The 85992-nt window shown below is 69.8% G+C and carries 67 protein-coding genes and 4 pseudogenes; 46 read left to right on the top strand and 25 right to left on the bottom strand.

All coding sequences use genetic code 11. From position 1 onward, the window contains the following. Positions 1-745: 745 nt before the first annotated feature. On the bottom strand, positions 746-1525 hold the full coding sequence (locus QSK31_RS42250) for an SDR family NAD(P)-dependent oxidoreductase (protein WP_285690537.1): 780 nt from the start codon (positions 1523-1525) through the stop codon (positions 746-748). Between the two features lie 123 nt (positions 1526-1648). Here QSK31_RS42250 and QSK31_RS42245 point away from each other — a divergent pair, with 123 nt between their 5' ends. Then, entirely contained in the window at positions 1649-2479 is an 831-nt protein-coding gene (locus QSK31_RS42245; protein ID WP_285690536.1) for a LysR family transcriptional regulator, read from the top strand. Here QSK31_RS42245 and QSK31_RS42240 read toward each other — a convergent pair. From QSK31_RS42240 to QSK31_RS42220, 5 genes are all read right to left on the bottom strand, one after another. Beyond that, entirely contained in the window at positions 2460-2867 is a 408-nt protein-coding gene (locus QSK31_RS42240) for a reverse transcriptase family protein (protein ID WP_285690535.1), read from the bottom strand. The genes QSK31_RS42245 and QSK31_RS42240 overlap by 20 nt on opposite strands. A 728-nt stretch (positions 2868-3595) precedes the next feature. Further along, positions 3596-3808 carry a hypothetical protein gene (locus QSK31_RS42235; protein ID WP_285690534.1) on the bottom strand — a complete coding sequence of 71 codons (213 nt, stop codon included), beginning with the start codon at positions 3806-3808 and terminating at the stop codon, positions 3596-3598. Between the two features lie 13 nt (positions 3809-3821). After that, entirely contained in the window at positions 3822-4238 is a 417-nt protein-coding gene (locus QSK31_RS42230) for a hypothetical protein (RefSeq protein WP_285690533.1), read from the bottom strand. Positions 4239-4365: 127 nt separating this feature from the next. Next, positions 4366-4842, bottom strand: coding sequence for a hypothetical protein (locus QSK31_RS42225; RefSeq protein WP_285690532.1), 477 nt, complete (start codon positions 4840-4842; stop codon positions 4366-4368). 325 nt (positions 4843-5167) lie between these two features. Beyond that, on the bottom strand, positions 5168-5893 hold the full coding sequence (locus QSK31_RS42220) for a sulfite exporter TauE/SafE family protein (protein ID WP_285690531.1): 726 nt from the start codon (positions 5891-5893) through the stop codon (positions 5168-5170). 176 nt (positions 5894-6069) lie between these two features. On the opposite strand from QSK31_RS42220, the pseudogene QSK31_RS42215 reads away from it, so the two are divergent. Next, positions 6070-6363, top strand: a pseudogene (locus tag QSK31_RS42215) (helix-turn-helix domain-containing protein); the annotation flags it as partial. An 878-nt stretch (positions 6364-7241) separates the two neighbouring features. Here QSK31_RS42215 and QSK31_RS42210 read toward each other — a convergent pair. Beyond that, on the bottom strand, positions 7242-8354 hold the full coding sequence (locus tag QSK31_RS42210) for an outer membrane protein assembly factor BamB family protein (protein ID WP_285690539.1): 1113 nt from the start codon (positions 8352-8354) through the stop codon (positions 7242-7244). Between the two features lie 60 nt (positions 8355-8414). Between QSK31_RS42210 and QSK31_RS42205 the strand changes: the two genes are divergently transcribed. Both QSK31_RS42205 and QSK31_RS42200 read left to right on the top strand, forming a co-directional pair. After that, positions 8415-8849, top strand: a complete 435-nt coding sequence (locus QSK31_RS42205) for a hypothetical protein (RefSeq protein WP_285690541.1) — start codon at positions 8415-8417, stop codon at positions 8847-8849. A gap of 209 nt (positions 8850-9058) precedes the next feature. After that, entirely contained in the window at positions 9059-11860 is a 2802-nt protein-coding gene (locus QSK31_RS42200) for an outer membrane protein assembly factor BamB family protein (protein WP_285690530.1), read from the top strand. A gap of 23 nt (positions 11861-11883) precedes the next feature. On the opposite strand, the gene QSK31_RS42195 is transcribed toward QSK31_RS42200, so the two are convergent. The 3 genes from QSK31_RS42195 to QSK31_RS42185 are packed head-to-tail and all read right to left on the bottom strand — an operon-like array spanning position 11884 to position 15553. Further along, entirely contained in the window at positions 11884-12024 is a 141-nt protein-coding gene (locus QSK31_RS42195) for a hypothetical protein (protein WP_285690540.1), read from the bottom strand. After that, positions 12021-14735 (bottom strand): TIM barrel protein, encoded by a 2715-nt coding sequence (locus QSK31_RS42190; protein WP_285690529.1) that lies wholly within the window; start codon positions 14733-14735, stop codon positions 12021-12023. The genes QSK31_RS42195 and QSK31_RS42190 overlap by 4 nt, the downstream gene beginning before the upstream one ends. Positions 14736-14764: 29 nt before the next feature. Beyond that, the gene (locus QSK31_RS42185; RefSeq protein WP_285690528.1) at positions 14765-15553 is read right to left on the bottom strand and encodes a citryl-CoA lyase; all 789 of its coding nucleotides are present in this window, start codon (positions 15551-15553) and stop codon (positions 14765-14767) included. A gap of 163 nt (positions 15554-15716) precedes the next feature. On the opposite strand from QSK31_RS42185, the gene QSK31_RS42180 reads away from it, so the two are divergent. Both QSK31_RS42180 and QSK31_RS42175 read left to right on the top strand, forming a co-directional pair. Beyond that, positions 15717-16772 (top strand): ThuA domain-containing protein, encoded by a 1056-nt coding sequence (locus tag QSK31_RS42180; RefSeq protein WP_285690527.1) that lies wholly within the window; start codon positions 15717-15719, stop codon positions 16770-16772. Between the two features lie 124 nt (positions 16773-16896). Beyond that, the gene (locus tag QSK31_RS42175; protein WP_285690526.1) at positions 16897-17205 is read left to right on the top strand and encodes a hypothetical protein; all 309 of its coding nucleotides are present in this window, start codon (positions 16897-16899) and stop codon (positions 17203-17205) included. 4 nt (positions 17206-17209) lie between these two features. Here QSK31_RS42175 and QSK31_RS42170 read toward each other — a convergent pair whose 3' ends face one another. Together QSK31_RS42170 and QSK31_RS42165 are read right to left on the bottom strand one after the other, a co-directional pair. After that, positions 17210-18430, bottom strand: coding sequence for a CaiB/BaiF CoA transferase family protein (locus tag QSK31_RS42170; protein WP_285690525.1), 1221 nt, complete (start codon positions 18428-18430; stop codon positions 17210-17212). Positions 18431-18451: 21 nt separating this feature from the next. Continuing rightward, positions 18452-19240, bottom strand: a complete 789-nt coding sequence (locus tag QSK31_RS42165) for an IclR family transcriptional regulator (RefSeq protein ID WP_285690524.1) — start codon at positions 19238-19240, stop codon at positions 18452-18454. A gap of 209 nt (positions 19241-19449) precedes the next feature. Here QSK31_RS42165 and QSK31_RS42160 point away from each other — a divergent pair, with 209 nt between their 5' ends. Genes QSK31_RS42160 through QSK31_RS42130 form a run of 7 tightly spaced genes read left to right on the top strand, consistent with a single transcriptional unit; the run spans position 19450 to position 27621 of the window. Further along, positions 19450-20907, top strand: coding sequence for an aldehyde dehydrogenase family protein (locus QSK31_RS42160; protein WP_285690523.1), 1458 nt, complete (start codon positions 19450-19452; stop codon positions 20905-20907). Further along, positions 20907-22637, top strand: coding sequence for a thiamine pyrophosphate-binding protein (locus tag QSK31_RS42155; RefSeq protein ID WP_285690522.1), 1731 nt, complete (start codon positions 20907-20909; stop codon positions 22635-22637). Before QSK31_RS42160 ends, QSK31_RS42155 begins: the two co-directional genes overlap by 1 nt. A gap of 29 nt (positions 22638-22666) precedes the next feature. Next, the gene (locus QSK31_RS42150; protein WP_285690521.1) at positions 22667-23818 is read left to right on the top strand and encodes an ABC transporter substrate-binding protein; all 1152 of its coding nucleotides are present in this window, start codon (positions 22667-22669) and stop codon (positions 23816-23818) included. 17 nt (positions 23819-23835) lie between these two features. Further along, the gene (locus QSK31_RS42145) at positions 23836-24705 is read left to right on the top strand and encodes a branched-chain amino acid ABC transporter permease (protein WP_285690520.1); all 870 of its coding nucleotides are present in this window, start codon (positions 23836-23838) and stop codon (positions 24703-24705) included. Next, on the top strand, positions 24702-26507 hold the full coding sequence (locus QSK31_RS42140; protein WP_285690519.1) for a branched-chain amino acid ABC transporter ATP-binding protein/permease: 1806 nt from the start codon (positions 24702-24704) through the stop codon (positions 26505-26507). The genes QSK31_RS42145 and QSK31_RS42140 overlap by 4 nt, the downstream gene beginning before the upstream one ends. Next, positions 26504-27247 carry an ABC transporter ATP-binding protein gene (locus tag QSK31_RS42135; protein WP_285690518.1) on the top strand — a complete coding sequence of 248 codons (744 nt, stop codon included), beginning with the start codon at positions 26504-26506 and terminating at the stop codon, positions 27245-27247. Before QSK31_RS42140 ends, QSK31_RS42135 begins: the two co-directional genes overlap by 4 nt. Then, positions 27244-27621, top strand: coding sequence for an oxidoreductase (locus QSK31_RS42130; protein WP_285690517.1), 378 nt, complete (start codon positions 27244-27246; stop codon positions 27619-27621). The genes QSK31_RS42135 and QSK31_RS42130 overlap by 4 nt, the downstream gene beginning before the upstream one ends. A gap of 45 nt (positions 27622-27666) precedes the next feature. Here the strand turns inward: QSK31_RS42130 and QSK31_RS42125 are convergent, their stop codons facing one another. Both QSK31_RS42125 and QSK31_RS42120 read right to left on the bottom strand, forming a co-directional pair. Then, entirely contained in the window at positions 27667-28452 is a 786-nt protein-coding gene (locus tag QSK31_RS42125; RefSeq protein WP_285690516.1) for a TIM barrel protein, read from the bottom strand. After that, positions 28449-29444, bottom strand: coding sequence for a Gfo/Idh/MocA family oxidoreductase (locus QSK31_RS42120; RefSeq protein WP_285690515.1), 996 nt, complete (start codon positions 29442-29444; stop codon positions 28449-28451). Before QSK31_RS42120 ends, QSK31_RS42125 begins: the two co-directional genes overlap by 4 nt. Positions 29445-29519: 75 nt before the next feature. Here QSK31_RS42120 and QSK31_RS42115 point away from each other — a divergent pair, with 75 nt between their 5' ends. The 3 genes from QSK31_RS42115 to QSK31_RS42105 all read left to right on the top strand — a co-directional run bounded on the left by QSK31_RS42115 (position 29520) and on the right by QSK31_RS42105 (position 37160). Then, a complete protein-coding gene (locus QSK31_RS42115) occupies positions 29520-30521 on the top strand; it encodes a LacI family DNA-binding transcriptional regulator (RefSeq protein ID WP_285690514.1) in 1002 nt (333 codons plus the stop codon). A gap of 364 nt (positions 30522-30885) precedes the next feature. Further along, entirely contained in the window at positions 30886-34014 is a 3129-nt protein-coding gene (locus tag QSK31_RS42110) for a S8 family serine peptidase (protein ID WP_285690513.1), read from the top strand. Positions 34015-34019: 5 nt separating this feature from the next. Further along, positions 34020-37160, top strand: a complete 3141-nt coding sequence (locus QSK31_RS42105; protein WP_285690512.1) for a S8 family peptidase — start codon at positions 34020-34022, stop codon at positions 37158-37160. Between the two features lie 79 nt (positions 37161-37239). Here the strand turns inward: QSK31_RS42105 and QSK31_RS42100 are convergent, their stop codons facing one another. Beyond that, positions 37240-37398 carry a hypothetical protein gene (locus QSK31_RS42100; protein ID WP_285690511.1) on the bottom strand — a complete coding sequence of 53 codons (159 nt, stop codon included), beginning with the start codon at positions 37396-37398 and terminating at the stop codon, positions 37240-37242. Between the two features lie 48 nt (positions 37399-37446). Between QSK31_RS42100 and QSK31_RS42095 the strand changes: the two genes are divergently transcribed. Beyond that, positions 37447-37590: a hypothetical protein gene (locus QSK31_RS42095; protein ID WP_285690510.1), complete on the top strand. Its 144-nt coding sequence runs from the start codon at positions 37447-37449 to the stop codon at positions 37588-37590. Positions 37591-37614: 24 nt separating this feature from the next. Here the strand turns inward: QSK31_RS42095 and QSK31_RS42090 are convergent. Then, positions 37615-37782: pseudogene (locus QSK31_RS42090) on the bottom strand (transposase); the annotation flags it as partial. Between the two features lie 855 nt (positions 37783-38637). Between QSK31_RS42090 and uvrA the strand changes: the two are divergent. The 5 genes from uvrA to QSK31_RS42065 all read left to right on the top strand — a co-directional run bounded on the left by uvrA (position 38638) and on the right by QSK31_RS42065 (position 43109). Continuing rightward, complete coding sequence (uvrA, locus tag QSK31_RS42085; RefSeq protein WP_285690509.1) at positions 38638-41106, top strand: excinuclease ABC subunit UvrA; 2469 nt, start codon at positions 38638-38640, stop codon at positions 41104-41106. A 342-nt stretch (positions 41107-41448) separates the two neighbouring features. Then, positions 41449-41730 carry a hemerythrin domain-containing protein gene (locus tag QSK31_RS42080; RefSeq protein WP_285690508.1) on the top strand — a complete coding sequence of 94 codons (282 nt, stop codon included), beginning with the start codon at positions 41449-41451 and terminating at the stop codon, positions 41728-41730. A 139-nt stretch (positions 41731-41869) separates the two neighbouring features. Continuing rightward, on the top strand, positions 41870-42427 hold the full coding sequence (locus QSK31_RS42075) for a BON domain-containing protein (protein WP_285690507.1): 558 nt from the start codon (positions 41870-41872) through the stop codon (positions 42425-42427). A gap of 38 nt (positions 42428-42465) precedes the next feature. After that, complete coding sequence (locus tag QSK31_RS42070) at positions 42466-42903, top strand: sensor histidine kinase (protein ID WP_285690506.1); 438 nt, start codon at positions 42466-42468, stop codon at positions 42901-42903. Then, a complete protein-coding gene (locus QSK31_RS42065; RefSeq protein ID WP_285690505.1) occupies positions 42885-43109 on the top strand; it encodes a hypothetical protein in 225 nt (74 codons plus the stop codon). The genes QSK31_RS42070 and QSK31_RS42065 overlap by 19 nt, the downstream gene beginning before the upstream one ends. Before the next feature lie 481 nt (positions 43110-43590). Here the strand turns inward: QSK31_RS42065 and QSK31_RS42060 are convergent, their stop codons facing one another. Together QSK31_RS42060 and QSK31_RS42055 are read right to left on the bottom strand one after the other, a co-directional pair. Next, a complete protein-coding gene (locus tag QSK31_RS42060) occupies positions 43591-44400 on the bottom strand; it encodes a phytanoyl-CoA dioxygenase family protein (protein ID WP_285690504.1) in 810 nt (269 codons plus the stop codon). Positions 44401-44740: 340 nt separating this feature from the next. Then, positions 44741-45235: a hypothetical protein gene (locus tag QSK31_RS42055; RefSeq protein ID WP_285690503.1), complete on the bottom strand. Its 495-nt coding sequence runs from the start codon at positions 45233-45235 to the stop codon at positions 44741-44743. A gap of 205 nt (positions 45236-45440) precedes the next feature. Between QSK31_RS42055 and QSK31_RS42050 the strand changes: the two genes are divergently transcribed. The 8 genes from QSK31_RS42050 to QSK31_RS42015 all read left to right on the top strand — a co-directional run bounded on the left by QSK31_RS42050 (position 45441) and on the right by QSK31_RS42015 (position 65354). Next, positions 45441-47732 (top strand): LuxR C-terminal-related transcriptional regulator, encoded by a 2292-nt coding sequence (locus tag QSK31_RS42050; RefSeq protein ID WP_285690501.1) that lies wholly within the window; start codon positions 45441-45443, stop codon positions 47730-47732. A 535-nt stretch (positions 47733-48267) separates the two neighbouring features. Beyond that, a complete protein-coding gene (locus QSK31_RS42045; RefSeq protein WP_285690500.1) occupies positions 48268-49506 on the top strand; it encodes a S8 family peptidase in 1239 nt (412 codons plus the stop codon). Positions 49507-49980: 474 nt separating this feature from the next. Then, entirely contained in the window at positions 49981-57009 is a 7029-nt protein-coding gene (locus tag QSK31_RS42040) for a type I polyketide synthase (RefSeq protein WP_285690499.1), read from the top strand. Beyond that, positions 57006-61646 carry a type I polyketide synthase gene (locus QSK31_RS42035; protein WP_285690498.1) on the top strand — a complete coding sequence of 1547 codons (4641 nt, stop codon included), beginning with the start codon at positions 57006-57008 and terminating at the stop codon, positions 61644-61646. The genes QSK31_RS42040 and QSK31_RS42035 overlap by 4 nt, the downstream gene beginning before the upstream one ends. 22 nt (positions 61647-61668) lie before the next feature. Continuing rightward, the gene (locus QSK31_RS42030; protein WP_285690497.1) at positions 61669-61971 is read left to right on the top strand and encodes an acyl carrier protein; all 303 of its coding nucleotides are present in this window, start codon (positions 61669-61671) and stop codon (positions 61969-61971) included. Continuing rightward, positions 61968-62711, top strand: a complete 744-nt coding sequence (locus QSK31_RS42025; protein WP_285690496.1) for an alpha/beta fold hydrolase — start codon at positions 61968-61970, stop codon at positions 62709-62711. Before QSK31_RS42030 ends, QSK31_RS42025 begins: the two co-directional genes overlap by 4 nt. A 1-nt stretch (position 62712) precedes the next feature. Further along, the gene (locus QSK31_RS42020) at positions 62713-63645 is read left to right on the top strand and encodes a sulfotransferase family protein (RefSeq protein ID WP_285690494.1); all 933 of its coding nucleotides are present in this window, start codon (positions 62713-62715) and stop codon (positions 63643-63645) included. A 26-nt stretch (positions 63646-63671) separates the two neighbouring features. Continuing rightward, entirely contained in the window at positions 63672-65354 is a 1683-nt protein-coding gene (locus QSK31_RS42015; protein ID WP_285690493.1) for a hypothetical protein, read from the top strand. 319 nt (positions 65355-65673) lie between these two features. On the opposite strand, the gene QSK31_RS48995 is transcribed toward QSK31_RS42015, so the two are convergent. Both QSK31_RS48995 and QSK31_RS42010 read right to left on the bottom strand, forming a co-directional pair. Then, the gene (locus QSK31_RS48995) at positions 65674-66012 is read right to left on the bottom strand and encodes a PAS domain S-box protein (protein WP_352244551.1); all 339 of its coding nucleotides are present in this window, start codon (positions 66010-66012) and stop codon (positions 65674-65676) included. Between the two features lie 391 nt (positions 66013-66403). Beyond that, on the bottom strand, positions 66404-67060 hold the full coding sequence (locus QSK31_RS42010; protein WP_285690492.1) for a TetR/AcrR family transcriptional regulator: 657 nt from the start codon (positions 67058-67060) through the stop codon (positions 66404-66406). 58 nt (positions 67061-67118) lie between these two features. On the opposite strand from QSK31_RS42010, the gene QSK31_RS42005 reads away from it, so the two are divergent. The 5 genes and pseudogenes from QSK31_RS42005 to QSK31_RS41985 all read left to right on the top strand — a co-directional run. Beyond that, the gene (locus QSK31_RS42005) at positions 67119-67949 is read left to right on the top strand and encodes an SDR family NAD(P)-dependent oxidoreductase (RefSeq protein WP_285690491.1); all 831 of its coding nucleotides are present in this window, start codon (positions 67119-67121) and stop codon (positions 67947-67949) included. Between the two features lie 291 nt (positions 67950-68240). Further along, the gene (locus tag QSK31_RS42000) at positions 68241-68564 is read left to right on the top strand and encodes a nuclear transport factor 2 family protein (RefSeq protein ID WP_352244553.1); all 324 of its coding nucleotides are present in this window, start codon (positions 68241-68243) and stop codon (positions 68562-68564) included. 86 nt (positions 68565-68650) lie between these two features. After that, the gene (locus QSK31_RS41995) at positions 68651-68830 is read left to right on the top strand and encodes a hypothetical protein (RefSeq protein ID WP_285690490.1); all 180 of its coding nucleotides are present in this window, start codon (positions 68651-68653) and stop codon (positions 68828-68830) included. A 499-nt stretch (positions 68831-69329) separates the two neighbouring features. Further along, positions 69330-70268 carry an NADP-dependent oxidoreductase gene (locus QSK31_RS41990; RefSeq protein WP_285690488.1) on the top strand — a complete coding sequence of 313 codons (939 nt, stop codon included), beginning with the start codon at positions 69330-69332 and terminating at the stop codon, positions 70266-70268. A gap of 306 nt (positions 70269-70574) precedes the next feature. Continuing rightward, positions 70575-70883: pseudogene (locus QSK31_RS41985) on the top strand (Tn3 family transposase); the annotation flags it as partial. Positions 70884-71208: 325 nt separating this feature from the next. On the opposite strand, the gene QSK31_RS41980 reads toward QSK31_RS41985, so the two are convergent. Together QSK31_RS41980 and QSK31_RS41975 are read right to left on the bottom strand one after the other, a co-directional pair. Beyond that, positions 71209-72084: a ketopantoate reductase family protein gene (locus QSK31_RS41980; RefSeq protein ID WP_285690487.1), complete on the bottom strand. Its 876-nt coding sequence runs from the start codon at positions 72082-72084 to the stop codon at positions 71209-71211. After that, complete coding sequence (locus tag QSK31_RS41975; protein WP_285690486.1) at positions 72081-74279, bottom strand: MMPL family transporter; 2199 nt, start codon at positions 74277-74279, stop codon at positions 72081-72083. The genes QSK31_RS41980 and QSK31_RS41975 overlap by 4 nt, the downstream gene beginning before the upstream one ends. Positions 74280-74465: 186 nt before the next feature. On the opposite strand from QSK31_RS41975, the gene QSK31_RS41970 reads away from it, so the two are divergent. Further along, on the top strand, positions 74466-75041 hold the full coding sequence (locus QSK31_RS41970) for a TetR/AcrR family transcriptional regulator (RefSeq protein WP_285690485.1): 576 nt from the start codon (positions 74466-74468) through the stop codon (positions 75039-75041). Positions 75042-75114: 73 nt separating this feature from the next. Here the strand turns inward: QSK31_RS41970 and QSK31_RS41965 are convergent, their stop codons facing one another. Both QSK31_RS41965 and QSK31_RS41960 read right to left on the bottom strand, forming a co-directional pair. Next, positions 75115-75282 (bottom strand): hypothetical protein, encoded by a 168-nt coding sequence (locus QSK31_RS41965; RefSeq protein WP_285690484.1) that lies wholly within the window; start codon positions 75280-75282, stop codon positions 75115-75117. Between the two features lie 29 nt (positions 75283-75311). Further along, positions 75312-76163, bottom strand: coding sequence for a LysR family transcriptional regulator (locus QSK31_RS41960; protein ID WP_285690482.1), 852 nt, complete (start codon positions 76161-76163; stop codon positions 75312-75314). Between the two features lie 89 nt (positions 76164-76252). On the opposite strand from QSK31_RS41960, the gene QSK31_RS41955 reads away from it, so the two are divergent. Then, positions 76253-77008: an alpha/beta fold hydrolase gene (locus QSK31_RS41955; protein ID WP_285690480.1), complete on the top strand. Its 756-nt coding sequence runs from the start codon at positions 76253-76255 to the stop codon at positions 77006-77008. Between the two features lie 616 nt (positions 77009-77624). On the opposite strand, the gene QSK31_RS41950 is transcribed toward QSK31_RS41955, so the two are convergent. Further along, positions 77625-78596, bottom strand: coding sequence for a zinc-binding dehydrogenase (locus tag QSK31_RS41950; RefSeq protein ID WP_285690478.1), 972 nt, complete (start codon positions 78594-78596; stop codon positions 77625-77627). 149 nt (positions 78597-78745) lie between these two features. Here QSK31_RS41950 and QSK31_RS41945 point away from each other — a divergent pair, with 149 nt between their 5' ends. The 9 genes and pseudogenes from QSK31_RS41945 (at position 78746) to QSK31_RS41910 (ending at position 85637) form a co-directional block, all read left to right on the top strand. Then, the gene (locus QSK31_RS41945; RefSeq protein WP_285690477.1) at positions 78746-79540 is read left to right on the top strand and encodes a helix-turn-helix transcriptional regulator; all 795 of its coding nucleotides are present in this window, start codon (positions 78746-78748) and stop codon (positions 79538-79540) included. A 386-nt stretch (positions 79541-79926) separates the two neighbouring features. Next, on the top strand, positions 79927-80853 hold the full coding sequence (locus QSK31_RS41940) for an alpha/beta hydrolase (RefSeq protein ID WP_285690476.1): 927 nt from the start codon (positions 79927-79929) through the stop codon (positions 80851-80853). Between the two features lie 186 nt (positions 80854-81039). Further along, positions 81040-81747: pseudogene (locus QSK31_RS41935) on the top strand (NADPH-dependent F420 reductase); the annotation flags it as partial. Between the two features lie 741 nt (positions 81748-82488). Beyond that, positions 82489-82623 (top strand): hypothetical protein, encoded by a 135-nt coding sequence (locus QSK31_RS41930; protein ID WP_285690475.1) that lies wholly within the window; start codon positions 82489-82491, stop codon positions 82621-82623. After that, positions 82601-83473 carry a helix-turn-helix transcriptional regulator gene (locus tag QSK31_RS41925; protein WP_285690474.1) on the top strand — a complete coding sequence of 291 codons (873 nt, stop codon included), beginning with the start codon at positions 82601-82603 and terminating at the stop codon, positions 83471-83473. The genes QSK31_RS41930 and QSK31_RS41925 overlap by 23 nt, the downstream gene beginning before the upstream one ends. A gap of 1 nt (position 83474) precedes the next feature. Next, complete coding sequence (locus QSK31_RS41920; RefSeq protein ID WP_285690473.1) at positions 83475-83798, top strand: antibiotic biosynthesis monooxygenase family protein; 324 nt, start codon at positions 83475-83477, stop codon at positions 83796-83798. A gap of 181 nt (positions 83799-83979) precedes the next feature. After that, positions 83980-84354, top strand: coding sequence for a nitroreductase/quinone reductase family protein (locus QSK31_RS48990; protein ID WP_352244550.1), 375 nt, complete (start codon positions 83980-83982; stop codon positions 84352-84354). Between the two features lie 355 nt (positions 84355-84709). After that, entirely contained in the window at positions 84710-85129 is a 420-nt protein-coding gene (locus tag QSK31_RS41915; protein WP_285690472.1) for a hypothetical protein, read from the top strand. A 199-nt stretch (positions 85130-85328) separates the two neighbouring features. After that, positions 85329-85637, top strand: coding sequence for a hypothetical protein (locus tag QSK31_RS41910; RefSeq protein WP_285690471.1), 309 nt, complete (start codon positions 85329-85331; stop codon positions 85635-85637). Positions 85638-85992: the final 355 nt, after the last annotated feature.

Below are 85992 nucleotides of genomic sequence, written 5' to 3'. Positions count from 1 at the left end.
GCCGTCGCGACCAGGTACGACAAGCTGAAAAACCGTTACGAGGCAACGGTAACCATCGCCTCGATCATGATCTGGCTCCGCGCCAAACCCGACCGGAGCCGACCATGATCCGTCAGATGCGCTCTAGCTTCTGGGCTGCTGGTGCAGGCTCAGGCCGCTGAACTGGATACAGCCTCGCTCAGCCAGCTCATACAGTGGTACAGGCAAAAGCCATCGACGATGGGCTGGCCAGGTCACACTGTCCACCGTTTCGAGCGACGAGACGTCAAGATCATGATTTGGGACGCTCCGGGACAATGCGACTGGTGGATTTCTTCACCGGACGTTGCCGCACTGGGGGACATGGTCCAGCAACTGCTACCCCTGTCAGACCTGCGCGCTTCATTATGGTCGACCGACGCCGAGGGCACTGCCCTGATACGCCGAGCTCGCAGCAACGCCTGAGGACAGATGCCACAGCCAGCGTCGTCCGCCCACAAAATGTCTCCTCCTTCACAGTCGTCACAGCACATCGGCGGGAAGCCCCGGGACGCCGTCCAAGTGGGGCCGCACGCGGTCATGCCGATGTGAGTGCACGCACAGACGAACCGATTGCTGCGGCGGTTCCGCACATGCGCTGAGGTAAGTGCTCCACCTCATGGATAAGAGGTCGGGTGCCCTTCCACCTTCGAGCGGGTGGGCCATGCCCCAAAAGGACAAGAACCAGGTACTCGCTACCAGCTGGTCATAGCCCACCCTTCGTGCGTCAGACGGCTTTCACCGCGCCTGCCGTCACGGTCCAGTTCTCGCCGATCGCACTCGAGCAGACCGGGGAGGCGAGTAACAGCACCGCAGGGGCTACCTCCTCCGGCTCGGCCAGCCTGCCTGTCAGCATGCCGCCCTGGGACGGCAGTACTTCGAGCAGGGCGCTGTGCTCCATGCCCAAATGTTTCGCAAGGTTGGCGACGTAGCCATCCGGACCCTCCTGGCTGTAACCGCGTACCCCGGAGGGGGTGACGGTATTGACCCGGACGCCCTGAGGTGCCAACTTCTCCGCCAGCCCCCGCGACAACGAATTGAGGGCTGCCTTCGCGGCGGCGTACGGCATAGGAGCCGCGCCGGGCCGCAACGCAGCGTCCGAGCTGATGTTGACGATGGCCCCGCGTGCCTGCGTCAGTGCCGGCAACGCGGCGCGGATCGTACGCACGGCCGCGGACAGGTTCAGCGCGAACAGGTCCGCCCAGACTTCGTCGTCTCCGTCGAGGGGATCGTCGAAGGCGGCGGCCGGCGGGTTGCCGCCGCCGACATTGTTGACGAGGACGTCGAGGTGGGGGCCGGCCGCGCGAACCATCTGCCGTGGCCCGTCCGGGTCGGAAAGGTCAGCGGCGATGAAGGTGGCCTCGGTGGCGTCGAGCTCGGGGGTGCTGTGCCGGGCGACGGCGACTACCGTGGCGCCCTCGGCGAGGAAGGCCTTGACGATGCCGAGGCCCAGGCCCTTGCTGGCGCCGGTGACGAGGACACGTTTGCCCTTCAGCTCCAGATTCATGATTTGTAACTCCCATCGAGCGAAGGTGACGCCTTATCGTTGCGTCGCATCAGCTGGCATCCAATGCCAGCAGAGCAGCCAACCAATGCCGCGCGGTTATCAATCGCAGGTAGAGTCGCCGCCGTGGAGACGCGTGAACTGCGGTACTTCGTCGCTGTCGCCGAGGAGTCGAACTACGGGCGGGCAGCCAAGCGGCTTGGCATCGCGCAACCGGCACTGACCCGGACCGTGCAGAAGATCGAGCGTCACCTCGGCACAAAGCTGTTCGAGCGCACCGGCCGTACGGTCGCCCTCACCCGAGCCGGCTCGGTGCTGTTGCATGAGGGCCGCAACGCCTTGGACGCGGTGGAAGCAGCCGCCCGCCGCACCCGCCGGGCTGGAGAACGGACCGGCCTGATGCTGGTCACCCGGGCCGGGGTCGCCGTCGACTTGCTGGCGCAGCTGCTCGACGCGTACGCCGCCGAGCCGGACGCGGTCACCGTCGAGGTGGCCCTGGTCCAGCCCGGGGGCGCCGAGCCGGAGCAGATGCTGCGCGACGGACGTGCCGACGTCGCTGTCCTGCAGGAGCGGTGTTACTCCGCAACCGGCCTCGAACACGAGGTGATCGCCGTCGAGGGTCAGATGGCGGTCCTGCCTGTCGGTCATCCGTTGGCTGCCCGGGCCACGCTGACCTCGGACGAGCTTCCCGGGTTGCCGCGACCCCGCTGGCCGCTCGCCGACGGCACCTATCCGGACGGCCCAGGGCCGGCCATCCGCGACGCGACGGAGCTGTTCCAACTGATCGCACTCGGCCGCGCCTGCGCCGTCCTGCCCGAGTCGGCCCGCCCGTCCCTGACCAGCGGCGTCGTCTCGGTCCTGATGACCGATGCCCCGCCGATCACGACGCACCTCGTCTGGCCGTCTCGGAGCCGGTCGCGGGAGGTCGCCGCGCTCGTCAGACTGGCCACCTGGTAGACCCAGCGGTAGCGGAGAATCGTGGTTCGTAGTACGCCTCCAACAGCAGACGGACTACTTCCCCGACGAGTTTGTCCGTCCATGACGGCAGTCCCAGCGGTCGTTTCTTCGTCCCCTTCTTCTTGGGGATATAGACCCGCCGGGCGGGCAAGAAGCGGTAGCGTTCGTGGCGCATCGCGTCGATGACGCGGTCGATCTTGCTCAAGGACATGCTGTCCACGGTCTCCCCGTCGACCCCGGGCGTCATCGCTCCGTGGTTGGAGTACAGACGTCCGTAGGCCATCAGGTACAGACTCGGGTTGAAAAGCTGTCGAAACAAATCATTACACGGCAGACCACGCCTGCCGCGCTCACGCAGGACATCCAATACCGTTTCGGCGCTCTGCATTACGCATACCTCCCGGTTCTATGACGTCCGATCACCTGGTCTCCTTCGCCCTGCGGACGGCTTTCCCGTCCTCCTCGGCAGGTCGTGACTCCTGCGACTACTACGAGACCTCCGTCGCCATAGGACTCGCGTCCCGTAGGCGATCCAACGTTCGTCCTTGTCGTACGTATCTAGCGGAACTTAGGTGGCCAACACATCTCCTTGAATACCCTCACTGGGCATCGTTCCGCGCTCCGGAGGTTGCATCGGCAAAAGAATGATACCGACGCAGGACGCGGCACCGGTTCAGGCGTCTTTCCGGTGGATGGCGGCTCGCATCACTGGAGATTAGGCTTCAGGCAATTCAGCTTTCACCGTATTCCGCGGGTCTCGCAGCACCTCGCATCCCTACGCCTGGATACGCCCGCTACTTTCCTGGCATGCTCTGGTCCCCTTCACCTTTCGGATCCAGGTAAGCCATCGGACCCAAGAACCTCCCTCCGAGTTCTTCCCGGCTGCGCCGGGGGATACAACAAGGCGCCTCGTGGCGCACCTCATCTGCCGCCGATATTGCGCGCAGCCCTCAGTCGATGTCTGTCGGCGTCGAGCGCATAAAGCTGACCACAGGCGCTCGCGGCGGGCTGCAGATCAGCCTGCTGCCTGCCGATCATCGAGTCGGCTGAGAACGGCTGGGGGCAAATCATTCGCTTCCAGCCGGTAGGGTTGCCAGCGGTCGTTCGTCTGGGCTTTTATCGACGCCCGGAGCGGTAGCGGCCGGCTTCATCGGTTGTGCCAGCGGACTCGGCGAACGTCGCGCTCGGCACGAGCCAGGCTTTCATGACAGCTCCGCGGTCAACGTCCACCGCGACGAAGAGCATGTCGAGATTGTCGCGCGACGCGAAGGTCTCGGACCGAACGAACGCGTAGAGGCCCTCGGATTGGACACGCTTACTGTCCGACATCCTGGGCTTTGACCTACACAGCGAGCGTCGCAGTAGACCCACGGCGATGAAACACCAAGTCGATGCCCTCATCGTCGACAAGCGTCGTCGAGACGTTGAGGGCGCCGCGGGTCGCCATAATGCAGAACGCCGCGATCAAGTGCTCGGCCGCCTTGCCCATGCGGCTGGCGTCGGCCGGACTCGAGCCGGCGCTGGCATCGTCCTCGCCTTCTACGCCGACCACCGTATCGGCGTTGGCTCCCCGGACGGGCTGGGGCGGCCGGCCGGACGGCACGGCTTCACGCGTTCGATGCCCTGGCAACTCGACGATGCACCCCCATCCGCTTTGATACGCGGGCAATGCCGTGATCCGCTCGGTCGCAAACGCTTCGGCCGGCTGGAGGCACGGCGTGAACCGATGCCAGCGGGCGCTGCCGTCGTTAGCCAGCACGGTCCGTAACCGGTGCTCCAGCACGCCGCCGGGACCGGTCAGCTCGCGCCGCGGTGATCATGGTTCAGGCGCCGCGGAGCAGGGCTCGCAGCAATCGACCCGGCTCGGTAGCCCGTCGCATACGCCGTCACACCGGGTAGACGCGGTACTGCAGCTTTTCGTCGTACCGAAGACCGGTGACTGCCGTGATGATCGACCAGAGGAAGTCCTCGTCCGGGCCCCAGGACGGCAGGGCAATCTCGGCCTCGACCGGCAGTGGCGTTCCTTCGTCCTCGACGGCCACACCGTCGGCGTAGACGTAATGCCGGGTGCGTTCGCCATTCGTGAACAGCGTGAAGCCGTATGTGCTCGAAACGCTGCTGAAGAAGACCACCAAAGCGTCGCCCGGGTCGGTCGGCTCCCAGCCCATGACCACATCCATCATCGGGTTCCAGACCTGCACCCAGCCACCCGACTCGGCGGCATAGAGGGCGTCGGGCTTGAGGGCGCTTGTAGCCTGATCGGCTCCGACCAGTTCGCCGCTGAAATCTGTGATGGCGAGTTCGTCCACAGCCTCGTCTACCGTCACGTTCTGACGGAAAAGCACCGAGGTGTTCCAACCCATGATCAAAACCTTTCCTTGTACGGCGAGGCCGCCGCCCATTGTTCAGGGCGGCACCGTCAGAACAGCTGCGGCTTACAAAAACGTCTCGGCGGCGGCCAGAACACCGCAAGCATCCCGCGTCCGGAAATCCGAGACCGCCAGGAATTCCCCCACACCCGCACTTTAGCCCGCTCGCTTGACGGCCAGGCCACGTCCTGAATCTCCGCCCGGACCGGCGATGGCCTACGGCACCGCCTTAGATCTTGATGTTTGATCAAAACAGCGCTCCGAGCGTTGTCAGCGGCAGATCCGGATGCCCGCTGAGTGAACCGGTCCGCACCCGAACTCATCTCAGGATCGCCAGGACCATGGTCGCCGCGCCGGCGGCGAGGACGATATCGATCAGGATCTCGTGAGTGTGGGTGCCGATCCGCTCGACGACGCGTCGCGCCACCACAGAGCCGATCAGGAGAGCACTGCCGATCAACACGCCACGCATGACAATGGCCGGGGAAAGAGCGTCCGCAAACCCGAAGGTGGCCAGCTTTCCGGCATAGAGCAGCAGCGAGCTGGCGGCCTCGCTACCAAGGAACGCACCGCCACTCAGCCCGTAGGCTGTGAAGATCGGCACGCTGATCGGCCCGGTGGAGAACAGTATTCCGGTGAGGAATCCGACCGCCGCGCCGCCAAGCGCCAGGTGCCACAGGCGGAACCGCCAGTGCGCGACGGCACCGCTGCGGCGTGCGGCGATCATCGCAAGGAAAAACGTCGCTATCGCGCCGTCGGCAACCTGCTCCGGGATCGTCAACAGCGTATGAGCGCCGAGAACGGCGGCCGGTACGCCGGGCGCAGCGTAGGCCACGGTGGGTTTCCACGCGATATGTCGCCACCAGACGACGACCCGGCCTAGGTTTCCCATCACCGCGGCGATCCCCATCACCGGAACCGCGACCCTTGGCCCGTACGCCCAAAGAAGCACCGGGAGTAATACCAGAGATGAGCCGGTTCCCACCACCCCGCTGAGGACACCGGCGATCAGCGCGAGAACGAGCAGCGCAGCGGGTGCCAGCATCAAACGCCTAGCGAACTTCGAAACTCAACGGCGGAACTTCGGTGTCGTACCCTCGCTGAGTGCCCGGCGTCGCATCCATGCCGTGGAGGCTAGCGAACATCACGAGTGCCGTGGCACCCGCTCACCGGCACGAGCGTGCGTTGGGCCGCCCCCGAGGTACGCGTCACGCGCGCTGATCCCGGTGGCGGCGCCCTGACCCCGGCCGGCAAGCCCTGCTCGCCCTGGCCCACCTGCGCAACGGCGACACCCTGACCCGCTTGGCCGCCGGCTTCGAGATCGGCGTCACGACGGTCTGGCGTTACGTCCGCGAGGCCGTCGACCTGTTCGCCGCGACCGCCGACGACCTGGACACCGTCATGACCCGGATCCGGCTGCTGGCGTACGCGATCCTCGACGGCACCCTGATCCCGATCGACCGGGTCGCCGACCAGAAGCCGTACTACTCCGGAAAGCACAAGCGACACGGCATTGCCCGTGACCTGCACCGTCACGATGAAAATGGCTCGCTCAATGACCGCCTGGTGCAAGCGACGGATGGGCTTGCAACGTGTCCGCCACGACTGATGCAGTGTCGGGACGTGACAGCTGAAGCATCCAGCGAAGACCCGTGGGCGTCGTGAGTTCGACCTCGCCGTACAGCATGACTGGCAGCTGCCTGTTGTTGGTGAACCGGCGGTCGGGACCGCCGCTCTTGTTGACGTACTGCCAGGTCGTGCCGACTCGGTCGCTGTCGCGCGGCACGCCTCCGCTCTCGACGAATTGCAGCGTGTGGCATGTCGCGTGGAGGTCGCGGTAGTCCAGTTCGCACCACTTACTGGCGGAGCGCATCAAGATTCTGTCGGGCAAGAACGCCAGGCTGTGCTTGCCGCTTCTGAACGTGGGCAGGTCAGTGTTGCTAACCACCCGACCGTGCGGGGAGGAGGTAACAGAGACTCGGTCCCGACTCACAATGTGGTCCGCTCCGGCGTTGATTTTTTGATGGTGGAAGTTTTGAGTTTTTCCTTGTTGCACGACCCGCCAGATCGCGCCCACCTGTGCTACCTGGGGCCATGCGCTGCGAAGCCTCGCGTGCCAGTCCGCCAATGAGCCGTCGACCTCGTAGTCAATTCTCACCTTGTGACCAGCACGCAGCACAGCGAGTGTCACCGTCGCGGCCGAGCCGATGACTAGCACTATGAGCGGCGGCCAATTGACAGTCTGGGTTGAGGTGACCACCGCAGACGTGTAAGCCCTCAGAGACCGGGGCCCCTTCGGCGGTTTCGAAGGGGCTTCCTGTATGTCGCGCCTGCCGCCGGGTGCACCGACCCTCATCCGGACGTTGACACCAGACCCTGATCACAACAGATGTCTAGCGCGGGCCGTGCCAGGCGAACAGATCGCCCGACGAGTCGGCGGCGTAGACCATGCCATCGCCGGCCACCAGTTGTTCGACGTAGCCGATCTCGTCGGACCGCCAGATGACCTGGCCGCCGGCCGGGTCGAGGGCACACACTCGCGAGTCGACCCTGGTGAAGAGCAGGCCGTCCGCGGTGTGGAACGGGCGTTCCAAGCCGTCGATCTGCCAACGGTGCTCGCCGTCGCGCGCGTCAAACCCCGCGGCGCCGCGCCCGTTCCACCATCCCACGCCGGGCAGGTCCTCCACACCCAGGATGATCGTGTCATCGACGACCGCGGCGCATTCTGGAGCCGTGTCCTGCGCGATCCATCGGTCAGCGCCGGTGGCCGGATCGAGCACGACGACATGGTCGTAGCCAGCCGCGACGATGTGATCGGCGCCGGCCGCGATGAGGTGCCCGGCATCGGACGCCCTTTTCCACTGCGTCGCGCCGGTGCGCGCGTCGAGCGCGTGCAGTTCCGTGCTGGTGTCGGCGATGAGTCGCTCACCGGCCGGAATCAGGGTGGAGGTGAACCCGACGAGTCTGCGCCTCCAGAGTGTTGCGGTCAGCTCCGGGTCGACCCGCCGATACTCCCAGCCGTACGTGGCCGGATCGCCCTGCCAGTTTCCGCCGGTGTAGAGCTTTCCGGATTCAGCGACCACGAATGGGGTGTTCTCATCGATTCTCGCGAGTCGTTTGCCCGTGCTCAGGTCGACCGAACTGAGCCGGTTGCCGCCGACGTAGGCCCGGCCGCCCACGAACGCCACGCCGTTGCTGTACACCCGCCCCTGGCCGGTCTTGAGGCGCCAGCGAACGACGCCGGTCGCCGATTCGCGCGAATGGACCGTGCCGAACTCGTCCACCGCGCAGAGCTGGCGACCGACGGGGTGAAGGGCGGCGACCGGCGAACCCAGCGGCGCGGTCCAGGCGAGCGGGGTCTCGGCGGGCCACCGTCGCGAGCCGGTACGGGGTAGCTCGGGGGTCGGGACTGTTCCGGCCACCACGTTTAGCAGCGCGCCGACGCTGAGCCCGGCCGCCGCGCCGATCAGATGGCGGCGGCTGATCCAATTCTCGCGATCCCGCATGGCCGCCTTCTCATTGACGAACACCAGTAGAGTGAGGTCTCCGTGAGCGCAGGTGGCCGAATGGTATCCGAGACCGTCTACTACGAACAGCACGGCGTCCGCGTCACCTCCTCCGAAATCCTCATCGGAACGGTGGGACATCCGCTCCGCAGCGACATGCGAGTAGCTGTCGAGCGACGCGGGCAGCTGCTACCGCGCTGGTTGATCGCGGTCTACGCAATGGCGCTCACCACGCTGTCGTGCACCTACTGGATCGAGCCGTCGGGCCGCCGGTTGATCGTCTATTGCGCGGTCTGTGTCGTCTGCGGCTATCTTTCCGGGTCCGTGTGGAACGCGGCGGCAAAAGATCGAGTTTCGCTGTCGCTCACCGGCCGCGACCACCTTCTTCTCATGACCTTTCCCGACCAGTACGTCGAAATCCACGCCGGCGACCCACACGTGATCGGCGGGATCAGCCGGGCTATCCAACGCGCCCTGGCCGAGCTACGCCGATAAGCCCACAGCGCCCGAGGCGATTGCCCGCACGTTTCCGGCGATGTTGATCAGTGCCGACGTCCCAGGGGCGATCTTGTGACGTGCTAAAGGTTTGATGCACGGTCCACAGTCACCGGAAGGCCCGGCGCCGAACGGGACGAACGGCGAGGCTGTGGTCGTCCTGGCGTGCTCCCGTCGGACCTCGGCTCGCCAGGCCCGCGCGGCGGTCCATGTCGCTTCGTCAGTATTGCGGAGGCGAGTACGGGACCTTGCCCGGTGACCTACCCCCCATTATGGTCTGTCTAGCGGTACGAAGGGTCCATCCAGCGGACCATTGGGTAGTCGGGAGCCTATCGATGAAGACACGTGCCCTCCTTCCGGTCCTGCTCGTCGTCGCTGTCACGGTCGGGCCGTCGACGGCGTTCGCGGTCGAGCCGGCCGGTGGCGCCGGGCGGTCCGAACCGCCGGGCCTGGTCCCGACGGGCGCGGACATGCCGGCCGTCGGCGGCAACCTGGCCAACCAGCATTACTCGGCGCTGACGCAGATCAACCAACGTAATCTCGGCAGGCTGGCTCCGGCATGGCGTACGCATGTCTCGGCGGTCCCGCCCATCAGCGACGACGTCGGACAGCAGACGACGCCCATCGTGGCCGACGGGGTGATCTATCTCGACACACCCGGCGGCGAGGTGATCGCCGTCGACGGCGCGACCGGCCGGCCGAAATGGAAATGGGCGCCGGAGGGCTTCGAAGCGGCGGACACCCGCCGCGGAGTCTCGATCGGCGGCGGGAAGGTCTACACGCTGGCCGGCGGCGATCGCATCGTCGCTCTCGACAAGGACACCGGTGAACAGGCCTGGGTCTCGCAGCCGGCCGCGCAGGCCGGCGTCGACCTGGGCAACATCGACCGGGTTGCGACGGTGTACAGCGACGGCGTCGTCTACGCCCACGCGGCCAACGGTGACCGCGCCGCGGTGGTGGCAGTGCGCGCGAGTGACGGCGCGTACCTGTGGCATTTTTTCGGCGGCCCAGAGCGCGGGACGATCTACAGCGACGTCAACGGCAGATCTGTCGACGCCGACGCCACCTGGGGTCCGGCGCTGCCTGACGGTACCGAGTGCGGTCTGGTCGGCGGCGCGACGCCGTGGATGCACGGGGCTGTGGACCCGGAACTCGGCCTCTACTACCTGACCTTCGGCAACCCGCGCAGCTGCCGCAGCTCACAGGACGGCTCGCTGCGGCCGGGGGACAACCTTTTCTCCACCACCATGGTGGCGCTCGACCGGAGAACCGGCGCGTACAAGTGGCACTACCAGTCGATCCGGCACGACGTATGGGACATGGACAACGTCCACCCGCCCACGCTGGCGGACATCAGAATCAATGGCCAGAAGCGCAAGGTGGTGTTCTACGGCAGCAAGTCGGGGCACCAGTTCGTGCTCGATCGCACGAACGGCAAGCCCGTCCTCCCCGTTGTCGAGAAGCCGATGATCCAGGATTCTCGGCAGCGCAACGCCGCGACGCAGCCCTTCCCCGCAGAGCGTCTGCTTCCGGAGTGCGTGGCCTGGCAGAAGCTGGACCCGCGTACTGTCCCGGGTGACCCGTGGCGCGCAGTGCCGAACTACAACGGATACCAGCCCGACGCCGACGGCAACTTGGTCTTCAACCCGGACAGCTATGTCAAGGCCGATGAGCCGTTCCTGACGTATCCGCCGGGTTCGACCGCGGACCACCGCCGGGGCTGCATGTACGACCCTCAGTGGGACCTGCCGATCCTGTCGACCACCAGCCCGAACGGTGGTGGCGACTGGTCGAACCACTCCTACAGCCACAGCACCAACATGGTCTACTACCCGTACGGCGTGAACCCGGTCGCGCATTGGAACGGCGCCGCGTCCAACGGCCAGCGGGCCATCGGTCAATACCAGACCGGCGGCATCCTGGCCTACGACGCCTCGACCGGCAAGATGAAGTGGCGCAACCACCTCGGTACCGACATGGCGCACGGTCAAGGTCCTCTGACGACGGCCGCCGACCTGCTGTTCGTCGGTCAGATCGACGGCCGCCTGCTGGCGATGGACGCCCGCAGCGGCGCCGTTCGGTGGCAGTTCCAGACCGGCTCGGGCATCGCCGGGGCCCCGATCACCTACCTGGTCGACGGAGTGCAATACGTCGCGGTGCTCGCCGCCGGCTCCACGAATCCGTACGGCGCCTCCGTCACGCAGGGCGACTCGCTGTGGGCGTTCAAGCTCGACGGTGCCTACACGACGGAGTCGGGCAGCCAGGAGGGGCCGGACACCGCTCCGCTGACGATCCGCCGGCCTGTGCAGGGCGACCCGGTGGAGGGCGCGACGGTGCGCAATACCGTGCTGCTGGGCCGTCAGGACCGCACCACCGACACCGCCGCAGCGCGCGACAGTACCTCGCAGCGCGGCATGGCCCCGACGCACCTGCGGGTGCCGGTGGGAACCACCGTGACCTTCCTGAACCCGGGGGCGGAGACCTTCCCGGACAATCCCAACCGGCTGTCGCACTGCGCGACTCAGTACTTCGAGGGATTGTTCAACCCGCGGCTGGCCCCGGGGGAGCGTTTCGAGTTCACCTTCGACCGCGCGGGTGAGTACTACTTCAACGACTGCACCGACCCGCGGCCGGCCGGCAAGATCGAGGTGTATCCGACTCCGCGGGATCTGCCGGGCGCACTGCGGTTCGTACCGTCGACCCTCGACCTCGGCTCACGAACCGGCGTCTTCACCGGGGTGCGCGGCGTCGTCACGGCGACGGTGCGTCTCCCGGCCGGCTACCGCCTCGACGGCGACGTCGTGTTGCGGGCGCCGTTGTCGCGGACTCCCGTCGCGGCCAAGCACACCACGACGCTGGGCCGCACCCTTGTCGTGACGTTCGACCGGGCTGACCTCGACAACAACGTGCCTGTGGGCGATGCCGTGCCGTTGACGTTGGTGGCCGAGTTCCAGCATCAGGGCAAGCAACAACAGCTCACCTCGACGGCCACGGTGCGGGTCGTCAAGTAGGACATGCCGGCTGGTCGTGCGTCTCACATGCCCGCAGTGAGGCGCTCGGCCCGCTCGTCGTACGCCCGGAAGGGGTCCTTGCCGAGACCTGTCCGCTGCGCCTGGTGATTCAGCTTGAGATGCAACCGGTCGTCCAGAACTCGGCGGCGGTCGATGGCGGTCATGAGATGGCGTTTCGGTTCGCGAGGTGGGCGCGTGAGGCGGCGATGGCGAGACGTGCGTGCTCCTTGCCGCCGACCTGGGCGACCAGCCGCGCCTTCGGGACTTCGAGGGCGTACGGCAGGCCGGGCGGCAGCGCACCGAGGATGCCGTGGATGTCGATGCCGCCCTCGCCGGGAAAGAGCCGTTCGAACCTCGCGGTGTGGATGAGACCTTCGTTGGTGTCCGGCACGGCGGGCGGCGCGTCGCAGAGGTGTACGAAGTGGAACCACTCCGACGGCAGCTCGCGGAGGTCGGCGACGCTCGACCCGGAGCGGGCGAAGTGCAGCAGGTCGACCAGGATGCCCGCGTTGGATGCGCCGGCGCCGCGGAGCACCCGGACGGCCGAGTTCAGATCCGGTGTCTCGGTCCAGGACGGGAACTCGAGGTCGACCGTGAGCCCGAGGGGCCGGGCCATCTCGCACAGCAGCGCGAACCGATCGGTCTTGCGGGCGCGATCGGGATCGGGCAGCTGCGCGATGACGTGCCGTGCCCCCAGCTCGGCCCCGGCCTCGAGGAATCGCTGGAAGTCGCGTGGATCTTCGTCGGGGCTGATCCGGGCCAGTTCGATGTCGAGGACCTCGACGCCGGTGGCGGCGAGCCGGACCTTGGTCGTACGCATCAGGGCGGGGTCGGTCGCGAGGGGGTAGTGCGGTTCCTGCGGGGTAACTCGGGTCAGCCGCAGGCCGACATACCGGTATCCGGCATCGGCGGCGGCGTCGACCAGCTCGGGTGGGGAGAGGCTGAGCGCGGTCAGATGGGCGAGCGAGAAGTCGGGCTGCCGGTCCGTGGCGGTGGGCGAGGTGTGCCGGAGGCTGAGCAGGCGGCGCTCGCGGTGGGCGGCCATCCGGACCGGGGCGCTGACCGGCCCGCCGTAGCCGTCGTACCGGTCGATGCGCTGGACCACCGCGAAGAAGACGCGGTGGCCGAGCATCTCGGTGTAGAAGTGCAGGTAGGCACCGGTGTCGTCGCAGTCGTACAGGATCGAGTTCGTGCGTAGCTCGGCCAGCAGCTCGGGCGGCAGGGCGAGACGGGCATCGAGGTCGGTGTAGTAGTTGTCCGGGATCTTCAGCAAGGGCGCGCCGCGGGCACGCATCGAGCGAGCGCTGGCTATGGCGTCCGTGGTGCGGAACGCGACGTGCTGCGGGTTCGGGATCACCGGGGCCCAGTCGCCTCGGCGAAGGGGCGCGGTGTTGAGCGAGATCCGCACGTGGCGGTCCGCATCGCCGGCTGCCCGGGTACGGATCATCCCGAACGGTGCTGCCACCTCGGAGGTCTCGCCCGCCCGCAGGCCCAGCACCGCACCGTAGAAGAGGGCTGCCTCGTCGAAGTCGTCCACCGGGGCGGTGAGGGAGATGTGGTCCGTGCCCGTGATGTGGCCGGCGTCGGGAACGGCCTCGTCGCGGGGTTCGAAGTCCTGCAACCAGTTGCCGGCTTCGGCGCCGGTGCGTACCAGGAAGAGCGAGGTGCCGTCCGGCGCCGCGATCGAGGCCAGATCCGCCTCGGCGGGCTCACGCAGGCGGGGGAGCACGGGAGAGAGCAGTCGTTCGGCACGTTGGGTGGACCGCATCGGATCCGCGCTCTCGACCGCCAGCGCGCAGACCGTGGCCGTGCCCGGGGTGACCGTACGTTCGGCGGCGAAGTTCAGCAGTATGCGGGCCTTGCCCTGTTGCCACAGTTGCACCGGCTTGGAGCGGTGCTGGCCGGCGTGCCGGAAGCCGAGTGCCGTCAGAGCGCGTTCCAGCACCGGGCCCGAGACGGCGTCGACCGCGAGTTCGGTGAAGACGATGCCGCTGACGCCGGGCGCGGGTGGCAGACCGTGCACCCGGAGCCGGTCCCGGATCGGGGGAGGTGCCGTCACGGCGACCGCCTCGCGCAGGCTGAGCAGCGACCGCATGCCATTGATGGCGGCGTGACGCGGATCGGCCTGGCGATAGACGTCGTCCGAGACCTCGAGCACCAACGGACCGGCGTATCCGGTGCTGAGAACGTGCCCGACGAAGGCGGTGAGATCGAACGACCCCAGTCCGGGGAACAGGCGCTGATGCCGGCTTCGTTCGGCCACGTCCATGGTGGAGGTGGCCGCGTCGGCCAGCTCGAGCTGGAAGATCTTGTCGCCGGGGATCACCCGGATGCCGGCCGGAGCCTCGCCGCGCGAGAGGACGTGGAAGCTGTCCAGGCACAGGCCGAGTGCTGCGTGGCCGGCGCGGCGGACGATCCGCCAGGCGTGCGGGACGGTGTTGACGAAGCGGCCCCAGGCGAGAGCCTCGTAGGCGAGGCGCAGCCCGTGCGTCTCGGCGCGGGTGGCCAGCGCGCTCAGCTGCTCGGCGGCGAGATCGTCGTCGTCCACGGCCTCGGCCGACATCGAGGAACAGACGACGACCGTCCGCACGCCGATCTGCTCGAGGACGTCGAAGGTACGCTCCGCCCGCCGCAGGTTGGCGGCGAAGGTGTCCGGCGGCACCGCCTCGATGTCGGGCATGGCCTGGTAGGCGTCGACGGTGAGTCCACGCCGGGCGCACTCGTCGCGGATACGGCGCGGCGACCACGATGTGGTGACGAGGTCACTGCCGGCGAGGGTGATGCCGTGGAACCGTGCGGCCGCCGCGGCGGCCAGCTTGTCCTCGAGGATGCCGGAGAGGCATGTCGTGCCGACGGAGAGCTGGAATACGGTCATGCCTGTCCTCCTCGACGAAAGGACGCCGGTCAGCCCAGGTAGGTCGGGCGGATGGACGGCGGGATGGGTCCCTTGTTGCGCCGGCCCTGGCCGATCTCCTCCCAGGCGTGAGCGAGGATGCCGACGCTGCGGCTGAGGACGAACAACCCACGTGCCAGGGGTGCCGGAAATCCCAACTCGGCGTAGACGACCGCGGTGACACCGTCGATGTTCATCGGCACGGGCTTGCTGCGGCCCCGGTTCAGGGCGGCCTCGACCGCCAGGGCGGCCTGCAGGTGAGCACCCTCCACCACCCCTGCGGCGACCGCCTTCTCGACCAGGCCCAGCAAGGGATCACGACGAGGGTCGCGGGTGTGGAAGCGATGGCCGAAGCCGGGAAGGTACTTCACGCCCCGGGCCCGCCAAGCGCCGATGACCTCGTCGGCCGCCTGTGGCAGCGCCGTTCCGGTCGCCGCCCGCTCGCAGATCTCGTCGAGCAGCACCACACACTCCTGGCCGGCGCCCCCGTGTGAGTCGCCGAGCGTGTTGATCGCGCTGGCCATCGCGTTGTTCAGGCCGACGCCGCAGGTGGCGGCCATCCTCGCCACCGCGATGGAGGGGGCGTGCGGGCCGTGGTCGACGCCGGCGACCAGGGCCGCCTCGAGCAGGCTCGCCTGGGCGTCGCTGGGCCGTCCGCCGCGCAGCATCAGCCAGATCATCGAACCGAATCCGGTGGTCCCGATCAGGTCCTGAACCGGGATCCCGCGGAGTTCGACATGATCGGGCTCGATGCGGGACACCGCGGTGCCCCACCAGTCGGCCGCCGCCGCATCGCTCATGGCGTGACACTAGCTGCCGGTCCGACGTGCGGTCCATAGGGACCGCAGAGTGGATCAGAATCCGCGAAACCTCTGGTTGTGCCGTACGAAACATCGTCCTTATATTGGGCCGGACCTTATAGCGGACCTTCTGGTCTGCCTGGTGGACCACGGAGGTATGGGCATGACAGAACTTCCACGGCGGGCGGTCCTGCGAGGGGCAGCCGTCACCGCCGCGGCGACAGCGGCCGCGGCGACATCCGGTGCGCAACCGGCGGCGGCCGGCACCCGGCACGGCGGCGGCACCGAGCCGACCACCAAGCAACCGATCACCAGCCGGGTCCCGCGTGGGCTGGACGAGTACTTCGACCCCTACTACAACGTGGTGCGTGGCCGGGTTCCGGCTTCGTACCACCCGTGGGTGGCCGACCGGCAGGACCGCATCCTGCTCTACACGCGCACCGCGGGCCCGCGCCACGCCCACCTCGGCCCGGCGCTGCCGGCCGGCCTGAACCCGGCGCTGACCGCCGCCCATGTCCTGCAGAACGCCGTCATCAGGTGGATGGGCGAGGTCGGGGTCCAAGTGGACTGGACCGAGGACGTCACCCAGATGCCGGGGATCGGCAGCACCTACAAGGCGGTCGTCTTCGGCAGCACCAGCCGTGACACGCTGTGGAAGCACGGCACCGCGGTGCAGCCGGCCTTCGCCGTGAACACGACGACCGGCGCCCACCTCGACGCCGCCAAGACCGCTCTCCGGCAGTACATGCGGGCCGGCGGCGGTTTCGTCGGCATCCACAACGCCATCGGCGGCACCGAGTACAACTGGCCGTACTACGAGGGCCTGTGCGGCGGAACCCAGTACTACGACCACGGCGCCAACCAGGAGGGCACCGTGGTCACGTACGCGAGGGATTCGTCCACTCAGGGACTGCCGCAGCGGTGGCAGTTCAAGGACGAGTGGTACAACTGGATGCCCTTCCCCGAGCGGGTCAAATTCCTGCTCGGCGTTGACGAGTCGACGCTCGCCACGAGGTCGGGCACCCATCCCGGCCATGGGAAGTTCCATCCCATCTCCTGGTGTCAGTACTACGACGGCGGCCGTTCCTGGGTGACCGCCCTCGGCCACGACTCCGCCGCCTGGACCGACGGCTCCGGCTTCGTCGGACAGGCCTTCTTCAAGAAGCACATCGTCAACGGCATCCTGTCCGCCATGGGCAAGCTCCCGTTCTGCGTCTGAGCCGGGGGCGGGAGCAGCGGAACTCGGCCGGCCCTGTTCCGGCCGGCGACGCTCTTGACATCGGCATGTTTCGAGGTCGATAACTAACGTACCAGTCCGTACAAAGGCGCTGGAGGTTCGGCACGTGGCCGGCGATCGATATCTGGTGGGTCTCATCGGTGCGGGTATCGGCACCTCGATGAGCCCGGCCCTGCACGAGCGCGAGGCCGATCGCCGCGGTTTGCGGTACCACTACCAGCTGATCGACATCGAACGGCTCGGGCTGTCACCGGCCGACGTCGGCGATCTGGTGTCGGCGGCCGGCCGGCTCGGGTTCCGTGGCCTGAACATCACGCACCCGTGCAAGCAGGAGGTCCTGAAATATCTCGACGACCTCGCTCCGGAGGCCGCCGAGCTGGGCGCGGTCAACACCGATCGAGGCGGCGATGACTGATCCGTCAGCGGCCTGCGTCCTCGGCCAGCAACCGGGCGCCCTGGGCCCGCCACCGGCGCAGCACGTCGGGCAGCTCGCTGTTGTGCTCGCCGAGCGCCGGAGGCGCGGAGTCCGGCGCGAGCGGGACCTCGTCGAACAGGACCCCGCTGCCGCTGACCCGCAGGGCCCCGGTGGCGTCACCCGGGGCGCCGGGCGGGAACGGCAGATCGGTGACGAAACCACGGCCGTCGAGCTGCTCCAGGGCGACCGCCTGGGCCACGGTGAGGATGCGTGCGGCGGGCACGCCGGCCGCGGAGAGCCTCCGCTCCCACTCCACCGCCGGCCGGTCGCGCAGGGCGTCGTTGAGCAGGTCGTTGAGCTCGTGGCGGTGGGCCTTGCGGGCTTCCCGTCCGGCGAACCGGGCGTCGGTGATCAACTCCGGCCGGCCGACCAGGCGGCACAACGTCTCGAACTGTTCCTGCCGGTTCGCCGCGATGTTCAGCGGGCCGTCGGCGGTCTCGAAGGTCCCGGAGGGTGCCGCGGTGGCATTCTGGTCGCCCATCGGGGCCGGCTCGACCCCGCCGACCAGGTAGTTGGAGACCGCCCAGCCCATCGCCGACATCGCGGCCTCGAGCATCGAGACGTCGAGGAAACGGCCGCGGCCGTCACGCTGCCGCCCGGCGAGTGCGGCGGCGATGGACAGTGCCGCGGTCAGTCCGCCGACGGTGTCGGCCACCGGGAAGCCGACCCGCAGCGGCGCCGTCTCCGGCGTACCCGTCACGCTCATCATCCCGGACAGTCCCTGGATGATCTGGTCGTACGCCGGAGCCTGGCTCATCGGGCCGATCTGCCCGAATCCGGTGATGGCGCAGTAGATCAACGCCGGGTTGAGCTCGCGCAGCCGCTCCCACGGATATCCGATGCGAGCCAGCACTCCGGCCCGGTAGTTGTCGACCAGGACGTCGGCGCAGCCGAGCAACTCCTCGAAACTGGCGCGACCCGCCGGTGCCTTGAGGTCCAGCTCGACCGACTTCTTGCCGGCGTTCTGGGCCAGGAACGACGCCCCGAGCCCGGCCGCGTTCAGCTCGGGTACGGGGCCGAGCTGGCGGGCCAGGTCGCCGCGGCCGGGCATCTCCACCTTGACGACCTCGGCGCCGAGCAGCATCAGGTGGTAGGTGCAGTACGGCCCGGCGAGGACATTGGTCAGGTCGAGGACGCGGACACCGTCGAGTGGACGATCCTGCATGCGCGACGCTCCTTCATCGGTTCAGTAGGACGAGCCCAGGGGGTGCTCGAAGCCACGCTCGTTCATCTGCGCGGCCGCGGCCTGGAGTTCCTTGACGAACGTGGCGACCCGGTCCTCGGTGAACCGGACCGTCGGCCCGCTCAGCGAGAGCGCGGCGACCACGGTGCCGGAGCGGCCCAGGATCGGTACGGCCGCCGCGGACAGTCCCTCCTCGCGTTCGCCGTGACTGACCGCGTAGCCCTGTTCGGTCGCGGTGTCGATCCACTCGCGCAGCTGCCGGACATGCCCCTCGCCGTCGGGCGAGGAGCGGGCGATGCGTTCCAGCAGCGGGTCGGAGGCGTTGCGCAGCAACACCTTCGCCGAGGCGCCACCCCACAGGGGCAGTTCGTCACCGACGTGCACCACGTGGCGCAGCGGTTGCGGGCTCTCCTGCTGGGCGATGCAGATCCGGACGATGTCGCGGACGACGTAGACGTTGACCGTCTCCCGCTCACGAGCGGCGAGTTCCCGCATCATCCGCTGGGTCTCCGGGGGGAGCTCCCAGCTCCGGTGGGCGAGGTGGGCCCAGCGCCAGAGGCCGGGACCGGCCATGTATCCGGAACTCGTCGCCCAGAGCAGACCGCTCTGCTCGAGCGTCTGCACCATGCGGATGACGGTGGTCTTGGCCAGGCCGGTGGCGGCCACGATGTCCCGGATCGCGATCAGCGGCCGGTCCTCGGTCAGCAGGGACAGGATGTCGAGGGCCCGCTGAACGCTGCGGACGCCGCTGCTCTCCGGAGCCGGCTCCTCCGAGGCGGTGGTGGGTGTCACGGCGGCTCACTCTCTCTCGGTCGCACCGGGCGTCCCGGTGTCGCGGACTCCCCGATTCTGCCGCCCGGAGGGCGGGTTCATCGCTCCGTAACTTTTCGACCCGTCCTATTGCCAGGAGCTCGCGGCCACCCGTACGTTACACCGTAGTCCACACAGCGGTCCATTATTGCCTATGGCGAACCGTCTAGCGGACCTCAAAGGAGGAACGGATGCTCGATTCGATCGGCGTGGCGCCCGCGCCGGCGCTGCTCGGCGGCAAGTGGATCGACGACGGACCGGTCGCCGAGCGGGTGGGCCCGTTCGTCCGTACCGTGGTCAGCCGGGCGCGAACCGCGGACCCCGCCGACGCGGTCGCAGCAGCCGAGTACGCACGGTCCGCGGCCCGCTCGGTCGCCAAGCTGGCCCCGGCCACCCGGGCCGCGATCCTGGACCGGGCCGCCGCCCTGGCGACCGCGCGGCGGGAGACCGTCGCCCGGCTCCTCGCCCTGGAACTGGGCAAGCCGGTCAAGGACGGTCTCGGCGAGCTGGACCGGGTCGCCGACACGTTCGCGGTCTGCGCCGCCGAGGCCCGCCGGATCGGCGGCGACGTGCTGCCGGTGGCCGGCTGGGAGCGCGGGATCGGCAACACCGCCCTGACCTACCGCGCCCCGGCCGGCGTGGCCCTGGCGATCACCCCGTTCAACGCACCGGCCAACCTGCTGGCCCACAAGCTGGGCGCGTCGTTCGCCGCCGGCAACAGCACCATCGTCAAGGCGCCACCGCAGGCCCCGGCCGTCTCCGCCGCCGTCGTGGCGCTGCTGCTGGAGGCCGGAGCGCCGGTCGAGGCGGTCCAGCTGCTGCACGGCGGCGGTGACATCGGCGCCGCGCTGTGCGCCGCGCCGGAGGTCGCCGTGATCAGCTTCACCGGCAGCGCGGAGACGGGTGCCGCGGTGGCCCGGGCGGCCGGCGCCAAGCGGCTCGTCCTCGAGCTCGGCGGCAACGCCGCCACCGTCGTCTGCGACGACACCTTCCTGCCGGCCGCGGCGCGCAACTGCGCGCGCACCGGCTACACCAATTCCGGGCAGAGCTGCATCTCCGTACAACGGATCTACGTGCAACGGTCGCGCTTCGCCGAATTCGTCGACCTGCTGACCGCCGAGGTGCAGGCGCTGAAGGTCGGGGACCCGCTCGATCCGTCGACCGACGTCGGGTCCATGGTCGACGACACCGCCGCCGAACGGGTGCTGTCCTGGGCGACCGAGGCGGTCGACGGCGGTGCGCGCATCACCGTCGGAGGCACCCGCGACGGCGCCACGCTGGCCCCGACCGTCGTGGCCGGCCCACCCGCCGACGCGTCGATTGTCGTCCGCGAGGTCTTCGGCGCGCTGGTCACGGTCCTGCCGTTCGACGACTTCGACACCGTCCTGCGGACCTGCAACACCAGCCGGTTCGGCCTGCAGGCCGGGCTCTTCACCAACGACATCGGCCGCATCCTCACCGCCTGGCGTGAACTCGAGGTCGGTGGCCTGGTGGTCAACGGCTCGTCCAACTTCCGCCTCGATCACGTGCCCTTCGGCGGCGTGAAGGACTCCGGCTTCGGCCGCGAGTCCCCGCACCACATGGTCGAGGACTACACGGTGATCAAGACCCTCATGCTGCGAGGCCTGTCGATCTGGGGAGAGAACTGATGACCGCCGCCGACGCTCTGGTCGCTCAACTGGCCGGCTACGGGGTCGAGTACGTCTTCGGCACCTGCGGCCACACCAACATCGCCCTGCTCGATGCCATCGGACGCAGCCCGATCGAGTTCGTCATCGCCCGGCACGAGCAGACCGCGGCACACGCCGCCGACGGCTACGCCCGCGCCAGCGGCAAACCCGGCGTGGTTCTCATGCACGTCGGCCCCGGAATGATGAACGGCGTCACCGGCGTCGCCACGGCCGCGCTCGACTCGGTGCCGCTGATCGCCATCTCCGGTGACATCCCCTCCTACATGTACGGCCGCCATCCGCACCAAGAGGTCAACCTGCACGCCGATGCCGATCAGACGGCCATCTACCGGCCGTTCGTCAAGCGGGCGTGGCACGTGCACCGGGTCGAGGACCTGCCCCGCTTCACCGAGCGGGCGTTCTGGACGGCCACCTCCGGCCGGCCCGGCGCCGTCCTGCTCAACGTGCCGATGGACGTCTTCTCCCGGGAACTGCCGGATACCCTGGCCGGCTACCCGCTGCCGCGACACCCGACCCGGCCCGACCTCGCCCCGGACGACGCCGAGCTGATCGCGGCGGCCCTGGTCTCGGCCGAGCGGCCGCTGATCTACCTCGGTGGTGGTCTCGGCGGCCCGGCCGGCCGGGCCGCCTTGCGGGCGCTCGCCGAGCACCTCGACATTCCGGTCGCCCACTCGCTGATGGCCAAGGGCGCCCTGCCGGACCGGCATCCGCTCGTGCTGGGCATGACCGGCTTCTGGGGGCTGGCCGAGACCAACGCTTACGCCCGGGACGCCGACCTGGTGCTCGCCCTGGCCACCCGTTTCGCCGAGACCGACGCGAGCTCGTGGGACCCGGAGTACACCTGGCGGTTCCCGCCGAGCCGGCTCATCCAGATCGACATCGACCCGGCCGAGATCGGCCGCAACTACCCGGTGGAGATCGGCGCGGTCGCCGACGCCGGCCGCGCGGCACAGCAGATCCTCGACGCGGTACGCCGCCTCGCACCGGCCGGCGCCGACCGGCCCGAAATCCGCGAGCGCATCGGGACCGCCCGATCGGACCTGTTCGCCGCCAGTGCCGACCGCGGCCGCAGCGACCAGTTCCCGCTGCGCCCCGAGCGGATCCTCGCCGACGTGCGCGCCGCACTGCCCGACGACGCGGTGCTGGTCACCGATGTCGGCTGGAACAAGAACGGCGTGGCCCAGTGCTACCCGCTGCCAGACGGCGGCCGGTTCATCACCCCTGGCGGCGCGTCCACCATGGGCTTCGGCCCGGCCGCCGCGCTGGGCGTGCAGATCGCCCAGCCGGAGAGCGTGGTCGTGGCCCTGATCGGCGACGGCGGGATGAGCGCTCAACTGCCGGCCCTGCCGCTCGCCGTCGAGCAAGGGCTGCCGGTGATCTTCCTGGTGATGAACAACCGAGCCCACGGCACCATCTCCGACCTGCAGGCAGGCGCGTTCGGTCAGAGCTACGGGTGTGACTTCGTCGATCCGGACGGCAACCCGTACAGCCCCGACTTCGCCGCGCTCGGCCGCGCCTGCGGCGCTGACGGTTACGCGATCGCCGAGCCCGGCGAACTCATGACCGCCCTCAAGACGGCGGTGGAACGGCGCCGCCCCGCGGTGATCGACGTGCCCATGGTCAACGAGCCGGTCCCCACCCCCGGCCACTGGAACATCAAAGACATCTACCAGGGCAAATTCGACTGACCCCCTCCCCGATAGAAGGTGACCCGCTCATGCTTCGACGCCGCGCCACCGCCATATCCGTCCTCACCGTCCTCACTGCTGTCCTCGCCACCGGGTGCAGCGCCCCCGGCTCGGACTCCGAGTCGTCCGGCGACGAGTCCGGACCCATCAAGATCGCGCTGGTCGACGCCCAGAGCGGCCAGCTCAGCTCGCTCGGCGCTTGGGAGCTCAAGGGCGCCCGCCTCGCCATCGACGAGTGGAACGCCCAGGGCGGGATCAACGGTCGCCAGATCGAGCTCGGGGTCTTCGACGACCAGGGTGACCCGACCGTCGGCACGAACCTCGCCCGCAAGATCGACAGCGAGGGCTACATCGCGATGATCGGCACCGCGGAGAGCGCGGTCACCATCGCCATGGCGCCCATCCTCAAGCAGGCCGAGATCCCCAACATCACCTCGGGGCAGTCGCCGGGACTGGTCGCGGTGAACAGCGAGTTCCTCTTCCTCAACGGCCCGACCAGCACCACGTACGACGAGACCCTGGCCAAGCACATCGTGGATCAGCAGGGCATCAAGAGCATCGCCATGATCAGCAACAACGGCGGATACGGCAAGGGCGAGCACGACGCGTTCCTCAAGGCGTTGACGAGCCGCGGCGTCACACCGGTGGCCGACCAGGTGGTCACCACCGACCAGAAGGATTTCAGCGCGGTTCTCACCGGGATCCGGCAGAAGAACCCCAAGGTGATCTTCCTGGGCGCTGAGGAGGTGGAGTCCGGCCTGATCGTCAAGCAGGCCCGCGATCTCGGTATCACGGCGACCTTCGCCGGTGCGGCGCCGCAGGGCACACCGGTCTTCCTCGACACCGCCGGCGCGAAGAACGCCGAGGGAACCATCGTCAGCTCCCCCTACCTGAGCAACGACATCAACGACGCCGCCAAGAAGTTCGCCGCCGCCTACCAGGCGAAGTTCAACGAAGAGGCCGAACTGCACGGCGCCAAGGCCTACGACGGCACCCAGATCCTGCTCACCGCGCTCAAGTCCAGCAACGTGGCCGGCGGCAAGGAGCTCGCCGAGGCCATCCGCGCGACCAAGTACCAGGGTCTGCTGGGCGACTTCGCCTTCGACAAGACCGGCGTCGGCATCTTCGTCACGTCGATCGGCACCATCCAGAACGGCAAGCTCGTCGCCGCCGCGAGCTGACGGGCACAAGGAGAACCATGCAGGTCTTTCTGCAGACGATCGTGGGCGGCGTCAGTCTCGGCGCCGTCTACGCCCTGGTGGCGCTGGGATTCTCCCTGGTCTACCGCACCATGGGTCTGGTCAACTTCGCCCACGGCAACGTCGTGACCGTCGGCGCCTACCTCGCCTCCACCTTCTACCTCTCCACCAGGCTGCCGTTCGCTCTCGCCATGGTGGTCGCGATCGCGCTCACCGGCGTCATCGGCCTGGTCATCGAGCGGGTCCTGCGGCCGCTGGAGAACCGGGACTTCGACCTCATGCTGATCGGCACGATCGGCTTCGGCATCGTCCTCGACGCGCTGATCATCATGATCTGGGGCGCCACCGGACGGGCCGTTCCCTCACCCGTGCCGTCCGCGCCGATCGAACTCCTCGGGCTGCGCATCCGCACCTACGACCTGGTGGTGCTCGCCATCGCGGCCGTCGCCACGGTGCTGCTGGTGCTCTTCCTCTCCCGCACCAAACGCGGGGCCGCGATGCAGGCGGTCGCCATGGACCACGAGGCGGCCACCGCGGTCGGCATCCACGTCGGACGCAGCAACGCCATCGCCTTCATGATCGGCGCCGGCCTCGCCGCGCTGGCCGGCGGCCTGGTCGGGCCGCTGCTCTACGTCAGCCCGGCGCTCGGCGGCGCCCTCGGCATCAAGGGTTTCGCCGCCGCGATCCTGGGCGGCTTCGGCAGCATCCCCGGCGCGATCGTCGGCGGGCTCGCCATCGGGATCCTCGACTCCTTCATGGCCGGGCACTTCCAGGGCTACGGCGAGCTGTTCACCTTCCTGATCTTCACGGTGATCATCATGGTGCGGCCGACCGGCATCTTCGGCGAGCGGACGGTGAACCGGGCATGAGAAAGAAACTCGCGGTGGTCGCGGTGGTCGCCGCCGGCGCCTGGTTCCTGCCGTACGGCCTGGACTCGTACGCCATCCACGTCGCCAACGTCATCCTCATCTTCGCCGTCCTCGCCATCGGCCTCGGGCTGTGCATGGGCGTGGCGGGACAGGTCAATCTGGCCCAGGTCGCCTTCTTCGGCGTCGGCGCGTACGCCACCGCCATCCTCACCACCAAGGCCGGCCTGGGCTTCTGGGTCGCCGCCGTGCTCGCCATCGCCGCCACCGTCGCGGTCGGCCTGGTCGTCGGCACCCCCGCGCTACGCGTGCAGTCGCACTACCTCGGCATCGTGACCCTCGGCCTGGCCCTGGCCTTCACCAACTGGGTCACCAACGCGCAGGTCTCCGGCGGCGCCGAGGGAATCTCGTCGATCCCGGGCCCGGCCCTGCCCGGCGTCGACCTGGACAGCGAATACCTCTACTACTACCTGGAACTGATCGTCTTCGCCCTCGCACTCGCCTTCGGGCTGTTCCTGGTCCGTACCCGGCTGGGCCGGCGCATGCGGGCCATGCGCGACGACTCCCTCGCCGCCGGCGCCCTGGGCGCCGAGGTTCCCCAGCTGCGCATGGCGGCGTTCCTCCTGGCCAGCGTGTACGGCGGCGTGGGTGGTGTGCTCTACGCCGGGCTCATCCGCTACGTCGCGCCGGAGTCCTTCGGGATCGCCAACATGTTCCTGCTGCTCGGCATGGTGATCATCGGCGGCCGGCAGAGCCTGATCGGCTGTGTGGTCGGAGCGGTGGGCCTCGCCCTGGTCCGTGAAGGGCTGGTCGACCACCCGACGGTCGCCCAGGTCGCGTACGGCGCGGTCGTGGTGCTCGTGGTCGTCTTCGCGCCCACCGGCCTCGCCGGACTGCCCGCCCGCGTCCGTGCCGCCCTAGCACGCCGGCGGCAGCGGCAGGGCGCCGCCGCGCGGCTCGGCCCCTTCCAGCCCTACCCGGCCGCCGGCAGCAGGTCCTCCGGCCGCCCGATGCTGGACGTGTCCGGGGTGACGATGCAGTTCCGCGGGCTCCGGGCGCTGGACGAGGTGTCGCTGACCGTGTCCGAAGGGGAGATCCGCGGCATCGTCGGGCCGAACGGCTCCGGCAAGACCACGCTGTTCAACGTCGTGAGCGGGCTGTACCGGCCGACCGCGGGACACGTGCGGTTCCGTGGCCAGGACATGACCGGCAGCCGCCCGTACCGGCTGGCCCGGGCCGGAATGTCCCGCACCTTCCAGAACCTGCGGCTGTTCGGCGACCTCACCGTCGAGGAGAACGTCCTCGTCGCTCTCGACCGCAGTCCCACCCTCGCCAGCTGGCGTTACCTGCTCGGGCCGATCAGCATCCTGCGGCAGGACCGGGCACTGCGGCGGCAGGCCGGTGACCTGCTCGACCGGTACGGGCTCACCGAGTTCGCGCAGTCCCCGCCCCGATCGCTGCCGTACGGCATCCAGCGCCGCGTCGAGATCGCCCGCGCGGTGGCCGCCGCCCCGTCGCTGCTGCTGCTGGACGAGCCGGCCGCCGGCCTCAACGGCGAGGAGGTACGCCAGCTCAGCGAGATCGTCCGATCCATCCGCGACAGCGGCATCACCGTGATCGTCATCGAGCACAACATGGGACTGGTCATGTCCCTGTGCGAACGGATCACCGTCCTGGCCGGCGGCCGCGTCATCGCCGAGGGCGAGCCCGCCGACGTCGCCGCGACCCCCGCCGTCATCGAGGCGTACCTCGGCGACTCGATGAGCACCGACGATCTGCCGTCCGTCCCGGAGGTGACCGCATGACCGCGCTGTCCCAGTCGTCGACCAGCACCAGCCGGGCCCTCACCGTCGAAGGGCTCACCGTCCACTACGGCGGCGTCTGCGCCGTACGCGAGCTCAGCTTCTCCGTACCGGCGGGGGAGGCCATCGGGGTGATCGGCGCCAACGGCGCCGGCAAGACGTCGACGCTCAAGGCCGTGATGGGCCTCATCCCACGCCGGGTCGCCACGCTGCGCTTCGGCGACATCGACCTGAGCCGGGTGAACGCCCGTTCCATGGTCCACCACGGCATCGGGTACGTGCCGGAAGGCCGCCACGTCTTCGCCGGTCTGCCGGTCGAGAAGAACCTTCTGCTCGGCGCGTACGCCCGCAAGTGGAACGCCGAGACCCGAGCGACCCTCGGCGAGGTGTACGAGCTGTTCCCGGTGCTCGGCGAGATGCGGCACCGGCTGGCCGGCGCGCTGTCCGGCGGCCAGCAGCAGATGCTCGCCATCGGGCGCGCGCTGATGTCCCGTCCCCGGCTGCTGCTGCTCGACGAGCCGTCCATGGGACTCTCGCCGAAGCTGGTCGAGGACATCCTCGCCGTGCTGCAGCGGCTGCGCACCGAGGGGCTCAGCCTGCTGCTGGTCGAGCAGAACGCCAAGCTGACCTTCGAGGCCACCAGCAGCTGCCTGGTCGTGGAGAACGGCGAGGTGGCGATGAGCGGCACCTCCGCCGAACTGCGCCACGACCCGCAGGTGCGCCGCATCTATCTCGGCCTGTGAAACTCGGCGAACCGCTCCAACTCGGCGGGCACCGGCTCCGCAACCGGGTGGTCATGCCGCCGATGGAGCGCAACAACGGCACACCTGACGGCCGGGTGACCGATCGCTACATCGACTATCTGAGAGCGCGGGCCGCGGGAGGCACAGCGCTCGTCTTCACCGAGGCGACCTACGTACGCGCCGACGGCCGGGGCCGGGTGCGGCAGCTCGGCGCCGCCGGCGATCACATCGTTCCCGGGTTGCGTGCCCTGGCCGACGCGGTGCACGCCGAGGGCGCCCTGCTCGGCGTCGAACTCAACCACGCCGGCCGGGTGGCCGACCCCGCCGTCGCCGGCTCCCAGCTCTATACGGAACCGTGCAGCGGCTCGTGGTAACGATCCGAGGTGATGTTGAAGGTACCGCCGCGGCGGCAGCCCTCGTTAGTTCACGGTGGCGAAGGCCTCGCGGAACCGCTGGAGTGCCATCTCGGAGTCATCAGATGCCCAGCCTTCCAGGGCGACCACTCCCTGGTAACCGAGGCGGTCGAGCGCCGAGGCCACCGCCGGATAGTGGATCTCGCCGGTACCGGGCTCTTGCCGGCCGGGCACGTCCGCGACCTGGATCTCGCCGATGAACGGCAGTGCCCGCTCCACCAGTTGGATGAGGTTCCCCTCGCCGATTTGCGCGTGGTAGAGGTCGAGGTTGAGTCGTAGGTGAGGGCTACCGACGGCTTCGACGAGGGCGAGAGTGTCCTCGGCTCGCGCGAAGGGTGTGCCGGGGTGGTCGACGGCAGTGTTCAGGTTTTCCAGGGTGAAGACGCGGCCGGCTCGTTCGCCCAGCTCGGCCAGTCGGGCCAGGGTATGGGCGGCGGTGAGCCACATCTGCGGTGTCACGACGGCGGCCGGCACCACCGGGAGTCCTTGGCCGTCCAGTCCGGTGCCGTGGATGTTGAGCCGCGGGCAGTCGAGGCGCTCGGCGATCTGCAAGGACTGTTGTGCGGTCCGCAGGAGTTCATCGGCGCCGGCGGGGTCGGCGAGCGTGCCGGTCAGGTAGCCGGTCATCGACGACACGGTCGCGCCGGTCTTGACCAGAGCGTCGATGTCCTTATCGGCCCAGTTCCACATCTCGGCCTCGAACCCGAGTTCGGCGATCCGCGCGACGCGCTCGGGGAACGGCAGGTCGAGGAACATCATCTCGGCGCAGACGGCCAAGCGGAAGCCGGTCACGCCGTCACCCGCACAGGCTGGCCGCAGGCCGCCGACTCGGCGGCAGCGAGGGCGATTGCGAGAGCCTCGCGTGCGTCGTGGCCAGTGACCAGTGGCGGTGTGCCGGTGCGGACGGCCTCGATGAACGCGGTGAGCTCGGCGACGTAGGCAGCGCCGAACAGCTCTTGGTCGCTCTGCACGGTGGCGATCGTGCGCCCGCCGGAACCGGAAAAGGTCATCGCGGTGCGGCGTGCGTCGCCCACCGTCGCGGTGCCCGCCGAGCCGAACACCTCGGCGCGAACGTCGTGGCCGTAGGTGGTCTGGAAGCAAGCCTCGGCGAAGCCGGTCGCGCCGTTGTCGAACTTGACCATGACCGCGGCTGTGTCGCGGAGACCGCGGTCGCGCCACTGCGGCTCGACCAGCGCCTCGGCGACGGCGTACACCTCGACGGCGGCCGCGCCCGGGTTGAGGAACCGCAGCACGTCGAAGTCGTGGATGAGCGTCTCGAAGAAGATCGTGTTCGGTGGGACGCGGGCTGGATCGAAGCCGCCGGGGTCGCGAGTCAGCGACCGCAGCAGCCGCGGCGTACCGATCTGGCCGGCGTCCAGCAGAGCCCGGGCAGCCGCCCAGTCGGCGGCGAACCGCCGCTGGAAACCCACTTGCAACACCACCCCCGCAACCTGTGCCGCAGCGACGGCGCGGTCGGCGTCGTCCAAGGTCAGCGACATCGGCTTCTCGCAGAACACGCTCTTTCCCGCTCGAGCCGCCGCGACGACGAGGTCGGCGTGCAACCGCGCCGGGGCGGCGATCACTACCGCGTCGACCTCTGAGTCGGCCCACACCTGGTCAGCATCGGTGTAGTGCCGGTCAGCGCCGAGGTCCTCGCCGCCCACCGGATCGGCGACGGCCACCAGCCGAGCGCCGGGCAAGCGCCGACTCACGGTCTCCGCGTGGAACAGGCCCATCCGGCCCGCTCCGATCACTGCAACACCGATCTCACTGGAACGTTCCATGCGATCGAGGGTGAGCCACGGCGGTAGGCGGCGTCAAGAGTTGGCCCTGGAACGTTCCAGTCATACGATGTGCAGATGGCGAACGCAGAGGCCCGGCCGACCCTTGCCGACGTAGCCGCTCACGCCGGGGTGTCCAAGTCGCTGGTGTCTCTGGTGATGCGCGACGAGCCCGGTGCCGGCCCCGAAACGCGGCGCCGGGTCCTCCAGGCCGCCGACCAGCTCGGCTATCACCCGGACAGCCGGGCGAGATTGTTGCGCAGCGGCCGCAGCCGGCTGCTCGGCGTCGTGTTCGGCATCCAGCACGCCTTCCACCTCGACCTGGTCACTGCGCTGTACACGGCCGCCCGCGACCGCGGGTACGAGCTGGCGCTCAGCGCCGTCACCCCGGACCGGGACGAGGCCGAGGCGACCGCAGGGATGCTCCAAGACCGGTGCGAGGCCCTGATCATGTGCGGGCCGCGGACACCGGCTGCCGAGCTGGCCAAGCTCGCGGCCCGGCTGCCGGTCATCGTCCTGGCCCGCAACGTCCGGGTCACCGACGTCATCCGTACCGCCGACGACGAAGGACTGCGCCAGGCCGTCGAGTACCTGAACGGGCTGGGCCACCAGCGCATCGCCCACATCGACGGCGGACGTGCGCCCGGCGCGGCGGACCGGCGGCGCGGATACCGCGAAGCGATGGCCGCGCACAGTCTGGATACTCACAACCGCATCATCGAAGGTGGCCTTTCAGAGGAAGACGGCGCCGCAGCGGCCCGCCGCCTGCTCGACGAGGGAGACCGGCCGACCGCGATCACGGTCTTCAACGACCGCAGCGCAACAGGTGTCCTCGACGTCCTGACCCGCGCCGGCCTGCGCGTCCCGGAAGACATCAGCGTCGTCGGCTACGACGACAGCCACCTCGCCCGCCTCGCCCACATCAACCTGACCACGATCGCCCAAGACACCACCGAGATGACGAGGCTGGCCGTCGACCGCGCGATCGCCCGCATCGACGGCAGCGAACTCACCAACCGAGCCTTGATCGTCGCACCCCAGCTGATCATCAGAGGAACGACCGCGCCACCCGCAGCCTGAGGCGTAGATCAAAGCCCCGGCGGCGAGGTTAGCGTCAGGGGTTGCGAGCAGGGGAGGAACTCGCGTGCTGAGCCGGCCTGTTGACCTGGTCCGGGCGGTGCCTGAGCCGGGCAGCAGGTCCGTGGCTTGCGAGATGAAGTGGGACGGTTTCGAGAGACCCTGATGTGTCTCGGCTGACGATCGACGTGCGTGGCTCTCTGGCCCCGGCTCCGTTGAGTGGTCGGCATGGTCGTCGATCGTTCGACAAGGGCCGACGTCGCGCGGCACCCGCCCTGCGGCGATGGTCGTCGTAGCCAGGACGCGAATCGCACGACAGTAAAGGTTACTTATTGACTTACATCGATGGATAGGCTGAAGTGGGCGCATGCGCGTGCTCCCGCCGCTGGCCGCGGCCGTCCTCGTCGCGACGCTGGCACCCACCCCGCCCGCGTCCGCGGCGCCCGCACCGGCCGTCGAGGCGATCACGCTGATCACCGGCGACCGGGTCACGCTCGCCCCCGACCGGCCGGTCCGGCTGGATCCGGGGCCGGGCCGCCGGAACGTCGCCTACCGGACCACTGTGGAGGACGGGCACACGTTCGTCGTCCCGGCCGACCAGGAGCCCGCCATCGCCTCGGGGCGGGTCGACCGGCGGCTGTTCGACGTCACCGCGCTCGAGGAGTTCGGGTACCGCGGGAACACCCCGGTCCTGGTCCAGAACGGACGGTCGGTCTCGCCGGTGGGGAACGGCGCTGCGGCGCTCGCGGCGGCGAAGGCGGGCACGAGGATCTGGCTCGACGGTAAGCGGGCGGTGAGCCTCGACCGTAGCGTGCCGCAGATCGGCGCGCCGGTCGCGTGGGCCGCCGGCTACACCGGCGCCGGGGTGAAGGTCGCGGTCCTGGACAGCGGCGTCGACGCCACCCACCCGGACCTGGCCGGCCGGATCGCCGAGTCGGCCGACCTCACCGGCGGGTCGGACACCGACGACAAGGTCGGGCACGGCACCCACGTCGCGTCCACCATCGCGAGCGACGGCGCCACCTACCGGGGTGTCGCTCCGGACGCGCGGCTTCTGATCGGCAAGGTCTGCCCGGACCGGTACTGCCCGGACTCGGCGATCCTGGCGGGCGTCGACTGGGCCGCCGCCCGTGGCGCGAAGATCGTCAACCTGAGCCTGGGTGGTGCCGACTCTCCCGGCCTCGACCCGCTCGAGCAGGCCGTTGAGCGCTACTCGGCGGAGAAGGGGATGCTGTTCGTCGTCGCGGCGGGCAACGACGGGCCGTACGAGTCGACGGTGTCCAGCCCGGCCTCGGCGGACGCTGCCCTGGCCGTGGCGGCCGTCGACCGTGATGACGAGGCGGCCGCGTTCTCCAGCCGCGGCCCCCGCGCCGACGGTGGCGCGATCAAACCGGAGATCTCCGCGCCGGGTGTGGGCATCGCCGCCGCGAAGGCCGCGCACGGCACCCTCGGCACGCCCGTCGACGACACCCACGTCGCGATGTCCGGCACCTCGATGGCCACCCCGCACGCCGCGGGCGCGGCCGCGCTCCTCGCGCAGCAGCATCCGGACTGGACCGGCGAGCGCATCAAGGCGGCGCTGATGGCCTCGGCCGAGCCCACGGCCGGCGTGCCGGTCCTGACCCAGGGCGCTGGCCGGGTCGATCTCGCCCGGGCGATCCACACGCGGGTCGTGGCCTCGCCGGTCGGCCTCTCCTTCGGGACGCAGCGCTGGCCGCACACCGACGACAAGCCGATCGAGCGTACGGTGACCTATGCCAACGCCGGCCCGGACGCGGTCACCCTCGACCTGACGATCGACAGCCCCGCCCCGGCCGGCGCCTTCACCGTCACACCGTCGCGGGTCACGATCGAACCCGGCGCCACGGCCGGGGTCCGGGTCGAGGCCGACACGGGCGCTCTCGGCGCGACGTACGGTCGGGTCGACGGGGCCGTGGTCGCCGCCTCCGGTGACACCCGGGTGCGGACACCCTTCGAGATTCTCAACGAGGCCGAGGCGTACGACCTGAGCGTGCAGATCCTGGACACCGACGGCGCGCCCGCGCGGTCGCTGTTCACGAGCTTCGCCCGCAAGGACGCGTACCAGTACCAGACACACCCACGCCCCGACGAGAACGGCGTCGTCCAGCTGCGCCTGCCGCGGGGCCGGTACGCGATGGTCGCCTCCGTCTTCGGCGCGGACAGCAGCGCGGACCTGTGGCTGCCCGAGATCAACGCCGACCACGACCAGGAGCTCACGCTGGACGCCCGCGAGGCGAGCCCGATCGACGTGCGCCCGGTCGGCGACGACGGCGTGACCGAGGCGCTGGGCGGCTACTCAGTGGAGAACCGCAGCGCGCAGGGCTGGGGCATGAGCTACTCGTTCAGCGCCTGCTGCGGCGGGTTCACCACGTTCGCGCACCGGGTGGGCGTGGCCGGGCCGCCGCCGGCCAAGGGTGAGCTGTGGGGCTACCTGATGAGCACCTGGACCACCGCCCCCGGCGCGGCCGACGCCCGCGTCTACCCACTGGGCTCGTACTTCACGGATCGGCTGCCGACCGGCTGGACCCGCCACGTCGACGTGACGACGCTGGCCGAGTCCGAGGTCACGCCGCCCGCGGTCGAGCCCGGCAACGCGTACCTCCAATGGGCGTTCTTGTACTCTGCCCGTCGCCGGGAGCAGGGCGCCGGCCAGGGGGTCGAGCTCACCGGCGCCAGACAGGTCCGGACGTTCTTCCCGGCCCGGGCCGACGGCCTCCTCGGGGCCTACCGGTTCGACGAGCGCACGCCCACCTACGCGAACAGGTGGACCGCGGCCTCCCCGCCGATCGGCCGTCGCCTCGGGACCGTCGAGCGGCTCGCGCCGTGGCGGCCGGTGTACGGCCCGGCTCTCACCCCGGTCGGCGAGGGCGCCGATCTGGCTCGGTACGCCGACGACACGGTGGCCGCGCCGGCCCGGTACGCGCTGTTCGGCGACAGCGCGGGCAACGTCGGCTGGATCCCGGCCGGTTCGTACGCAACGACGATGAGCCGCCTCGACGTTCCCGGCGAGATCGCCGCCGACGCGAACGGCCGCTTCCCGCTGCCGCCCGAGCCGGGGCGTTACCGCCTCGCGATGACCGGCACGCCCCCGGCTGGCTTCACCTCGAGTACCCGTGTCGAAGCGACCTGGGAGTTCACCTCCGCGCACAGCGACGCGGCCCGTACGCTGCTGCCGCTCTCGGCACCGCACTTCGAGCCCCGGCTGGACGCGGGCGGCGGCGCGCCGGGCGGGCAGCGGTTCACCGTGCCGGTGAGCGTCCGCTCCTACCCGGGCGCCGGGGAGACGCGCCGCATCGCCGCGGAGATCTCCTACGACGACGGCGCCACCTGGACCGCCGCGCCGGTCAAGGGCCGTCGCATCACGCTGCGGCACCCGGCCGGCCCGGGCCACGTCTCCCTGCGCGCGACCGTGACTGACTCGCACGGCAACACCGGAACGGTGACCATCCTCCGCGCCTACGACCTGAACGGGTGAGCCGCATGCGCGTCCTTCCCTCGATCGCCGCCCTCCTCACCGCCGCCGCGCTGGTCCCGGCGCTGCCGGCGTCCGCCTCGGCGTCCACGCCCGCGACCGGGATGCCGGTGAAGGACGAGGTCACGCTGATCACCGGCGACCGCGTCACGCTCTTCGACGGCGGCGCCGTCACCGTGGCCGAGGGGCCCGGCCGCAGCCGCGTGACCTTCCAGCTGACCCGCGAGGACGGCCACCTGTACGTCGTGCCCAGTGACCAGCGCGGCGGCATCACCAGCGGGCGGCTGGACAAGCGGCTGTTCGACGTCACCTCGCTGACGGAGTTCGGCTACCGGAGCCGTACCCCGGTCCTGGTCCAGAACGGATGGTCGACCACCGGCGCGGCCGACGGCGCCGTGGCGCTCAGGAGCGCCGCCCCGAGGGCGAAGATCTGGCTCGACGGCAAGCGGAGGATCAGCCTCGACCGGAGCGTGGCGCAGATCGGCGCGCCGGCCGCTTGGGCCGCCGGGTACACCGGCGCCGGCGTGACCGTCGCGGTGCTCGACACCGGCGTCGACCACACCCACGCCGACCTGCGGGGCCGGATCGCCGGGACGCGCAACTTCACCGCGGACCCGAGCACCGACGACACGGTCGGCCACGGCACCCACGTCGCCGCCACGATCGCGAGCAACGATCCGAGGTACCGCGGCGTGGCGCCGGACGCGCGGCTGCTCATCGGCAAGGTCTGCGAGGGCCGGTACTGCACCGACTCGGCGATCCTGGCCGGCATCGAGTGGGCCGGCGACAGCGGCGCCCGGATCGTCAACATGAGCCTCGGCGGCGATCCCACCCCCGGCATCGATCCGCTGGAGGAGGCGATCAACCGGATCTCCGCCCAGAAGGGGACGTTGTTCGTCACGGCGGCCGGCAACGAGGGCCCGGGGGAGTCGACGCTGGGCAGCCCGGGCACCGCGGAGGCCGCGCTCTCGGTGGCCGCGGTGGACCGCGAGGACCGGACCGCGCCGTTCTCCAGCCGCGGCCCCGACCCGACCGGCGCCGTGCTGAAGCCCGAGATCTCCGCCCCCGGCGTCGAGATCGCCGCGGCCAAGGCCGCCCACGGCTACCTCGGCACGCCGGTCGACGACACGCACGTCGCGATGAGCGGCACCTCGATGGCCACCCCGCACGTGGCCGGGGCCGCCGCGCTGCTCGCCCAACAGCACCCCGGCCTCTCCGGCGGCAAGCTCAAGGCGCTGCTGATGGGCTCGGCCGCGGCGCCGGTCGGCGGGAGCGTCCTCGAGCAGGGCGCCGGCCGGGTCGACCTCACCCGGGCGATCGGCCAGACCGTCACCGCCTCGCCCGCCGGCGTCTCCTTCGGCACCCAGAGCTGGCCGCACGACGACGACAAACCGATCGAGCGTACGGTCACCTACGCGAACCCCGGCGCCGAGGCGGTCACTCTCGACCTGTCCTTCGACGTCAACGCCCCGGGCGTCTTCCGCGCCACCCCGTCGCAGGTGACGGTCGCGGCCGGCGACACGACCACGGTCGGCGTCGCGGCCGACACCTCGGGCCTGGGCGACGCGTACGGGCGGGTCCAGGGCGCCCTGGTCGCGACGGCCGGGTCCACCGTGGTCCGCACCCCGCTCGACGTGCTCTACGAGGACGCCAAGTTCGACCTGGGCGGCACCGTGCGCGACTCGGCCGGGAACCCGATCGGCGGCTACCTCGGCCTGTACCGGACCGACGCCCCGGGGAGCCAGGACTGGATCAGGATCAACGACGACGGGACGTTCAGGACCAGGATCGACGGCGGGCAGTACGGCGCCGTCGCGCAGGTCGACAACGAGGCCGAGGCCGCCTACCTGGCGTACCCCGAGCTGACCCTCGACCGGGACAGGACGATCGAGATCGACGGCCGCCGCTCCTCGGTGGTGGACCTCCGGCCGGCCGGTGCGGCCGGTCTGACCGAGCAGTTCGGCACGGCGCGGATGGTGCACAAGGGCCCGCAGGGTCACGGGCTCGACCTGGTCATCGGGGCGTCCGGCGGATTCGGCGGGCTGGGCGTTCCGCTGCGCCTCGGCGGCGAGGGTCCCAGCCTGGACATCATGAGCGTCTGGGCCACCCCGGTCAGCACCGCCGACACCCAGGTCTACAGCCTCGGCTGGAGCTTCCCGATCATCCCGGCCCGGCTCACCAGGCGCGTGGACCCGAGCAGGATGGCGCTGATCGACGAGCGGCTGCCCGCGACCCCGGCCGGCGACCACGTCATCGTCCTGAGCACCATGGGGTCGACGAGGAGCGTGACGGACTCCGGGTTCGGCGTCCAGATCGACGTGCCGGGCGCCACCCGGATCCGGCGTCGGGTGACGACCACGCGGGAGAGCGTGCGCTGGCGGAGCCAGTTCATCCACACCGGCCCGGATTTCCTGGGCAAGCAGTTCGCGTACGCCCCGCCGGTCGGCTACCGGCCCGGCACGGTGCAGGTGTCGACGCCGCTGGCCCCGGTCTTCGGGCCGTCGCTGACCTGGATCGGCGACGGCAACGACCTGTCCCGCACGCGCGACGTGGTGCGGGTCCCGGCGCAGACCGGGCTGCTCGGCGACTCGGCCGGCAACCGGGTCTGGAGCCCGGCCTCGGCGGTCACCACCCGGATGAGCCGACTGGATGTGCCGGGCGAGATCAGCCCCGGCCCCGACGGCGCCTTCACCTTGCCGGCAGAGCGGGGCCGATACCGCCTGGAGCGGCAGGCCGACGGCGTCGACGCGAGCTGGGACTTCCGGTCGGCGCGCACCGGCGCCGCCACGCCGCTGCCGTTGTCGGTGCCGCGTTTCAGGCCGGAACTGGACGCCGCGGGCGCCGCGCCCGGCGGGCAGGCGTACGCCGTGCCGGTGACGGTCCAGTCGTACCCGAGAAGCGGAGCCGGCAAGCCGAGCGCCCTCACCGCCCAGGTCTCGTTTGACGACGGCGCCACCTGGGCTTCCGTGCCGGTCCGGGACGGCCGGATCCTGGTCGATCACCCGGCCGGACCCGGTCACGTGTCCCTGCGAGGAACGGTCACCGACAGCCGCGGCAACACGGGCTCGGTCACGATCATCAGGGCCTATGCGCTGCAGGATCCCGCGTCCGCCGGGCCCGCGCACCACCAGCTTGCCGGCGCCGGCTGACGTGCGCGTCTCCGGAGCGCACCCACACGGTCACGTCACCGACTGATGGCGTCCGGCGGGGGCACCTCGGTGGCGTCGGTCAGCTCGGCTTGCGGACCCAGGCGCTGTACTGGGCGGATCCCATGACCTGGCTGGCCTGCGCCGCTACACGAAGCAGCGGGCGAGCCTGGCCGACGCCAACGTCGAACCCCTCGAGTTCGACCAGATCCTCGCCGACGACCACTACGGCATCGTCCACGGGACGTTCCGCACCTCGCGCGGCGAATGGAAATGGACCCGCGTCGGCATGGGCGCGTGGCGCTTCTCCGACGGCGTGGCCGTCGAGCACTGGGAGCTCTCCGACGGACCGACGTGGGACGAGTTCTTCCTCGCAGGTGACCCGGGGACGTTCACGGGCTCAGCCGAGGAGTTCTGGACCCACGGCGTCTGACCCGGCGAGAGTCGACGGACCCCCGAGCCGGGCCGCCATCGGCCGCATCGACTTACGCCGCCCGTCCAGCAGCGGCCCACGCAGATACGTTCCGCCTTTCACCCGCTGATCAGACCGGGCCAAGGACGCGAACACGTCCGCAGCGAACGCCTCCAAGCGTTGCCGCACAACAGAAAGCTCATCCGGAGTCACTGAAGCATGAAACTACCCACCCCCACCCAACACCCCCAACGCGTGGACGGCGCCCAACTGCGCAGTCCGCAGGCCGGGACGAGAGCCGTCCTCGTTCATCTCGAGATAGCGGAACCGGCCGTCGAGCGATTCCAGCACTTCTGCGGGGTGGGGAAGTTCAGGGTCTGTGCCGCGCCAGACGGCCCTTCCGTCCTGTTCGACTCGGAGATGGAGATCGGCCTTCCCGTCCTGCGAGCCGCGCATGAGGTCCCACCGTGCAGTGCTGTTGCTCGATGTCCACGCCGGCCCGCTGGTCGCCACCGTCGCCCGAGGTCGGGAGGACGAGGTGTGGCAAGGGTTCCGGCTCGCGGTCGGGCAGGGATTCGCCGGCCGGGTGGCCGACCGCGTAAACCGATCGTCGTCACCGATGTAGGGTCCAGCGAGGTCGTCAGCGCTGTTCTGCGGCGAGGGGCATCGGATCGTTACTCGGCGCACGTACGCGTTGATCAGTGACCGGCCCGCCGAGGTCCTCACCTACTTCGACCGACCCTGGACCTGCCGGTCGGCGCCGTGCTTGTCGGCTACACCGACGGCCTGACCGAACGACGCGGCGAAGTGACAGATGAAGGACTGCGACGGCGGCAAGACCGCTCTGCTCGGGCCGTTGGCGGTCTTCGCGGCGTCTGACGCACCGGTCGGTACATGATGATCAGGCACGGTCGGCGTTCAACTGGCGGCGGCTGAGTCATGCCGGAGTGCCGGGAGTCAGCGGGATTGTCTGCCGTTACCAGCGAGAAGCCGTGTTCCAGCTGTCCACGAGACCCCGGCGCCTCAACAGCGGTGATTCGGCGCCGCCGACGAGGGTACGCAGACCCTGTGGAAAACGACGTTGATGACCGGTTCGTACGTGTACGGGGCGCCGCGGAGAACAATCTTCGGAACGTCGACGTCGACATTCCCCGCGACGCCATGGTCGCCTTTACCGGCGTCTCCGGATCGGGCAAGTCGTCGCTGGCCTTCGGCACGCTCTACGCCGAGGCGCAGCGCCGGTACTTCGAGTCCGTCGCGCCGTACGCGCGCCGGCTGTTGCAGCAGGTCGGTGCGCCGCACGTGCAGGAGATCACCGGCCTGCCCCCGGCCGTGGCCCTGCAGCAGCGTCGCGGGGCACCCAGCTCGCGGTCGACGGTCGGCACCATCACCACGCTGTCCAACCTGCTGCGGATGCTCTACTCGCGTGCCGGGACCTACCCGCCGGACGCCCCGCGGCTGGAGGCCGAGGCGTTCTCCCCCAACACCGCGGCCGGCGCCTGCCCACGGTGTCAAGGACTGGGCGTCGTGCACGACGTCGCCGAGGAACTGCTCGTCCCGGACCCGTCGCTGAGCATCCGCGACGGGGCCATCGCGGCCTGGCCGGGCGCCTGGCAGGGCGCCAACCTGCGCAGCGTCGTGAGCGGCCTGGGGATCGACATCGACCGGCCGTGGCGCAAGCTCAGCAAGAAGGACCGGGACTGGCTGCTCTACACCGACGAGCAGCCGTCCGTCCTCGTCGAGCCCGAGCGTGACCGCATCGACAGCGGCTACTACGGGAAGTTCTGGAGCGCCCGCCGGCACGTCATGCACGTGCTCGCCGACTCCACGAGCGACCGGATGCGCGAGCGGGCGATGCGGTTCGTCCGGAGCGTGCCCTGCCCGGTGTGCCACGGCAGCGGCCTGCGCCCGGAGGCACTCGCGGTGACCTTCGCCGGCCGCACCATCGCCGACGTCAACGCGATGCCCCTCGCCGCCGTCGTGGCGCTCCTGCGGCCCGCCGCGGGGATGTCCGGGGCCGGTGCGGCCACGCCGACCGCCCGGTCCGGGGAGACGACCGAGGTCGCGGTCCGGCTCTGCGCCGACCTGGTCGCGCGCGTCGAGGTGCTGCTCGACCTCGGCCTGGGGTACCTCAGCCTCGGGCGCCGCTCGACGACGCTGTCGCCAGGCGAGGCGCAGCGCCTGCGTATCGCCACCCAGTTGCGTTCGGGGCTGTTCGGGGTCGTCTACGTGCTCGACGAGCCCTCCGCGGGTCTGCACCCGGCCGACGCGGAGCCGCTGCTGGACGTGCTGGACCGGCTGAAGGCGGCGGGCAACTCGCTGTTCGTCGTGGAGCACGACATGGACGTGGTCCGCCGGGCGGACTGGGTGGTCGACATCGGCCCCGGCGCGGGCGAGAGCGGCGGACGCGTGCTGTACAGCGGTCCGGTCCCCGGCCTCGAACCAATCGAGGAGTCCGCCACCAGCCGGTACCTGTTCGGCCGGGCCGAGTCGCTCGACCATCGACCGCGTACGCCCCAGGGTTGGCTGCACCTGCGCGGCGTCTCCCGCCACAACCTGCACGGCGTGTCCGTCGACGTGCCGCTCCGGGTGCTGACCGCGGTGACCGGGGTGTCCGGTTCCGGGAAGTCGACGCTGGTCACGCAGGTCCTTGCCGAGGTCGTGCGCGTCCACCTCGGGCTGGCGAGCGACGAGCCCGACGAGGCGGTGCTCGACGTCGACGTGCTGGACGCGGCAGGGCTCGACTCGTTCGACCGGCTGGTCCGGGTCGACCAGCGGCCCATCGGCCGCACGCCCCGGTCCAATCTGGCCACCTACACCGGGATGTTCGACGCGGTGCGCAAGTTGTACGCGGCGACGGACGAGGCGCAGGCGCGCGGGTACGCGGCCGGGCGGTTCTCCTTCAACGTCGCGGAAGGCAGGTGCGAGACGTGCCAGGGCGAGGGGTTCGTCGCGGTCGAACTGCTGTTCCTGCCCGGGACCTACGCGCCGTGCCCGGAATGCCACGGCGCGCGGTACAACGCGGAGACGCTGGAGGTGACCTACCGCGGCAAGAACATCGCGGACGTGCTGGCGATGTCCGTCGACGACGCCGCCAAGTTCCTCGCCCACCTACCGGCCGCCTCCCGGAGCCTTGAGACGCTCCGGGAGGTGGGGCTGGGCTATCTGCGGCTGGGCCAGCCGGCGACCGAGCTCAGCGGTGGCGAGGCCCAGCGCATCAAGCTGGCCACCGAGTTGCAGCGGGCGCGCCGCGGCCACGCGCTCTACCTGCTCGACGAGCCGACCGCGGGGCTGCACCCCGCGGACATCGCGCTGCTGCTGCGGCAGCTGCACCGGCTCGTCGACGCCGGCAACACCGTCGTCCTGGTCGAGCACGACCTGGACACGATCGCCGGCGCCGACTGGGTCATCGATCTCGGCCCGGGCGGTGGGGACGCGGGCGGCCAGGTCGTCGCGACGGGCCCTCCCGCCGCGATCGCCGAGGCCGGGGACAGTGCGACCGGGCGCCATCTGGCGCGCCGCCTCGGACGTTCCTGAGCGTGTGGCCTCCCCGCCCGTCAGCGCTTCATGCCGTGCTCGATCGCTTCGATGATCCGTCGGTGCAACTCGGCGATGCTGATGATCGCGTCCACCGAGCCGACGTCGACCTTGCCTGTTGTTGGCAATTCAGCCACCTGTCAAGCGTCGGCCGACGGCCTAACGTGCTTGGTGTGACCACTTCCAGCACCAGCCTCGCGTTCGTCGTCAAGCTTGTCAGCCCCAGGAAGTGATAGGTCAGGGCCTGCCTGAACCGCCGAGCTTACCGACCGGCGCCGGCTGCGTCCGGACGACAATCTGGCCGGCCGTCTTCTCGACGAGGAGAGCCGGATCAGCGACGCGTTGTCCGACGCCGTGCGAGCCGCCGCCCACGGCCACCTCGACGACCGGATTGACGGCCTGCGAGCCCTGGTGAGCGCCCACTGCCGCCGCGAGGAGCGGGAGGCGTTCCCGCAGCTTCGCAGGAGCGTCCCGATGCCGGAACGCAGGGAGATGGGCCGGGTGCTCCGCGCCGCCGCCGAGGCGGCCGCCGACGCCGGTCCGCGGGACGCGACGACGGCTGGACCGCGGGCCATGGCACAGACGGCGGAACGCGTCCGCGATGCTCTCGCCGGCTGGTCCTGAGGCGCAGCGCGCTTATACCCCGCCGTGGGTGAGCCGGGCTCATCCGGTCCGGGCGGAGAGTCGAGACGGCCCGTGCCTTTCGGCGCCGACAGCGGGCCGGTACTGCTGACGTACGAACGCATGGGAATGGGAGGACGGCATGGCAGACACAGTTACCACGCGGACGGACGAGGACATCGAGCGTGAGGTGCTGCGTGAAATGACGTGGGACGCCGAGGTGGCACCGGCTGAGATCGGCGTGACCGTGGAGAACGGCGTGACGACATTGACCGGCGCGGTGAGCACCTTCAGCAAGAAGTGGGCCGCCGAGCGTGCGGCGCTACGCGTCCGCGGGGTCAAGGCCGTGGTCAACGACATCGAGGTACGGCTGGCCTCCGCCCACGAACGAACCGACGTCGATCTGGCGCAATCCGTCGCCCGGGCGCTCGAGTCGGACACTCTCGTGCCGGACGACAGGGTGAAGGTCTCGGTGTCCGGCGGCTGGGTCACCCTGCGCGGTGAGGTGGACTGGGACTATGAGCGGTGTGAGGCGCAACGGGTCGTCCGTAACCTCATCGGTGTCAAGGGGGTCAGCAACCTCATCACGGTCCGGCGGCGTACCGGCCCGTCGCCCGACGAGCTCAGGGAGAAGATCGAGGGCGCCCTGGTGCGTACGGCCGAGACGGACGCGAAACGGATCCACGTCACGAGCTCCTGACGAAGCGCCCCGAGCAGGCCCGCGGGCTGCTCGCCGAGTTGGGCAGCTCCACGTCCGCCGCGCTGCGGGAGCTCAAGGCGACCGTGGGTTTGCTCCGCGACTCCGACGACGATCCTCCCTCCGGGGTCGCCGAGCCGGCGCCGGGCCTGGCCCAGTTTCCTGAGTTGATCGAGGCCTGCTGGGCGGCCGGGATCGACGTCACCCTGCATACCTACGGGCCGCGCGGGTCGCTGCCCCCGCTGGTCGAGCTCACCGTCTTCCGCGTCGTCCAGGAGGCCCTGACCAACATCACCAAACACGCGGTACACCCCGTCGTCACGATTACCCTGGCGTACGCCAAGGACACCTTCTCCGCTCACGTGTTGAACACCGGCGCCCGCCCCGGCCCGGCCGGATCGGACGGTTACGGGCTGATCGGCATGCGCGAGCGTGCCCGTGCGGCACTGGCCGGGAGAACGTGCGGCTCAACCAGGTGATGAGGTTCGAGCAGCGGCCGACGGTCCAGGCCGAGATTGTGCATTCGGTGGTGGTGGCCGACGAGGTGTGGGGGGAGTGGCATTTCTACGACGAGGACGGGAAAGCTGAGCGCGGCGTCATTGTCCTGGTTGTCGACCGTGATCAGGATCTGATTCGCAGCTCGCGCTTCTACATGGAGGTTGTGAAGGACGCCTTGTTCATGTAGCAAGGCGGAATCTTCCCGCCGCCGTCGAACCACAGTGAGCTGTAGTTCGACGGCGGCGGGCCCGGCCAAGGAGTCTTCATTGTGGCGACTCGGATGGAAATGTCGCCGACCAGTTGAGGCGCGGTCGCGTGCCCTCTCCTTCGTCATCGCCAAGTGGACATATGTGCGCATGGTAAGAGGACATACGAACAATCTGCCTCCAATCTCGGTTTTCGACAAGCCATGCGCCGCCAGTGCGGTTATCTCGCGTTCACGGTCGGCCGAGGGGGAGAGTGGCCTTGGAGGTCGGGTACGGCGCTGACGCCGCCGGGGCGGGACAGGAAGCGCTCGATCGGCGCATGGGTGGCAGCCGGTGACAGCAGCGAGGCTACGGCGCAGCATCTGGTTGATATCGGCCCAGCGGATCAGTTCCTCGGACACGCTCGGGTCGCGTTCGTAGTCGCGGGCGGCATTCCCTGTACGGATCCCGAGATTGTCGCGGTCAGCTTGAGCGGAATTCTGCGAGCGGGTCCGTGACTGCTTGGCGCCATCGATCACGATGGCCGGTGGCCAGCAGACGGTAGTAGATGGTTTCGCGGCGTTCGTCTCCGGTGGCGCCGTCATGATTGCCGACGTTATGGGCCAGCAGGTAATGCGCGAACAGAACGCTTCCGGCTGCTCCGGTGGCCTGCGTCGGCATTCCCAGTTCGATCCTGGGGTAAGGCCCGTCGTTCATGTCCTCGACCCGGGTCAGGGCATCGGCTCCGCGCTCGGCGAGATACCGGCCGAAGCGTACGTGCGTACCTGGCCACATCCAAAGATTGCCGCGGTCCTCCTGGCGATGGTCTGTCAGCCAAATGCCGGCCAACATGGTGAAAGTTCCTGGACGACCGTCAGCCTCGCCCGGTGTCAGGCCGTCAACGTGTGGGCCGCCCGGCCGGTGCGGCCACGGCGGCGTAGTGATCGCGACCTGCGCGAAGTCGGGCTCCTGCACGTCAAGATCCGACCGCAGCAGCTGCGCGGCCAATCGCGACAACCCCACCTCTCGGTAGAAGGCGAGCAGCGGATGCCCATCCGCCGGGAAACGTGGCCACAGAAAATGGGGGCCGACGTGTCCGTCGGGGGCAGGGTCCGCCGCGAGGAGATTGGCGACCAAATGCTGACCCGCCGCGATCTGCTCGTCAGACAAGACATTGGGGATTACGACGAAACCGTCGTGGCGAAAGTCGGCTACCGTTTTGATCGACCGGCATGACGCCATCGAACCAGCCCCCGACGGCGGAAACAAACGAGTTTCCGCCACGGTATCCATCGCGGAGCCCCGTCGTCTCAGTCCGTCAAACACAGGGACCCGAGGCGAGTGCACTCAACTCGGCATGTCCGCGTGGGCCGGTGATCGTCGGGGCCAACGATCCTGCCGGTTTGACGCGCGGTGGACGGCTGTCCGGTAGGTGTAGAGACACGTCGGCGACCCGGACCAGGTCTTCCTTGGCGAGACCGCCGCCCGGGACAGCCGTTGCGACTCCGACGCTGACTGTGAGGAAACCGCTGGGCGACGGCGCGTGCTCCTCGCCTGCGCATCTTCGCTGCGCAGCTGCGGGTGCTGGACGATCCCGCGTCGATCGCGGGCACTTGATCGATCCCGAGGGTCGTCAGGTCCGGGCGTTTGAGGGAGGCCGGGTTCGGGTGCGCTGGGCGTCTTCGCGCCACCTGTCGCCGCGCCTGACCAGGTAGTTCGAGGAGACGTACCGCCAGGGAATGATGGCCAGGATGACGGCGACCCAGAGGATCTCCGTGGTTGATGCCCAGGTGTCCGGGTCCATCTTGTCGTCCAGCCACAGTGGCAATGCGACGGCTGCGAGCCAGATCAGTTTCCAGGCCGCCTCGAACAGCAGGATCGGCAGCATCTGTACCGGATACCGCAGTCCGAGCAAGGCGAGGAGGGACATCGCCACCAGCATGCAGGTGACCACGCTGGTCATCACCGGCCACGGTTGGTCGTGGTTGAACAGGAGGGGCCATTTGTACGCCACCAGACCGCCGCCGAGTATCAAGTACCCCAGTCGCAGCAGGTGCAGGCGCCGCAGGGGCAGTTCACGCGGTGCAGGGCTGTGATCGAGTGACGGATGAGTTGTTGCGGCTTTCATCAGATGTCTCCGTCGAGTTGTGGTGATGCGGCGGCCGTCGGTGGTGCATCGACGAAGCTGATCTCGACTCGCTGGACCGGACGCTGAACTGGCATGTCCGCCACGGTAGGGACGGTGCCGGGCGTGGCCATCCGTGGCAGTACGGAGTCAGTACTGAACCCGACCTGCAAGATCGAATCAGTGGCGGTCGTAGTACCTTCGGGGCATGGCCGCGTCTGCCCGACGATCCGGCAACCTGCCTGCCGAAACGTTGAGCTTCGTCGGCCGCCGTGCCGAGTTGGCGGAGGCCAGGAGGCTGCTGACCGCCGCGCGCCTGGTCAGCCTGGTCGGCCCCGGCGGGGTGGGCAAGACGCGCCTGGCGGTCCGGATTGCCGCTGATCTCGGGCGGATTCTCCCCGGCGGCGCCTGGCTGGTGGAACTGGCCGACGTCCGGGACCCGGTGCTGGTGCCGAATGCGGTGATGGCCGCTTTCGACCTGCGTGACCAGGCCTCGACCGAGCCGGTGGATCTGCTGCGGTCGTACCTGCGGGACAGGGAACTGCTGCTGGTGCTCGACAACTGCGAGCACCTGCTCGACGCGACGGCGCGGCTGGCCGATGAGGTGCTCCGAGCCGCGCCGGGAGTACGCGTGGTCGCGACCAGCCGGGAACCGCTGTCGGTGGCGGGCGAGCATGTGCTGCCGGTGCCGCCGCTGGATCTGCCGTCGCACGCCGAGCCACTCGCCCGGACGGGCCTGAACGACGCGGTCCGGCTGTTCGTCGTGCGGGCTGCCGCGGCGACGGGCCGCTTCGAGCTGACCGAGGCGAACCGGGCTGCCGTGGTCGACGTGTGCCGGCGGCTGGACGGACTGCCGCTGGCCATCGAGCTGGCGGCGGTGCGGACCCGGGCGCTGAGCCTTGAGCAGATCCGCGATCGGCTGAGTGACCGGTTCGAGCTGCTCACCGGCGGCAACCGGGCGGCGCTGCCACGCCACCAAACCCTGTACACCGCGACCGAGTGGAGCTACAACCTGCTCACACCGGCCGAGCAGACATTGTTGATGCGGCTGTGTGTGTTCGCCGGCAGATTCACGCTCGATGATGCGGAAGCCGTCTGCTGCGCCGACGACCTGCCGGCAGCCCAGGCGCTGAACCTGTTGTCAGCATTGCTGGACAAGTCGTTTCTGAGTAAGGAGGATGCCGCCGGGCTCGCCTGCTACCGGTTGCCCGAAACGATGCGAGAGTATGCGCGGCGCAAGCTGCGTGAGTCCGGCGACGAGGATGCCGTGGAGCTGCGCTGCGCCGACTACTACCTGGACCGATGTCAGCAGTTCGCCGTGACCGGCCGGTACCGCCTGCTGCCGTCGCTGGCGTGGCTGGACCTGGAGATCGACAATATCCGGGCCGCACTGCGAACGTGCATCGACCGTGACGACCTCCACCGCGCGGCCGGCGTGGCGACGGCTCTCATCTGGTACTGGATCACCCGTGCGACGACCGAGGGGGTGCGCTGGCTCGACGAGTTACTGACGGGCCACGTCGGCGATCCCTGGACGTATTTCGCGCGGGGCTTCCTGGGCGTGATCCAGAACGACAAGGATGCGGCAACCCGCGTACTCGATCGTGGTGTGACCGTGGCCCGCGCGGCCGGACGGCCGGACGCGCTGTCGCAGATTCTCGCCATGGCGTCGATCGCCGCTACCGGGCGCGGCGACCAGGGGTCCGCACAACGACTTCTCGATCAAGCCCGGGCCATCGCCGGCACGCTGAACGATCCGGGCACCTCCCTCATGACGTACCAGGCCCAGGCACTCAAGAGCCTTGCCGACGGTGACCTCGCCGCGGCCACGACGGCGGCCGCCGAAGGCGCCCGGCTCAGCCGTGAGACCGGCGACTTCTACAGCCTCGGCATGATGTTGATGAACCAGGGCTATGCCGCGCTCCGATCGGGCGCCTTCAGGGATGCCGAGCAGTGGCTTACCGAAGGCCTGCGGATCGCCCACGAGATCGACGACCGGGTGGCGCAGTGCTACCTCCTCGGCGCGCTCGGGTGCTGCGCCGCGGCCGACCGAAGGCCGCAGCCGGCCGCGAAACTTCTCGGCGCGATGGAGAGCCTCCGCGCCGAGATCGGAGCCACTGTCCTCCCGAGCGTGGCGCCGGCGCTGGCGCTGGCCACCCGGTCAGCCACCGCAGCGCTCGGTGTGGCGACCTTCAACTCGGCCTATCACGCCGGCCGGCAACTGAGCCGAGAGGCTGCGGTAAGGCTCGCCCTGCGCGCACCCATCGCAACAGCGCCGGCAGTCCAATCGAACCCGGGCACTCTCAGCCGGCGCGAACTCGATGTCGCGCGGCTCGTGGCCGACGGTCGGAGCAACAAGGAGATCGGCACCCGGCTGTTCATCTCCGAGCGCACGGTGGAGAGTCACGTCCGCAACATCCTGACCAAACTCGGCTTCACTTCGCGAACCCAGGTCGCCGGCTGGATCGCGGCTCAACGCGCGCCAGACACTTCCGAGTAGCTCGCTGAGGCCGGCGTACCGGGTCGTCAGACGGCACCGTGGGACCGGTGCGGCAGGACGCCGCCCGGGCCGTGCCGTGGGGCGGCCCTGCGATCCCCGCGGCCGGCACCCGGTCCAGCGAAAATTCCGTGACGGGCACCCTGAAACCTGGTGGGCCACCGACGCCCAGCTCGGCTGATGGGGACCCGACGGAAACACCCGCCTCGTGGTCGCGACCACCGACCCGGCCGACCCGGCCGTCCTGCCGGACAACGCAACCTGGTACCTGGCCACGAATCCGCCCCGGCCCGGCGGGCCGCACGACACCCCCAGCGCAGCCCATGTGTCCACGGTGAACAGTTGCCGGACGGCAATTGCCTCGATGAGTCGATATAGATGAACCGTTATCTCACCGGCTCGCCCCGACTTGACTACGATTCAGGCATTGACCGATCGTTCTGCGTCTATGGGATTGCAGACGCGACCGGCTGTTGCTCCGGGCCGCTATGCGACGATGCCGTGCTGGGCCGGGCGTGATCCTGAGTAGGAGAACCAGATGCCCCCACGTTTTCCCGTCCAGCGAGTGGTCTCCATCGTTCTGTCCACGGTGTTCGCGGTCGCGACGGTCGCGACGGTCGGCGCGGCTCCGGCGGCCGCCGCGCCGACCGGCGATATCCGGCTCGCCGGTGTCGCCAACGCCGTTTCCGGAAGCTACCTGGTCATCTTGAAGGACAACTCGGTCGCCGCGCGAGGACCCGCACGCGGCGCGGCGGTCAGTTCGAAGGCGACCGCACTGATCCGCTCCTACGGCGGCGCGGTCAGTCAGGTGTACGGCGCGGCGGTCACCGGATTCGCCGCCCGGATGAGCGAGTCGGCCGCGAAGCGGCTCGCCGCCGACCCTGACGTGTCGTACGTCGAGCAGGACCAGGTCTTCTCGACCACCGGAACCCAGTCCGGCGCCACTTGGGGCCTGGACCGGATAGATCAGCGCAATCTGCCGCTCAGCACGACGTACACCTACCCCAGTACGGGGCCTAACGTGCACGCCTACATCATCGACACCGGCATCCTGACCAGCCATAGCGAGTTCGGGGGCCGGGCGACCAGCGGCTACGACTTCGTCGACAACGACAGCAACGCCACCGACTGCAACGGCCACGGCACCCACGTCGCCGGCACGGTCGGCGGCTCGACCTACGGCGTGGCCAAAGGCGTCCTCCTGGTTGGCGTACGCGTGCTGAACTGCTCGGGCAGCGGGACGACCGCCGGAGTGGTCGGCGGCATCAACTGGGTGACCAGCAACGCGATCAAGCCGGCCGTTGCCAACATGAGCCTCGGCGGTGGGGCGAGCACGACCATCGACAACGCGGTGGCTGCCTCGATCTCCTCGGGTGTCACCTACGGCGTCGCGGCCGGCAACGGCAACATCCTGGGCCGCCGGCAGAACGCCTGCAACTATTCGCCGGCGCGGGTGCCGACGGCGATCACCGTGGGCGCGACACAGAACAACGACGCCGCCGCCAGCTTCTCGAACTTCGGCACCTGCGTCGACATCCTTGCGCCGGGCGTGAACATCACGTCGTCGTGGTACTCCAGCACCACCGCGACGAACACGATCAGCGGCACGTCGATGGCCACTCCGCACGTCGTCGGCGCGGCGGCGCTGGTGCTGCAGGCCAATTCCTCGTATACCCCGGCGCAGGTCTCCTCCTTCCTGACCGCTAACGCGACCACCGGTGTGGTGACCAACCCGGGCACCGGTACCCCGAACCGCCTCCTCTACGTCGTCAACTGAGTCCATCGATCGCGACGCCCCGGCCGCTTGCGGCCGGGGCGTCGTCGTTCCCGGACCCCTGCGTCCGGTGTGGACGGGCGCGTGTTCACCGTGTCGTGGCACCGCGACGGGATTCATGACCGCGAGTAGACCATCGCTCACCGGGCGTGCTTGATCAAGAGCGGTGCTACCAGCGGGTAAGCATCGAGGCCATTCAGGTGTCACTAACCTAGAGTGACTTCGGGCTTCATTGCTTTCAGCAACCAATACTCTGGTGTCATCTGCATGACGGTATGGCGCTGCGATCATAGGCGATATAAGTGCTGCTCCACGGCGCCTGTCGCCGGGTGGAAAGTTGACTTTGTTCATCGACTTTGTTTACGGCACCGTAACCGGCCGCCCTTACGCTTCACGCAGCGTTAGATCCGCGCATGTCAATGCGTCGATCTGTGCGCCGTCCGGTTCGCTGTACCCTGCCCACGAAGCGGGAGTCTGATGAGCACCTCGTCCCCACCGTTCGAGCCCGTTCTGGTCCTCACCGGGGGGTCAGGGATCGAGCCGAGCCCATACCTGGCCGCCGCTGCCACCTCGGCGGGCGCCACGGCCGTACTGGACCTGGACACCGGTGCCCCCTGGTCGCTGCGTCTGCTACGGCAGGCCGCCGCCCTCGCCGGCGGGCCGGTCGGGGTGCGCGTCCCGGCACAGTGCGCGGCCACCTCCGGGGACGTGCTGAACGCCACCGGCGGCCACCTCGCGGTCGTCGTGCTCACCGCCGACTCCGCCTGGCCGGTCGCCGGCCTGACCGCCGAGCACACCGTGCTGGTCGAGGTCACCAGCGTCGACGAGGCCCACCGGGCCGCCGACGCGGGGGCACACGGTCTGATCGCCCGCGGCATGGAATCCGCCGGCCGGGTCAGCGACCTGAGCACCTTCGTCCTGCTGCAACGCCTGATCGCCGCGGGCGTCGGCGACCTGCCCGTATGGGCGGCCGGCGGCATCGGCCCGCGGACCGCCGCGGCCGCCGTCACCGGCGGTGCGGCCGGCGTCGTTCTCGACAGCCAACTTCTGCTCATGCCCGAGGCCGACCTACCCGACGATGCGCGCGCCGCGGTCGCGCGCATGGACGGCACGGAGACCGTCATCGCCGCCGGACTGCGCGGGCTGCGGAGCCTGCGCGGCGACCTGCTCGGCATCGGGCCGGACGGCGTCCTCGCCGCCGGATACGCCCGCCGCTGGGCCGACACCGGCGCCGCTGTCCGCGCGGTCCTCGGGGCGATCCGGTCGGCCGCGACCGACGAGACCGCGGCAGCCCTGCTCGCCCCCGGCGGCCCGCTCGCCGAGGCGCTCGGCATCGACCTGCCGGTCGCCCAGGGTCCGATGACGCGGGTCAGCGACGAGCCGGGCTTCGCCGCCGCCGTGGCGGAGGCCGGGGGCCTGCCATTCCTGGCGCTGGCGCTTGCCGACGCGCGCCGCACCGAGCAGATGCTCACTGGCGCGGCCGCGGCCCTCGGCGACCACAAGTGGGGCGTCGGCGTTCTCGGCTTCGCCCCCGACGAGACCCGCGCCGGGCAGATGGAGGTGATCCGGCGGCTCCGCCCCGCCTACGCGATCATCGCCGGCGGCCGACCCGCGCAGGCGAAAGTCCTGGAGGACGAGGGCATCCGCACCTTCCTGCACGTACCCTCGCCCGGCCTGCTACGGCAGTTCCTGCAGGCCGGGTCGCGACGGTTTGTCTTCGAGGGCGCCGAGTGCGGCGGACATGTCGGCCCCCGGGCAAGCTTCCCGCTCTGGGAGGCGCAGCTCACGGTGCTCGAGGAATTCCTGGAGGACAACGGGAACACCGAGATCCAGGTCTTCTTCGCCGGGGGCGTCCACGACGCGCGGTCGGCGGCGATGGTGGCCGCACTCGCCGCGCCGCTGGCCCGGCGCGGGGTGCGGATCGGCGTGCTGATGGGTACGGCGTACCTGTTCACCGAGGAGGCGGTGAGGCACGGCGCGATCCAGCCACTCTTCCAACGCGAGGCGATCCGGGCCGAGCGGACCGCCCTGCTGGAGACCGCGCCCGGGCACGCCACCCGCTGCCTGCGGACCCGTTTCGTCGACGACTTCCACGAGCTGCGCAGCGGCCTCGAGGACGCCGGGGTGGAGCACCGGCAGATCTGGGAGAAGCTGGAGATGCTCAACGTCGGCCGGCTGCGGCTGGCCAGCAAGGGCCTGCGCCGTCACGACGGCCACCTGGTCGCGGTCGACGAGGCCGGGCAGGCCCAGGACGGGCTCTTCATGGCCGGCCAGGTGGCGGTGCTCCGCGACACGGTCACCACCGTCGCCGATCTGCACGCCGACGTCACCGAGGGCGCGCGGCGGCTGCTGGCCGCGCGGGTCGCCGAACCGGACGAGGAGCCGGTCGCCGTGGCCGACCCGCTGGACATCGCGATCATCGGCATGGCGTGCGTGTTCCCCGGATCCGCCGACCTGCCGGGCTACTGGCGCACGATCCTCAGCGGGGCCGACGCGGTCACCGAGGTCCCCGCCGATCGCTGGGACGCCGGCACCTACTACGCCCCCGAGGTAGGTCCCGGCCAGGCCGGCCGGATCAGCGTCTCCCGGTGGGGCGGCTTCATCGACCCGGTGCCGTTCGACGCCATCCGGTACGGCATTCCACCCTCCGCTCTGGCCAGCATCGACCCCACTCAGCTGCTCGCCCTGGAGGTGTCGCAGCAGGCGCTCGCCGACGCCGGGTACGCGTACGACGCGGCCGGCGCCGACCACTCCCGCACCGGGGTGGTCTTCGGCGCGGAGGCCGGCGGCGACCTGGCCGGCGCCACGTCGCTGCGGGCGCTGCTCCCGGCGTACATCGGCGAACTGCCGGCCCAGCTGGACGAGCAGCTGCCGGTGATCACCGAGGACTCCTTCCCCGGCGTGCTGGCCAACGTCATCGCCGGACGGGTCGCCAACCGGCTCGACCTCGGGGGCCCCAACTTCACCGTGGACGCCGCCTGCGCCTCCTCGCTCGCCGCGCTCGACGCCGCCTGCAAGGAACTGGCCACCGGCGGCAGCGACCTGATGATCTGCGGGGGCGCCGATCTGCACAACGGCATCAACGACTACCTGATGTTCACCTCGGCACACGCGCTCTCGCCGACCGGCCGTTGCCGCACCTTCGACAGCTCGGGCGACGGGATCGCGCTCGGCGAGGGTGTCGCCACCGTGGTCCTCAAGCGGGTCGCTGACGCCGAACGCGACGGCGACCGTGTCTACGCGGTGATCAAGGGACTGGGCGGCGCCAGCGACGGCCGGGCGCTCGGCCTCACCGCGCCGCGCGCCGAAGGGCAGCGGCGGGCACTGGACCGGGCGTACGCGATGGCCGGGATCAGCCCCCGCGAGGTGGGCCTGGTCGAGGCACACGGCACGGGGACGGTGGTCGGCGACCGCACCGAGCTGGAGACGCTGACGCGGCTCTACACCGAGGAGGGCGCCGAACCCGGTTCGTGCGCTCTCGGCTCGGTCAAGTCGCAGATCGGGCACACCAAGTGCGCGGCGGGCCTGGCCGGGGTGATCAAGGCGGCGCTCGCGCTGCACCACGGGATCAAGCCACCGACGATCAACCTGTCCCGGCCCAACCCGGCCTGGTCGGCCGACCGCAGCCCGTTCGTCTTCCACACCGAGGCGCGCCCCTGGGCTGCGCCGGCTGCTGAACGGGTGGCCGCGGTCAGCGCATTCGGCTTCGGCGGCACCAACTTCCACGCGGTGCTGGCCGCGCACCCGGCCGGCGCAAGGCCACGGCACGCCCGGCAGGACTGGCCGGCCGAGCTGTTCTGCTTCCGCGGCGCCGACCGGGAAGCCGCGCATCGCGGCGTGCGGCGGCTGGTGGAGCGGGCCGGTCAGCGGGCGGCGTCGCTGCGGGAGCTGGCGGCTCGGTGGGCGGCGGAGTCGGACGCCCGCACGGGTCCGGTGCGGATCGCCGTGGTCGCGCACGACGTCGACGAGCTGACCACGCTGCTCGGCCGGGCCCTGGCCGGCGACGACAGCCCACGACATGGCCTGATCCAGCCGCCCGAGCACACCGGTGACCCCGGCCGGGTCGCGTTCCTCTTCCCCGGCCAGGGCAGCCAGCGGCCGGGCGCGCTCGCCGACCTCTTCGTCGCCTTTCCCGAGCTGCACCACTACCTGGACCTCGGCCGGGACTGGGCGGATCTGTTGTTCCCGCCGACCGCCTTCGGCGCCGAGGCCGAGCAGGCCCAGAAGGATCTGCTCCGGGACACCCGCAACGCGCAGCCGGCCCTGGGCGTCGGCGGGCTCGCCGTCGACCACCTGCTGCGCCGCGTCGGCGTGCGTCCCGACCTGGCCGCCGGGCACAGCTACGGCGAACTGGTCGCGCTCTGCGTCTCCGGCGCGTTCGACCCGGCTACGCTGCTCGCCCTGAGCCGGGAGCGGGCCGCCGCCATCCTGGCCGCCGCCGGCGACGATCCCGGCACGATGGCCGCCGTCAGCGCCACGCCGTCGCAGATCGAGCAGGTGCTCACCGCCGCCGGCATGGCCGGCGCTGTGGTGGTGGCCAACCACAACGCGCCCGCGCAGACCGTGATCTCCGGCGCCACCGCGGCGGTCAAGGCGGCCACCGCGGCGCTGACGGCGGCCGGGCTGACGGCACGTGCCATTCCGGTCGCCTGTGCCTTCCACAGCCCGGTGGTCGCGGCCGGGAGCGAGAGCTTCGCGCGGGTGCTGGCGGAGAGCACGATCGCTTCCCCAGCCGGGGAGGTCTGGGCCAACCGTACGGCCGCGATCTACCCGTCCGATGCCGACGGCGTACGCGCGGAACTGGCCGCCCAGATCGCCGCGCCGGTCCGCTTCGTCGACCAGATCGAGGCGATGTACGCCGGTGGCGCCCGAGTCTTCGTCGAGGCCGGCCCCGGCCAGGTCCTCACCGGGCTGGTCGGCGCCGTCCTCGGTGACCGTGACCACCTCGCCGTCGCTGTCGACGGCCGCTCCGCCGACGGCCTGACTGCCCTGCTGCTCGCGATCGGCCGGCTCGCCTGCGCCGGCGTGCCGGTGAACACCGGCTGGCTGTTCCACGGCCGCTCCGCCCCGGCGACACGCCCGGACGGCCCGCCGCGTCCGGTGTGGACGGTCGACGGCCACCTCGTACGTGACCCGAACGGTGCCTGCCTGCCGGGCGGTCTCCGGCCGGCCCGACGCATCTCCGAGGAGATTCTGATGACAACCACCAGCCAGCCGGCCGCGGACGGTCCCGGCGCGTTGCTCGCCGACTACCTGCGGACCACCCGCGAGCTGATCACCTCGCAGCGGGAGGTGATGCTCGCGTTCCTCGGACGACAGCCGATCGCGGCGTACCCGAGCGCCGAGAGCATGCCGGCGATGCTGGTGCCCGAGATCATCGCGGAAGCGGCGGCCGCTCCGGTCTCGCCGGCGCCTGCGGCGATGCCGATCCCGGCGCTGCGCCCGGCCTTCGACGTGCAGTACGCGGTGCTCGCGGTGATCAGCGACCGTACCGGCTACCCGGCCGAGCTGATCGAGCTGGACCTGGATCTGGAGGCCGACCTCAGCATCGACTCGATCAAGCGGGCCGAGGTAGCCGGTGAGGTGGCCACCCGGCTCGGCCTCACAGTCGACGGCGACGAGGCTCAGCTGGAGGAGTTGGTCCGCGCCCGCACGGTTCGCGCCATGGTCGGCTGGCTCGACAGCCGCATCAACGGCGCGGGCGCGGATGTGGCGGCCCTTACCGCGGCTCCCGGGACCGGCGTCGCGGTGGCCGGCGCCGCGCTAGATGTGCACAGCGCCGTGCTGACGGTGATCAGCGACCGTACCGGCTACCCGGCCGAGCTGATCGAGCTGGACCTGGATCTGGAGGCCGACCTCAGCATCGACTCGATCAAGCGGGCCGAGGTAGCCGGTGAGGTCGTCACCCGCCTCGGTCTCGCCGGCGGCAGTGACGAGACCGAACTGGAGGATCTGGTCCGCGCCCGCACCGTGCGCGCGATGGTCGACTGGCTGGACGGGCGCATCAACGGGGCCCCTGCTGCGGCCACGGCGGGGGCGCCGGATTTTTTTGAGCCCGCGCCGGCGGACGCCGGCGCGGGCATCGCACCGCAGCGGCTCGTCCCGGTGTGGCGTGCCGCCGAGGGGCACGGCGGCACGGCGGCACTGGCGGGCGCCCGCTTCCTGGTCACCGGCGGCTCGGCCGCATGCGGTGCGCTCGCCGGCCTGCTCGCCGAGGCCGGCGCGGCCGTCATCACGGGCGATGATCAGGACGTCGACGGGGTCGTTCTGCTCGACGGTCTGTCCGGGACGGGTGCACCGATCCTGCCCGGCGCCTTCCCGTTGCTGCGGCGGGCCCTGGCCGGCGGGGCGCGCTGGATCCTCGCCGCCGGGCGGCCGGGCACCCGCACCGACGGGCTGCGCGGCCTGTTCCGCACCATCGCCCGGGAGTACCCCTCGGCGACGGTCCGCTGGGTCGAGGTCGACGCCACGGTCGAGGACGACGCCGTCGCGCCGCTGCTGCTGGCGGAACTGGGGGAGACCGCCACCGTGCCGGTGGTCCGGCGCGGGCCGGCCAGCCGGTTCCGCGACGACCTGGAACCGCAGGGCCTGGGGGCGCTGGCCGACGGCGGCGCCGGCCCGGCCGGCGACGGAGCCGCCGAGGCCCGTGCGCTCGGGCTCGGCCCCGACTCGGTCATGGTGCTGGTGGGCGGCGCGCGGGGCATCACACCCTGGTTCGCGCGGGTGCTCGCGTCGGCCGCGCGGTGCCGGATCGAACTGGTGGGCCGTACCCCTCTGCATGATGGCCCGGCCGGGCCGGACCTGCCCGCCGGAATGGACAAGGCGGCGCTACGGTCGGAACTGGCGCGGCGAGGCATGCGCTCGCCGGCCGAGATCGACCGGGTGGCCGGCGCCGTGCTCGCCGCCCGCGAGGTCGAGGCGACCATCGCCGAGCTGCGCGACCTGGGTGCCGCGGTCAACTATCACGCCGTCGACGTCCGCGACGCGGAGGCCACCCGGCAGCTGATCACGAAGATCCACGACGAGTACGGACGGATCGACGGCGTCGTCTACGCGGCCGGGATCATCGAGGACAAGCTGATCGCCGACAAGGACCCGGAATCGTTCAACCGGGTCTACCGGACCAAGGTCGACGGGGCCGCGACCGTGCTCTGCGCGCTCACCGAGTGCGCGGCGCAGCCCGCGTTCGTGGTGCTCTTCGGCAGCATCGCCGCCGCCTACGGCAATCGCGGGCAGAGTGACTACGCCGCCGCCAACGACGCGCTGGACTCGCTCGGCGAACGGTGGGCCGGCTCCACCGGGCACCGGCTGGTCACCATCCACTGGGGACCATGGGCGCCCGGCGCCGGGCACGGCGGCATGGTCACCCCCGAGCTGATGCAGGCGTACGCCCGCCGGGGCATCGACCTGATCGACCCCGAGGAGGGCGCGCTCAGCCTGCTACGCGAGCTCGCCTGGGGCGAGGCCGGGTCGGTCGTCTACACGGCCGCAGGATGGCGAGAGTGAACTCCGGCGTGCAACAGCCGACCGCGATCGTCGGCATGGCCGCGATCCTGCCCGGAGCGGGAGACCTGGCCACCTACTGGCGCAACCTGACCGAGGGCCGGGACGCGATCACCGAGGTGCCGGCCGGCCGGTGGGGCGGGCCGCACTACGATCCCGACCAAGCGCACCGGCCCGACCGCCTCTACTGCAACCGCGGCGGGATAGTCGACGAGTTCGCCACGTTCCAGCCACTGAGCTACGGCATCATGCCGAACTCGGTCACCGACATCGAACCCGACCAGCTGCTCATGCTCGACGTCGCGGCAGCCGCGATCCGCGACGCCGGCGGCGCCGAGCGGATGCCCGCCGCCGACCGGATCGGCGTGATCATCGGCCGCGGCGGCACGCTCAGTCCCGGCCAGGCCCGGCACGCCCAACGGGTCCGGCTGCCCACCCAGGTCATCCAGATCCTGCGCGAGCTGATCCCGTCGGTCACCGATCAGCAGATCGAGGCGGTCCGGCGGCGCTTCGACGAGCAACTCGGCCCATGCCAGCCGGAGGGGCTGATCGGCCTGGTGCCGAACCTGGCCGCCTCCCGGGTGGCGAACCGGCTCAACCTGCGCGGCCCGGCGTACACCGTGGACGCCGCCTGCGCCTCGTCGCTGCTGGCCGTCGACCAGGGCATCTCCGAGCTGGCCGCGGGCAAGCTCGACGCGGTGCTGGCCGGGGGCGTGCACCACGTGCACGACATCAGCTTCTGGTCGGTCTTCAGCCAGCTCGGCGCACTCTCCCGGCAGGGCCGGATCCGGCCCTTCGACGCGAGCGCCGACGGACTGCTGATCGGCGAGGGCACCGGGGTTGTCGTGCTCAAACGACTTGCCGACGCGGAACGCGACGGCAACCGGATCTACGCGGTGATCCGCGGCACCGGCGTCTCCAGCGACGGCCGCTCCGCCAGCATGTTCAACCCGGCAAGCTCGGGGCAGGCGCTCGCCATCCGGCGGGCCTGGCAGGCCGCGGGCCAGGACCCGCAGGCGCCGGACGCGCTCGGACTCCTCGAAGCGCACGGAACGGCCACCCCGACCGGGGACGCGGCCGAGCTGAACACGCTGGCGGAGGTCTTCGGACCGCACCGGGGCGGCCCGCGCGCGGTGATCGGCTCGGTCAAGTCGATGATCGGGCATGCGATGCCGGCCGCCGGCATCGCCGGACTGATCAAGGCGGCCCTCGCCGTGCACCATGGCGTGCTGCTGCCCACGCTGCACGTCGACAACCCCCGCAAGGAACTGGCCGCCACCCGCTTCACGACCATCAACAAGGCGGCGGCATGGGAGGGGCCGCGCCGCGCCGGCGTCAACGCGTTCGGCTTCGGCGGCATCAACGCCCACGTGATCCTCGAACAATGGAAGGCGCCGGCCCCCACGCGCGCCCGTGTGGTGATCACCGAGCCCGAACGGGTGCTGCGCCTGGCGGCCGCCGACCCGGAGGCGTTGGACCGGCTGCTCGACCGCCCCGGTGACACGCCGGGCGACGGGCCGTGCCGGCTGGCCGTCGTGAATCCCACCGAGCAGCGCCTCGCCATCGCCCGCCGGATGGTACGCCGCAGCGAGCCGTGGCGGGGCGGACGCGACATCTGGTTCACTCCGCGCCCGTTGCTGGACGCGGGCGGCGGCAAAGTGATGTTCGTATTCCCCGGCGTCGAGGCCGAGTTCGCGCCGCGCACGGCCGACATCGCCGAACGTTTCGGACTGCCGGACCGCGAATGGTCGGCCGCCGATCTCGGACAGCACGGCACCGGACTGGTCGAGGCCGGCGTGCTGCTCGACATCGCACTCAAGAAGATCAACATCCACCCCGACGCGTACGCCGGACACAGCCTCGGCGAATGGACCGCCGCACGGGTCAGTGGGCTGATCGGCGCCGGTGGCGTGGACGAGTTCCTACGGGCGTTCGAAGCCTCGTCGGTCGAGGTGGCCGGCTACGCATTCGCCGCGATCGGCGCCGGCGCCGACCAGGTCACGCCGCTGCTCCCGGACTATCCCGGCGTGGTGCTGTCGCACGACAACGCTCCCGCACAAAGCGTGGTCAACGGCCCCCGCGAGCTGATCGACCGGCTCGTCGAGGACCTGCGGGACCGCCGGATCATGTGCCAGGCGTTGCCGTTCCGCTCGGCATTCCACACCCCGGCCTTCGAGCCCGGGCTGCGTGCGATCGCCGCGGCGCTGGGCCGATTCGAGATCAGACCGGGCGGCCTTCCGGTGTGGTCCGCGACGCTGGCCGCGCCGTTCCCGGCCGATCCGGCGCGGATCAGCGAGACATTCGTGCGGCACATGGTCACCACGGTGCGCTTCCGGTCCACCGTGGCCGCCATGCACGACGCGGGTTTTCGGGTCTTCCTACAGGTCGGAGCCGGGCAGCTGGCCTCGTTGATCGGCGACAACCTGCACGGCCGCCCGCACCTGGCGATGGCGGTCAACGTGGCCCGGCGCTCCGGCCTCGACCAGCTGCGGCGGGTCGCGGCGGCGCTGTGGGTGGAGGGTGCGTCGCCCGACTTCGCAGCGCTCGATGCCGAACCGGGGCGATCCGTGCCGGCGGGTGCGCGCATTGTCGAGCCGGGCGCCAAGCGCGGGCCGGCGTTCCCGCTCGATCTCGGCGGGCCCCAGATCTCGATGGGCGCGGACGCGGCGCAAATCCTCGGCATCAGCCCGTCCAGCCCGGCGCGGCTGCCGTCCGCGGCGATCCCGGCGCGCGCACCGATGTCCGCGTCAGGTCCAGCCCGCCCGCCTGCCTCTGCGGCCGGTCCGGCGCGCATGCCCGCCGGTGCCCCTGCGTCCGGAACGGCGCCGGCTCTCGCCGGGAGTACCGAAGGGGCCGCGATGCTCGACGCCCTCGGCCGGCTCGCCGGACACTCCAGCGCGGCGGCGGAACTGGCGGCGCTGCTGACCGAGACGGCCACCGACGCGGTCACCATGCTCACCGGAACGACCCGGCCGGTGAACGGTGCCCCACCGGCCGGTCGGGTGTCGCCGGCCGACGGCGCTCGATCCGCCGCCGGCACGCAACCCGGCAACGGGACCGCCGTTACGCAACCGGCGATCCCCGCCCGGCTGCCGGTCGCCGGTCGCCGGTCGGTCCTGCGGGTGTCGATGACCGACATGCCGTACCTGATGGATCACTGTTTCTTCGCGCAACCGCCGGACTGGCCGGACGCCGAGGACCGCTGGCCGGTGGTTCCGGCCACCACGGTCGCACAGCACATGATGGACGCCGCGGCCGCACCCGGCATGCGGGTGGTCGCCATCCGCGACGCCCGGTTCAGCCGCTGGCTGATCGCCGTCCCCGCGCAGGACGTCGAGATCACCGTGAAGCCCACCGGCCCGGGCGAGGTCTCCGTCGCCTTCGGCGGCTACGCACGCTCCACGGTGGAGCTCGCGCCCGCCTATCCGGGTCCGCCCGCCGGCGTATGGCGGCACGCGCCTGTCACCGAGCGGCCGCCGACGATCAGCGCCAAGCGGATGTACGCCGAGCGACTGATGTTTCACGGCCCGCTCTTCCAAGCGGTGACGGCGGTTCACGCATACGGTGACATGCACGTCCGCGGGCGGGTCACCGCGCCCGACGTCCCCGGCGCCCTGCTGGACAACGCGCTCCAGCTGATCGGCAACTGGATCATCACGACCCAGCCGAACCGCACCGTGGCGCTACCCGTCCGCCTGGGCCGGGTCCGCTTCTTCGGGCCGCCGCCGGCCCCGGGCACCGCCGTCGAGGTGGTGGCCCGGATCCGGCAGGTGGACTTCGAGCAGATCGTCGGCGGCGCCCAGTTGATCGTGGACGGCCGTGTGTGGGCGCAGATCGACGACGTGGTCGACCGCCGCTTCGACAGCCACCCGACTGCCCGGGTCGCGGAGCGATTCCCGCAGCGGCACGCCATGTCGCAGCTACAGTCCGAAGGCTGGACGCTGGTCCACGAGTACTGGACCGACCTGGTGACCCGTGGCATGGCGGCGCGCGGGATCCTCGGCGCGGCCGGCGGAGCCGAGTACGACGCCAAGCCGCCGGCGGTCCGCAGGCAGTGGCTGCTCGGCCGGATCGCCGTCAAGGACGCGGTCCGCTTCCGGCAATGGGAAGCCGGGCACACCGACGTCTACCCGATCGAGCTGACCGTCACCAACGACGCCGGCGGGCGCCCACGAGTGGCCGTACGCGAGGATCGCGGACTGATCGAGTGCGACGTCTCGCTGGCGCACTGCGGCGACCTGGCGGTCGCGATCGCCCGGCCCTACCCGCCCGGCGCCGACCGGGAGGCACCCGGCGTCGGCATCGACGCCGCCGAGATCACCACGCCGCAGGAGAGCACCGTCCGCCTCGCGCTCACCACGGACGAAGCGGACCTGCTCGGCCGGCTCGCCCCGGACGGAGGACGGGACCTCTGGTTCGCCCGGTTCTGGGCCGCGAAGGAGGCGGTGGCCAAGGGCGAGGGCACCGGCCTGCGCGGGCGGCCACGGGACTTCGTGGTGTCCGCCGCCGGCGCCGATGAGCTCACCGTCCGGACCGGCTCCCGCACGTACGCCGTCAGTCACCGCGAAGTCGGCAATCCACCGGACCTGCCGCCCCGCCGCTACATCGTCGCCTGGACCTGGGGCCCCCACCCAGCCTGAAACTGTTGAAGGAGCCTTCGTCATGCCCGTCGACAACGCCACCGTCACGGCCGAGGTAACCCAGATCCTGCGGACCGTGCTCGGTGACATCGAGCCGGACGTCCCGGTCTCCGCAGAAAGCACGTTCCGTGACGACCTCGGCATGGAGAGCATCGACGTGGTGGCGCTCGCCGGCCGGTTGCAGGCCCGCTACGGCGGCGTGAACTTCGCCCGGTTCGTCGCCACGCTCGACGTCGCCTCGATCGGCGACCTGAGCGTCGGTCACCTGGTCGACCACATCGTCGCGGAGCTGAACACCCCCGTGCCGGCCGAGGGAGCACGGTGAGCTTCGTCCAGGCGAACGGCGTCACCCTGCACGTGCAGGAGCTGGCCCCCGCAAGGTCTGGAAGGCCGCCGACCGTGGTGCTGCTGCACGGCCTGGCCGCCGACACCATGGCCAGCTGGTTCTTCACCCTTGCCTATCCACTCGTGGAGTACGGGTTCCGGGTGGTGCTGCAGGACCTGCGGGGGCACGGGCGCAGCGAGCGCCCGGTCAGTGGGTACGCCCTGGACGACTTCGTCGACGACCTGGACGCGTTGATCGGCCTCCAGGCCGACGGGCCGGTGCACCTGTTCGGCAACTCGTTCGGCGGCACGATCGCGTACGCCTACGCGGCCCGGCACCCGGACCGGGTCGCCGGGATCGTGGCCGTGGAGTCCAGCCCACCCACCGAGGAGTGGCTCGCACGCCTGCGCGAGCGGTTGCGCCACCGGCCGAGGATCCTCGCCACGAGCGCGCCCCGGTCCGGCGGTGTGCGGCTCGCCGACACCACCCTGCGTGACGACCTGCCTGCCAGCCGGCTGCCGGACCCGGCGGCGCTCGCGGCGATCCGCTGCCCGGTGCTGTGTCTCTACGGCGAGCGGTCCCCCGCCTACGAACTGGACCCATCGACCCGGCGACTGCTGCCGGCAGCGCGGACCGAGGTCTTCGCCGGCCAGCGACACTCCCTGCTGGTGGACCAGCCGACCGAGGTGTGGGCCGTGGTGACCGCCTGGCTGGACACCGAGTTCCCCCGTGGAGGATGACATGGAGCGATCGATCATCATCAGCAGCGGACGATGCGGGTCGACGATGCTGTCGGACCTGATCGTCGAGGAGCCGGACACGCTCTCGGCTCAGGAGTTCTTCATGGCGATGCCGTGGCGCTCCACCGGCGAAGCGCTCTCCGGCAGCGCGTACTGGGAGTTCATGAGCCGGCCGCGGGCGGACGTCGCCACGCTCTTCCGGATCGGGCTGGCGCCCGAGGAGGTCCGCTATCCGACGACCGGTCGATGGGCCACCGACCTCGGCAGCATGCCGCACGTCATGGGCATCACGCTGGCCAAGCTGACCGACGACCCGGACACGCTCTACGACCGGCTCGGCGAGCGGGTGCCCGGCTTCCCCCGTCAGAGCATGGTCCGCCACCACCAGGACTTCCTGGACGTGCTCGCGGAACTGCTCGGCCGGCGGCGCTGGGTGGAGCGGTCCGGCGGCTCCAGCCTGATCACGGCGCGACTGCTGGCCGGCTACCCGAGCGCCCGCATCATCTACCTGACCCGCAACTGGGCCGACACCGCGCGGTCGATGAGCAGACACCCGATGTTCCAGCTGGTGCAGCTACGGACCGAGGCGCTCAACCGGTTCGGCGTCGACCCGTTCGAGCTGGCGCCGGGCGATCCGGTGACGGACGAGATGCGGCCCTACCTGCCGGAGCGGATCGACGCCGTACGGCTTCGTGAACGCGGCGCCGACCCCGGCAAGTTCGTGCACCTGTGCGCCTTCATGAGCGGCCAGGCCGAGCAGGCGCTCGCCGACTCGCCGCCGGCGCACCTGCTCACCCTCGCCTACGAGGATGTGCTGCTCGATCCGGTCGGGCAGCTGACCAGGGTGGGCGAGTTCCTGCTCTTCGACGATCCGGCCGGCTGGGCCGACCAGGTCGGCGCCCGCGTCAAGGCACCGGCCGGCAGCGCGAGATGACCCAGCACACCGAACGGAGAATCCTAGTGAAGATTGTGGCGCTGGCCGCCGGACTTCTTCTCGCCGTGACCACGGCCGCCGGGCCGGCGGCAGCCGCACCCAGCGGGGACGGGTACCGGTTCGCTCTGCTCGCCAAGGCCAAGCCCGACGAGTGCTTCGCCGGCGTGGGCGTCCCCTATCCGGCCGGGCCGCCGTGCGCCGGTGGCATCAAGAAGGTCAACCAGGCGTACGTCTGGGGCTTGACCCGCGTCGGTGGCGACGTCTGGTTCGGCACCGGCGCGAACGTGCACTGCCTCACCAGCGGCGCCACGCTCAACGCGATCGAGCCGGTGCTCAACGACGATTGGGTCTGCGAGTACGGAGAGAGCCAGTACAGCAAGGCCGACGCGGAGATCCCCGTCTCGGTGGGCGACATGCGGGCGCCGGAGGTGTGGGTCTACAACGAGAGGACGAGACGGTCGGTCAACAAGTCGGCCGAGATCCGCGCCCGGTCCGCGGACGACCTGTACCGGCTGAAGCACACGATCGGCATGCGCGCCGCCGGCACTTTCAAGGACGTGGTGCTGCTCGGCGGGCCCAGTACCGACCAGCGGCTCAACATGTTCGCGTTCGACGCGCGCACGAAACGGTTCCTGGGCTCGCACACGTACGACACGTACGGCAACATCCGCACCTTCCTGGCCACCCGTGATGCGCTCTACCTCGGTGTCGGCACCGGCCGCAACGGCAGCACCGGTGGCGCTGTGCTGCGCTGGACCGGTTCGAAACGGTTCCCGTTCGACTTCGTCCCGGTCGGCGCCCTGCCCGTGCAGGCAGCCGACCTGACTCTGCACGACGGCCGGGTCGCCGCGACCAGTTGGCCGGCCGAGGGCTCGGGCAACTCGGCCGAGAAACTCGCGGGCGTCTGGCTCAGCCCGCCGCTGGCCGACGGGGAGCCGGGCCTCAACCCGCAGGACGCGGCCGGCTGGCGGCAGGTGTGGAACGTCAGCCGGTACGAACCGGACCGGGTGACCGCCGCCACGTACGGCCTCGGCGGCGTCGCCTCCTACGGCGGCTACCTCTACTGGGGCACCATGCACGTGCCGACCAAGGCCACCAAGGTCCACCAGAGCCTCTTTCCGCAGACCACACCCGAGGCCAAGCAAGCGCAGATCGTCAACACCCAGCGAGCGGTCTCCATCTTCCGCGGCAAGAACCTCGGCACCGACCAGCAGCAGGTCGAGCTGCTCTACGGCAGCACGGAACTCCCGGCGTACCGTCCCGCCACCGCCTCCTGGGAGATGGTGCCCACCAACAACACCCCGCTGAACGGCAAGTCCGGCTTCGGTCAGCCGTTCAACAACTACACCTGGCGGATGGCCGTCAGCGGCGGCAAGCTCTTCGTCGGCACGATGGACTGGAGCTACCTGCTGCACGACCTGCTTCCCGAACCCCAGGACGCGGCCGCGGTGTCGCGGGCCGCGGCCGGCCCCGACCCCGAGCAGTACGGCGGCGACCTGTGGATGTTCCCGTCCCCCGACAGCCCCGCCACGGCGGTCAGCACCAACGGCGTCGGCAACAACCTCAACTACGGCGTCCGCAACATGATCGTCCACGGTGACGGCCTCTACCTGGGAATGGCCAACCCGATGAACCTGCGCACCGACACCACCGACGACATACCCGAGGGCGGCTGGGAACTCATTTCGATGACCAAGAGCTGCCGCTAGGACGAATCTGCGATCACGACGAAAACGCAACTTGTCGCCTCTGCACGCGGTGCAGGCGACGCACCGTTTCCGTTGACGATTCGAGCACCGACAAGGCGTCCCTCGCTCAACGCGGCAAAGCCAAACAGAACGCGCCGGTCTACGGCTGGTCGGTCTGGGACTGGTCATCACCCGCGACGGCGGGATCCCGCTGCTGTCACACCTACCCCGGCAACCACCGCGCAGGTCCCCAGCCCATCCAGACGACGCAGAACTCTGGCCGGTCACCCGGTTCCCGCTGATGCTCGACGAATTGACACCTGCTGCCATCAGCACTCTGCTAACCGAAGTACGCCCCGACATCGTCATACCCACGCCCCTGACGACATCCACTCCGACCACCGGCACTCCCTCGTCCTGCATGAGCCCTCGCCTCTGCCGCGGGCCGGGATGGCGTTCGTGCCGTTGCTGGATCTGCACCGCAGACTCGACACCACCGGATCCGACCGCCACGATCCCGGCACCGTGCTGATGCTGGTGCAGCTCGCCGCGAAGTACCGTCGCGGCCGCAGGCGTGCGCGTGGTGGTGGCCGAACGTGGCTTGGGCCGCCGGGTTCCAGGCGACGATGCGGCCGGTGGCGTCGATCGCGATGTACGCGTCGGATGCGACGGCGAGCACTGCCTGCGGCTGCTAGTGCTCCGTTGCTGCCCGACGCCGCCAGAATCGCGCGGTCCCGATTCGAGGTCAGCGAACTGAACAGGCTCACCCAATGCTCGTCCTGGATCTCGCAAGGACGCTGCTTCGGAACCCTCGGGTTATACCGGATCCGACCCGCCGCCCGGAAGCGGAGAGGACGAGGCTGCCGCCCGGATCGATGCGGCGGTGGCGTACGCGGTCGAGCTGACCGGGTTGATGATCGGCCCTTCGCCGCGCTAGCTCACCGCGCGGACGCCGTCCTTCTCCAGAATCGCGATGCCTCATGAGACACACCAACCGCATGCCGCCAGCGGGCCGGCCGCGCGTTTAGAGCGACGAGGATGTGCGGCCCCGTGGAGGAATACCGCGTGCTCTAGCGGGCCAGGCGCTCCAGCAGTTCGCCGAGCAGTCCGCGTTCGCCGGGGGTGAGGTCGCCCGGGTCGTTGTCGACCAGCGCACGCAGCGTCAATGCGGCGCTTGCGCGGGTCGCGGAGGCGTCGGCGGAGGGCGTGTGCAGGACTCCGGCCAGCGCGGCCTCGCGGACGCGTCCGGACAAGCCGAAATCCGGCTCCGGCTGGCTGATCAAGGTGAGCGTGATGCCGACGTTGGCGGCAAACACCTGTTCGGCAGCATCGGCCGCCGGCACCTTGAGCAGCCCCCGGGTCGCCGCCGCGGTGAACCGCTCACGCAGCGCGGCGTGCGCGGGAGCGGTGACGGCGCAGGGCTTTCCCGGCTCGGCGCGGCCATAGAGCAGCCCGTAGAACGATGGGTGCTCCAGCCCGAACTGCACGTGCCTGTCCCAGCCCTCGCGCAGATCGTTCAGTGGGTCGCCCGAGTTCTCGACCGCCGTGTACTGGGTGAAGCCGTGGTTCGCCACGGCGTCGATCAGGCCCTGCTTGCTGCCGAAGTGGTGGTACAGCGTCGGGGCCTGCACCCCGGCGTGTTCGCACACTGCCCTCGTGGACACCGTGGCGCCGCTCTCCAGCAACTCGGCTGCCGCGAGCAGGAGTCGATCCCGGGCGTTCTGCATGCTTGCTACAGTAGCGCATGTAGCGCTACATTGCTTTCTATAGCGGAAGGAGAAGTCCATGAGGACTTGGTTCATCACCGGGGGAACGCCCGGAGGGTTCGGCCTGGTCTATGCCGAGGCCGCACTCAACCAGGGCGATCAGGTGGTAGTGACGGCTCGTCGGCCCTCTGAACTGCAGGAGTGGGCTGAACCGCACGGCGACCGTGTCCTGGTTCTCGAGCTCGACGTCACCGATGCCAACCAGGTGCATGCCGCGGTCAAGACGGCAGAGGAACGGTTCGGCGGAATCGACGTGCTCGTCAACAACGCGGGCCGCGGCTGGTACGGCTCGATCGAGGGGGCCCCCGACGAGACGATCCGCCGCACGTTCGACCTCAACCTGTTCGCCGTCGTCGAGGTGATCCGCGCGGTCCTGCCCGGCATGCGGGCACGCGGCGACGGCTGGATCGTCAACATGTCGTCGGTGGCAGGCCTCGTCGGCGGACAGGGGTTCGGCTACTACTCGGCGGCGAAATTCGCGATCGAAGGACTCACCGAGACACTGCGCCAGGAAGTGGAGCCGTTCGGTGTGCGCGTGCTCGCCGTAGAGCCGGGAGCCTTTCGCACCAGCGCCTTCTCCTACTTTCAGAACGAGCCCGTCAACGAGACCGTCGACGCCTACGTGCCGATGGTCGAAGCCGTCAAGGCGGCGTTCGTGGACCATAGCGGCAAGCAGGCAGGTAGCCCTGTTCGTGGCGTGCAAGCCGTGATCAGCGCGATGAACGCACCCGTTCCACCGCAACGAATCGTGCTCGGTAACTCCGGCTACGACGTCGTTGTCGCGATGCACGAGAACACACTCGCCGAGCTGCGCGCGAACGAAAAGCTCTCACGCAGTGCGGACTTCTGAGCCTGTCGCAAAAAGTGGTTTCGGCGACCCGCGCGGGAGTTGACCACCCCGCGACCGTGAGGAATCTCGTCGGTTGGATTGAGTCACCACACACAACCGACCTAAGAAGCCTTCATCAGGATGCCCCCGTATGCCTGTGCCGACCTGACCCCTGGTCGGCATCTCGAGCCAATCACCGCGCTGCGCGGCCCGTGACGGGCCGCCGCCTCATCGGCATCGTGCCGCTGAGGTGCTGCAAGGACACACCAGCACGCACTCGCGTCCTGGCACCCGAGAAACCGGAGAGTAGAAATAAACGACATCACGCTGCCCAACGCTGTCGAGAACTTCATCGCGGCCACCAATGCGCACGACGCGAACGCGCTGGCCGCGGTCTTCGGCGACGGGGCCACCGTGCGCGACGACGGGAAAACCTGGGCCGGCGAGGCCGAGATCCGCGAGTGGATCCAGGGGCATCTGATCACCCCCAAGATCGTGCTCACGCCGACCTCGTTCGCGGACGGCCGGCTGGTGGCCTCCGGGGACGGCGACTTCCCCGGCGGGCCGCTGTCCTTCTCGTTCGTGTTCGGCATCAAGGACGACCAGGTCATCGACCTCGCGATCGCCCCCGTCTGATCCGTCACGGCTGGGGCTACCAGCACTTCGCGAACAAGGACGCGCCTCTGAAAGAACTACTGACCACTTGGTCGCAGACACACGACGTGGTCCTGGCCGATCTCGACGACGCCTGCGATGTCATCTGGGGCACGATGTACGGCATACCCTCGCTCGGCCACCTCGGCACCGTCGGGAACCAGCGGGCCCGGCGACTCGCCGGGCAGGCACTGCCCGCGATCCTTCTCGGCTGGCGAACCGAGGCACCAGGCAACGTCCGCCACTGATCGGCTCACATACCAGTACTCTCAGGTCGCCGGCGCCTGCCCCCACGACAACAGCTCTCGCCGAGTGCAACAAGGAATCTGGCGGCGCTGAGGGCGTGCGCGATATCTACACGGAAAGTGGGCATCGCGGTCGACGTCGCGGTATTGATTTGGATCTTGTACAGAGCGAGGTCGCGGAGGGCTTTGCGCTGGGGGACTTGGCCAGTGCTGATGATGATGTGGAGGTGCGGCAGCTCCGGTACTTCGTCGCGGTTGCCGACGGAGCTGCACTTCGGACGGGCCGCTGACCGGCTCGGCATGGCACAGCCCGCGTTGTCGCGCGCCATCGGCCCGGAGTCCCTCGCCTACGCCCGACAGGTGGAGATCATCGGCGCCGCCCTGGGGCGCCCCTTGGCGGTGCACGAGTTAACCGTGGCGCAATGGCAGGCGTCAGCCGGGATGCCTTAAGAGTGGTTTCGCTGTACAGGCACCCACTGGCGTCGATGTCTATAGTTGACCGATGTTGGGTGTCATGGTGAGTGCGCTCGGTGGGCCGGAGGTCTTGCGGGTGGCCGAGCTACCGGAGCCTGAAGCCGGGCACGGGCAGGTCATCGTCCGGATTCGCGCGGTGTGCGTGCACCCGGCCGATCTGGCCGCCACCACCGGTCAGATTCCCGGCGGACCGGTGCCGCCACCGTTCCTGCCCGGGTGGGACATCGCCGGCGAGGTGACCGCGGTCGGTCCCGGCGCGGCACAGTTCCGCGTGGGTGACCGCGTCGTCGGGATGATCCCGTGGTTCCAGACGCGGGGCGCACCCGGCGGCTACGCCGAATTCGTCGCCGCCGACACGAGTTGGTTGGTGCCGCTACCGGACGAACTCGACTTCGTATCCGCGGCCACCGTGCCACTCAACGCCCAAACCGCACACCAGGGACTGGTCATGGTGTCACCGGAGGAGCCCCCGGCCGGCACTCGCCTACTGGTCACCGGGGCCGGCGGCGGCGTCGGCGGTTTCGTCACCCAGTTGGCCGCCCGCCGCGGCTACCGCGTCCTGGCCCAAGCCGACCACCAGGACGAACCGTGGGTACGCGGCCTCGGAGCCCACGAGATCGTCCCCCGCGCCGTTGATCCGGCCACGGTGGGGCCGGTGGCCGCGGTGTTCGACGCGGTTCCTCTCGGCCCGGCGGCGGCCGCCGCTGTCGAGGACGGCGGAGTCGTGATCACCACTCGGCCGACGCCCGCGATCGCTCCCGAGCGTCGCGTACGGCAAGAGGTGCAGCTCATCCAGCTCGACCGCGAACTCCTGGCTGATCTGGTGGAGCAGGTAGCCACCGGGCGGCTGCGCACGCGGGTGGCGACCACTCTGCCATTGTCCGAGGCAGCCGAGGCGCACCGGCGTGTACTGGCTGGCGGCCTGCACGGAAAGCTCGTTCTGATCCCGGGCCCGGCGGCCGGGTGAGCGTTGGCGGCCGGCCTTTTTCTCAGTTCAGCACCACTGATCGGTGTGAGCGGAGGTAGGCGTCCGTCTCACTCGCGCAGGAGCCGCCGCGCGGCGAGAGATACCGCAAGACACCCTGGTATTCAATGATCTCCCCGGTGTGAACGGGGTCCGTACAGGCCACTGACCAGCGACTTCGCCATTGACCTGCACATCGGCAGTGCCGTTGAGAGCCGCCCGGCGCGTCGGAGATCCACCGCTGAGCGTCCTCATCCCAGACGGCCGGTGGGTACGGGATGACGATCCACTGATCGTCGCTGATGCTGTCGCAGGCGGCGCGGACCCCTGCACGGTCACCGCGGCGACATCATGCAGTCCTACCGCGCCGGGCAGGAATACCAACTCGGCGCGCTCGGACTCGTCCTCAACGCGGTCGTGCTCTTGAACACCCGCTACATCGACCTCGCCGTCACCGCGCTACGCGCCCAGGGCTACCCGCTCCGCGACGAAGACGCCGCCCGCTTGTCGCCGCTCGGCTTCGCGCACATCAACATGCTCGGGCGCTACACCTTCCCCGCCCCGTCGAGTGCACAGCGGCTCAGTCCTCTACGCGAACCGGACACCGACGTCGGCTGACGCCATTACGCCTGCTGCCGCAGGACGCTTGGTGCAGCCGGTGAACAGCTGCGGCGCGCTTGATCCCGCGAATCGTCGATCCGTTACGGTGCCCGGTCTTCGAGGTCATCGCGCGCGCCCATGCGGCCATGAACGGCTTCTGGGTCAGCATCGCCGGGCCGGCCCAATGCGCGCCGGCCACGCCGTCGGCGGTGCTCGGCCCGCACGGCCACGTATTGCGACACGCTCGCTCGGCTGGTTCGCCCCCGCCGGGCAGATCATCCACAACAGGACCGGCATGGCCGGTCTGATCGGGCTCGGCGGGGCCGGTGAGTGCGGGGATCGCCTACCGGTCCCTCTCCTGGGCGCGCAGCTGGTCGGCCAGCCGTTCGAGTTCGGCCGCTTCCGTCGCGGGTGAAGTGTTGCTGAGCCCGCTGTGTGTGGCCGTCGGGCTGCGCAGGAACCGCCGGATGACGGGCACGAGCACTCCGTCAGGCAGAGTCAGCACCGCAGCGATACCGCGCGGGACCGGCGGCGTCGGCAGGGCGGCCAGGTTCTGCCGCATGCGGCGGATCAGGCCGCGGACCGCGTCCGGATCGCCGGCGAACGCCGCCGGGCCGCCCGCCGCGAGCACTGCCTGCCCGAGGGGCACCACCATCGCGGCATGCGTCTTGAGCCGGGCATCCATCCGCGGCTCGGCCTTGGCGTTGATCCCGGCGGTGCGGAATATGTGCACGATCCGCTGCAGTCGAGGGCTTTCGTGCCCTCCGGGTCCGCCGATCTGCATCGGGACGCGGCGGATCACGAAGCTGCTCGCGCGGTGGCGCACCACGTCGCCGTCCATCGTGCCGCCGCCGGTGGGGAAGCCGAGCAGCACCCGCTCGTGGCCGATCACCGCGCCCAGCGGCTCGGCGCCGGCCGCCCACGCGTGCAGGAACAACACGTCGCCGTCGAGGCCGGCGACCGATTCCAGGACGGGGTCCACCTGATGGGCGCGGACCAGGACGGCGATCAGGTCGTACCCGCCGGCCGGGTCCTCGACCACCGGCACCGGCACCCGCCGGACGACCGGGCTGTCTTCCTCGGCGAGCTGAATGCCGTGCCGGCGCAGGGCGGCCAGGCGCTGGCCCCGGGCGAGGATCGCGACGTTGTGCCCGGCCTCGTGCAGGCGGGCCGCGAGCAGGCTGCCGAGGACCCCGGCGCCGTATACGAGCAGCTTCATGCCTGCACCGGCGCGGGGACGCTCACGGCCGGGTCGGCCGGTGCGTCGTCGAGTTGGTGGCGCAGTTTCTCGCCTTCGACGTCGACGTTGGGCAGGAGCCGGTCCAGCCATGGGGGTAGCCACCAGGCGGCCTTGCCGAGCAGGGTCATCACGGCCGGCACGATGGTCATCCGGACGACGAACGCGTCGAAGAGCACGGCTGCGGAGAGCGCGAAGCCGATCGATTTGATAAACGTGTCGGGGGCGATGATGAATCCGGCGAAGACGCTGATCATGATCAGCGCGGCGGCGGTGACCACTCGTGCGCCGTGGCCGAGGCCGGTCATCACGGCCTCGCGGGGCGCGGCGCCGTGCACGTAATCCTCGCGCATCCGGGTGACCAGGAAGACCTGGTAGTCCATGGCCAGGCCGAACACGATGCCGATCACGACGATGGGCAGGGAGCTGACGATCGGCCCGGTCTGCTCGACGCCGAGCAGGTCGGCGCCCCAGCCCCATTGGAAGAGTGCCACCAGGGCGCCGAAGGTGGCGGCGAGGCTGAGCAGAAAGCCCAGGGTGGCCTTGATCGGTACCAGTACCGACCGGAACACCAACATGAGCAACAGGAATGCCAGACCCACGACCACTGCCAGGTAGGGCAGAAGGGCGTCGGTGAGTTTGGTGGAGACGTCGATGTTGATGGCGGTCAGGCCGGTGACGCCGATGCTCGCGCCGGTGATGGTGCCGTCGAGGTGGCGGATGGCGTGTACGAGGTCTTTGGTGGCGGTGTCGCCGGGTCCGCTGGTGGGGATGACGGTGATCATGGCGGTGTCGTCGGCGGGGTTGACGGCGGCGGCGGCCGCCGTGGCGACGTCGGGCAGGGCGCTGATTTTCTGTACGACCTGCTCGGCGGTGGCCTTCGCGGCGCCGGCCGGGGTGTCGACCACGACGATGAGGGGCCCGTTGAAGCCGGCGCCGAAGCCGGTGGCCACGAGATCGTAGGCCTTGCGCTGGGTGGTGTCGGGTGCGGCGGTGGCGTCGTCCTGAATGCCCAGTCGCAGGTCCAGGGCCGGGATCGCGACGACGCCGAGCGCGGCCACGGCGATCAGCAGTGCGGCGACCGGCCGGCGGCCGATCGCGCGGGCCCAGCGGGTGCCGAAGGTGGTCTTGCCGGCCTCGGGGTCGCGGGTGCGCTGAGTGCGGGCGCGTCTGCCGAGGATCCGGCGGCCGGCGAAGCCGAGCATCGCGGGCAGCAGGGTCAGGGCGATGATCACGGCGATGGCCACGGTGAGCGCGGCGGCCAGGCCCATCTGGGTCAGGAACGGCACGCCGACCACGGAGAGGGCGGCCAGCGCGATCACGACGGTCAGCCCGGCGAACACGACCGCTGAGCCGGCGGTGCCGACCGCTCGACCGGCAGCTTCCTCGGGTTCGCGGCCGTCGGCGAGTTCGTGGCGGTAGCGGGAGACGATGAACAGGGCGTAGTCGATGGAGACGGCGAGGCCGAGCATCAGTGCGAGGATCGGCGTGTTCGAGGACAGGTCGATGAAACCGGTAGCGGCTGTGATCAGGCTGATGCCGATACCGATGCCGAACAGCGCGGTCAGCAGCGGCAGGCCGGCGGCCACCAGGGAACCGAACGTGATCACCAGTACCACGGCGGCCACCGCGACACCGATCACCTCGCCGAGCCCCTGCTCGGACTGCGGCTGCAGCGCGTCACCGCCGACCTCGACGCTCAGATTCTTCGTGCTGGCCCGCTCGGCGATGCCGGTGAGCGCGTCGCGGTCGCCGTCGGTCAGCTCCTGCGCGGCCACGCGGTAGGTCGCCTGGGCGAAGCCGACGGTCCCCGCCTGGTTCACGGCGCCGGACTGGAACGGGTCGTTCACCGAAGCCACCTGCGGTGCTTGGCGCAACTCGGCGACGACCTGCTCGACGGCCGCCTTCGTAGCCGCGCTGGTGAGCTGCTGTCCGGCCGGCGCGGCGAACACCACCCGGGCGGTGGCGCCGTCGGCGGAGGCCTGCGGGAACCGTTCCTGCAGCAGGTCGATCGCCTGCTGCGAGGGCGTGCCGGGAATCCGGGCCGCGTCGGACGTCGGACCGGACAATGTCGCGGCGCCGGTCACTGTGACCGCGAGGACCGCCAGCCACAACCCGACGACCAGCCATCGCCGACGGAACGCGAACCGGCCAAGCCGGTACAAAAACGATGCCATCTCGGGTCTCCTCCGGAGGTTTTGGTCTCTCCGTAAGCTAGCCGATCGTGCAGTCGTACGCTGCACGATCGTGAAGAAGCTCACTTTACGATCGTGCAGTGATTTCCTATACGGATGTGCAGCTATGGGGTGAACGGTCGTCCCGCTAAGCTTGCTGGCAAAGACAGGGTTCAGTCAGGAGCGCGCATGGTCGTGACAGCAGTCAGGGCAGCCGATAGCCGGCAGCGGTTCATCGACGCCGCGATCAGCTTGTTCGCCCGGCACAGCTTCGCCGGCACGTCGCTGCAGATGATCGCCGACGAGGTGGGCGTCACGAAGTCGGCTGTTCATCACCACTTCCGCACTCGCGAGGAACTGCTCAACGCGGTGATCGAGCCAGTCCTCGGCGGGCTGCAGGCGGCGGTCGAGGCGGCCGAGGGACAGCGCGGCCGACGGGCACGCGCCGAGCGCATGCTCACCGGCGTAGTCGACCTCGCGGTGAGAAATCGCATGCTGGTTCCCATGCTGGTCGGCGATCCCGGGGCCATCGAGATGCTGCGCTCCCGCACCGAGGTGGGCGAACTGGCCAACCGGTTGAACATGCTGCTCGCCGACATCGACCCCGGCGTGGGCGGGTGGATCAAAGCCGACATGGTCATGGCCGGGATCGCCGGCGGGATGAGCGCACGAACGAGCGGCCTCGACGACGACGTCCTGCGCCGGCACCTGATCGAGGCCAGCCGTCGCACCCTCGGGCTACGCGCCCCGCGCGGACTCCGCTGACCCGGCGGCAGCCGATCCCGCGTCTGACCCCGGGCAAGGGATAGCCGGTCGTCCAACCACGGAGGTTACGGGGTCATCTCGATCTCGGTGGGCGCGTGGGTGGGCTGACCCGTGCGGCGTAGGTGAGGGCCCCGGCGAGCAGCAGCCCGGCGGCGGTGAGCGCGGCGGGGACGCTGTCCGGCGGCTGGATCAGCCAGCTCAGACACTGCCGCCAGGCCGGGCCACCCGGGACGGCGATCATCGCCTGCAGCGCCGACCAGTTGTGTCGATCTAGACCGCACCGACCCCGGCGGCAACGAATCGAGCGATCCGGGTCGAGGTTTGTTCCGACAGCCAGGCCAGGCGGACTCGGGCCGGAGCGAGGTCGTTGACCCGGATCAGCCGGACGCCGCGCATGGATGGAGCTTCTTCCACCATCGGAAGCGGCACGAACGCGATGCCGTCGTCGTTGCGGACGTGCACGAACAGCTGAAGCAGGTCCTCCACCTCCGCGCCGGCCAGGGGCGCTCCGTCCAGCCAGTAGTCGCGTTCCTGCGGGGTGCTGCCGGCCCATCCGAGGACGTGGTATGGAAGCAGGTCGGTGCGGTCGACGACGTCTCGCCACGCGAACCGCTGGTTCTCCGGCACCATAGCCACCCGCTCCTGGGTGGCGACCAGTGTGGTGTCCAGCCCGGTCTCGTCGAATTCGCCGCTGACCAGGGCGACGTCGGCCGCCCCGGAGCGCAGCGACGCCAATTGCGTACGCCAATGGGCCATGACCGGCTCGATCTTCTCGCCGGGGCCGGCGGCGATCAGGTCACCGAGCGTGTCGTAGTCGCAGGCGCGTGCGCTGACCCGGAGGGGTGGGATCTGCGCGCTGGTCTCCCGGGACTGCCGGACGGCCGCGGCGACTTCCTGGTTGATGGCACGCGCCCGGTCGGCCAGGATCCGGCCGGCCGCGGTCAGGACGGATCCTCGCGGCAGGCGGTCGAGCAAAGCGACCCCGACGGACCGTTCGAGGGTGGCGATGGCCCGGGTCAGGGCGGGCTGGGTCATCCCGAGGCTCGCGGCGGCGTGCGAGATGCCGCCCTCGTCAGCGACGGCAATCAGGTATCGCAATTGGCGAAGTTCGACGTCTGCCACCCCGCCAGTCTGACATGCACGTACGGCATGGCTCGGCATACCGGAAACGGCCTGGCCACCAGACGGCGACGGGCGAAGGATCTTGGCTCATGACCACAGTTCTCGTCCATGGTGTACCCGAGACCCCCGCCCTCTGGGATGCCCTCCGCCGGCTGCTGCCCGGTGACAGCGTGGCCCTGCGACTCCCCGGCTTCGGCTCACCCCGCCCTCCGGAGATGACCGGGAAGGACGCGTACGCCGCTTGGCTCGCCGACGAGCTGCGGACTATCGGCGGTGACATCGACCTGGTCGGCCATGACTGGGGCGGCCACCTGACCATGCGGGTGGTGTCCGCCTTCCCCGGCGTAGGCGTCCGCAGCTGGGTCTCCGACGTCGCCTACGGCTGGCATCCCGACTATCAGTGGCATCCGATCGCGACCATGTGGCAGAAGAGCCCCGAGGGCGAGCAGTCCCTCGCCGCCGTCCGCGCGGGCACGCCCGGAACGTTCGGCCAGTTGCTCGGCCCGCGCGGCCTGACGGCCGAGGTGGGCGCCGACATCGACGCGGCCCACGACGAGACGATGGACGGCGCGATTCTGGCGCTTTACCGCTCGGCCTGGCCGAACCTCGACGCCGACTGGAGGACCGGGCCGATCGACGTTCCGGGCCTGGTCCTGGTGCCGACCGGCGATGTGCTGGACGGCGTCAATCCGGAAGAGGTCCTCATCCAGAACGAGCAGGTCGCCCGTAGGACTGGCGCCCGCCTGCAAACGCTCGACGACGTCGGCCATTACTGGATGCTGGAAGACCCCCAACGGGCCGCAGACACCCTGCATGCGTTCTGGGCCAGCGCCGGAAGCAGCTGATCGGCATCAAGGAATGGGTCGAACAAGTCACCCGGCCTCTCTCCGTCGGCCGGCCACCGTCCGCCGGCGTAGAAACGCCGACGACGCCGCAGCGGCCGGCCTGCGGGTCGTCGACTCGTCCAGGTCGCAGTTCGAGGCGGAGCTGCCCTTCACCCGTCCCGCACCGGCTGTGCGTACCCATGCTGGGCCGACTTTCGGAACTGCAGCCGCGGCATCAGCGGGCGCTTTAGGTCGCGTTCGGGCTGCTTCCTGGTACGCCGGACCTGTTCCGGGTAGGGCCGGCCATACTGGGTCCGCTGGCCTCGACGGCCCGAGCACAGCCGGCGGTGAGCCTGGTCGATGACGCGCATCGGCCGGATGTCGCGTCCCTGGCCGCTCTCACGTGGTGGCGCGGCAGATCGTCTCGAAGCCCTGTTCCACCGCGACGTAGTCCTCTCATCGACGTGTCCGGAGCGTTCAAGATGCTGAGTGCCGCACTATTAGGGCTGGGCTGTCACCGCCGGAAGGCCCTGGCGGGGAGCCGGCGCCGATATCCCGGACATATGGGGGCGCCGCCCTCCCCATTCTGTAGGGCGACAGCGCTCGGCCGCCAGAACGACGGCCCCAGACGGGGCGGTCAGGGGACGAGGGCGACGAAACCGAGGCCCGTCGTACGCTCCGCCAGATCGAGAGCGGCCGCCGGGTCGTCCAGGCCGACCGTCAGCAGCTCGACCGCGGAGAGGTCCAGCTGACCGGAGCGGACCAGGTTCCACACCGTGGTCACCGTTTCGTCGTCGCTCATCCAGGAGCCGCGCACGGTGAGCCGGCGGTGCATCAGGTCGCCGTACGGAATGGTGAGGTCCTGGCGTACGCCGCCGATGAGCACAAGGGTGCCGCGCGTTCGCAGGCTGTCGTAGGCAGCCAAGGTAGCGTCCGCTGTCGGCGTGGCGCCGAGGGTGTCCAAGGCCACGTCCAGCGGGCCGATCGCTGCCGCGTCCGTGGTGCGGTCACCGGTCAGCTGGTGGGTTCGCACGCGGGGGTCGAGCTCGGCCAACCGAGCGAGAGCCTTGGGGTTGCGCCCTACCGCCGTCACCGTCGCCGCGCCTTCCGCCAGCGCCACCAGTACCGCCGCGCCGCCAAGCTGGCCGGTCGCACCGATCACCGCGATGTCGCGGCCGGCCAGCGGGCCTGCTGCGTGCAAGCCCGCGGCGGCGATGCAGAGCCACGGCAGGAACGACAGGCGGGCCGGATCGGGGTAGTTCTCGGCACCGGGTAGCTTGACCAGCGTCTCCTTGGCGCACAACGCGCGCTCGGCGAAGACACCGTCGTGCCAGACCGCACGCATACGATCCGTACGATCGCTGCCCGCGCCGGAACCGCCCAGGCCGACCCACCCCACCAGGATCTCGTCGCCGCCACCCGCGTCGAGCAGCGCCGTGTCCAGCACGATGTCGCCCGAGGCGACGTGGAACACGTCGGGCGCGACATCGGTCACCCGGGCGATACAGGAGGGTCCCAAGGTCAGGGGGACCGGCAGGCCACCGCGATTACCTGTCACCACCATTTTCGTGTACGCCGGGAGATGCGCGGCGAGCACCTCCACGAGCACGCCACCGCCCTGAAGCGTCGGCGGAGAAACCTCAGAGAGGCGTACGTGATCGTCTTGTGCAGCAACAGTCCAAGCTCGCATGAGGCAAGCTTCACGCGACGGTAAGGTGGTATCCAGAATCGCTTTATTCTGGTATTGGAGGTTCCAGGGTGAGCGTCGAACTGGGCACGTTCCTGCGCAGCCGTCGAGAGCGGGTAACACCCGCCGACACGGGCCTGCCGGTCACCGGGCGCCGCCGCACGCCCGGGCTGCGCCGCGAGGAACTCGCCCTGCTGGCCGGCATCAGCGCCACCTGGCTCACCTATCTCGAGCAGGGCCGCGACGTGCGCCCCTCCGGCCAGGTGCTCGACGCCCTGGCCCGGGCGTTGCGCCTGACCGTCGCCGAGCAGGAGCACCTGCGCCGCCTCGCCGGTGGCGATGCGACCGTGGAGGCCGCCGGTGAGGAGGCCGCGCCCGAGGTCGCGGGCGTCCCGGCGTTGCTGGGCGACAATCCCGCGTACGTCACCGGCATCTGTTACGACATCCTCGCGATCAACGACACCGCTGTACAACTGTTCGGTGGCATCGGCCCGGGGGGCAACGTCGTGCGCTGGATGTTCACCGAGCCCGCCGCTCGCGAGATCCTGGTCGACTGGGAACAGGAGGCGCGCAACATCCTGGCCCGGCTACGGGCGATCGCGGGACGCAATCCCGGCCACCCGCGCGTGACCCAGCTCGTGGCCGACCTGCACGAGACCAGCCCCGAGGTGCGCGAGTGGTGGCCGCAGTACGACATCCAGTTCAGCCACGCCGGCCGCAAGCGCCTCCGGCATCCCCGGCTGGGTGTCATCACCATGTCGCACGCCGCGTTCCACGTCGCCGAGCGACCGGAGCAGACGCTGGTGGTCTACCACCTGCCGGGCGACGCAGACCCGCTCGTGCGGGCCGCCACCGCGCCCGCCTAGCGTTTCAGCCATTCACCACGCCCGCCTGATCGACGCCCTGCGCCGCGACTCCGACTCCGACTCCGACCACAAGATCCGCAAGGCGGAGTCCGACACCACTGATCCGCAGGCGATGAGACCTGTGCGGTGCTGCCGATCCGGCCGTGGTACCAGCTGGATCCGGAGCCGGCCAGCGCGGTCGCGATGCCTCATTGTGACGGCCAGTGCAAGGCCCATGCTTCATTTTTGGTCATCAGTAGGCGCCGAGCGAGCCGATCAGGGCATCGACGTTTTGGCGAGCTCAATGCAGACATGCCGCACCCTTAGGTGTAGCATTATATTCCCTTTCAATTCTATATGACCTGACGGCTTATATGGGACTCTCCCATGCTGTTCGAGGAAGACTAATGGAACTGGATGACGCCACTAAGGCATTGTTGACGCAACTGGCTCAGGTAAGCGATACGCCTCTGCAGGAAATGCCACTCCAGCAATCGCGCGGTCTGGGGGAGATGCTTCGCGCGTTAGTGGGCCCGGGGCCCGAAGTTTTGCGAGTTGAGGATTTGACACTGCCTACGGGGTTGAAAATCCGTGTTTTGACACCGCGGCCGGATCCCAGGGCCATCCTCGTGTACTTCCATGGTGGTGGCTGGGTGCTCAACAGCATCGACGATTTCGATAAACTCGGCCGCACCCTCGCCGAACGGACCGGTTGCACCGTGGTGCTGGTGGATTATCGATTGGCGCCCGAACACCCCTATCCCGCGGCCCTCGACGACGCCTGGTCATCAGTTGGCTGGATCGACGCCCATCGTGCCGAGCTGGCTGTCGCGGGCGCACCTTTGATCGTGTCCGGTGACAGCGCCGGCGGCAACCTCGCTACCGTCACCGCCCGAAGAGCCCGCGACGCCGGGGCCCCGGAGGTCGATCTGCAGATTTTGTTGTATCCGGTGACTGATTCCGTCCTGGACGGCCCTGGATACCACGAACCTGAGAACCAGACGCTGATGCTTAGCCGCGACCTCATGGCATGGTACTGGGATATGTACGTGTCCGACCCCGCCGACCGTGTCCACCCCGACGTCGCGCCGCTGCGGACACCCAACCTGTCAGGCATGCCGGCGACAGTTATCTTGACCGCGTCGAACGATATCCTTCGCACCGAAGGGGAGTCCTACGCAGCGCGTCTGCGGGAGGCTGGGGTAGATACCGAGATCGAGCGGTTCGACGGCCAGATGCATGCCTTCCTCAATTTCATCGGTATCCTACCCGGAGCCACCGCCGCCATTGATTATCTGACCGCGGTCATCGAGAAACACGTCTGCAAACCCTAGTTGGAGCCCTTAACCTCGCGCCTTCGTTAAAGGCAACCTCATGCACCGGTGGCGCTGGGAGGTCAACCTGAGGCACCTAAACTGGACGTCGCTCGATGGGACACATCCGTCCGCTGAGCGTGGTCGGCGCCCTGCCCGGCGGCGGGTCGGGCCGCGCCACGAAGAACCACGAGAAACGACGAAGAACAAAGAGACATCATGAAGGTAGGCATCATCGGAGCGGGCAATATCGGCAGTGCGCTGGCGCGCAGACTGACCACCATCGGGCACGAGGTTTCCATCGCGAACTCCCGCGGTCCCGAGACCCTGCAAGACCTTGTGGCGGAAACGGGCGCGCATGCTGTCCTGGCGACCGAGGCGGCCCGGGACGCGGACATCGTCGTCGTCACGATCCCGTCGAAGAACATCCCGGATCTGCCCGCCGGCCTGCTCGACGGCGCGGCAGCGGGAGCGGCCTTCGTCGACACCGGCAACTACTACCCGCGGCAGCGCGACGGCCGGATCGATGCGCTCGAGAAGGGCACACCGGAAACCCAATGGGTCCAGGAGCAACTCGGCCGGCCGATGGTGAAGGCATTCAATAGCATTGTTGCCCCACACCTGCAGGACCTCGGCAAGCCCGCCGGCACACCCGGGCGAATCGCCCTGCCCGTGGCCGGCGACGACCCGGCCGCCAAGGCCAAGGTATCGGCCCTCATCGAGCAACTCGGCTTCGACGTGGTGGACGCGGGCGGCCTGGACGAATCCTGGCGCCAACAGCCAGGCAGCCCCGTCTATCTGGCCGATCTCGGCCCCGAAGGCGTACGCAAAGCCCTCGCCGTCGCGAGCAAAGCCCGCCCCGAGGAATTCCGCGCCACCGCGTCGAGCCCGGGAACCTACGCCGAACCCGCCTGAAACATGGGAACGCCCGCACAACGGGTGACTCGAATCAGAGTCAATTGATCGAGCTCGACGCGCTGTTCGCGACCGGGCTCATGGGTCCGCTGCACAGCTTCAACCACAAGAGCACAGGATCTGACCGGTTCGGGAGGGCTGGTCAGTTGAGTGCGGCGGTGATTACGCACGTCACCGCCCCGGAGATCTTCAGAACCGCCAGGGCTATTGCATAGTCGGGTTACCCCTGGTCACGGTCGGCTTTCCGGTGGTTACGGCGTCGATGAGGTCGCGGGGACGGTGGTTGGCGCGTCGGGTGGCTTCGGCGATGGTGGTGGTGGCGACGTGGTGGTATCCGATTGCTGTGTTACGGAGCGTGGCGAAGACGGCGGGTCCGCTGCCGGTCCGGGCCTGGGATCACAAGCAGGGTAAGACAGCAACGAGGCTCTCGGGAGGGGCACTTTCTTGGTCGATTGCTCGTCTTACCGGGAGCCTCACCTCAGCCCGCAACCTGCCCCGGGGTGCGCCTTAAACTGCGCAAATCCAGTCGGAAAACGCTCATAGATCCCCTTCCGCGTTTCGTGGCGCACAGCCTCTTTCATCCCGCGTAATGGTCAGATTGAACATGCTGTAGGACGAGGATGGCCTGCACGATTGGGGTGGCGCGACGGGGCTCGATCAGGCCGTGTTCATTGGGCCGCGGCCAGGTCGTGGGTTGAACAGGGCAGGTCGTATACGGCACGCTCTGCTGGGATTCCGACGTTGGCGCTGGCCCTGCCGTTGGAGGAGATCGAGTTCGCCATGGCAGACGTCGCCGGCGGCCTCAAGTCGCTGCTGGTGGCCCGGGTGATTGCCGGCATGAGATCCTTGCTGAGTGACGACGGCGCTGCGGGATGAGCTCGCGGACTTCCTGCGCCGTCGCCGTGCGGCTCTGTCACCCGTGGCAGCCGGTCTTCCTGCGGGCCTGCGACGGCGGACGCCGGGCCTGCGCCGCGACGAGGTGGCGTACCTGGCGAACATGTCGGCGAACTACTACGAGCGCCTCGAGCGCGGCTGTGCTCCGCAGCCGTCGCCGACCATCCTCGCGGGCCTGGCCGACGCGCTGCGGCTCGCGCGGGAAGAACGCGAGTACCTCTACCGCCTCGTCGGGCACGCCGCACCGCCGGCTCCGCTCAGCGGGGACGCCGACCCCCAGCTGGTCGCGGTGATGGCCGCCCTGGACGTCACCTCTCCTGCGTTCATCTGCGACGACATCGCCACCGTGGTCGCTCAGAACCCTCTACACACCGCGCTCTTCGGGTCGATCGCCGGCATGGCCGGCCTGGAGCGCAACATGATCTGGCGCTGGTTCTGCCTGCCGCACGCGCGTTTCGCCGGGGGGCCGGCCGAGGCCATCGAGGGCACCGGCCGCGGGTACGTCGCCGACCTACGGGCGATCGTTGCCCAGCGCCGCCACGACTCGGCGGCGGTGGCGCTGGTCTGCGACCTGCGGGAGAGAAGTGCCGAGTTCCGCGAGCTGTGGGCCGAACACCGGGTATCGGCACCGAGCTGTCCGACAGTCTCGATCGAGGACGACCGGGTCGGCCGGTTGGACTTCTGGTGCGCCGTGGTCATGAGCCCGAACTCGTCGCAACGGCTTGCCATCTTCCGGGCCGTCGAGGGAACGTCCACCCGGCAGCGGCTGGCCGGGCTAGCCTCGGATCAATTGTCAGAGGCACCGCATGCCGTCAGTCGGCAGGATCGCTGACATGGAACCAGTCACCATGATCGGTATCTTCTCCGTCGGTACCCCCGAGCGCCAGGACGACATGATCGCCGCCATCGACACGACCGGCGCCGTCATGCGCGACCAGCCGGGCTTCCGCGGCGCGGCCGTGTACGCCAGCACCGACGGCACTCGGGTCGTGAACGTCTCCCACTGGAACAGCACCGAGGATCTGCTTGCGGCTCGCGAGAACCCGGCCGGCCTCGAACCGGCCCGCCGCATGTTCGAGATCGCCATGCCCGACCCTATCCAGTGCGTCCTGCGCTCGGAGTACCTCTCGCCGTCCGCACCGGCCAGCGACAGCTGAGGTCTCCGGCCTTCGCGACTGCCGATCAGGCACCCCAATGCGGACGGCGGGACGCGCAGGGCGGTGGAGTGTCGTCTACCAATTCGTCGTTGACGCTGTCTCGCCGGCCGCTCCTGAAAGCGAGCGATCATGACGACCGCCTCGATCCCCACTGGTACCCAGACGATGACGGGGAGGTCGGATGGAGGTGGGAACTCGCCACCACCATCCGACCTCCCCCGGGCTCCCCAAGGTGGCTCACCGCACCTTCTTGACCAGCGCACACTCATCAATATATTTACCGAGAGTGATGTTCATGTCTGAGCAGATATCTCGTCCGAACGATTTCAATCTTGGCATCATCGCTGAGTTTCGACGCAGCAGCGGCCGAGTGGAGTCGCACAGATTCGCGAGCCGAGTCGTCCTGCTGCACCACATCGGCGCGAGGACCGGCCGTATGCGGGTGACGCCGCTCGGAGCCATGCCATACGAGGACTCACGGATTGTTGTTGGGGTTCCGACTCCATCGGGAGGTCCGACTTGGGCGATGAACCTGCGACTTCGCGCTGCGGATTAAAAGTCATCAGTTATGCCACTTTGCGAACAAAGTCCGTTCCTTCTAAGCGGATAGTTGGCGGTCCGGCGAGCATGTGGTTAGTCCGGCAACGTTGGCGCTGGTCCGGGCCGTCCCCGCGGTCCGCGAAGTGGGTGCCGGTCGCCGAAATCCGGTGCTGGTACGGCGAATCCGTGGGGCTCCGAAACGTCAGAGCACCCACGGAGCACCCCAAGCGCCGGCCTGTCGCAGGCGCGGCACATTTTGGTAGGTGGCCGACACCAGCTGGCCGAGCCGATCGTCTTGGTGCTGCGGTGCGCCGTCGCCGTGCGCATCCGCGATCTCGCCGCGCGGCGGGTGTGGACACGGGGCAGGTTGGGTGATCGGCTTGGTGGAGGCGATGCCCGCCGGCCGGCGGCCCGGCTGGTGGGCAGGCAGTGTCCGGGAGCTGTGCGTAGCAGCGGCGATCAGTGATCTTGGCCTGAATCTCGATGGGTGGTCCGACGAGGTGGAGCGCCAGGAGTTCGCCACGCTCCTGGAGGAGGCAACCGACCAGTTCGGCGCTCGGGAGCCGGTAACCGCGGGCGAGGCGGCCGGATGGATCGTTCTCGACGACCTGCCAGTGATCTTTCGCGGTGACCAGCCCATGGATACCAAACCTGTCGCGGAGCTCGCCCGTGCGCTGGCCGACCTGCTACGCGGGCAGCTTGGCCCGCCGCCGCCCGGGACGTGGTGGTTCTACGGTTCGCCAGGTGGCCGTTCCACACTTCGTATGCGGGATCCCGGGGCCGACTGCTGATGGGGTCCTTAGTTGAGTTTGCGGCTGGGGAGCTACGGGGCCGGCCTGGCCGTCAACGACGACTGCGAGGCGTTGAACGTGCACGGCAAGACCGCTTATGCCCGTTCGGCAGGATATGCAGGGAAGCCGTGCTGGGATAGATCATGTGTCATCGAGCCGGTCGCGTTTCTGGGGTGCGACGACGGTCTACGCCGGTGCGGTGCTGGCTCTGCTGGTGGTGTCGTTCCTGACCGAATCCACCGTTGGGCCGGTCATTTATCTGGTGGCCGCGTCGCTGACACTGCCGGTAGGGATGCTGATCTATCCGGCGCTCTGGATCAACTCGCTACTCACCAGTGCTGTGGCGAGTCTCTTCCGGCTGGGGGACCGAGGCTCCGAGGTGTTGACACTCAGCGGTGTCGGCACAGTGTTCGTCCTGGCGGCAATAGCGAACGCACTGGTCCTTGCGGAGCTTTGGGATGCCCGGCGGATTCTCGGCGACTGGTTCGGCCGGCACAGGAATCGGTAGACAAACCAGTCACGGCTCAGCCGATGCTCACCGTTTACGGAGCCAGATGGTGGATCTCTTCCGGGTAGCGGCGTTCGCGAGCGGATACCGCGGGGTCAGGCCGCTGGCGGACACGGCGATCGTGGACGCGGTCCGGAAGCTTTGGTGGGAAGGAGTGTGTGACACGTGGCAACTGTGGCGATGTTACGAGCGGCATGACACCTCCTGTGATCATCTTCTCCGCTCAGCTGAGTTCCCCCCGGTTTGGTGGAGCCTCTCAAACATGATCGACTGATCATGGGGAGGACGTTCTGTGGCCGCACCGAAGAAGTACCCCGACGAACTGAGGGCGCGTGCTGTGCGTCTGTATCGCGAG

The organism is Actinoplanes sp. NBRC 103695 (assembly GCF_030269485.1).
GTDB lineage: Bacteria > Actinomycetota > Actinomycetes > Mycobacteriales > Micromonosporaceae > Actinoplanes.
This window is presented reverse-complemented; position numbering and strand designations above follow the sequence as displayed.

Coding starts and splice junctions, on each gene's coding strand:
- QSK31_RS42250 (WP_285690537.1), bottom strand. CDS start 1,525: ATGAATCTGGAGCTGAAGGGCAAACGTGTCCTCGTCACCGGCGCCAGC.
- QSK31_RS42240 (WP_285690535.1), bottom strand. CDS start 2,867: ATGCAGAGCGCCGAAACGGTATTGGATGTCCTGCGTGAGCGCGGCAGG.
- QSK31_RS42235 (WP_285690534.1), bottom strand. CDS start 3,808: ATGTCGGACAGTAAGCGTGTCCAATCCGAGGGCCTCTACGCGTTCGTT.
- QSK31_RS42225 (WP_285690532.1), bottom strand. CDS start 4,842: ATGGGTTGGAACACCTCGGTGCTTTTCCGTCAGAACGTGACGGTAGAC.
- QSK31_RS42220 (WP_285690531.1), bottom strand. CDS start 5,893: ATGCTGGCACCCGCTGCGCTGCTCGTTCTCGCGCTGATCGCCGGTGTC.
- QSK31_RS42210 (WP_285690539.1), bottom strand. CDS start 8,354: ATGCGGGATCGCGAGAATTGGATCAGCCGCCGCCATCTGATCGGCGCG.
- QSK31_RS42205 (WP_285690541.1), top strand. CDS start 8,415: ATGGTATCCGAGACCGTCTACTACGAACAGCACGGCGTCCGCGTCACC.
- QSK31_RS42200 (WP_285690530.1), top strand. CDS start 9,059: ATGTCGCTTCGTCAGTATTGCGGAGGCGAGTACGGGACCTTGCCCGGT.
- QSK31_RS42195 (WP_285690540.1), bottom strand. CDS start 12,024: ATGACCGCCATCGACCGCCGCCGAGTTCTGGACGACCGGTTGCATCTC.
- QSK31_RS42190 (WP_285690529.1), bottom strand. CDS start 14,735: ATGACCGTATTCCAGCTCTCCGTCGGCACGACATGCCTCTCCGGCATC.
- QSK31_RS42185 (WP_285690528.1), bottom strand. CDS start 15,553: ATGAGCGATGCGGCGGCGGCCGACTGGTGGGGCACCGCGGTGTCCCGC.
- QSK31_RS42180 (WP_285690527.1), top strand. CDS start 15,717: ATGACAGAACTTCCACGGCGGGCGGTCCTGCGAGGGGCAGCCGTCACC.
- QSK31_RS42170 (WP_285690525.1), bottom strand. CDS start 18,430: ATGCAGGATCGTCCACTCGACGGTGTCCGCGTCCTCGACCTGACCAAT.
- QSK31_RS42160 (WP_285690523.1), top strand. CDS start 19,450: ATGCTCGATTCGATCGGCGTGGCGCCCGCGCCGGCGCTGCTCGGCGGC.
- QSK31_RS42155 (WP_285690522.1), top strand. CDS start 20,907: ATGACCGCCGCCGACGCTCTGGTCGCTCAACTGGCCGGCTACGGGGTC.
- QSK31_RS42150 (WP_285690521.1), top strand. CDS start 22,667: ATGCTTCGACGCCGCGCCACCGCCATATCCGTCCTCACCGTCCTCACT.
- QSK31_RS42145 (WP_285690520.1), top strand. CDS start 23,836: ATGCAGGTCTTTCTGCAGACGATCGTGGGCGGCGTCAGTCTCGGCGCC.
- QSK31_RS42140 (WP_285690519.1), top strand. CDS start 24,702: ATGAGAAAGAAACTCGCGGTGGTCGCGGTGGTCGCCGCCGGCGCCTGG.
- QSK31_RS42135 (WP_285690518.1), top strand. CDS start 26,504: ATGACCGCGCTGTCCCAGTCGTCGACCAGCACCAGCCGGGCCCTCACC.
- QSK31_RS42120 (WP_285690515.1), bottom strand. CDS start 29,444: ATGGAACGTTCCAGTGAGATCGGTGTTGCAGTGATCGGAGCGGGCCGG.
- QSK31_RS42115 (WP_285690514.1), top strand. CDS start 29,520: ATGGCGAACGCAGAGGCCCGGCCGACCCTTGCCGACGTAGCCGCTCAC.
- QSK31_RS42110 (WP_285690513.1), top strand. CDS start 30,886: ATGCGCGTGCTCCCGCCGCTGGCCGCGGCCGTCCTCGTCGCGACGCTG.
- QSK31_RS42105 (WP_285690512.1), top strand. CDS start 34,020: ATGCGCGTCCTTCCCTCGATCGCCGCCCTCCTCACCGCCGCCGCGCTG.
- QSK31_RS42095 (WP_285690510.1), top strand. CDS start 37,447: ATGGGCGCGTGGCGCTTCTCCGACGGCGTGGCCGTCGAGCACTGGGAG.
- QSK31_RS42075 (WP_285690507.1), top strand. CDS start 41,870: ATGGCAGACACAGTTACCACGCGGACGGACGAGGACATCGAGCGTGAG.
- QSK31_RS42060 (WP_285690504.1), bottom strand. CDS start 44,400: ATGGATACCGTGGCGGAAACTCGTTTGTTTCCGCCGTCGGGGGCTGGT.
- QSK31_RS42055 (WP_285690503.1), bottom strand. CDS start 45,235: ATGAAAGCCGCAACAACTCATCCGTCACTCGATCACAGCCCTGCACCG.
- QSK31_RS42050 (WP_285690501.1), top strand. CDS start 45,441: ATGGCCGCGTCTGCCCGACGATCCGGCAACCTGCCTGCCGAAACGTTG.
- QSK31_RS42045 (WP_285690500.1), top strand. CDS start 48,268: ATGCCCCCACGTTTTCCCGTCCAGCGAGTGGTCTCCATCGTTCTGTCC.
- QSK31_RS42040 (WP_285690499.1), top strand. CDS start 49,981: ATGAGCACCTCGTCCCCACCGTTCGAGCCCGTTCTGGTCCTCACCGGG.
- QSK31_RS42030 (WP_285690497.1), top strand. CDS start 61,669: ATGCCCGTCGACAACGCCACCGTCACGGCCGAGGTAACCCAGATCCTG.
- QSK31_RS42020 (WP_285690494.1), top strand. CDS start 62,713: ATGGAGCGATCGATCATCATCAGCAGCGGACGATGCGGGTCGACGATG.
- QSK31_RS42010 (WP_285690492.1), bottom strand. CDS start 67,060: ATGCAGAACGCCCGGGATCGACTCCTGCTCGCGGCAGCCGAGTTGCTG.
- QSK31_RS42005 (WP_285690491.1), top strand. CDS start 67,119: ATGAGGACTTGGTTCATCACCGGGGGAACGCCCGGAGGGTTCGGCCTG.
- QSK31_RS41990 (WP_285690488.1), top strand. CDS start 69,330: ATGTTGGGTGTCATGGTGAGTGCGCTCGGTGGGCCGGAGGTCTTGCGG.
- QSK31_RS41980 (WP_285690487.1), bottom strand. CDS start 72,084: ATGAAGCTGCTCGTATACGGCGCCGGGGTCCTCGGCAGCCTGCTCGCG.
- QSK31_RS41975 (WP_285690486.1), bottom strand. CDS start 74,279: ATGGCATCGTTTTTGTACCGGCTTGGCCGGTTCGCGTTCCGTCGGCGA.
- QSK31_RS41970 (WP_285690485.1), top strand. CDS start 74,466: ATGGTCGTGACAGCAGTCAGGGCAGCCGATAGCCGGCAGCGGTTCATC.
- QSK31_RS41965 (WP_285690484.1), bottom strand. CDS start 75,282: ATGATCGCCGTCCCGGGTGGCCCGGCCTGGCGGCAGTGTCTGAGCTGG.
- QSK31_RS41955 (WP_285690480.1), top strand. CDS start 76,253: ATGACCACAGTTCTCGTCCATGGTGTACCCGAGACCCCCGCCCTCTGG.
- QSK31_RS41940 (WP_285690476.1), top strand. CDS start 79,927: ATGGAACTGGATGACGCCACTAAGGCATTGTTGACGCAACTGGCTCAG.
- QSK31_RS41920 (WP_285690473.1), top strand. CDS start 83,475: ATGGAACCAGTCACCATGATCGGTATCTTCTCCGTCGGTACCCCCGAG.
- QSK31_RS48990 (WP_352244550.1), top strand. CDS start 83,980: ATGGAGGTGGGAACTCGCCACCACCATCCGACCTCCCCCGGGCTCCCC.